102 protein-coding genes, 1 tRNA gene and 1 rRNA gene (1 of these 104 only partly in view) are annotated in these 114,243 nt (G+C 61.7%); 54 read left to right on the forward strand and 50 right to left on the reverse strand.

What is annotated here, in order from left to right:
* Positions 1 to 180: 180 nt before the first annotated feature.
* A 5S ribosomal RNA gene (gene rrf, locus ASF66_RS00005) occupies positions 181 to 296 on the forward strand.
* Between the two features lie 120 nt (positions 297 to 416).
* Here rrf and queD read toward each other — a convergent pair.
* Positions 417 to 773: a 6-carboxytetrahydropterin synthase QueD gene (gene queD / locus ASF66_RS00010; protein ID WP_049859835.1), complete on the reverse strand. Its 357-nt coding sequence runs from the start codon at positions 771 to 773 to the stop codon at positions 417 to 419.
* Positions 774 to 1,016: 243 nt separating this feature from the next.
* Between queD and ASF66_RS00015 the strand changes: the two genes are divergently transcribed.
* From ASF66_RS00015 to mrdA, 6 genes are all read left to right on the forward strand, one after another.
* The gene (locus tag ASF66_RS00015) at positions 1,017 to 1,325 is read left to right on the forward strand and encodes a PepSY domain-containing protein (protein ID WP_056842206.1); all 309 of its coding nucleotides are present in this window, start codon (positions 1,017 to 1,019) and stop codon (positions 1,323 to 1,325) included.
* A complete protein-coding gene (locus tag ASF66_RS00020; protein ID WP_049859837.1) occupies positions 1,325 to 1,636 on the forward strand; it encodes a PepSY domain-containing protein in 312 nt (103 codons plus the stop codon). The genes ASF66_RS00015 and ASF66_RS00020 overlap by 1 nt, the downstream gene beginning before the upstream one ends.
* Entirely contained in the window at positions 1,636 to 2,304 is a 669-nt protein-coding gene (locus ASF66_RS00025) for a response regulator transcription factor (RefSeq protein WP_056842207.1), read from the forward strand. Before ASF66_RS00020 ends, ASF66_RS00025 begins: the two co-directional genes overlap by 1 nt.
* The gene (locus tag ASF66_RS00030) at positions 2,301 to 3,617 is read left to right on the forward strand and encodes an ATP-binding protein (RefSeq protein WP_056842208.1); all 1,317 of its coding nucleotides are present in this window, start codon (positions 2,301 to 2,303) and stop codon (positions 3,615 to 3,617) included. The genes ASF66_RS00025 and ASF66_RS00030 overlap by 4 nt, the downstream gene beginning before the upstream one ends.
* A gap of 99 nt (positions 3,618 to 3,716) precedes the next feature.
* Positions 3,717 to 4,790 carry an AI-2E family transporter gene (locus ASF66_RS00035; protein ID WP_049859840.1) on the forward strand — a complete coding sequence of 358 codons (1,074 nt, stop codon included), beginning with the start codon at positions 3,717 to 3,719 and terminating at the stop codon, positions 4,788 to 4,790.
* Between the two features lie 99 nt (positions 4,791 to 4,889).
* Positions 4,890 to 6,782 (forward strand): penicillin-binding protein 2, encoded by a 1,893-nt coding sequence (gene mrdA / locus ASF66_RS00040; RefSeq protein WP_056842209.1) that lies wholly within the window; start codon positions 4,890 to 4,892, stop codon positions 6,780 to 6,782.
* A 4-nt stretch (positions 6,783 to 6,786) separates the two neighbouring features.
* Here mrdA and ASF66_RS00045 read toward each other — a convergent pair whose 3' ends face one another.
* Together ASF66_RS00045 and ASF66_RS00050 are read right to left on the reverse strand one after the other, a co-directional pair.
* Positions 6,787 to 7,554 carry an SDR family oxidoreductase gene (locus ASF66_RS00045; RefSeq protein WP_056842210.1) on the reverse strand — a complete coding sequence of 256 codons (768 nt, stop codon included), beginning with the start codon at positions 7,552 to 7,554 and terminating at the stop codon, positions 6,787 to 6,789.
* Positions 7,555 to 7,579: 25 nt separating this feature from the next.
* Positions 7,580 to 9,244, reverse strand: coding sequence for an electron transfer flavoprotein-ubiquinone oxidoreductase (locus tag ASF66_RS00050; RefSeq protein ID WP_049859843.1), 1,665 nt, complete (start codon positions 9,242 to 9,244; stop codon positions 7,580 to 7,582).
* Positions 9,245 to 9,808: 564 nt separating this feature from the next.
* Between ASF66_RS00050 and ASF66_RS00055 the strand changes: the two genes are divergently transcribed.
* From ASF66_RS00055 to ASF66_RS00095, 9 genes are all read left to right on the forward strand, one after another.
* Complete coding sequence (locus ASF66_RS00055) at positions 9,809 to 10,558, forward strand: electron transfer flavoprotein subunit beta/FixA family protein (RefSeq protein ID WP_056842211.1); 750 nt, start codon at positions 9,809 to 9,811, stop codon at positions 10,556 to 10,558.
* Positions 10,559 to 11,503: an electron transfer flavoprotein subunit alpha/FixB family protein gene (locus ASF66_RS00060; protein ID WP_049859845.1), complete on the forward strand. Its 945-nt coding sequence runs from the start codon at positions 10,559 to 10,561 to the stop codon at positions 11,501 to 11,503.
* 123 nt (positions 11,504 to 11,626) lie between these two features.
* Positions 11,627 to 12,454 (forward strand): substrate-binding periplasmic protein, encoded by an 828-nt coding sequence (locus ASF66_RS00065; protein ID WP_056842212.1) that lies wholly within the window; start codon positions 11,627 to 11,629, stop codon positions 12,452 to 12,454.
* A 24-nt stretch (positions 12,455 to 12,478) separates the two neighbouring features.
* Positions 12,479 to 12,817, forward strand: coding sequence for a DUF4398 domain-containing protein (locus tag ASF66_RS00070; protein WP_082484536.1), 339 nt, complete (start codon positions 12,479 to 12,481; stop codon positions 12,815 to 12,817).
* A 14-nt stretch (positions 12,818 to 12,831) separates the two neighbouring features.
* Positions 12,832 to 13,632 (forward strand): OmpA family protein, encoded by an 801-nt coding sequence (locus ASF66_RS00075; RefSeq protein ID WP_056842214.1) that lies wholly within the window; start codon positions 12,832 to 12,834, stop codon positions 13,630 to 13,632.
* Between the two features lie 111 nt (positions 13,633 to 13,743).
* Positions 13,744 to 15,183 carry an aminotransferase-like domain-containing protein gene (locus ASF66_RS00080; protein ID WP_056842215.1) on the forward strand — a complete coding sequence of 480 codons (1,440 nt, stop codon included), beginning with the start codon at positions 13,744 to 13,746 and terminating at the stop codon, positions 15,181 to 15,183.
* Positions 15,184 to 15,256: 73 nt separating this feature from the next.
* Positions 15,257 to 15,766 (forward strand): hypothetical protein, encoded by a 510-nt coding sequence (locus tag ASF66_RS00085; protein ID WP_056842216.1) that lies wholly within the window; start codon positions 15,257 to 15,259, stop codon positions 15,764 to 15,766.
* A gap of 130 nt (positions 15,767 to 15,896) precedes the next feature.
* Positions 15,897 to 16,148, forward strand: coding sequence for a YkgJ family cysteine cluster protein (locus ASF66_RS00090; RefSeq protein ID WP_049859850.1), 252 nt, complete (start codon positions 15,897 to 15,899; stop codon positions 16,146 to 16,148).
* 37 nt (positions 16,149 to 16,185) lie between these two features.
* A complete protein-coding gene (locus ASF66_RS00095) occupies positions 16,186 to 16,788 on the forward strand; it encodes an START domain-containing protein (RefSeq protein ID WP_049859851.1) in 603 nt (200 codons plus the stop codon).
* 48 nt (positions 16,789 to 16,836) lie between these two features.
* Here the strand turns inward: ASF66_RS00095 and gltA are convergent, their stop codons facing one another.
* The gene (gltA, locus tag ASF66_RS00100; protein WP_049859852.1) at positions 16,837 to 18,126 is read right to left on the reverse strand and encodes a citrate synthase; all 1,290 of its coding nucleotides are present in this window, start codon (positions 18,124 to 18,126) and stop codon (positions 16,837 to 16,839) included.
* A gap of 350 nt (positions 18,127 to 18,476) precedes the next feature.
* On the opposite strand from gltA, the gene sdhC reads away from it, so the two are divergent.
* The 11 genes from sdhC to brnQ all read left to right on the forward strand — a co-directional run bounded on the left by sdhC (position 18,477) and on the right by brnQ (position 33,589).
* A complete protein-coding gene (gene sdhC, locus ASF66_RS00105) occupies positions 18,477 to 18,863 on the forward strand; it encodes a succinate dehydrogenase, cytochrome b556 subunit (protein ID WP_177331276.1) in 387 nt (128 codons plus the stop codon).
* Positions 18,857 to 19,225: a succinate dehydrogenase, hydrophobic membrane anchor protein gene (sdhD, locus tag ASF66_RS00110; protein WP_049859853.1), complete on the forward strand. Its 369-nt coding sequence runs from the start codon at positions 18,857 to 18,859 to the stop codon at positions 19,223 to 19,225. Before sdhC ends, sdhD begins: the two co-directional genes overlap by 7 nt.
* A 3-nt stretch (positions 19,226 to 19,228) precedes the next feature.
* A complete protein-coding gene (sdhA, locus tag ASF66_RS00115) occupies positions 19,229 to 21,001 on the forward strand; it encodes a succinate dehydrogenase flavoprotein subunit (protein WP_056842218.1) in 1,773 nt (590 codons plus the stop codon).
* A gap of 11 nt (positions 21,002 to 21,012) precedes the next feature.
* Positions 21,013 to 21,717 (forward strand): succinate dehydrogenase iron-sulfur subunit, encoded by a 705-nt coding sequence (locus ASF66_RS00120; RefSeq protein WP_043193659.1) that lies wholly within the window; start codon positions 21,013 to 21,015, stop codon positions 21,715 to 21,717.
* Between the two features lie 246 nt (positions 21,718 to 21,963).
* Positions 21,964 to 24,795: a 2-oxoglutarate dehydrogenase E1 component gene (locus ASF66_RS00125; RefSeq protein WP_049859855.1), complete on the forward strand. Its 2,832-nt coding sequence runs from the start codon at positions 21,964 to 21,966 to the stop codon at positions 24,793 to 24,795.
* Positions 24,796 to 24,837: 42 nt separating this feature from the next.
* The gene (gene odhB, locus ASF66_RS00130; RefSeq protein WP_056842219.1) at positions 24,838 to 26,073 is read left to right on the forward strand and encodes a 2-oxoglutarate dehydrogenase complex dihydrolipoyllysine-residue succinyltransferase; all 1,236 of its coding nucleotides are present in this window, start codon (positions 24,838 to 24,840) and stop codon (positions 26,071 to 26,073) included.
* A gap of 100 nt (positions 26,074 to 26,173) precedes the next feature.
* Positions 26,174 to 27,607, forward strand: coding sequence for a dihydrolipoyl dehydrogenase (gene lpdA, locus ASF66_RS00135; protein ID WP_049859857.1), 1,434 nt, complete (start codon positions 26,174 to 26,176; stop codon positions 27,605 to 27,607).
* Between the two features lie 177 nt (positions 27,608 to 27,784).
* The gene (gene sucC / locus ASF66_RS00140) at positions 27,785 to 28,951 is read left to right on the forward strand and encodes an ADP-forming succinate--CoA ligase subunit beta (protein WP_049859858.1); all 1,167 of its coding nucleotides are present in this window, start codon (positions 27,785 to 27,787) and stop codon (positions 28,949 to 28,951) included.
* Positions 28,951 to 29,832, forward strand: a complete 882-nt coding sequence (gene sucD, locus ASF66_RS00145) for a succinate--CoA ligase subunit alpha (RefSeq protein ID WP_049859859.1) — start codon at positions 28,951 to 28,953, stop codon at positions 29,830 to 29,832. Before sucC ends, sucD begins: the two co-directional genes overlap by 1 nt.
* Before the next feature lie 518 nt (positions 29,833 to 30,350).
* A complete protein-coding gene (gene mqo / locus ASF66_RS00150) occupies positions 30,351 to 32,003 on the forward strand; it encodes a malate dehydrogenase (quinone) (RefSeq protein ID WP_049859860.1) in 1,653 nt (550 codons plus the stop codon).
* Between the two features lie 272 nt (positions 32,004 to 32,275).
* Positions 32,276 to 33,589 carry a branched-chain amino acid transport system II carrier protein gene (brnQ, locus tag ASF66_RS00155; protein WP_056842220.1) on the forward strand — a complete coding sequence of 438 codons (1,314 nt, stop codon included), beginning with the start codon at positions 32,276 to 32,278 and terminating at the stop codon, positions 33,587 to 33,589.
* A gap of 58 nt (positions 33,590 to 33,647) precedes the next feature.
* Here brnQ and ASF66_RS00160 read toward each other — a convergent pair whose 3' ends face one another.
* The 3 genes from ASF66_RS00160 to ASF66_RS00170 all read right to left on the reverse strand — a co-directional run bounded on the left by ASF66_RS00160 (position 33,648) and on the right by ASF66_RS00170 (position 34,781).
* Complete coding sequence (locus ASF66_RS00160; protein ID WP_043190613.1) at positions 33,648 to 33,974, reverse strand: Arc family DNA-binding protein; 327 nt, start codon at positions 33,972 to 33,974, stop codon at positions 33,648 to 33,650.
* 383 nt (positions 33,975 to 34,357) lie between these two features.
* A complete protein-coding gene (locus ASF66_RS23060; RefSeq protein WP_056842221.1) occupies positions 34,358 to 34,543 on the reverse strand; it encodes a PA3371 family protein in 186 nt (61 codons plus the stop codon).
* A 10-nt stretch (positions 34,544 to 34,553) separates the two neighbouring features.
* A complete protein-coding gene (locus ASF66_RS00170) occupies positions 34,554 to 34,781 on the reverse strand; it encodes a hypothetical protein (RefSeq protein ID WP_056842222.1) in 228 nt (75 codons plus the stop codon).
* 299 nt (positions 34,782 to 35,080) lie between these two features.
* Between ASF66_RS00170 and ASF66_RS00175 the strand changes: the two genes are divergently transcribed.
* A tRNA-Arg gene (locus ASF66_RS00175) sits at positions 35,081 to 35,157 on the forward strand.
* A 152-nt stretch (positions 35,158 to 35,309) separates the two neighbouring features.
* Here the strand turns inward: ASF66_RS00175 and dctA are convergent.
* The gene (gene dctA, locus ASF66_RS00180) at positions 35,310 to 36,617 is read right to left on the reverse strand and encodes a C4-dicarboxylate transporter DctA (protein WP_056842223.1); all 1,308 of its coding nucleotides are present in this window, start codon (positions 36,615 to 36,617) and stop codon (positions 35,310 to 35,312) included.
* Positions 36,618 to 36,719: 102 nt separating this feature from the next.
* The gene (locus ASF66_RS00185; RefSeq protein ID WP_056842224.1) at positions 36,720 to 37,889 is read right to left on the reverse strand and encodes a mandelate racemase/muconate lactonizing enzyme family protein; all 1,170 of its coding nucleotides are present in this window, start codon (positions 37,887 to 37,889) and stop codon (positions 36,720 to 36,722) included.
* 99 nt (positions 37,890 to 37,988) lie between these two features.
* On the opposite strand from ASF66_RS00185, the gene ASF66_RS00190 reads away from it, so the two are divergent.
* Positions 37,989 to 38,894, forward strand: a complete 906-nt coding sequence (locus ASF66_RS00190) for a LysR family transcriptional regulator (protein WP_056843384.1) — start codon at positions 37,989 to 37,991, stop codon at positions 38,892 to 38,894.
* On the opposite strand, the gene ASF66_RS00195 is transcribed toward ASF66_RS00190, so the two are convergent.
* On the reverse strand, positions 38,872 to 40,020 hold the full coding sequence (locus ASF66_RS00195; protein WP_082484322.1) for an MFS transporter: 1,149 nt from the start codon (positions 40,018 to 40,020) through the stop codon (positions 38,872 to 38,874). The two genes, ASF66_RS00190 and ASF66_RS00195, sit on opposite strands and share 23 nt — an antisense overlap.
* 227 nt (positions 40,021 to 40,247) lie before the next feature.
* Here ASF66_RS00195 and ASF66_RS00200 point away from each other — a divergent pair, with 227 nt between their 5' ends.
* The 4 genes from ASF66_RS00200 to ASF66_RS00215 all read left to right on the forward strand — a co-directional run bounded on the left by ASF66_RS00200 (position 40,248) and on the right by ASF66_RS00215 (position 45,363).
* Entirely contained in the window at positions 40,248 to 41,177 is a 930-nt protein-coding gene (locus tag ASF66_RS00200; RefSeq protein ID WP_056842226.1) for an AraC family transcriptional regulator, read from the forward strand.
* A gap of 387 nt (positions 41,178 to 41,564) precedes the next feature.
* A complete protein-coding gene (locus ASF66_RS00205; protein ID WP_236690495.1) occupies positions 41,565 to 42,140 on the forward strand; it encodes a (2Fe-2S)-binding protein in 576 nt (191 codons plus the stop codon).
* Positions 42,140 to 43,135, forward strand: a complete 996-nt coding sequence (locus tag ASF66_RS00210) for an FAD binding domain-containing protein (protein ID WP_056842227.1) — start codon at positions 42,140 to 42,142, stop codon at positions 43,133 to 43,135. The genes ASF66_RS00205 and ASF66_RS00210 overlap by 1 nt, the downstream gene beginning before the upstream one ends.
* Positions 43,132 to 45,363: a xanthine dehydrogenase family protein molybdopterin-binding subunit gene (locus ASF66_RS00215; protein ID WP_056842228.1), complete on the forward strand. Its 2,232-nt coding sequence runs from the start codon at positions 43,132 to 43,134 to the stop codon at positions 45,361 to 45,363. Before ASF66_RS00210 ends, ASF66_RS00215 begins: the two co-directional genes overlap by 4 nt.
* A 55-nt stretch (positions 45,364 to 45,418) precedes the next feature.
* Here the strand turns inward: ASF66_RS00215 and ASF66_RS00220 are convergent, their stop codons facing one another.
* Together ASF66_RS00220 and ASF66_RS00225 are read right to left on the reverse strand one after the other, a co-directional pair.
* Entirely contained in the window at positions 45,419 to 45,745 is a 327-nt protein-coding gene (locus ASF66_RS00220) for a hypothetical protein (protein WP_056842229.1), read from the reverse strand.
* Between the two features lie 187 nt (positions 45,746 to 45,932).
* Complete coding sequence (locus ASF66_RS00225; RefSeq protein WP_049859873.1) at positions 45,933 to 46,301, reverse strand: histone-like nucleoid-structuring protein, MvaT/MvaU family; 369 nt, start codon at positions 46,299 to 46,301, stop codon at positions 45,933 to 45,935.
* Between the two features lie 252 nt (positions 46,302 to 46,553).
* Here ASF66_RS00225 and ASF66_RS00230 point away from each other — a divergent pair, with 252 nt between their 5' ends.
* The 4 genes from ASF66_RS00230 to ASF66_RS00245 all read left to right on the forward strand — a co-directional run bounded on the left by ASF66_RS00230 (position 46,554) and on the right by ASF66_RS00245 (position 52,965).
* Complete coding sequence (locus ASF66_RS00230; RefSeq protein ID WP_056842230.1) at positions 46,554 to 46,964, forward strand: DUF3597 domain-containing protein; 411 nt, start codon at positions 46,554 to 46,556, stop codon at positions 46,962 to 46,964.
* Between the two features lie 233 nt (positions 46,965 to 47,197).
* Complete coding sequence (gene poxB, locus ASF66_RS00235) at positions 47,198 to 48,916, forward strand: ubiquinone-dependent pyruvate dehydrogenase (protein ID WP_056842231.1); 1,719 nt, start codon at positions 47,198 to 47,200, stop codon at positions 48,914 to 48,916.
* 169 nt (positions 48,917 to 49,085) lie between these two features.
* Complete coding sequence (hpxO, locus tag ASF66_RS00240) at positions 49,086 to 50,243, forward strand: FAD-dependent urate hydroxylase HpxO (RefSeq protein WP_056842232.1); 1,158 nt, start codon at positions 49,086 to 49,088, stop codon at positions 50,241 to 50,243.
* Positions 50,244 to 50,610: 367 nt separating this feature from the next.
* Entirely contained in the window at positions 50,611 to 52,965 is a 2,355-nt protein-coding gene (locus ASF66_RS00245) for a DUF4214 domain-containing protein (RefSeq protein WP_056842233.1), read from the forward strand.
* 35 nt (positions 52,966 to 53,000) lie between these two features.
* On the opposite strand, the gene ASF66_RS00250 is transcribed toward ASF66_RS00245, so the two are convergent.
* Positions 53,001 to 54,008, reverse strand: a complete 1,008-nt coding sequence (locus tag ASF66_RS00250; protein WP_162240062.1) for a sensor histidine kinase — start codon at positions 54,006 to 54,008, stop codon at positions 53,001 to 53,003.
* On the reverse strand, positions 54,001 to 54,441 hold the full coding sequence (locus tag ASF66_RS00255; protein ID WP_049859879.1) for a response regulator: 441 nt from the start codon (positions 54,439 to 54,441) through the stop codon (positions 54,001 to 54,003). Before ASF66_RS00255 ends, ASF66_RS00250 begins: the two co-directional genes overlap by 8 nt.
* Before the next feature lie 232 nt (positions 54,442 to 54,673).
* On the opposite strand from ASF66_RS00255, the gene glgX reads away from it, so the two are divergent.
* The 3 genes from glgX to aroD all read left to right on the forward strand — a co-directional run bounded on the left by glgX (position 54,674) and on the right by aroD (position 59,640).
* Positions 54,674 to 56,848, forward strand: coding sequence for a glycogen debranching protein GlgX (glgX, locus tag ASF66_RS00260; RefSeq protein WP_082484326.1), 2,175 nt, complete (start codon positions 54,674 to 54,676; stop codon positions 56,846 to 56,848).
* 262 nt (positions 56,849 to 57,110) lie between these two features.
* Complete coding sequence (locus tag ASF66_RS00265; protein ID WP_056842236.1) at positions 57,111 to 58,658, forward strand: GGDEF domain-containing protein; 1,548 nt, start codon at positions 57,111 to 57,113, stop codon at positions 58,656 to 58,658.
* A gap of 94 nt (positions 58,659 to 58,752) precedes the next feature.
* Complete coding sequence (aroD, locus tag ASF66_RS00270; protein WP_056842237.1) at positions 58,753 to 59,640, forward strand: type I 3-dehydroquinate dehydratase; 888 nt, start codon at positions 58,753 to 58,755, stop codon at positions 59,638 to 59,640.
* 50 nt (positions 59,641 to 59,690) lie between these two features.
* Here aroD and ASF66_RS23115 read toward each other — a convergent pair whose 3' ends face one another.
* From ASF66_RS23115 to ASF66_RS00295, 6 genes are all read right to left on the reverse strand, one after another.
* Positions 59,691 to 59,777, reverse strand: coding sequence for a hypothetical protein (locus ASF66_RS23115; RefSeq protein WP_442962755.1), 87 nt, complete (start codon positions 59,775 to 59,777; stop codon positions 59,691 to 59,693).
* A 111-nt stretch (positions 59,778 to 59,888) separates the two neighbouring features.
* On the reverse strand, positions 59,889 to 60,743 hold the full coding sequence (locus tag ASF66_RS00275) for a sugar phosphate isomerase/epimerase family protein (protein ID WP_056842238.1): 855 nt from the start codon (positions 60,741 to 60,743) through the stop codon (positions 59,889 to 59,891).
* An 89-nt stretch (positions 60,744 to 60,832) separates the two neighbouring features.
* Positions 60,833 to 62,059: a zinc-dependent alcohol dehydrogenase gene (locus ASF66_RS00280; RefSeq protein WP_056842239.1), complete on the reverse strand. Its 1,227-nt coding sequence runs from the start codon at positions 62,057 to 62,059 to the stop codon at positions 60,833 to 60,835.
* A 115-nt stretch (positions 62,060 to 62,174) separates the two neighbouring features.
* Positions 62,175 to 63,746: a sensor domain-containing diguanylate cyclase gene (locus ASF66_RS00285; RefSeq protein ID WP_056842240.1), complete on the reverse strand. Its 1,572-nt coding sequence runs from the start codon at positions 63,744 to 63,746 to the stop codon at positions 62,175 to 62,177.
* Between the two features lie 256 nt (positions 63,747 to 64,002).
* Complete coding sequence (locus ASF66_RS00290) at positions 64,003 to 64,269, reverse strand: DUF6555 family protein (RefSeq protein ID WP_049859886.1); 267 nt, start codon at positions 64,267 to 64,269, stop codon at positions 64,003 to 64,005.
* A 106-nt stretch (positions 64,270 to 64,375) separates the two neighbouring features.
* Entirely contained in the window at positions 64,376 to 64,636 is a 261-nt protein-coding gene (locus ASF66_RS00295) for a hypothetical protein (RefSeq protein WP_049859887.1), read from the reverse strand.
* A gap of 244 nt (positions 64,637 to 64,880) precedes the next feature.
* Here ASF66_RS00295 and ASF66_RS00300 point away from each other — a divergent pair, with 244 nt between their 5' ends.
* The 3 genes from ASF66_RS00300 to ASF66_RS21790 all read left to right on the forward strand — a co-directional run bounded on the left by ASF66_RS00300 (position 64,881) and on the right by ASF66_RS21790 (position 68,058).
* Positions 64,881 to 65,090, forward strand: a complete 210-nt coding sequence (locus ASF66_RS00300) for a hypothetical protein (protein WP_049859888.1) — start codon at positions 64,881 to 64,883, stop codon at positions 65,088 to 65,090.
* A 147-nt stretch (positions 65,091 to 65,237) separates the two neighbouring features.
* Entirely contained in the window at positions 65,238 to 67,433 is a 2,196-nt protein-coding gene (locus tag ASF66_RS00305) for a TonB-dependent receptor family protein (protein ID WP_082484332.1), read from the forward strand.
* A 55-nt stretch (positions 67,434 to 67,488) separates the two neighbouring features.
* On the forward strand, positions 67,489 to 68,058 hold the full coding sequence (locus ASF66_RS21790; protein WP_082223600.1) for a sterol desaturase family protein: 570 nt from the start codon (positions 67,489 to 67,491) through the stop codon (positions 68,056 to 68,058).
* Here ASF66_RS21790 and ASF66_RS00310 read toward each other — a convergent pair.
* From ASF66_RS00310 to fni, 5 genes are read right to left on the reverse strand one after another with little or no spacing between them, the layout of a single operon-like run.
* Positions 67,940 to 68,938 (reverse strand): phytoene/squalene synthase family protein, encoded by a 999-nt coding sequence (locus ASF66_RS00310; protein WP_056842241.1) that lies wholly within the window; start codon positions 68,936 to 68,938, stop codon positions 67,940 to 67,942. The two genes, ASF66_RS21790 and ASF66_RS00310, sit on opposite strands and share 119 nt — an antisense overlap.
* Positions 68,935 to 70,425, reverse strand: coding sequence for a phytoene desaturase (locus ASF66_RS00315; protein ID WP_056842242.1), 1,491 nt, complete (start codon positions 70,423 to 70,425; stop codon positions 68,935 to 68,937). Before ASF66_RS00315 ends, ASF66_RS00310 begins: the two co-directional genes overlap by 4 nt.
* Positions 70,412 to 71,587 (reverse strand): lycopene beta-cyclase CrtY, encoded by a 1,176-nt coding sequence (crtY, locus tag ASF66_RS00320; protein ID WP_056842243.1) that lies wholly within the window; start codon positions 71,585 to 71,587, stop codon positions 70,412 to 70,414. Before crtY ends, ASF66_RS00315 begins: the two co-directional genes overlap by 14 nt.
* Positions 71,584 to 72,858: a glycosyltransferase gene (locus tag ASF66_RS00325; RefSeq protein ID WP_056842244.1), complete on the reverse strand. Its 1,275-nt coding sequence runs from the start codon at positions 72,856 to 72,858 to the stop codon at positions 71,584 to 71,586. The genes crtY and ASF66_RS00325 overlap by 4 nt, the downstream gene beginning before the upstream one ends.
* On the reverse strand, positions 72,855 to 73,901 hold the full coding sequence (gene fni / locus ASF66_RS00330) for a type 2 isopentenyl-diphosphate Delta-isomerase (protein ID WP_056842245.1): 1,047 nt from the start codon (positions 73,899 to 73,901) through the stop codon (positions 72,855 to 72,857). The genes ASF66_RS00325 and fni overlap by 4 nt, the downstream gene beginning before the upstream one ends.
* Before the next feature lie 224 nt (positions 73,902 to 74,125).
* On the opposite strand from fni, the gene ASF66_RS00335 reads away from it, so the two are divergent.
* Positions 74,126 to 75,031 carry a polyprenyl synthetase family protein gene (locus tag ASF66_RS00335; RefSeq protein WP_049859894.1) on the forward strand — a complete coding sequence of 302 codons (906 nt, stop codon included), beginning with the start codon at positions 74,126 to 74,128 and terminating at the stop codon, positions 75,029 to 75,031.
* 87 nt (positions 75,032 to 75,118) lie between these two features.
* Here ASF66_RS00335 and ASF66_RS00340 read toward each other — a convergent pair whose 3' ends face one another.
* On the reverse strand, positions 75,119 to 75,397 hold the full coding sequence (locus tag ASF66_RS00340; RefSeq protein WP_049859895.1) for a hypothetical protein: 279 nt from the start codon (positions 75,395 to 75,397) through the stop codon (positions 75,119 to 75,121).
* 225 nt (positions 75,398 to 75,622) lie between these two features.
* Here ASF66_RS00340 and ASF66_RS00345 point away from each other — a divergent pair, with 225 nt between their 5' ends.
* Complete coding sequence (locus ASF66_RS00345) at positions 75,623 to 76,480, forward strand: SDR family oxidoreductase (RefSeq protein ID WP_056842246.1); 858 nt, start codon at positions 75,623 to 75,625, stop codon at positions 76,478 to 76,480.
* Positions 76,481 to 76,572: 92 nt separating this feature from the next.
* On the opposite strand, the gene ASF66_RS00350 is transcribed toward ASF66_RS00345, so the two are convergent.
* The 4 genes from ASF66_RS00350 to ASF66_RS00365 form a co-directional block, all read right to left on the reverse strand.
* Entirely contained in the window at positions 76,573 to 77,286 is a 714-nt protein-coding gene (locus ASF66_RS00350; RefSeq protein ID WP_056842247.1) for an ABC transporter ATP-binding protein, read from the reverse strand.
* The gene (locus ASF66_RS00355; protein ID WP_056842248.1) at positions 77,283 to 78,119 is read right to left on the reverse strand and encodes an ABC transporter permease; all 837 of its coding nucleotides are present in this window, start codon (positions 78,117 to 78,119) and stop codon (positions 77,283 to 77,285) included. The genes ASF66_RS00350 and ASF66_RS00355 overlap by 4 nt, the downstream gene beginning before the upstream one ends.
* A gap of 4 nt (positions 78,120 to 78,123) precedes the next feature.
* Positions 78,124 to 79,110 (reverse strand): aliphatic sulfonate ABC transporter substrate-binding protein, encoded by a 987-nt coding sequence (locus ASF66_RS00360; protein WP_056842249.1) that lies wholly within the window; start codon positions 79,108 to 79,110, stop codon positions 78,124 to 78,126.
* Between the two features lie 122 nt (positions 79,111 to 79,232).
* Entirely contained in the window at positions 79,233 to 80,528 is a 1,296-nt protein-coding gene (locus tag ASF66_RS00365) for an MFS transporter (protein WP_056842250.1), read from the reverse strand.
* 345 nt (positions 80,529 to 80,873) lie between these two features.
* Here ASF66_RS00365 and phnN point away from each other — a divergent pair, with 345 nt between their 5' ends.
* Together phnN and ASF66_RS00375 are read left to right on the forward strand one after the other, a co-directional pair.
* Positions 80,874 to 82,667 carry a phosphonate metabolism protein/1,5-bisphosphokinase (PRPP-forming) PhnN gene (gene phnN, locus ASF66_RS00370; protein WP_056842251.1) on the forward strand — a complete coding sequence of 598 codons (1,794 nt, stop codon included), beginning with the start codon at positions 80,874 to 80,876 and terminating at the stop codon, positions 82,665 to 82,667.
* 163 nt (positions 82,668 to 82,830) lie between these two features.
* The gene (locus tag ASF66_RS00375) at positions 82,831 to 83,247 is read left to right on the forward strand and encodes a response regulator (RefSeq protein WP_056842252.1); all 417 of its coding nucleotides are present in this window, start codon (positions 82,831 to 82,833) and stop codon (positions 83,245 to 83,247) included.
* Here the strand turns inward: ASF66_RS00375 and ASF66_RS00380 are convergent.
* From ASF66_RS00380 to ASF66_RS00395, 4 genes are read right to left on the reverse strand one after another with little or no spacing between them, the layout of a single operon-like run.
* A complete protein-coding gene (locus ASF66_RS00380; protein ID WP_056842253.1) occupies positions 83,240 to 83,842 on the reverse strand; it encodes a PqiC family protein in 603 nt (200 codons plus the stop codon). The two genes, ASF66_RS00375 and ASF66_RS00380, sit on opposite strands and share 8 nt — an antisense overlap.
* On the reverse strand, positions 83,839 to 85,521 hold the full coding sequence (locus ASF66_RS00385) for a PqiB family protein (RefSeq protein WP_056842254.1): 1,683 nt from the start codon (positions 85,519 to 85,521) through the stop codon (positions 83,839 to 83,841). Before ASF66_RS00385 ends, ASF66_RS00380 begins: the two co-directional genes overlap by 4 nt.
* Positions 85,514 to 86,128: a paraquat-inducible protein A gene (locus tag ASF66_RS00390; protein ID WP_056842255.1), complete on the reverse strand. Its 615-nt coding sequence runs from the start codon at positions 86,126 to 86,128 to the stop codon at positions 85,514 to 85,516. Before ASF66_RS00390 ends, ASF66_RS00385 begins: the two co-directional genes overlap by 8 nt.
* A complete protein-coding gene (locus ASF66_RS00395) occupies positions 86,125 to 86,736 on the reverse strand; it encodes a paraquat-inducible protein A (RefSeq protein WP_056842256.1) in 612 nt (203 codons plus the stop codon). The genes ASF66_RS00390 and ASF66_RS00395 overlap by 4 nt, the downstream gene beginning before the upstream one ends.
* 282 nt (positions 86,737 to 87,018) lie before the next feature.
* On the opposite strand from ASF66_RS00395, the gene ASF66_RS00400 reads away from it, so the two are divergent.
* A complete protein-coding gene (locus ASF66_RS00400; RefSeq protein WP_056842257.1) occupies positions 87,019 to 88,218 on the forward strand; it encodes an aminotransferase-like domain-containing protein in 1,200 nt (399 codons plus the stop codon).
* A gap of 127 nt (positions 88,219 to 88,345) precedes the next feature.
* On the opposite strand, the gene ASF66_RS00405 is transcribed toward ASF66_RS00400, so the two are convergent.
* The 5 genes from ASF66_RS00405 to puuE form a co-directional block, all read right to left on the reverse strand.
* Positions 88,346 to 89,134 (reverse strand): outer membrane protein OmpK, encoded by a 789-nt coding sequence (locus tag ASF66_RS00405; RefSeq protein ID WP_056842258.1) that lies wholly within the window; start codon positions 89,132 to 89,134, stop codon positions 88,346 to 88,348.
* Positions 89,135 to 89,488: 354 nt separating this feature from the next.
* Positions 89,489 to 89,992 carry an ureidoglycolate lyase gene (locus tag ASF66_RS00410; RefSeq protein ID WP_056842259.1) on the reverse strand — a complete coding sequence of 168 codons (504 nt, stop codon included), beginning with the start codon at positions 89,990 to 89,992 and terminating at the stop codon, positions 89,489 to 89,491.
* A gap of 24 nt (positions 89,993 to 90,016) precedes the next feature.
* Positions 90,017 to 91,012 carry an allantoicase gene (gene alc / locus ASF66_RS00415; protein WP_056842260.1) on the reverse strand — a complete coding sequence of 332 codons (996 nt, stop codon included), beginning with the start codon at positions 91,010 to 91,012 and terminating at the stop codon, positions 90,017 to 90,019.
* Positions 91,013 to 91,088: 76 nt separating this feature from the next.
* The gene (uraD, locus tag ASF66_RS00420; RefSeq protein ID WP_056842261.1) at positions 91,089 to 91,604 is read right to left on the reverse strand and encodes a 2-oxo-4-hydroxy-4-carboxy-5-ureidoimidazoline decarboxylase; all 516 of its coding nucleotides are present in this window, start codon (positions 91,602 to 91,604) and stop codon (positions 91,089 to 91,091) included.
* Positions 91,601 to 92,524: an allantoinase PuuE gene (gene puuE, locus ASF66_RS00425; protein ID WP_056842262.1), complete on the reverse strand. Its 924-nt coding sequence runs from the start codon at positions 92,522 to 92,524 to the stop codon at positions 91,601 to 91,603. The genes uraD and puuE overlap by 4 nt, the downstream gene beginning before the upstream one ends.
* 326 nt (positions 92,525 to 92,850) lie before the next feature.
* On the opposite strand from puuE, the gene uraH reads away from it, so the two are divergent.
* Positions 92,851 to 93,204, forward strand: a complete 354-nt coding sequence (uraH, locus tag ASF66_RS00430) for a hydroxyisourate hydrolase (protein ID WP_056842263.1) — start codon at positions 92,851 to 92,853, stop codon at positions 93,202 to 93,204.
* 5 nt (positions 93,205 to 93,209) lie between these two features.
* Here uraH and ligD read toward each other — a convergent pair whose 3' ends face one another.
* Positions 93,210 to 95,807 (reverse strand): DNA ligase D, encoded by a 2,598-nt coding sequence (gene ligD, locus ASF66_RS00435; protein ID WP_056842264.1) that lies wholly within the window; start codon positions 95,805 to 95,807, stop codon positions 93,210 to 93,212.
* Positions 95,808 to 95,840: 33 nt separating this feature from the next.
* Positions 95,841 to 97,988, reverse strand: a complete 2,148-nt coding sequence (egtB, locus tag ASF66_RS00440; RefSeq protein ID WP_056842265.1) for an ergothioneine biosynthesis protein EgtB — start codon at positions 97,986 to 97,988, stop codon at positions 95,841 to 95,843.
* A 486-nt stretch (positions 97,989 to 98,474) separates the two neighbouring features.
* Between egtB and ASF66_RS00445 the strand changes: the two genes are divergently transcribed.
* Positions 98,475 to 99,359: a LysR family transcriptional regulator gene (locus tag ASF66_RS00445; protein ID WP_056842266.1), complete on the forward strand. Its 885-nt coding sequence runs from the start codon at positions 98,475 to 98,477 to the stop codon at positions 99,357 to 99,359.
* 206 nt (positions 99,360 to 99,565) lie between these two features.
* Here ASF66_RS00445 and ASF66_RS00450 read toward each other — a convergent pair whose 3' ends face one another.
* The 4 genes from ASF66_RS00450 to mexE form a co-directional block, all read right to left on the reverse strand.
* A complete protein-coding gene (locus tag ASF66_RS00450) occupies positions 99,566 to 100,135 on the reverse strand; it encodes a GNAT family N-acetyltransferase (RefSeq protein ID WP_056842267.1) in 570 nt (189 codons plus the stop codon).
* 140 nt (positions 100,136 to 100,275) lie between these two features.
* Entirely contained in the window at positions 100,276 to 101,688 is a 1,413-nt protein-coding gene (locus tag ASF66_RS00455; protein WP_056842268.1) for an efflux transporter outer membrane subunit, read from the reverse strand.
* Positions 101,685 to 104,864 (reverse strand): efflux RND transporter permease subunit, encoded by a 3,180-nt coding sequence (locus tag ASF66_RS00460; protein ID WP_049859919.1) that lies wholly within the window; start codon positions 104,862 to 104,864, stop codon positions 101,685 to 101,687. The genes ASF66_RS00455 and ASF66_RS00460 overlap by 4 nt, the downstream gene beginning before the upstream one ends.
* A gap of 12 nt (positions 104,865 to 104,876) precedes the next feature.
* Positions 104,877 to 106,106: a multidrug efflux RND transporter periplasmic adaptor subunit MexE gene (gene mexE / locus ASF66_RS00465; RefSeq protein WP_056842269.1), complete on the reverse strand. Its 1,230-nt coding sequence runs from the start codon at positions 106,104 to 106,106 to the stop codon at positions 104,877 to 104,879.
* A 370-nt stretch (positions 106,107 to 106,476) separates the two neighbouring features.
* On the opposite strand from mexE, the gene ASF66_RS00470 reads away from it, so the two are divergent.
* On the forward strand, positions 106,477 to 108,033 hold the full coding sequence (locus ASF66_RS00470) for a TerC family protein (RefSeq protein WP_056842270.1): 1,557 nt from the start codon (positions 106,477 to 106,479) through the stop codon (positions 108,031 to 108,033).
* A gap of 7 nt (positions 108,034 to 108,040) precedes the next feature.
* On the opposite strand, the gene rarD is transcribed toward ASF66_RS00470, so the two are convergent.
* From rarD to ASF66_RS22705, 3 genes are all read right to left on the reverse strand, one after another.
* Entirely contained in the window at positions 108,041 to 108,925 is an 885-nt protein-coding gene (gene rarD / locus ASF66_RS00475) for an EamA family transporter RarD (protein ID WP_056842271.1), read from the reverse strand.
* A gap of 91 nt (positions 108,926 to 109,016) precedes the next feature.
* Complete coding sequence (locus ASF66_RS00480; RefSeq protein ID WP_056842272.1) at positions 109,017 to 110,552, reverse strand: EAL domain-containing protein; 1,536 nt, start codon at positions 110,550 to 110,552, stop codon at positions 109,017 to 109,019.
* A gap of 87 nt (positions 110,553 to 110,639) precedes the next feature.
* On the reverse strand, positions 110,640 to 110,792 hold the full coding sequence (locus ASF66_RS22705; protein WP_167375944.1) for a hypothetical protein: 153 nt from the start codon (positions 110,790 to 110,792) through the stop codon (positions 110,640 to 110,642).
* Positions 110,793 to 110,932: 140 nt separating this feature from the next.
* Between ASF66_RS22705 and xth the strand changes: the two genes are divergently transcribed.
* Complete coding sequence (xth, locus tag ASF66_RS00485; RefSeq protein WP_049859924.1) at positions 110,933 to 111,730, forward strand: exodeoxyribonuclease III; 798 nt, start codon at positions 110,933 to 110,935, stop codon at positions 111,728 to 111,730.
* 4 nt (positions 111,731 to 111,734) lie between these two features.
* Here the strand turns inward: xth and ASF66_RS00490 are convergent, their stop codons facing one another.
* Positions 111,735 to 112,832: a 3-deoxy-7-phosphoheptulonate synthase gene (locus tag ASF66_RS00490; protein ID WP_056842273.1), complete on the reverse strand. Its 1,098-nt coding sequence runs from the start codon at positions 112,830 to 112,832 to the stop codon at positions 111,735 to 111,737.
* Positions 112,833 to 113,386: 554 nt separating this feature from the next.
* On the opposite strand from ASF66_RS00490, the gene ASF66_RS00495 reads away from it, so the two are divergent.
* On the forward strand, positions 113,387 to 113,830 hold the full coding sequence (locus ASF66_RS00495) for a GNAT family N-acetyltransferase (RefSeq protein WP_049859926.1): 444 nt from the start codon (positions 113,387 to 113,389) through the stop codon (positions 113,828 to 113,830).
* 23 nt (positions 113,831 to 113,853) lie between these two features.
* On the opposite strand, the gene ASF66_RS00500 is transcribed toward ASF66_RS00495, so the two are convergent.
* Entirely contained in the window at positions 113,854 to 114,075 is a 222-nt protein-coding gene (locus ASF66_RS00500) for a DNA-binding protein (protein ID WP_056842274.1), read from the reverse strand.
* 81 nt (positions 114,076 to 114,156) lie between these two features.
* Between ASF66_RS00500 and ASF66_RS00505 the strand changes: the two genes are divergently transcribed.
* Positions 114,157 to 114,243, forward strand: partial view of a helix-turn-helix domain-containing protein gene (locus ASF66_RS00505; protein WP_056842275.1) — the 5' portion only. The gene runs 297 nt beyond the window's last position; 87 of the gene's 384 nt are visible here — the first part of the coding sequence; it begins with the start codon at positions 114,157 to 114,159; its stop codon lies off the right edge, out of view.

Genomic DNA, 114,243 nt, shown 5'->3' on the forward strand with positions numbered 1-114,243 from the left:
CCCATACTAATTGCCCGTGAGRCTTGACCATATAACACCCAAGCAATTTGCGTCGAATGACCAGATTGCGGTGACTGTGGAGATGACACGAACCGAAAGTTCGCAAGCAAAGCAACCCACAACTATCACATACCCGATTCGCTGGAGTGCCTCCCAAAGGGCATCCTGGCTACAGAATTTCTTGACGACCATAGAGCATTGGAACCACCTGATCCCATCCCGAACTCAGCAGTGAAACGATGCATCGCCGATGGTAGTGTGGGGTTTCCCCATGTGAGAGTAGGTCATCGTCAAGATTCAATTCCGAAACCCCTATCTGCGYRAGCAGGTAGGGGTTTTGTCTTTCTCGAAACAAAAAACACTGATCCGCACGCAAAAAAAACCACCCAGCAGGGTGGTTTTTCGTAGCATGCCGGTCAGTCGCCGGTGTACTCGCATCCGCTCGTGCAGGTCTCGTGGATACGAATCTTGGACAATTCGGGCAATAGCGGTTTGAGCTCATGCCAGATCCATTTGGCGAGGTTCTCGCTGGTGGGATTCTCCAGGCCGGGAAGATCATTCAGATAGTTGTGGTCGAGACGCTCGTAGAGCGGCTTGAATATCGCCTTGATTTCGGAAAAGTCTCGGATCCAGCCGGTATGGGGATCAACGTCGCCCTGCAGATAGATCGCGACCTTGAAGGAATGGCCATGCAAGCGACCGCATTTGTGTCCCTCGGGTACGTGAGGAAGCCGATGGGCAGACTCGAAAGTGAATTCCTTGAAAATTTCCACGTTTGTTCCAATTTGTAGGCAAGTCAGTGCTGCAGTTTATCAGGTGTCCAACCTGAACGGTAAGTGTGCATGGGGAGCGTGGTGGGATCGGTCCAGCCGGCTGACGCACGGTGGGGCAGAGCGTGCTGCAACACCGCGATCATTTGGAGGCTAGCGTTGTGCCATTAAGTTTGAGTTAAGTCGCCTTCGGTATTGTGTCTCTCGTACACCATACATACCTCACACATACACAAGGTGAACCGAATGAAAATGTTGACTGCTTTGCTTCTGGCTTCTTCCATGAGTTTCGTTGCCGTCAGTGCTCAGGCCAAAGATCTTGGCCCGGACGAAGCGCTTCGGTTGCGCGATGCTGGTACCATCCAGTCCTTCGAGAAGCTCAATGCTGCAGCATTGGCGAAACATCCAGGCGGCACTGTTCACGAGACCGAGCTGGAAGAGGAATACGGTAAATACATCTATCAAGTCGAACTGCGCGACAGCAAGGGCGTCGAGTGGGATGTAGAGCTCGATGCAACCACTGGTCAAGTGCTCAAAGATCATCAGGATACCTAATGAACATACCGCCAGCGGGTCGCGCACTGATGGTCGGGCTGCTGGCGTTCTGCTCGTTGGCAGTGGCTCGAGATCTAGATCAGGATGAGGCGCTGCGACTCAGACAGGAGGGTGTGATTCTGCCCCTCGAACAACTGCTAGGCCAGGCCATGGCGCGTTATCCCGGTGCTCGCCTGCTGGAGGCTGAACTCGAAGAAAAGCAGCAGAAGCTGGTCTATGAAGTCGAGCTGCTGACCACGGCAGGTGTCGTTCGCGAGATCAAATTGGATGCGGCTACAGGTGATTTGCTCAAAGACGAGGAAGATGACTGATGCGCTTGCTGTTGGTGGAAGACAACGTTCCTCTGGCCGATGAGCTGAGCGCCAGCCTCAGTCGCCAGGGGTACGCCGTGGATTGGCTGGCGGACGGTCGAGACGCGGTCTATCAGGGGCAGTCCGAACCTTATGATTTGATCATCCTCGATCTAGGATTGCCTGGCCTGCCTGGGCTGGAAGTGTTGGCTCAGTGGCGAGCGGCGAACCTTTCCACCCCGGTGCTCATTCTGACCGCGCGTGGCTCATGGGCCGAGCGTATCGAAGGTTTGAAAGCAGGCGCCGATGATTACCTGACCAAGCCGTTTCACCCTGAAGAACTTCAGTTGCGTGCCCAGGCGTTGGTGCGGCGGGCGCGAGGTCTGTCGAACATGCCGCGTCTGGAAGCGGCGGGTCTGCATCTGGACGAAGGTCGCCAATGCGTATTACAGGCCGGAGTCGATATACAGCTCACCGCTGCAGAGTTCCGGCTGCTGCGCTATTTCATGCTCCACCCCGACCAGATCCTTTCCAAGGGCCATTTGGCCGATCACCTGTATGACGGCGAGACCGAGCGCGATTCGAACGTGCTGGAAGTGCACGTCAATCACCTGCGGCGCAAGCTGGGTCGCAGTGTGATCGAAACGCGGCGAGGGCAGGGCTACCGTTTTGCCGGGGTCGTGCAGTGAGATCCATCCAGGCGCGATTGAGCGTCGGACTGATCAGCGTTCTGGTCGTGGTTGGCCTGGTGCTCGCGCAGTTGAGTTTGTGGCTGTTCGAAATGGGTCTGCAGCGCTACCTGGAAGCGGGGCTGCGCAACGAAAGTGAAAACCTTCTGGTGGCCATGCAGCGGGGGCCGCAGGGTTTGCAGCTGGATCAACATCGTATTTCTCCTGCCTACGAACGTCCGTTCTCCGGGCATTATTTCCGCATAGACTTTCCCGAGGGCCACTGGCGGTCCCGCTCGCTGTGGGATCTCGAGCTGCCGGTGCCCGAGCAATCGGGGTTGTATTCAGGTTTGAAGCTGGGTCCCGAAGGTCAACTGCTGCTGGTGTTGCGGGCCGATTACCGTCGGCTCGGCCAGCCACTGGCCATCATTGTGGCCCAAGACTACACACCCGTTCGCACAAGCTTTCAGCGGGTACGTCAGATTGGCCTGGGAATGGGCCTGGCCGCATTGATTGCGGTGCTCGTACTGCAGCGGATCACGGTCAAACGCTCGCTCAAGCCACTGGAACGCACCCGGGAACAGATTGCCCAGTTGCAGCTCGGGCAGCGGTCGCAACTGGACAGCGAAGTTCCGGCAGAGCTTGAGCCGCTAGTGGCGCAGATCAACCACCTCTTGCTGCACACCGAAGACAGTCTCAAGCGTTCGCGTAATGCCTTGGGCAATCTTGGGCACGCGCTGAAGACGCCCATGGCGGTGCTGTTGAGTCTGGCGAGCAGTGAGCGGCTGCGTGACCATCCCGAGGTTGGTCGGCTGTTGCGTGAGCAGTTGGAGCACATCCAATTGCGGCTGAGCCGTGAGCTCAATCGTGCGCGCTTGGCAGGCGATGCGTTGCCGGGTGTTCAGTTCGATTGCGCAGAAGAGATTCCGGGTCTGTTCGCGACTCTGGAGATGATTCACGGTGGGCATTTGAACCTGAGCTACGAGGTGGCAGCGGATGTGCGTCTACCATGGGATCGCGAGGACGTGCTGGAGCTGTTGGGCAACCTGCTCGACAACGCCTGTAAATGGGCGGACGCGCAAGTCTGCCTGAGCATTGTCGAGCATGTGCAGGGGTACAGTATCTGGGTGGACGACGACGGTCCGGGGATACCCGAGGACGCACGTCAGGCGGTGCTGGATCGCGGCTCTCGGTTGGATGAGCAGGTCGACGGGCATGGTCTGGGGCTGGGTATCGTTCGGGACATCGTGGAAAGCTGGTCGGCTCGTTTGCAGCTGTCGGAAAGTCCGCTGGGTGGGCTGCGCGTAGCGGTCGACCTGGATAAACGCGTTTAACGCGGATATATCTTGCCGATGACTAAACTCGCAGGCGGCTGGGAGGACTAACTCACAGGACCGAATGACGGTTCTGTAGCTTATCGACATGGATCGGACATGAACGAAACCAACCTGCAAAACAAAACCCTGTTGTTACTGTTGATCCTCGTCACCATCGCTTTCATCTGGATTCTTCTGCCTTATTACGGCGCGGTATTCTGGGCCGTGATCCTGGGTATCGTATTTGCGCCTTTGCAACGACTGGTGATGATGAAGTTGAACCGGCGTCGCAACATCAGTTCGCTGGTCACGCTGACCACGGCATTGCTGATCGCGATCCTGCCGGTGATCATCATCAGCGCGCTGTTGGTGCAAGAAGGTGCGGTGCTTTACAAGAATATCGAAAGTGGCCAACTGGACGTGGCGGGTTATATCGATCAGTTCAAGCAGCTGCTTCCGGCCTCCGGGCAACAGTTGCTCGATCGCATGGGCATGGGCGATCTCGAAGGCGTGCGTGACAAAGTTGCCAAGGGCGCCATGCAGGGCAGTCAATATTTCGCGACTCAGGCATTCAGCTTCGGCCAGGGCACGCTGGATTTCGTGATCAGCTTCGGCATCATGCTGTACTTGCTGTTCTTCTTCCTGCGTGATGGCCCTGAACTGTCGCGCAAGATCCGTACGGCCATTCCACTGGCCGAGCAACAGAAGCGCCGTCTGCAGTTGAAGTTCAACCGTGTGGTGCGTGCCACGGTGAAGGGCAACCTGCTGGTGGCCGTTACGCAAGGTGCCTTGGGTGGTGTGATCTTCTGGTTCCTCGATATTCCCAGCGCGTTGCTGTGGGCTGTACTCATGGCTTTCCTGTCGCTGTTGCCTGCCGTCGGGGCCGGGATCGTTTGGGCGCCGGTGGCGGCCTATTTCCTGTTGAGCGGTTATATCTGGCAGGGGGTGACGTTGACCTTGTTCGGTATTCTGGTGATCGGCATGGTCGACAACGTGTTGCGTCCGGTTCTGGTCGGCAAGGACACGAAGATGCCGGATTACCTGATCCTGGTGTCGACGCTGGGTGGCTTGGCGGTGTTTGGCCTGAATGGTTTCGTGATCGGCCCGTTGATCGCGGCGCTGTTCATGTCCAGCTGGGGTATTTTCGTCAGTACCAAGCGCCAGGTGCGTCTGCCTCAGGACCGTACCTGATACACGCCTTACCCGGCTCCCTTGGTCAGCCCGAGGGAGTTGGCGCTTGAGGGCAGGGGCCTGCTTGGTTACCATCGGCGCTTTTTCAGAGCGGTCCGCATGCCCCAGCCCATCCCTCTCAAAGATCATGGTAAGGAACAAGGCCTGGTCAACCGTCGGTTGATCGCCTGCGCGTTGCTGGTGCTGGCCTTGAGCATTGCTTTGATAGGGCGTCTGTACTTCCTGCAGGTCATCGAGTTCGCCTACAACTCCACGGTATCCGAAAACAACCGGGTGCACGTGCTGCCGATCCCGCCGGAGCGCGGGGTGATCTACGACCGCAATGGCGTGGTATTGGCCGATAACCGACCCAGTTTCAATCTGACCCTGACCCGCGAGCGCGCCGGCAATACCGCGCAGGTGCTGGACGAGGTTGTCAAGGTGCTGGAGCTGAGCGATGAAGCGCGCAAGCAGTTCGACAAGGACCTGAAGCGTGTACGCCATCCCTTTGAACCCGTTACCTTGATGTATGAACTGAACGAGAACCAGATCGCCAAGATCGCGGTGAATCAATTTCTGCTGCCGGGCATCGATGTGGAACCTCAGTTCGTACGTGAGTATCCGCGCAAGGAGCATTTCGCGCACTCGGTCGGCTACGTAGGGCGGATCAACGAGAAGGAATCCAAGACGCTCGATCAGACGCAATACCGCGGCACGCAGTCGGTGGGCAAGACCGGTGTCGAGCGCTTCTATGAAACGGAGCTGCATGGCCAGGTGGGCTATGAAGAGGTCGAGACCAATGCTCAGGGACGGGTCATGCGGGTGCTCAACCACCACGATCCGGTGCCGGGCAAGAACATCGTACTGAGCCTGGATGTGCACCTGCAGGAAGCCGCTGAGAAGGCGCTGGGCGATCGGCGTGGGGCGGTGGTGTGCATTGATCCGGAAACCGGTGACGTACTGGCCATGGTCAGCAAGCCCAGCTTCGATCCCAATCTTTTCGTCACCGGGATCAGCTTCAAGGAATACGCGGCGTTGCGCGATTCCATCGACCGGCCGCTGTTCAATCGCGTCCTGCGGGGCCTGTACGCACCTGGCTCGACGATCAAACCGGAAGTGGCGATTGCCGGCCTGGATACGGGTGCGGTCACGCCCCAGTCTCGGGTCTTCGACCCCGGTTACTATGAACTGCCCAACTACGACCACAAGTACCGCAACTGGAACCGCACGGGCGATGGCTGGGTGGACATGGACGCCGCCATCATGCGTTCCAACGACACCTATTTCTATGACCTGGCGCACAAGCTCGGTGTGGACCGCATGCACGATTACATGACGCGCTTCGGCCTGGGGCAGAAGGTGTCGCTGGACATGTTCGAGGAAGCGCCTGGCTTGATGCCGTCGCAGCAGTGGAAGCGCGCGACCCGACGTCAGGCGTGGTTCCCCGGTGAGACGCTGATCCTGGGTATTGGCCAGGGCTACATGCAGGTTACACCGTTGCAACTGGCCCAGGCCACCACGCTGATCGCCAGCAAGGGCGTGTGGCGTCGGCCGCATCTGGCGGAAACCGTAGGCGGGCTGGCGCCGGTGGACGACAACCCGATCCCCAATATCGTGCTGCGTGACAACCGCGAATGGGATCAGGTCAACCACGGCATGCAACTCGTCATGCACGATCCGCGCGGCATTGCGCGGCAGGCTGCCGCCGGTGCGCAGTATCGCATCGCCGGCAAGTCGGGTACGGCTCAGGTGGTCGCGATCAAGCAGGGTGAGCGCTACAACCGTCTCAAGACCCTGGAACGCAACCGTGACAACGCGCTGTTCGTAGGCTTTGCGCCGGCCGACCGGCCGAAGATCGTGGTGGCGGTGATGATCGAGAACGGCGAGGCGGGCGGGCGCGTCGCAGGTCCCGTGGTACGCGAGATCATGGATGCCTGGTTACTGGATGGCGAAGGTCACCTCAAGCCCAAGTACGCGGCGCCCGCAAAGGCGCCTGCGGATCCCAAGGTCTAAGTATTCAGCAGAGAAAGCCACCGTCTACGTTCAGGGCGGTTCCTGTGGTGTAGCTGGAAGCCGAGCTGGCGAGGTACAGCACCGCCCCGGCCATTTCTTCAGGCTGGGCCACACGCTTGAGCGGAATCTGCGCGAGCGCGGTCTTGAGGATCGCCTGGTTCTCGACCAGTGCGGAAGCGAAACGGGTGTCGGTCAGGCCCGGTAGCAACGCATTGCAGCGGATGTTGAAGCAGGCGCATTCCTTGGCGAACGCCTTGGTCATGTTGATCACCGCAGCCTTGGTCATGGAATAGACGCCTTGGAACACACCGGGTGACACGCCGTTGATCGACGCCACGTTGATGATGCTGCCACCACCGTGTTCGCGCATCAACTTGCCGGCTTCGACCGACATGAAGAAGTAACCGCGGACATTGACGTCCACGGTCTTCTGGAAAGCGCCCAGTTCGACATCCAGGACGCTGCCGAACTGGGGGTTGGTGGCGGCATTGTTGACCAAGATGTCCAGGCGACCGAAGGTTGCGCGGATGCGTGCGAACAAGTCCCGAATCTGCTCGGTTTCGCCAATGTGGCAGGCTATCGCGGTAGCCTGGTCGCCGCCAGCGTTGATGCTGTCGGCGACACGCTGGCAGCCGTCCAGCCTGCGACTGACGACGATCACATGTGCGCCCTGCTGGGCCAGCAATCGGGCAATGGACTCGCCGATCCCACGGCTGGCGCCGGAGACCAGCGCTATTCTGCCGTCGAGGTCGAACATCGTGGTCTTGGGCATATCCGCTCCTGCCGTGGGTGAGAAGTTACATGTTCGGGTAGGTCGGTCCACCCGAGCCTTCGGGTGCTACCCAGACGATGTTCTGCGAAGGATCCTTGATGTCGCACGTCTTGCAGTGCACGCAATTCTGCGCGTTGATCTGGAAGCGCTTGGCACCGTCTTCCTGGGTGACCACTTCATAGACACCGGCCGGGCAGTAGCGCTGAGCAGGCTCGTCGTACAGCGGCAGGTTCTTGCCGATGGGAATGCTCGGATCCTTGAGCTTGAGGTGGCACGGCTGCTCTTCTTCATGGTTGGTGCCTGAGATGAACACCGAACTGAGTTTGTCGAAGCTCAATTTGCCATCGGGCTTGGGGTAGTCGATGCGCTTGCTGTCCGCTGCCAGTTTCATGCAGGCGTAGTCAGGCTTGTTGTCGTGCAGGGTGAAGGGGATCTTGCCCTTGAACAGGTTCTGATCGACGAAGTTGAACGCGCCGCCGACGATGGCTCCCCACTTGTGGATGGCAGCCCCGAAATTGCGGCTGGCGAAGAGCTCTTCATACAGCCAGCTGGCCTTGAAGCCGGACACGTAGCCGTCGAGCACGTCTCCGCCTTCCGAGCCCTGGAACAGCGCGTCGGCCACCGCCTCGGCGGCGAGCATGCCGGACTTCATGGCGGTGTGGCTGCCCTTGATCTTGGAGAAGTTCATGGTGCCCAGGTCGCAGCCGATCAGCGCGCCGCCGGCGAAGACCATCTTGGGCAGCGAGTTGAAGCCACCCTTGCAGATGGCACGGGCGCCGTAGCTGACGCGCTTGCCGCCTTCCAGATACTGCTTGAGGACCGGATGGTGCTTGAGTCGCTGGAACTCGTCGAAAGGCGACAGGAATGGGTTGGCGTAGGACAGGTCGACGATGAGGCCGACCACCACCTGATTGTTTTCCAGGTGATAGAGGAACGAGCCGCCGGTGTTCTCGGTACCCATGACCTCCAGCGGCCAGCCGGCGGTGTGGACCACCAGCCCCGGCTGGTGCTTGGCAGGATCGATGTCCCAGATTTCTTTCAAGCCGATCCCGTAATGCTGTGCGTCGGCATCGCTGTCCAGTTTGAAGCGTTCGATCAGTTGCTTGCCGATGTGACCGCGGCAGCCTTCGGCGAACAGGGTGTATTTGCCGCGCAGTTCCATGCCCGGGGTATACAGCCCTTCTTTGGGCTTGCCCTCGCGATCAACACCCAGGTCGCCGGTGATGATGCCGCGCACGACGCCCGTTTCGTCGATCAGCGCTTCTTGTGCGGCAAATCCGGGATAGATCTCGACACCCAGGTTTTCAGCCTGCTGGGCGAGCCAGCGGCACAGATTGCCCAGGGAGATGATGTAGTTGCCTTCGTTGTGCATGGTCTTGGGCACGAAGGCGTCGGGGATCTTTGTGCCACTCTCGGCGTTCTTCAGGATGAAGATGTCGTCGCGGGTGACGGGCGTGTTCAGGGGCGCACCCAGGGCTTTCCAGTCCGGGAACAGCTCGGTGAGCGCCCGCGGTTCGAAGACGGCACCGGAAAGGATGTGAGCACCGACCTCGGAGCCTTTTTCAACCACGCAGACGCTGATTTCCTGTCCGGCGTCGGCGGCTTTCTGCTTCAGTCGGCATGCGGCGGACAGGCCTGCTGGGCCTGCGCCGACGACGACGACGTCGAATTCCATGTATTCGCGTTCCACGGGTTCTCTCCTACTCAGGGCTCATCAGGCCTTTCTAATGGGTGAAGCGTCCGGAACGGTCATCCGGGGTGTCGCGGTTGGGTGCTGCGTTCATCTGCTCGTGTAGTACCGTGTCTGGACGGCTACAGGCAAGGGGATGCGCGTGCTGCAGTATATCTACACCACTTGGCCGGTCCAATACAAACGTTTGTTTGAATCTGCTCCAGCCCAGTAAAATCAAGGTGGCCAGGGGGCGTGACCGGTGAGTTCCGCGTATTGACCGGTCAGGGCTCAGCGGTCAAGATACGGCCAGCTTCATGTTCGATGCAGCGCCTGCGTGCAATACAGGATGCCTCGAATCTCGACCCCGGCACGGGTCATTCATCCATGTCGAACGCCCATCGGGTCGAGTTTACACGTCATACTTGTTGAAGGCTGCCCCGTTTTGTTGGACAAGGTCTTGAAAAATCAGGTTTTTGCCAGCACTACGCAATGCTGCAAACGTTTCAATGGTGCCCTTGCGCCCACGTCATCGTCCGGTCTGCCTGGGCGACATTCTTTTCACCGGAGAGTAACGAGGAATCCATGAAGGTTCTTGTAGCTGTCAAACGAGTGGTCGACTACAACGTCAAGGTTCGCGTCAAGCCGGATAACTCCGGCGTTGATCTTGCCAACGTCAAGATGTCGATGAACCCGTTCTGCGAAATCGCTGTTGAAGAAGCCGTCCGCCTGAAAGAGAAAGGCATCGCCAGCGAAATCGTCGTGGTCACCATCGGCCCGGCCACGGCTCAGGAGCAACTGCGCACCGCGCTGGCCCTGGGCGCCGACCGTGCCATCCTGGTCGAGCATGCCGAGGAACTGAACGCACTGGCTGTGGCCAAGCTGCTCAAGGCGGTGGTCGACAAGGAGCAGCCGCAATTGGTGATCCTGGGCAAGCAGGCGATCGACAGCGACAACAACCAGACTGGCCAGATGCTGGCAGCGCTGAGCGGCTACGCCCAGGGCACTTTTGCGTCCAAGGTCGAAGTGGCGGGCGACAAGCTCAATGTCACCCGTGAAGTCGATGACGGTCTGCAGACAGTTGGCCTGACCCTGCCGGCCATCGTCACCACCGACCTGCGTCTGAACGAGCCGCGCTACGCTTCCCTGCCCAACATCATGAAGGCCAAGAAGAAGCCGCTCGAATCGTTCACGCCCGAGGCGCTCGGCGTGTCGTTGACCTCCACCAACAAGACCCTCAAGGTCGAGGCGCCAGCGACCCGCAGTGCCGGTGTCAAGGTCAAGTCGGTGGCCGAACTGGTCGAAAAACTGAAAAACGAAGCGAAGGTAATCTGAATGACTATCCTGGTTATCGCCGATTATGTAACCGAAGGTCAGGTGAACACTGGCGTTGCACCTTCGACCCTGAACACCGTGGCTGCCGCGCAGAAGATCGGCGGCGACATTCACGTGCTGGTCGCCGGCGTGCAGGTCGACAGCGTCGCGCAAGCCGCTGCGAAGATCGCGGGCGTGAGCAAGGTACTGGTGGCGGACAATGCCGCCTATGCGCACCAGTTGCCTGAAAACGTGGCGCCGCTGATCGTCGAGCTGGCCTCGGGTTACAGCCACGTGCTGTCCGCTGCGACCGCCAACGGCAAGAACATCCTGCCGCGCGTTGCCGCTGCGCTGGACGTCGACCAGATCTCCGAGATCATCTCGGTCGAGTCGCCGGACACCTTCAAGCGTCCGATCTACGCCGGCAACGCCATTGCCACTGTGCAATCGAGCGCCGCGATCAAGGTCATCACCGTGCGTGCCACCGGTTTCGACGCCGTGGCTGCCGAAGGCGGTTCAGCGACTGTCGAAGCGGTGGGCGCAGCTCACGATACCGGCAAATCGAGCTTCGTTGGCGAAGAGCTGGCCAAGTCCGATCGTCCCGAGCTGACCGCGGCGAAGATCGTCGTCTCCGGCGGCCGTGGCATGCAGAACGGCGACAACTTCAAGCACCTCTACACCCTGGCCGACAAGTTGGGTGCTGCCGTGGGTGCGTCGCGTGCAGCGGTGGACGCCGGCTTCGTGCCCAACGACATGCAGGTCGGCCAGACCGGCAAGATCGTTGCGCCGCAGTTGTATATCGCGGTAGGCATTTCCGGGGCCATCCAGCATCTGGCCGGCATGAAGGACTCCAAGGTGATCGTTGCGATCAACAAGGACGAAGAGGCGCCGATCTTCCAGGTGGCCGACTATGGCCTGGTCGCTGACTTGTTCGAAGCCGTTCCCGAACTGGAAAAACTGGTCTGATCCAGCGGTTCGCGCTGCGGTCGAGTCAAGCCTGGTCGCCATCCGTTACCCACAGGGCAGCGGGCGGGGACCGGGCTTTTTTGCATCTGAATTTGCGTGTGACATGGGCTGGAGAGGTTGAGCATGACCAGACAAGGCAGACTTCGCCGCGCGGGCTTTTGCATGGTCGCGGCGTTGCTACCGCTGGCAGCGCAGGGGGCGGGCAAGTGCGAGCGACTGGTTGCCAGTGGCAGCCCCGACGCGCCGCCCTATCTATGGCGGGATCCACAGGACCCGGAGCGCCTGATCGGCGTCAACGCCGAGCTGTTGCAGCAGGTGGCGACCCAGATCGGCGTAAAGGTCGACATTCTTTATGCCGGCAAGCGTTCACAGGCGCTGGAAGAGGTGCGCAGTGGGCGAATGGATTTGCTGGTGGATGCACCCCTGAACGTCAGCGAGCTTGAATCCCTGGATTATGTGCATCCTGCCTTGGTCCCGAACGATTACCTGGTGTGGACCCTGCGATCGACGCCGCTGATTTACCGCAGTCTTGCCGATCTTCACGGCCACGCCGGGGCGATCTCGGCCAAGGCGCGACCCACCCAGGCATTCGCCACACTGGCCGCCGAGCATCTGAAGCTGGTCAGTACTGATAATCTGATTCAAGCCTTCGACAAGCTGGTGCTTGGCCAGGTCGAATACGTGATCGCCGGACGCTATTCCGGTGCGGCCATGGCTCAGGCACAGGGCCTGGGCGATCGACTGCAAAGCAGTGAGCTGCCCGTCGACCGGCCGGGGTTGTACCTGGCGTTGTCTCACGACTCCGCGTGCAACGATCCCTGGCTGCGCGGACAGCTGGCGAAAAAAATGACAGAATTGACCGCTTCAGGCATACCTCCCGAGGTGTTTTCCCGCAATGTCGAGCGTTGGAAAGTCCAGCAATCGCTCAAGCCTGCAGCACTTCCACAGTAGGAATCTTTCGTGAACATTCAAACGATGACCGCAGGCGCGCTGCTTGCGCTGCTTGCCGGTTGCGCCAACGACCCGGCGCCTACGCAGCAATTGCGTCTGGCTGACCAGACCGTCGAGCAGGCCCGCGCCGTTGGCGCCACAGACGACAACGAGGCCATGAAGATGGCAGTCGACAAACTTGTCCAGGCGCGTGCGCAAATGGTCGATGAAAACTACAAGAGCGCCCGGCTCAACGCCGAACAGGCCGAGTTGGACGCACGTCTTGCGGAAGATCAATTGTTGACTGCCAAGGGGCAGGAGCAGATCAAGGTGCTGGAGGCTCGCATCCAGCGCCTGCGTAAACAATTGGGAGACATGCAGTGAAGCAGTTGACGGGAATGCGCGTGGGTCTGGTGCTGGCGGCCGGTTTGGTGACGGTAGGCTGTACCGGTCAGCGCGCCAATAGCGAGGCCGTCCAGCGTGCCGAGGTTGCCTTTCAGGCGGTTCGTGATGATTCCAACGTGCTGCGCAGCGCGCCCAAGGATGTCATCCGGGCTGGCGAATCGCTGGCCCGCGCCGAGCGGCTCGCCAGCTATTGGGGCACGGGCAGCGACGCTCAGCATTATGCCTACCTGAGCCAGCGCTACAGCGAGATCGCCCGGGAGCGCAGTCAGCAGATGCTCAATCAGCAGCGCCTGACCAAGCTGCAGATGGACCAGCAGCGCCTGCAACTGGCGTTGCGTGACTCCAAGCTGGAAAGCGTGCAGCAGCAGGGCAAGTGGTTGGAAGAGCAGATTCTGGCGTTGGCCAATGTCGAGACCGACCGCGGGCTGGTGATGACACTGGGTGACGTGCTGTTCGATACGGGGGAGGCGCAGCTCAAGCCACAGGCCAACCGTACGATCCTCAAGCTCGTGCAGTTCCTGCAACTCAATCCCAAGCGCGTGGTGCGTATCGAAGGCTACACCGATAACACTGGCGAAAAAGCCTTCAACCTGCAGCTGTCGACCGACCGAGCGCAGTCGGTAGCCGACACGCTGGTTGACTTGGGCATCGATGAGTCGCGTATTCAGGTGCAGGGTTATGGCGATGCCTATCCTGTGGATGCGAACGCTTCGGAGCGGGGCAGGGCGCAGAACCGTCGGGTCGAGATCGTCTTTTCCAACGCAAAAGGGGAAATGGCGTTGCCGCGCGGTTGATGGAGAGGTGAATCTGGACAGTGCAGTTGCAGGATCAGCTCTGCTATTCTGCCAGCTGTCCCCGTACAGTTTGCATCTGTAGGGGTCCAGTGGCACATCTGAGATCCCGCCATGACCAACCTCTTGCTCTACCAGCGTATTGCCCAACAGTTGGCTGATGACATCCGTCGAGGGGTCTATCAGCCAGGTGAGCGTGTGCCTTCGGTACGCAAGATGAGCGCGCAGCTCAATGTCAGCCACGCCACGGTGTTGCAGGCCTACGCCAACCTCGAGGACCAGGGGTTGATTCGCGCGCGGCCACAGTCTGGCTACTACGTGCACCAGACGCCCGCGCTGACGGCGCCGACGCCTGACATTGCGCGGGTGGAGCGGCCGGGGTTGGTCACACGCAGCAGCATCATCCAGCAAGTGCTGGATGAGTCCCGACGCGAGGGCGTGTTTCCGTTGGGCGCCGCGGTGCCCCACGTCGAGTTTCTGCCGGTACGGGCATTGCACCAGCAATTGGCCAAGGTCACCCGATTCCAGAGTCCACGTGCGTTCAGCTACATGTTCAGCCCAGGCTTCGAGCCGCTGCGCCGGCAGGTGGCGATCCGCATGCGCGATGCTGGCGTGGTGGTCGATCCTTCGGAGATCGTCATCACTCACGGTTGCGTCGACGCGTTGCAGATGAGCCTGCGCGTGCTCACCCGGCCTGGAGACCTGATTGCGGCCGAGTCGCCTACCTATTACGGTTTGCTGCAACTGGCGGACTTGCTCGGGCTCAAGGTGATCGAGATCCCCAGCGATCCGTCGACGGGTATCAGCCTGGAGGCGTTGCAGTTGGCCGCCAATCAGTGGTCGATCAAGGCGCTGGTGCTGACGCCGCGCTTGAGCAATCCATTGGGTGGGACCATGCCCGAGGAGCGCATGAAGCAGCTGTTGCGCCTGTCTTCGGACTTCGATATTCAGATCGTCGAGGACGATATCTATGGCGAATTGATGTTCGAGCAGGGCAAGAGCAAGGCGCTCAAGGCGTTCGATCGGCTGGGGCATGTCATCTACTGCTCGAGTTTCTCAAAGACGCTGTCGCCCGGTGTACGGATCGGTTGGATGATCGCCGGTAAATACCAGGCCGAGGTACAGCGCTTGCAGACGTTCAGCACCCATTCGGCCTGCAGCGTCACGCAAATGGGCGTGGCCAGCTATCTGGAGAACGGCGGCTACGACCGGCACCTGCGTTTCATTCGTCAGGAGTACCGCAAGAACCTCAGTGCCTTCCAGTTGGCCGTGCAGCAACACTTTCCCGAAGGCACGCAGATCACGCGGCCCACGGGTGGATTCATTCTATGGGTCAGTCTGCCGGGGCGGGTCAATACCCAGGAACTGCACGTTCGCGCGCTGGAGCAGGGGATCAGCATTGCCCCGGGGCTGATCTTCAGCAATACAGAGCAGTTCAACCACTGCGTTCGGCTCAATTGCGGCGTGCCATGGAATCGCGAGGCGGAGCGTGCCCTGGCGACGCTGGGTGTACTGGCACGTCAATTGTGTCAGGAGTCAGGAGTTTCCTATTGAAAGCGCTCAGGGGGCTTGTCAGCTCGACCGCGAACGCGGAGCATAGGGCTCTCATCGTTGTTGCCGTGCTCTTATGAACACCATGCGTCGTATTGCATTGCTGGTCTTCTGCTTGAATCTAAGCGTCTTCGCAGTGCCTTGCGTTCAGGCACAAACGTCGGAAAGTCCGTCTTCCGCAGCGCGCTCGGCGGAAACTGACAAGCCTGTCGTCAAAACTGACGCGCCGGCAAAGAAGGCCGTGGCAAAGAAACCGGCGGTTCGCAAGAAGGCGGCCAAAAGCCGTTCGCGTAAGGAGTCGGACGTCATCGCCACTCCTGTGCCTGAGGCCAAGCTGGATCTGAGCCTGCCCAAGGACATCGTCAAGGACCTCAAACCGCCGACTCAGCCTGTCAACGCTGCGGTCCAGCCGACTCCGCTTGCCGAGCGTGCGCCCAAGCCCATCCTGCCCGCTTTCTTCAGTGACAAGGGCAATGAGGATTTCCAGCTCAATGGTCGTCTGCTGAACAACGAAATGCAGCTGCAGCGGCGCGGCGACGGTCGTGAAGTCGAGGGTGCGGCGCTGGACTTCAATTTCAAGCAGTGATCAGTGCCCGTTGCGGTATCGGCCGTTACAGTTTGGCTGACTGAAATATCGATGCGGGCATTTTCAAACGCTCGTTTGGTCACTACCATGGGGGCTCTTCAATCCTTCGTGCCTGTGAGGTCATGACGTCATGAAATGCCGCGAAGGCTGTGGCGCCTGCTGTATCGCCCCTTCCATCAGTTCGCCTATTCCTGGCATGCCTTTAGGCAAGCCGGCAGGGCAGCGCTGCGTGCAGCTATCTCTGGACAACCTCTGTGCGCTGTTCGGTTTGCCCGAGCGGCCGGCAGTGTGCTCGGCGTTCAATGCCGATCCCGAGGTGTGCGGTGACAGCGATCAGGATGCCGTGCGCATTCTGGGTTGGTGGGAGCAGATGACCGCATAGGCAAGGGCTCCATTCTCGACAACAAGGAACAACAACAATGAGAGCGATGCATTCAATAGCGCTGGTAGCCCTGCTGGGCAGCGTCCACATGTCTGCCCAGGCGGAGCCGTGGGTGGTGGCCAAGGACGAGGAGGGGATCAAGGTCTCCTTGAGCGAGGTCGCAGGCTCCAAGTACAAGGCCTATCGTGGCGAAACCGTCATCAAGGCCAGCGTCGCGAAGCTGCGGGCGATGCAGGAAGACGTCGCCGGCGCGTGCACCTGGATTCACGAGTGCAAGACGCAAAAGCTGCTCAAGCATCAGGGCGATCAGACATGGACCTACACCCAGTTCAATACGCCGTGGCCGGTGACGCCGAGGGATTCAGTGTTGCACATCACCACGGTGGATGGCAGCGATGGCAGCGTTACCCGCAACCTGGCCGGGGCGGCAAACTATGTGCCGGAGGAGAAGGGCTTCGTGCGCGTGGCTCAGGTCGAAGGCTTCTGGAAGATGGTGCCTCAGGGTGCCAATCAGACCCAGGTGATCTACCAGGTGCACACCGAGCCTGGCGGCAGCGTGCCTTCCTGGCTTGCCAACAAGTTCGTCGTGGATGCGCCATTCAACACCCTCAAGGCGCTGCGTGCCAAGGCGGAACAATAGAAAAGCAAAAGGCCGCCCGAGGGCGGCCTTTCGTTGCAGCGCGAACGCTTAGGTGCGGTCGTCCAGCGCTGTGACGTCGCGGCTTTTCTCGCCGGTGTACAGCTGGCGTGGGCGGCCGATCTTGTACGGGCTCGAGAGCATTTCCTTCCAGTGGGAAATCCAGCCAACGGTGCGCGCCAGGGCGAATATCACCGTGAACATGCTGGTTGGAATGCCGATGGCCTTGAGGATGATGCCCGAATAGAAATCGACGTTCGGGTACAGCGAGCGCTCGATGAAGTACGGGTCGGTCAAGGCGATCTCTTCCAGGCGCATGGCCAGTTCGAGTTGCGGATCGTTCTTGATGCCCAGTTCCTTCAATACTTCGTCGCAGGTCTGCTTCATCACCGTGGCCCGTGGGTCGCGGTTCTTGTAGACGCGGTGGCCGAAGCCCATCAGTTTGAACGGGTCGTTCTTGTCCTTGGCCTTGGCAATGAAGGCGTCGATGTTGGAAACATCGCCGATTTCATCGAGCATGGTCAGCACGGCTTCGTTGGCACCGCCGTGGGCAGGGCCCCACAGCGCCGCGATGCCGGCAGCGATGCAGGCGAACGGGTTGGCGCCCGAAGAGCCTGCCAGGCGCACGGTAGAGGTGGACGCATTCTGCTCGTGGTCGGCGTGCAGGATGAAGATGCGATCCATTGCCTTGGCCAGCACCGGGCTGATCGGTTTGATCTCGCACGGCGTGTTGAACATCATGTGCAGGAAGTTTTCGGCATACGAAAGATCGTTGCGCGGGTACATCATGGGCTGGCCCATGGAGTACTTGTAGACCATGGCTGCCAGTGTCGGCATCTTGGCTACCAGGCGTACCGCCGAGATCTCGCGATGCTGAGGGTTATTGATGTCGAGCGAGTCATGATAGAACGCGGACAGTGCGCCGACCACTCCGCACATGATGGCCATGGGGTGGGCATCGCGGCGGAAGCCGTTGAAGAAGGTCTTCAACTGCTCGTGAACCATTGTGTGGTTCTTGATGTTGCCGACGAACTTGGCCTTCTGCTCGGCAGTCGGCAATTCGCCGTTGAGCAGCAGGTAGCAGGTTTCAAGGTAGTCGGATTGTTCGGCGAGTTGCTCGATCGGATAGCCGCGGTGCAGCAGGATTCCGGCATCGCCGTCGATGTAGGTGATCTTCGACTCGCACGAAGCGGTCGACATGAAGCCTGGGTCGAAAGTGAAGCGGCCCGTGGCAGTCAAACTCCTGACGTCGATTACATCGGGACCAACGGTGCCGGTTAAAATCGGCAGCTCGACGGGGGCTGCGCCCTCGATGATCAACTGCGCTTTTTTGTCAGCCATGTGGCCTCCTATTAATGCTTGAAATCATCAGACAGACCCCCCACGCAGGGCCCGCACCACTATAGTGAGATAAATTCGAATGTCAATTTGCTTAAAGTGAGGCCCCAGAGGGCTTCGAGCGTGCTTTTTTCGCGAAATTCCGACTCGTTCAAGCCTTTTGCCCCGCCTGCGCAATCCGCCGTCCGAGACCTGCGAGTGCGTTGTCATTAGTAGCCTAACTGTCTATACTCGGCAGCCGACCGCCGGGGGCTTTTCCGAGCCATTTCGACGGGGTCGTCACTCCCTGGGTGGTGAGTACCTGACCAGTACACTTCCCTACAACTTGCCCTGCTTGCTAGGGGCTCTTCAGTGTGAAAAAAGCCGTGAATAGCCAACGACCTGTAAACCTAGACCTAAGGACCATCAAACTCCCTGTCACTGCTTACACGTCCATTCTCCATCGTATATCCGGTGTCATCCTGTTCCTGGGCATCGCTCTCATGCTGTACGCATTGAGCAAATCCCTGGGCTCCGAGGAAGGCTTCGGCGAGGTGAAGGCGTATTTGACCAGCCCGCTGGCCAAGTTTGTGATCTGGGCCCTGCTGTCCGCCTTGCTGTATCACCTGGTGGCCGGTGTGCGCCACCTGATCATGGACATGGGCATCGGCGAGACGCTGGAAGGCGGCAAGCTGGGCTCCAAAATCGTTCTCATCATCTCGGTGGTGCTGATCGTTCTGGCAGGAGTTTGGGTATGGTAACCAACGTTACGAACCTTTCGCGTTCGGGCCTCTATGACTGGATGGCACAGCGCGTGTCTGCGGTCGTTCTCGCGGCTTATTTTCTGTTTCTGATCGGGTACATCATTGCCAATCCGGGCATGGAGTACACCCAATGGCACTCGCTGTTCAGCAGCAACTGGATGCGCATCTTCAGCCTCCTGGCCCTGGTCGCCCTGGGCGCCCACGCCTGGGTCGGCATGTGGACCATCGCCACCGACTACCTGACGCCGATGTCGTTCGGCAAGTCGGCCACGGCTATACGCTTCCTGTTCCAGGCGGTATGCGGCGTCGCGATGTTCGCGTACTTCGTCTGGGGTGTGCAGATTCTTTGGGGTATCTGATTCATGGCTAACATTAGTACGCTTTCCTTCGACGCCATCATCATTGGTGGTGGCGGTGCCGGTATGCGCGCAGCGCTGCAGCTGGCCCAGGGCGGTCACAAGACTGCCGTTGTCACCAAAGTCTTCCCGACTCGCTCGCACACCGTGTCGGCGCAGGGCGGCATCACGTGCGCCATCGCTTCGGCCGACCCGAACGATGACTGGCGCTGGCACATGTACGATACCGTCAAGGGTTCCGACTACATCGGTGACCAGGACGCTATCGAGTACATGTGTTCGGTAGGCCCGGAGGCCGTCTTCGAGCTCGAGCACATGGGGCTGCCGTTCTCGCGTACCGAGCAGGGCCGCATCTACCAGCGTCCGTTCGGTGGCCAGTCCAAGGACTTCGGCAAGGGCGGCCAGGCGGCACGTACCTGTGCTGCTGCCGACCGTACCGGTCACGCCTTGCTGCACACCCTCTATCAGGCGAACCTGAAGGCCGGCACTGTATTCCTGAACGAATACTATGCGGTGGATCTGGTGAAGAACCAGGACGGTGCGATCGTTGGCGTGATCGCCATCTGCATCGAAAACGGCGAAACCTCCTACATCCGTGCCAACGCCACCGTATTGGCAACTGGCGGGGCCGGGCGCATCTACTCGTCCACCACCAACGCCCTGATCAACACCGGTGACGGCGTCGGCATGGCCCTGCGTGCCGGTGTGCCGGTACAGGACATCGAGATGTGGCAGTTCCACCCGACCGGCATCGCTGGCGCAGGTGTACTGGTCACCGAAGGTTGCCGCGGTGAAGGCGGTTACCTGATCAACAAGCACGGCGAGCGTTTCATGGAACGCTACGCACCGAACGCCAAGGACCTTGCCGGTCGTGACGTGGTTGCGCGCTCCATGGTCAAGGAAATCATCGCCGGCAATGGCTGTGGTCCCGATGGCGATCACGTGATGCTCAAGCTCGATCACCTGGGCGAGGAAGTGCTGCACAGCCGCCTGCCGGGCATCATGGAGCTGTCCAAGACCTTTGCCCACGTCGATCCGGCCGCCGCGCCGATTCCTGTCGTGCCAACTTGTCATTACATGATGGGGGGTGTCGCTACCAACATCCACGGTCAGGCAATCACCCAGGATGCCAATGGCAACGACGCCATCATCCCTGGTCTGTTCGCCGTGGGCGAAGTGGCTTGCGTGTCGGTTCACGGTGCCAACCGCCTGGGTGGCAACTCGCTGCTCGACCTGGTGGTATTCGGCCGCGCCGCCGGCCTGCACCTGGAGCAGGCACTGAGCGAAGGCATCGACTACCGCCGTGCCAGCGACACCGATCTGGAAGTCGCCTTGGCGCGTCTGGACGGCCTCAATGCGCGGACTACCGGCGAAGACGTCGCCAGCCTGCGCAAGGAACTGCAGAGCTGCATGCAGAACTACTTCGGTGTGTTCCGTACCGGCGAGTACATGCAGAAAGGTATCGACCAGCTGGCCGGCCTGCGCGAGCGCATCGCCAACGTCAAGATCAACGACAAGAGCCAGGGCTTCAACACCGCCCGGATCGAAGCGCTGGAATTGCAGAACCTGCTGGAAGTGGCGGAAGCCACCGCGATCGCTGCAGAGCATCGCAAAGAGTCCCGCGGTGCTCACGCCCGTGAAGACTATGAAGATCGCGACGACGAAAACTGGCTGTGCCACACCCTGTACTTCCCGGGTGAAAAACGTGTTGCCAAGCGCGCCGTGAACTTCTCGCCGAAAACCGTTCCGACTTTCGAACCGAAAATCCGGACTTATTGAGGGTGGCCGTCATGTTGCAAGTCAGTGTTTATCGCTACAACCCGGATCAGGACGCAGCGCCGTCCATGCAGGAATTCCAGGTCGACACCGGTGGCAAGGATGTGATGGTGCTGGACGTGCTGGCCTTGATCAAGGAACAGGACGAAGGCTTTTCATATCGTCGCTCGTGCCGTGAAGGCGTGTGCGGTTCCGACGGCATGAACATCAACGGCAAGAACGGCCTGGCGTGCATCACACCGCTGTCCGCTGTCGTAAAAGGTAACAAGTTGATCGTGCGTCCGCTGCCAGGATTGCCCGTCATCCGTGACCTGGTCGTGGATATGAGCATCTTCTACAAGCAGTACGAGAAGGTGAAGCCGTTCCTGCAGAACGACACTCCGGCTCCGGCCATCGAGCGTCTGCAGACTCCGGAAGAGCGTGAAAAGCTTGACGGTCTGTACGAGTGCATCCTGTGTGCATGCTGCTCGACATCCTGCCCGTCGTTCTGGTGGAACCCCGACAAGTTCCTGGGCCCGGCAGCGTTGCTGCAGGCTTACCGTTTCCTGGCCGACAGCCGCGATACCCGGACCAGCGAGCGCCTCGCATCGATGGATGACCCGTTCAGCGTATTCCGCTGCCGCGGCATCATGAACTGCGTCAGCGTCTGCCCGAAAGGCTTGAACCCCACCAAGGCCATTGGCCATGTGCGGAACATGCTGTTGTCCAACGGCGTCTGATTCAACTGCTACACCGCAAGCCGTCACAGCGCAGGATCGATCCTGCGCTGTGACGAAAACCCGAGCGCGGCTGCGTATGGCTTCGCTTTTACTTTCGAAGAAACAAGACCAGCAGGGGCTCCGGGCTGGTACCCGGACTACCAGCGTACAACTCTGAGGTGGCTTGCACGGTCGCGCTACACGGACCGCGTCAATACGCCCAAGGTGTCAGCGCCGGTGGTGTCCCCTAACCGAGGGTGACCAAGCATGCAAGAAAGCGTGATGCAGCGCATGTGGAACAGCGCCCACCTATCCGGTGGTAACGCTGCCTATGTGGAAGAGCTCTATGAGCTTTACCTGCACGACCCTAACGCTGTGCCAGAGGAATGGCGCACCTACTTTCAGAAGTTGCCTGCCGAAGGCAGCACTGCCACCGACGTTGCACACTCCACCATTCGCGATCATTTCGTCCTGCTGGCCAAAAACCAGCGCCGTGCTCAACCGGTTTCCGCCGGGAGCGTGAGCAGCGAGCACGAAAAGAAGCAAGTGGAAGTGCTGCGACTGATTCAGGCCTACCGGATGCGCGGCCACCAGGCAGCCCAACTGGACCCGTTGGGGCTGTGGCAACGGCCTGCTCCGGCAGACCTGTCAATCAACCATTACGGCATGACCAATGCCGATCTGGATACGACCTTCCGTGCCGGCGACCTGTTCATCGGCAAGGAGGAGGCGAGCCTACGTGAAATTCTCGAGGCTTTGCAGCAGACATATTGCCGCACCATCGGCGCCGAGTTCACTCACATCACCGATTCCGAGCAGCGCAGCTGGTTCCAGCAGCGTCTGGAAAGCGTGCGCGGTCGTCCTTCGTTCTCGGCCGAGATCCGCAGCCACGTGCTGGAGCGCGTCACCGCTGCCGAAGGCCTTGAGAAGTATCTGGGCACCAAATACCCCGGCACCAAGCGTTTCGGTCTGGAAGGTGGCGAAGCCCTGATCCCGATGCTCGACGAGATGATTCAGCGCTCGGGCTCCTACGGCACCAAGGAAGTCGTGATCGGCATGGCCCACCGTGGCCGTCTCAACGTACTGGTCAACACCTTCGGCAAGAACCCTCGCGACCTGTTCGACGAGTTCGAAGGCAAGAAGAAGGTCGAGCTGGGCTCCGGTGACGTCAAGTACCACCAGGGCTTTTCGTCCAACGTGATGACCGCAGGTGGCGAAGTGCACCTGGCCATGGCGTTCAACCCGTCCCACCTGGAGATCGTTTCTCCGGTGGTCGAGGGTTCGGTACGTGCCCGCCAGGACCGTCGCAACGATGCGGTCGGCGACAAGGTGCTGCCGATCTCGCTGCACGGCGACGCTGCATTCGCCGGCCAGGGCGTGGTCATGGAAACCTTCCAGATGTCGCAGACCCGCGGTTTCAAGACCGGCGGTACCGTGCACATCGTGATCAACAACCAGGTTGGTTTCACCATCAGCAACCCGTACGACGCGCGCTCCACCGAGTACGCGACCGACGTGGCCAAGATGATCCAGGCGCCGATCCTGCACGTGAACGGCGATGATCCGGAAGCCGTGGTGTTCGTCACCCAGCTGGCCATCGACTACCGCATGCAGTTCAAGCGCGACGTGGTCATCGACCTGGTGTGCTACCGCCGTCGCGGCCACAACGAGGCCGACGAGCCAAGTGGCACCCAGCCGCTGATGTACCAGCAGATCGCCAAGCAGCGCACCACCCGCGAGCTGTATGCCGAAAGCCTGATCAAGGCCGGCGTGCTCGACGAAGGCAGCGTGCAGAGCCAGATCGACGAGTACCGCAATGCGCTGGACAACGGTCTGCACGTGGTCAAGAGCCTGGTCAAGGAACCAAACAAGGAATTGTTCGTCGACTGGCGTCCCTACTTGGGCCATGCCTGGACGGCGCGCCATGACACGCGCTTCGACCTCAAGACCCTGCAGGAACTGTCCGCCAAGCTGCTGGAGATTCCCGAAGGTTTCGTGGTGCAGCGTCAGGTGTCCAAGATCTACGAAGATCGCCAGAAGATGCAGGCCGGTGGCTTGCCGATCAACTGGGGCTATGCCGAGACCATGGCGTACGCCACCTTGGCCTTCGAAGGTCACCCGATCCGCATGACCGGCCAGGACATCGGCCGCGGCACCTTCTCGCACCGCCATGCGGTGTTGCACAACCAGAAGGATGCTGCGACCTACATTCCGCTGCAGAACCTGTACAACGGCCAGCCGCGCTTCGATCTGTACGATTCGTTCCTGTCCGAAGAGGCGGTTCTGGCGTTCGAATACGGCTACTCGACTACCTCGCCCAACGCGTTGGTGATCTGGGAAGCGCAGTTCGGTGACTTCGCCAACGGTGCACAGGTCGTGGTCGACCAGTTCATCACCAGCGGCGAGCACAAGTGGGGCCGTCTGTGCGGTCTGACCATGCTGCTGCCGCACGGCTACGAAGGGCAGGGCCCGGAGCACTCGTCGGCGCGTCTGGAGCGTTACCTGCAGCTGTGCGCCGAGCACAACATTCAGGTGTGCGTGCCCACCACGCCCGCGCAGATCTACCATCTGCTGCGTCGTCAGGTGATCCGTCCGCTGCGCAAGCCACTGATCGTGCTCACGCCCAAGTCGCTGCTGCGTCACAAGCTCGCGGTGTCGACCCTGGAAGACCTGGCTGAAGGTTCGTTCCAGACCGTCATCCCGGAGATCGATACCCTGGACGCCGCCAAGGTGACGCGTCTGGTGCTGTGCAGCGGCAAGGTCTACTACGACCTGCTGGAGAAGCGCCGCGCCGAAGGCCGCGAAGATGTCGCCATCGTGCGTATCGAGCAGCTGTATCCGTTCCCTGAAGACGACTTGATGGAAGCGATCGCTGCCTACACCAATCTGGAGCACGTGGTCTGGTGTCAGGAAGAGCCGATGAACCAGGGTGCCTGGTACAGCAGTCAGCATCACTTGCGCCGCAGCATGAGCAATCACAAGAAGACCCTGGTCCTCGAGTATGCCGGCCGTGACGCATCGGCTGCCCCGGCTTGTGGTTACGCTTCGATGCATGCCGAGCAGCAAGCCAAATTGCTGCAAGATGCCTTCACCGTTTAATGCCAACGCGCACCTGAAACCGAATTTAAGGAATTACTGATAATGGCTATCGAGATCAAAGCCCCTACCTTCCCGGAATCGGTCGCCGACGGCACCGTTGCGACCTGGCACAAGCAGCCGGGCGATGCGGTCAAGCGCGATGACCTGATCGTTGACATCGAGACCGACAAGGTCGTCCTGGAAGTACTGGCCACTGCCGACGGCGTCCTGGGCGCGATCGTCAAGAACGAAGGCGACACCGTTCTGTCGGACGAAGTCCTGGGCTCCATCGAGGAGGGCGGTGCTGCCGCCGCTGCACCTGCTGCTGCACCTCAGGCCGCTGCCGCGCCTCAAGCCGCCGCACCACAGGCCGCCTCGGCGCCTGCGGCCGGCGACGATGACGCCATCGGTGGTCCCGCTGCACGCAAGCTGGCCGAAGAAAACGGCATCAACCTGAACAGCGTCAAGGGCACCGGCAAAGACGGTCGCGTCACCAAGGAAGACCTGGTCGCCGCCATCGAAGCCAAGAAATCGGCACCGGTCGCCAAGCCTGCCATGCCTGCCGCTGCAGCCGCCGTGGTCCAGACCACCGGCGACCGCACCGAGAAGCGCGTGCCGATGACCCGTCTGCGCGCCAAGGTCGCTGAACGTCTGGTCGAAGCCCAGTCGAACATGGCCATGCTGACCACCTTCAACGAAGTCGACATGACCGAAGTCATGGCCTTGCGCTCCAAGTACAAGGACCTGTTCGAGAAGTCGCACAACGGCGTGCGCCTGGGCTTCATGTCGTTCTTCGTCAAGGCAGCCACCGAGGCGCTCAAGCGCTTCCCGGCTGTCAACGCCTCGATCGACGGCTCCGACATCGTCTACCACGGCTACGCCGACGTCGGTGTCGCGGTGTCCAGCGACCGTGGCCTGGTGGTTCCCGTCCTGCGCAATGCCGAGGCCATGAGCCTGGCCGAGATCGAAGGCGGCATCGCCACCTTCGGCAAGAAAGCGCGCGACGGCAAGCTGTCGATGGACGAAATGACCGGGGGTACCTTTACCATCACCAACGGTGGTACCTTCGGTTCGATGATGTCGACCCCGATCGTCAACCCGCCGCAGGCGGCCATCCTGGGCATGCACAACATTCTGCAGCGTCCCATGGCGATCAACGGCCAAGTGGTCATCCGCCCGATGATGTACCTGGCGCTGTCCTATGACCACCGCCTGATCGATGGTAAGGAAGCCGTGACGTTCCTGGTGACCATCAAGAACCTGCTGGAAGATCCAGCTCGTCTGTTGCTGGATATCTGACAAGGCAGCCACAGGTAGCGGGATCCGCCATCGAGCCCACGCAGCTTGATCCGGGTCCCGTTGGCTGGGCTTCAAGCATGCCGCTAATAGGAATTGTTTTATGACTCAGAAATTCGACGTGGTAGTGATTGGCGCAGGCCCTGGTGGCTACGTCGCTGCCATCAAGGCCGCACAACTGGGCCTCAAGACTGCCTGTATCGAGAAGTATCAAGACGGCGAGGGCAAGCTGGCCCTCGGCGGTACCTGCCTGAACGTGGGTTGCATTCCGTCCAAGGCACTGCTGGACAGCTCGTGGAAATTCCACGAAGCCCAGGACGGCTTTGCCATCCACGGTATCAACCATGCCGGCGTGACCATGGACGTCCCGGCGATGATTGGTCGCAAGTCCAACATCGTCAAGAACCTGACTGGCGGCGTTGCCGGCCTGTTCAAGTCCAACGGTGTGACCGTCCTGCAAGGCCACGGCAAACTGCTGGCTGGCAAGAAAGTCGAAGTGACCGGCCCCAACGGCGTTGAAGTCGTCGAAGCCGACAACGTCATTCTGGCTTCCGGCTCGCGTCCGATCGACATTCCACCGGCGCCGGTCGACCAGAAGATCATCGTCGACTCCACCGGTGCGCTGGAATTCCAGCAGGTGCCCAAGCGTCTCGGCGTTATCGGTGCCGGCGTGATCGGTCTGGAACTGGGTTCGGTATGGTCGCGCCTTGGCGCCCAGGTCACCGTGCTCGAAGCGCTGGACACGTTCCTCATGGCTGCCGACACCGCGGTGTCCAAGGAAGCCCTGAAGACCATGACCAAGCAAGGCCTGGACATCAAGCTCGGCGCTCGCGTGACCGGCTCCGAGGTTCAGGGCGAAGAAGTCGTGGTCAAGTACACCGATGCCAATGGCGAGCAGTCGATCACTTTCGACAAGCTGATCGTCGCCGTGGGCCGTCGTCCGGTGACCACCGACCTGCTGGCTTCGGACAGCGGCGTTGACATCGACGAGCGCGGCTTCATCTATGTCGATGACTACTGCGCGACCAGCGTCCCTGGCGTCTATGCCATTGGTGACGTGGTCCGTGGTCTGATGCTGGCGCACAAGGCGTCAGAGGAAGGCATTATGGTCGTCGAGCGCATCAAGGGCCACAAGGCCGTGATGAACTACGATCTGATTCCATCGGTCATCTACACCCACCCGGAAATCGCATGGGTCGGCAAGACCGAGCAGGCGCTCAAGGCCGAAGGCGTTGAAGTCAACGTCGGCAGCTTCCCGTTCGCGGCCAGCGGTCGTGCAATGGCAGCCAACGACACCGGCGGTTTCGTCAAGGTCATCGCCGATGCCAAGACCGACCGCGTACTGGGTGTCCACGTGATCGGCCCAAGCGCCGCAGAACTGGTTCAGCAGGGCGCCATCGCCATGGAATTCGGCACCAGTGCCGAAGACCTGGGCATGATGGTCTTCTCGCATCCGACCCTGTCGGAAGCCCTGCACGAAGCGGCCCTGGCCGTGAATGGCGGCGCCATCCACATCGCCAACCGCAAGAAGCGTTAAACAATAAGAAACCACGGTGGATTGCCCGTCGCATGCCCTGTCCGCAGGGGTGCCGCGGAACGTCCGCCGGACTCGCCTCGTCGGTCAACCGGCGAGTAGCAGTCACAGGTGGCGCGGCACTTCAATCACGAAGCGCAGCGCCGAAAAGCGCAGTATCTAACGAAGACGGTAATAAGCATGAATCTTCACGAGTATCAGGGTAAGCAGCTGTTCGCTGAATACGGCCTGCCAGTATCCAAGGGTTACGCGGTAGACACCCCCGAAGAAGCCGCAGAAGCCTGCGACAAGATCGGCGGCAGCGAGTGGGTCGTCAAGGCCCAGGTCCACGCCGGTGGCCGTGGTAAAGCTGGTGGTGTAAAGCTGGTTCGCAGCAAGGAAGACGCCAAGGCTTTCGCTCAGCAGTGGCTGGGCAAGCGTCTGGTGACTTACCAGACTGATGCCAACGGTCAGCCTGTCACCAAGATCCTGGTCGAGTCCTGCACCGATATCGCCAAAGAGCTGTATCTGGGCGCCGTAGTGGACCGCTCCAGCCGTCGCATCGTGTTCATGGCTTCCACCGAAGGTGGCGTGGACATCGAGAAGATCGCTCACGACACCCCCGAGAAGATCCTCAAGTCCACCATCGATCCGTTGGTCGGCGCTCAGCCGTTCCAGGGCCGCGAGCTGGCATTCCAGCTGGGTCTGGAAGGCAAGCAGGTTGCCCAGTTCGCCAAGATCTTCGTTGGCCTGGCCAAGCTGTTCCAGGACCACGACCTGGCCCTGCTGGAAGTCAACCCGTTGGTCATCAAGGCGGACGGCGATCTGCATTGCCTCGATGCCAAGATCAACATCGACGCCAATGCCATGTACCGTCAGCCCAAGCTGAAGGGTTTCCACGATCCTTCGCAGGACGACCCGCGTGAAGCGCACGCTGCCAAGTTCGAACTGAACTACGTGGCGCTGGAAGGCAACATCGGTTGCATGGTCAACGGTGCCGGCCTGGCCATGGGTACCATGGACATCGTCAACCTGCACGGCGGCAAGCCAGCCAACTTCCTCGACGTTGGCGGCGGTGCTACCAAGGAACGCGTGACCGAAGCGTTCAAGATCATTCTGTCCGACACCAATGTCGCGGCCGTACTGGTCAACATCTTCGGCGGCATCGTTCGTTGCGACATGATTGCCGAAGGCATCATCGGCGCGGTGAAGGAAGTCGGCGTGAAAATCCCGGTGGTTGTGCGCCTTGAAGGCAACAACGCTGAACTGGGCGCTAAAGTACTGGCGGAAAGCGGTCTGAACATCATCGCAGCCACCAGCCTGACCGACGCTGCTCAACAAGTTGTCAAAGCTGCGGAGGGCAAGTAATGAGCGTCCTGATCAATAAAGACACCAAGGTCATCTGCCAGGGCTTCACCGGCTCGCAGGGTACTTTCCACTCCGAACAGGCCATCGCCTACGGCACCAAGATGGTTGGCGGCGTGACTCCGGGAAAGGGTGGTACCACCCACCTGAACCTGCCTGTGTTCAACACCGTGAAAGAAGCCGTGGAAACCACAGGCGCTACCGCCTCGGTCATCTACGTACCGGCTCCTTTCTGCAAGGATTCCATCCTTGAAGCGGCGTTCGGCGGCATCAAGCTGATCGTCTGCATCACCGAAGGCATTCCGACCATCGATATGCTGGAAGCCAAGGTCAAGTGCGACGAGCTGGGTGTCATCCTGATCGGCCCCAACTGCCCAGGCGTGATCACTCCGGGCGAGTGCAAGATCGGCATCATGCCAGGCCACATCCACTTGCCAGGCAAGGTCGGTATCGTGTCGCGTTCCGGCACCCTGACCTATGAAGCCGTCAAGCAGACCACCGACGCCGGTTTCGGCCAGTCGACCTGCGTCGGTATCGGCGGTGACCCGATCCCGGGCTCGAACTTCATCGACATCCTGAAGCTGTTCCAGGAAGACCCACAGACCGAAGCGATCGTCATGATCGGCGAGATCGGTGGTTCGGCCGAAGAAGAAGCCGCTGCCTACATCAAGGCACACGTGACCAAGCCGGTCGTTTCCTACATCGCTGGTGTGACTGCCCCTCCAGGCAAGCGCATGGGCCATGCCGGTGCAATCATCTCGGGCGGCAAGGGCACTGCAGACGAGAAGTTTGCTGCCCTGCAGGACGCTGGTGTGAAAACCGTGCGTTCGCTGGCTGATATCGGCAAGGCCTTGGCCGAGCTGACTGGCTGGGCGGTCAAGTAAACTTCGCTTACCTGCACGTGTAGTCGCAAAAGCCACCTTCGGGTGGCTTTTGTGTTTCTGGAAGATAAGCTCACGGTGACAACGAATCGAGACGATTGTTGCAGGGGCAGTACAAGCTTTCTGCGACTTTGGGATGGTTGCGTTAGCGAGCCTCATGTACTATGTCGACCCGCCAGATTGTCGCAGCTCGCTGAAACGTTAAATCGTCTCTTCCGGGCGTGGTTGACGTCTGTGTCAGTGGGTCGAATCAAGCGGTTCAAATCAAGTTGGTGGAATTCTGTACGGCCCTGCTTCGGCAGCCGCAGGATTCAGCGTCGCTCAAGTAGCTGAAGACAATATTCAACAAGAAGAAGTCAGCGCAGGAGAGACATGAAAGTGAGACCGAGCACTGTCGTACGGTCTTGTATGTCTGCCCGTCAGTCCCTCTGAATGCCCGTGTGCGCTGGATTTGCCAATGAATGCTGGCTGTTCCGGGTCGCGACGACGGATGGATGACGTTCTATCCTAGGAATTTCTGAATGTTGAAGAAAGCGAACACAGCGCTGCTGGGTCTGGCTCTGTCCATCGGGATGGTGTCGGCACAAGCGGCCGAAGCGAAGAAAGTCGACGTCCTGCTGATCGGCGGCGGTGTCATGAGCGCCACGCTGGGCGTGCTGCTCAACGAGCTCGAGCCGAGCTGGTCGATGGAAATGGTCGAGCGCCTGGACGCTGTCGCCGAAGAAAGCTCCAATGGATGGAACAACGCGGGTACCGGCCACTCGGCCCTGGCCGAGCTGAACTACACCCCGGAAGACAAGGACGGCAAGGTCCAGATCGCCAAGGCGATCGAGATCAACGAAGCCTTCCAGATTTCCCGTCAGTTCTGGGCTCACCAGGTGACGGTGGGGGTGTTGAAGAACCCACGCACGTTCATCAACTCCACTCCGCACATGAGCTTCGTCTGGGGCGACAACAACATTGAGTTCCTCAAGAAGCGCTATGAAGCGCTGAAGGCGAGCCCGCTGTTCGCCGGCATGCAGTTCTCCCAGGATCACGAGCAGATCAAGAAGTGGGTGCCGTTGATGATGGAGGGTCGTGACCCTAATCAGAAACTGGCCGTCACCTGGAGCCCGCTGGGTACCGACATGAACTTCGGCGAGATTACTCGTCAGTACGTCGGTCACCTGAAGGACCAGAAAGGCTTCGACCTGAAGCTTTCCAGCGAAGTTGAAGACATCAAGCGCAATGACGATGGTTCGTGGCGCGTGACCTACAAGAACCTGAAAGACGGCACCAAGACCGAGACCGACGCCAAGTTCGTGTTCATCGGTGCCGGTGGCGCTGCCCTGCATCTGCTGCAGGATTCGGGTATTCCAGAAGCCAAGGAATACGGTGGCTTCCCAGTGGGCGGCTCGTTCCTGGTGACCGAGAACCCAAGTGTGGCCATGCAGCATATGGCCAAGGCCTACGGCATCGCATCGACCGGTGCACCGCCCATGTCCGTTCCGCACCTGGACACCCGTGTCCTGGACGGCAAGCGCGTAGTCCTGTTTGGCCCATTCGCCACCTTCTCGACCAAGTTCCTGAAGAACGGTTCGTACCTGGATCTGCTGACCAGCACCAACCTGCACAACGTATGGCCCATGACCAAGGTCGGCATCGAGCAATACCCGCTGATCGAATACCTGGCCGGTCAGGTCATGCTGTCGGACGACGATCGCTTCGAAGCCTTGAAGCAGTACTTCCCGCACGCCAAGAAAGAAGACTGGCGCCTGTGGCAGGCTGGCCAGCGCGTGCAGATCATCAAGCGTGACGCAGACAAGGGCGGCGTGCTGAAACTGGGTACTGAAATCGTCGTCTCCAAGGACAGCAGCATTGCTGGTTTGCTGGGTGCATCGCCTGGCGCATCGACGGCTGCACCGATCATGATCAACGTGCTGGAAAAGGCGTTCAAGGACAAGGTCGCGACGCCCGAGTGGCAAGCCAAGCTGCGCCAGATCGTGCCTAGCTACGGTACTGCGCTGAACAACTCCCCGGAAGCTGTGCAGAAAGAGTGGAACTACACCGCGAAGATTCTGCAGTTGGCCGTTGCTCCTCCTGTGATCGACCAGGCCGCTGCCGCTGCCAACCCGATCGAAGGCCAGACGGCACCGAAAGCTGAAAGCAACCCAGCGGCCGACATGGCGCTGTAAGTCCGGGCCTCACGCCTGAGGCTTCTGGAACAAGCTGTATCGTTTCCGCTGAGTCTTGCACCGATGCGACACTCAGGTGCACTCAGCGGACACTTCGCACTGCAACAGTGCGAGGGGCGTCGAATTTCGCTACTCTACGCGCCATTTTGCCGGGCCCGCCCACAAGGCAGCCGCCTGCGCATTCAGTCTGGCCTCATCCGGTCGACCGTGTTTCCCTCAATCCATGGGGAAAACCTCTCTCAATTCCAATCTATTGACGTGGTTTCCTTCCAATGAAAGTGCTTAAAGGCCAGGATATTCTGGCGCTTGGTTTCATGACGTTCGCCTTGTTCGTAGGCGCGGGCAATATCATCTTTCCACCCTTCGTCGGCCTGCAGGCTGGGCCGAACGTCTGGATGGCGGCATTGGGCTTCCTGGTGACGGCGGTAGGTCTGCCGGTGATCACCGTGGTGGCGCTGGCCAGGGTCGGCGGTTCGATGGATGCGCTTAGCAGCCCGATCGGCAAGCTGGCGGGTGGTCTGTTGGCCGCCGTGTGCTATCTGGCGGTGGGCCCGTTGTTCGCAACGCCGCGCACCGCCACCGTGTCGTTTGCCGTAGGCCTGGCGCCCTTGACCGGTGAAACGCCGCTGGCGCTGTTTCTCTACAGCGCGGTGTACTTCCTGCTGGTATACATCGTTTCACTCTACCCCGGGCGCCTGCTCGATACCGTAGGACGGTTTCTGGCTCCGCTGAAAATCATCGCTCTGGCCGTATTGGGTATCGCTGCGTTTGCCTTGCCGGTAGGTCCCAGCGGTGATGCAGTACCCGAGTATGTCGCTGCGCCATTTTCACTCGGCTTCATCAATGGTTACCTGACCATGGATACGTTGGGTGCGCTGGTGTTCGGCATCGTCATCGTCAACGCCATTCGCTCCAGAGGGGTCGAGTCGCCCAAGCTGATCACGCGCTACGCGATCATCGCCGGGCTGATTGCCGGAGTAGGGCTGGCCCTGGTGTACATCAGTCTGTTCCGTCTTGGGTCGGGCAGCCACGCCGTTGCGGCCGGTGCTACCAACGGCGCTGCGGTTCTGCATGCCTATGTGCAGCACACCTTCGGTGGGCTGGGCAGTGGTTTCCTGGCCGTGCTGATCTCGCTGGCATGCCTGGTGACTGCTGTTGGCCTGACCTGCGCCTGCGCCGAGTATTTCAGCCGAGTCCTGCCACTGTCCTACAAGACGCTGGTGCTCTTGCTGGCGCTGTTCTCGCTGCTGGTATCCAACCTGGGCTTGACCAAGCTGATCGCGTTTTCCATCCCCGTGCTGACCGCCATCTACCCGCCCTGCATCGTGCTGGTGGCGCTGAGTTTCTGCGCCGGGTTGTGGTATTCACAATCGCGCATTCTTGGTCCGGTGATGCTCGTCTCGTTGCTGTTCGGCCTCATTGATGCGATCAAGGGGGCGGGTCTTTCGCAGTGGTTGCCAGCATCCTTGCTCGACCTTCCGCTGAGTGAACAAGGTCTGGCCTGGCTGGTGCCGTCGGTTGCTGTGCTGCTCGTGGCGGTGGTAATCGATCGTGTGCTGGGCGCGCGCGTTCACGCTGCGGCCTGAGCCTTTCGTCACCCACAAAAAAGCCAGCTCTAGAGCTGGCTTTTTTTTGCGGCGGTGTTCATGACGCTTCGGCTGCGGCCTCGACGTCATGGGCGATCAAGGACACCAGTGCATTTTGCTGTCGGTGCGACAGCTGACGGAAACGCTGCAGGAGCTCACGCTCATGCAGGGACAATTCCGGGCTGTCCATCTTCATGCTCAACTCTTCACCCAAGGCACCTTCCTGGATCAGGCTCTGTTCCAGGCGTGCGATGATCTCCGAGTTCATGCTGCGGTGATGGTTACGAGCCACCTCAGCAATCTGCTCACGCATCCCGTCAGGAAGACGTACTACGAATTTGTCAGCCGTGCGGCTGGAGTAAACAGCCTGTTTGAGTGGGCGCATAGTGATGACCGATAAGTTCAGGGGGAGCGGTTCTTGAAGTAGGCCGCAGGATGTCGGTTAGGACACGCCGATCGGCAAATTGTTCCAGCCTGCCGATGCGGCGCTATGATGCACTAATGCGACATAGCTTTGACGCCAATTCTGTGACAAATAATGATCCGAATCGTGGCATTTCGCCAGCCCCTCCTGCACTGTATTTTGCGCAGGCTGGCCGCATCTGTCAGGACACGTTCACATACAGAGTGGAGATCTCTTCAAGAGGTGCTCTGACCCGCTTTGTGCATACTGCGCACACCACGCGCGAGCTACCTTGGGGGGTAGCATAGTGACATCTGGGCCATTTGCTAGCATTGATTGTCGAGAGGTGTCGATCTTGTAGGCGATTAGCGTAACAGGGGATCGAATTTGATCCTGCGACCTTTGATCAGGGCCAGCAATAACGCAAGACTTGCGATACCGCCCATGGCTTGCAACGCGATCCCCAAGGCAGACGTGTGTTGTCCGAACGCGAATGCGCTGGTCCAACAGGCTATGGCAATCAACATGAATGCCAAGGCATATCTCGACATCTGCAACTCCTTAAAAGGTATAGCGTTCAGTGCGCTGGGTCGTGGCGGGCTCGCTGACCCCCTTGGCGGCCGTGAGCGGCGCCTCGGTACTGGAAGACGCAACGCGAGCGACGGGGGCGGGGATAAAGCGAGCGGCATCGACATGGACCAGTGCAGGATCAGTGGTCTGGCTGTGGAACTGAAAGCCAATGAGGATGACCAATGTCATAGCGTTGACCATCAAGAGTACGCTGTTCATTGAAATTCTCCGCAGCCTGAATGTCGAAGCGTGGTTCAGCATCGAATATAGCAGGCGGCGTGCCAACTTCAGAGATTGGGAAAAACTCAGTGATTTCAGCGGTATGCACAGTGCTCAGGGCAATTTGATATTGCATCCTGCACTGCCGAGTGCTGTTGAGTATTGCAAAATGCATGAACGCCGAAGCTGGGTTTTCGAACGACTCAACAAGGCAAAATCCTTTCCATGCTGCATGACAAACCGGGCCTGGCTGGGTAACATGCATGCCGTTCGTCGTGCCGCCCGGTACGCCGCTGTGTGTCTCAGTAGCTCAATTGGATAGAGCATCCCCCTCCTAAGGGGAAGGTTGCAGGTTCGAACCCCGCCTGGGACACCATTTTTACGTGCGATTATTTATCTGTCGTCAGCCTTTAAGGGCATCCAAAAACCAGACCGTCATGGCCTAGTGAGTTGTAACAACGTTTAATCGGTGTACTCAACGGTCCTGCGCCATGAGTCGTGATGCCCAGACGTGGCGAGCACGGCCTCTCACTTTTGCGCCAGCAGCGCTTTTTTCGCGGCCTTTTCGTCTTTCATGGCTGCCAGTTCACGCTGGCAGGTTTCGACGTCGAACGAGTTGTCCCACTTTGCAATCGCGATGGTGCCGATGCCGTTTCCGATCAGGTTGGTCACCGCGCGGGCTTCGTTGAGGAACCGGTCGATACCCAGCAGCAGCACCAGACCGACCAGAGGGATGGAGTGAATGGTGGTCAGCGTAGCCGCCAGCGTGACGAACCCGGCACCTGCCACGCCCGCCGAGCCTTTGGATGTCAGCAGGAACACGGCCAGCAGAATCATCTGGTCGGCGAACGTCAGGGGGGTATTGGTCGCCTGGGCGATGAAGATCGCTGCCATGGTCAGGTAGATGCAAGTGCCGTCGGCGTTGAACGTGTACCCGGTAGGCAGGACCATGCCCACGACCGATTTCCTGCAACCCAGCTTCTCCAGCTTGACCATCATGCGCGGCAATACCGCTTCGGTGGAGCAGGTGCCCAGCGTGATGAGTATTTCGTCCTTGAAGTAGCGCAGAAACTGCATCAACGGCATCCCCGACCAGCGGGCTACCGCGCCCAGCACGACCACGATGAATATCAGCGTCGTAATATAGAGCGCGACCAGCAACTGGCCGAGGGACAGCAAGGTGCCGATGCCGTATTTGCCGATGGTGAACGCCATGCCGGCGCCTGCGCCGAGCGGCGCCAGGCGCATGACCATGGCGACGATCTTGAACAGCCCTTGCAGGAAGAGATCGATGGTATTGATCAGCGGCTTGCTGACTTCGCCCAATTGAACCAGCGCGATGCCCATCAGTACCGACAGCAGTATGACCTGCAGCATCACGCCGTTGGAAAACGCACCGACGAAGGTGTGCGGGATGATGTTGAGGAAGAATTCGACCGTACCGCCTTGTTCGCTGGCCGCCTGGCTGTATTTGTTGATGGCACTGGCGTCGAGTGCATTGACGTTGATGTTCATGCCGACGCCGGGCTTGACGATATTGACCACGATCAAGCCTACGACCAACGCAATGGTCGAGAGGATCTCGAAGTAGATCAGGGCTTTGACGCCGATGCGGCCAACCTCCTTGATGCTACCCATTTTTGCGATGCCGACGACGACGGTACCGAAAATGATGGGTGCCAGAAGCATTTTGATCAGCTTGATGAAACCATCGGCAAAGGGTTGAAGCTTGGCGCCGATGTTGGGGGCGAAATAGCCGATGGCGGCACCGATGACGATGCCGATCAACACTTGGACATACAGCTGGCCGTACCAGCGAGATCTGGAGACTTCCACGAGAGCACCTCATTTTATTGTTGTGATGGGCGTGTGGCGTGGCGTCGGTGTCCGACGCCGGCGTCTGCGGCCTGTTCTGGGCAGGCCGCAGAAGGGCGGCGGTCAGCCTTCGCCCAGTTCGCGCATGACGGCGTACAGGGCCGACTTGGCTTCGAAGCCGACGCCCGGAATGTCCGGTAGGCCGACATAACCGTTTTCGACCTGGATGCCGTCGGCGAAGCCGCCAAATGGCTGGAACACATCCGGGTAGGATTCGTTGCCGCCCAGGTGCAGGCCGGCGGCGATGTTCAGCGACATCTGGTGGCCACCGTGCGGCACCACCCGACGCGAAGACCAGCCCAGCTCTTCCATCACCTTCAGGGTGCGCATGTATTCCACGAGCCCGTAGGACAGCGCGCAGTCGAACTGCAGGTAGTCGCGATCAGGGCGCATGCCACCGTGACGCAGCAGGTTGCGGGCGTCCTGATGGGAAAACAGGTTCTCGCCGGTGGCCATTGGCAGTTCGTAATGATTGGCCAGTTCGGCCTGGAGGGCGTAGTCCAGCGGATCACCGACTTCCTCATACCAGAACAGGTTGTACTGCTTGATCGCTTCGGCATAGGCGATGCCGGTCTGCAAATCGAAGCGGCCGTTGGCATCCACGGCCAGTCGACGGCCATCGCCTACCACCTCGAGAACGGCTTCGATACGGCGGATGTCTTCATCCAGCGGTACGGCACCGATCTTCATCTTGACGACGTCGTAGCCGCGGTCCAGATAGCTTTGCATCTCGGCCTTGAGCTTGGTCTGGTCCTTGCCGGGATAGTAATAACCACCCGCCGCGTAGACCCAGACCTTGTCGTCCGCGACGCCATTGCGGTAGCGGTCCGCCAGCAGGCGATACAGCGGCTTGCCTTCGATCTTGGCGACCGCATCCCACACCGCCATGTCCAGAGTGCCGACGGCGACCGAGCGCTCGCCATGACCGCCCGGCTTTTCGTTGGTCATCAGGGTTTTCCAGATGGCGAACGGATCGAGGTTGTCGTTTGCCGAATCGGTCAGGGTGTCGGGATCGGCTTCGGCGATGCGTGCCAGGAAGCGGTCACGCATCAGCGCGCCCTGACCGTAACGACCATTGGAGTTGAAGCCATAGCCGATCACCGGCTTGCCATCGCGAATCACGTCCGTGATCACGGCCACCACCGAGCAGGTCATCTTGGAGAAGTCGATGTAGGCGTTGGCAATGGGGGAGGCAATGGAGACGGTCTTTTCACGAATGTCCACGATGCGCATGGAGGGTTCCTCTTGTTGGTTGTGGCCTCACGTTATGCTTTGCGCAGTCACCCGCCCAATGCTATTAATGCCGAACCCTATGCACAGAAGGCATGGCCTGTGGAACTCGTCTGGCTTGAAGATCTTTCGGCGCTTGCCGAATACGGCAGCTTCGTGCGCGCCGCCGAAGCACGTCACATCACCCAGCCGGCTTTCAGCCGCAGGGTCCGTTCGCTGGAAAACTGGATGGGTGTGGAATTGCTCGTGCGCACGCCCCATGGCGCGACGTTGACGGAGGCAGGGCGCAAGATTCTACCCGGCGCCCAGGAGGCGGCCCGGCACCTTTACCGGCTGCGCAACGAGGCTCAGGAAGTGGCGGGCGTGTCGGCCCGGTCACTCAAGTTCGCTGCGACCCATTCGCTGTCGTTCACGTTTTTCCCCAAGTGGCTGCGCAGTTCCGAAACCGGTGCGCCGATCGAAGCGGTGCAGCTTCATTCCGACAGCATGGCCGTCTGCGAGCAGATGCTGATACACGGCCAGGTTCAGTTTCTGCTCTGCCATCGTCACCCCGACGTCCCACCGCTGCTGGCTCCCGACCAGTTCGTCAGCAAGAAGGTGGGTGAGGATGTTCTGGTACCGCTCGCCAGTGCCGGCGTTCATGTCGGTACGTCGCCGGCGGCACTTCCTTACCTGGCCTATACCCATCAATCAGGTCTGGGGCGGATCGTTGCTCACCGCCTTCGGGGCAAGGAGGACTACCTTCATCTGCAGCCTCTGTTCAGCAGTCATCTCGCGGCCGTGCTGATGTCGATGGCGCTGGAAAGCAAAGGCGTCGCCTGGCTACCCAAGAGCCTGACGGAGCAGGAAGTTCAGGAAGGCCGGCTGGTCAGGGCGCTCGACGAAGACTGGGACATACCGCTGGAGATTCATTTGACTCGGCCAAAAGGCCATCTGGGCCAGTCGGCCGAAGCGTTCTGGGCTAGGGCGGGCAGTGATCTGGCGCTTAGTCCGTTGCCGCGCGGCTGAAAGCCGATGCACGGGATGTGGCGCGTCCTGCAATTGCCGCCAGAATCGCGGCCATTGCCAGCAACGCTGCGCTGGACTCGAAGGTTGCACGGTAGCCGCTTGCGTCGAAGATCAGCCCGCCGAAGATGGCGCCAGAGGCGATGGCCAACTGGATGATCGCCACCATCAGGCCGCCGCCGGCATCGGCGTCGTCCGGCAGTGTCTTCGCGAGCCAGGTCCACCAGCCCACCGGTGCGGCCGTCGCCACCAGCCCCCAAAAACCGAGCAGTACAGCGGTCACCGTTGGTGAACTGCCGAAGGCAACCAGCGCCAAGGCCACCGCTGACATCAGCAGGGGAATGACGATCAGCGTGCGGTGCAGCCCATGCTTCAGGAAGGCCTCGATCAGGAACGTTCCGGCCAGCCCGGCCACCCCCAGTCCCAGAAGCATCAATGAGAGAGTGGAAACGCTGACGTGCGTGACCGTTTCCAGAAACGGGCGCAGGTAGGTGAACAGCATGAACTGGCCCATGAAAAACACGCTGATCGCGAGCATACCCAAGGCGACGGGTGCAGTTTTCAGCAAGGGGAACACATTGCTGCCGCTCGATCCGCCTTGCGGTTTCATGGAAGGAAGGCTTGCCAGCAGCCATGCACAGGCCACGACGGCGATGGGGAGCAGCGACAGGAACGCGCCGCGCCAGCCGATCAGGGCGCCGAGAAAGCTGCCCAGAGGGGCCGCGACTACAGTCGCCAGTGCGTTGCCACCGTTGACGACGGCCATGGCCCGAGTGATCTGCTCTTGCGGCACCAAGCGCATGGCGGTGGCTGCCGACAAGGACCAGAATCCGCCAATCGCGATGCCGATCACGGCCCGGCCGATCATGAATACCCAATAGTTGGGGGCGAACGCCACCACTGCGCCGGAGACGATCATCAGCACGGTGAGGGCAACCAGCAGTGGTCTGCGGTCCACCCGTGCGGCGACCGATGCGATCAAGAGGCTGGTGAACAGGGCAAACAGGCCCGATACGGAAATGCCCTGACCCGCCTGGCCCTCGGTGATGTGCAGATCCGAGGCGATGGGGGTGAGCAGGCTGACGGGCATGAATTCCGAGGCCACCAGTACGAAGGCAGCCAGTGACATGGCGAATACGGCACCCCAGGATTGGGGGGACTGAATAACAGGTTTCGGAGACCTTTCCATCCGATGTTGCCTATCCAATGAGTGTTCGGATGTGCATTCTCCTGCGCTCATGAGACGGTCTGTAGCGCATTTCACTGGATTACTTGCCTGATTCGATGAGTGTTCAGGGCGAGGCAGGACGAACAGTCAAGCGCGGGTTAAAGTCACTGCAGGAGCCCGAGGTGCATATGACCCACACAGTCGACACAGTTTTCCAGCCGGTATCGGCGCCAGAAAGGCTGGCCCGCATGATCGGTTCGCGCATCGCCAGCCCAGGTGATTACCCCACGGACATTCCCGGCCTCGGGCTTTTCAGACGTGATCATCCCGCACCGCCGGTGACCTGCATGGTGGAGCCGAGCATCATCCTGGTGGCGCAGGGCGAGAAGCGTCTGTGGGTGGGCGGAGAGGGCTACGAATACAGCACGTCGAGGTTCTTGATCACGTCTCTGGATCTGCCGGCCAACTCCGAAGTGCTCGTCGCAAGTCCCGACAAGCCCTGCCTGGGGCTGGCGTTGAGGCTCGATGTGCGCATGCTCGCCGAGCTGATCGCGTTGAGCGATCTGCCCGCGGCCCGCGATCGGAACCGGGTCAGGGGCAGGGTCAGGGGCGTGGGTATCGGGTCGGTGACTGTGCAGATGCTCAGTTCGCTGGAGCGTTTGCTGGCGTTGCTCGATGAGCCGGAATCCATTGCGGTCATGGCGCCGTTGATACAGCGTGAAATTCACTACCGCCTGCTGCAGAGTGATCAGACCGGAAGGCTCAGGCAGATCACTGCGGTGGATGGGCAGGGGTATCGAATCGGCAGGGCCATCGATTGGTTGAAGCTCAACTATACGTCGCCGCTGCGTGTCGACGAGTTGGCGGCAAAGGTCCAGATGAGCACTCCGACCTTTCATCACCACTTCCGGCAGCTCACCTTGATGAGTCCGTTGCAGTATCAAAAATGGCTTCGGCTCAACGAAGCCAAGCGTTTGATGCTCAATGAACATCAGGACGTATCCAGCGCGGCGTTCAAGGTCGGCTATGAGAGTCCATCACAGTTCAGTCGTGAATACCGTCGTCTGTTCGGCGCGCCGCCCAAGCGTGACATCGCTGTCCTGCGTGGCGAGGGCTAGGCCGGCTTTCTTTCATTGGATTCTTTCATTGGAATAGGCAAGAACGCGCTTCGATTGGGCAAGGGCCGTGTTGTGGCCGAATGCATACTGAAAGTCTTTGTGCTGATTGCGTTCGCAGGACTGTGACGGGCGCGGTCTCCTCGGCGGCGCGTGACGTGCGACACGCTTTGAAACCAAACCGCGAACCGACCTGACGTACGACATCAACCAATGGTGCCCTCCAGATGTCTGCACTAGGCACAGCAAGACCGTGATTCGTGACATAAAAAAATAGATGAGGACCGCTACATGACCGATCCGACCGAAAAAACTTCCTCAGATCCCGAAGGCTCCGGCGAGCTGTTCAAGGAACTGACCACGCCGTCGCGCCGCAACTTTCTGCGGACCATGGGCATATCGGGTATGGCGGCTGCGACTGCGCCGGTCTGGGCCCAGGCCGCGCAGCTGGCGCCCATCGATGACAGCGAAAAGCCGCTGGCCAAGGGCGAGCAGCGGATCACGCTCAAGGTCAACGGCCAGCCGCACACCCTCAATGTGCCTGGCAATGCCGTGCTGCTGGACGTGCTGCGCGATCGCCTGCAGCTGACCGGCACCAAGAAGGGCTGTGACCATGGCCAGTGCGGCGCCTGCACCTTGCACATCAATGGCCAGCCGGTGAACAGCTGCCTGTCTCTGGCGGCCATGCATCAGGGTGACGAAATCACCACCATCGAGGGGCTGGAGCGCAATGGTCAGTTGCATCCCATTCAGGAAGCCTTCTGGGCCCACGACGCGTTTCAGTGCGGTTACTGCACCTCGGGCCAGATGATGACGGCCGCGGCGATCATCAAGGACCCGAACATCGGTGCCGATGACGCCAGCGTGCGCGAAGCCATGAGCGGCAACATCTGCCGGTGTGGCGCGTACAAGAACATCCTCGCCGCCGTGCAGGATGCCCGTGGCAAAGTACAGGGAGCCAGCTGATGAGAGCCTTGGAATACACCCGCGCAACCAGCCCCGAACAGGCCGTTGCCACCCATGCCCGCAATGAAGCCACGGCGTTTCTGGCCGGCGGTACGACGCTGCTGGATTTGGTCAAGATCGACATCATGCAGCCCGATCGAGTGATCGATGTGCATGCCCTGGCGCTGGATCAGGTCGAGACCTTGAGTGACGGTCGCACCCGCATTGGGGCCATGGTCACCAATACCGGGTTGGCCAATCATCCGCGCATCAAGAGCGACTACGCGGTGTTGTCCCAGGCGCTGCTGTCGGGAGCCACCACGCAACTGCGCAACAAGGCCACCACGGCCGGCAATGTCATGCAACGAGTACGCTGCAACTACTTCCGCGACGGCGTTTCTGCCTGCAACAAACGTACACCCGGATCCGGCTGCGCTGCCATCGGCGGGCACAACCGCAGCGTGCACGCCGTACTGGGCACCAGCGATCAGTGCATTGCCACCCACCCTTCGGACATGTGCGTGGCCATGGCGGCGATCGGGGCCACCGTTCAGGTGCAGGGTCCCAACGGCAAACGGGAAATCGACTTCCAGGACTTCCATCTGCTACCGGGTGCAACGCCCTGGAAAGAACACGCCCTGCAGCCTGACGAGTTGATCACGCATGTCACGTTGAACGCGCCTTTGGCGGGCGGCAAATCCGCCTACCTGAAGCTGCGTGATCGGGCTTCCTACCAGTTCGCCCTGGCCTCCAGCGCGGTGATCCTGGTGATGGACGGTCAGGTCATCCGTGAGGCGCGCATTGCCTTGGGCGGCGTCGGCACCAAGCCGTGGCGTGCGCTCGAAGCCGAGCGTGCGCTGCGTGGCGCGGCGGCGACCCCGGAGAATTTTGCCAAGGCCGCAGCCATTGCCCTGCAAGGCGCCAAGCCGTATGCCCACAATGCCTACAAGATCCCGCTGGGGCAGCAGGCCATCGTGCGCAACCTCACCACACTGGGCACAGGAGCCATCGCATGAGCGAGTCAATCATGGGGGCATCCCCACGCCGCGTCGACGGTCGCCTGAAGGTCACCGGTGCCGCGCACTATGCAGCCGACCATCAGCCCAAGGGCATGGTTTTCGCCTACGGTGTCTACAGCACCGTAGCCAGTGGCTCGATCAAGTCCCTGGACATCGATGCTGCACGGCGCTCGCCCGGCGTGCTGGAAATTCTGCACCACGGCAATTTTCCCCAAGCGTTCCATACCTCGCCCGTGCCGTTTTCCCTGGCCGGCGTGCTGTCGGGCTCACGTACCGATGAAAAACGGCTGCCTTTCGAAGACAACGTGGTGCGCTATGCCGGTCAGTTCGTGGCGCTGGTGGTGGCCGACACGTTCGAGCACGCCCGTGAGGCGGCCTACAAGGTCAAGGTCAGCTACAGCGAAAGTGCCGCCGCAGCCAATCTGGAGCAGGGTCTGAAGCGCAAGGCGGCTGCCGATGGTGGGCAGGGTCACAAGCGCGGCGATCCGGCCGATGCGTTCGACGGTGGTGCACAGACGGTCGATGCCACCTACACGACGCCGGTGGAAACCCACAACCCGATGGAGATGCACGCCACCGTGGCCATGTGGGACAACGGCAAGTTGGTGGTGTACGAATCGACCCAGTCGGTAGTAGTCCATCGCAACACACTGGCGCAGATTTTCGGCCTGCCGACCGAACGCGTCGAAGTTCGCGCGCCGTTCATTGGTTCGGGGTTCGGCGGCAAGCTGTGGATCTGGCCACACTCGGTCGCGGCCTGCGCCGCTGCCAAGGTGGTCGGTCGCCCCGTGCAGCTGGTGATTCCACGGGCGCAGATGTTCACCACCGTGGGCCATCGTCCGGAAACCCGGCAGCGCATGCGCCTGGCCGCCGATGGCAAGGGCAAGCTGGTATCCCTGCGGCATGAATCGCTCAACACCACTGGCATTGGTGACCAGTACGTCGAGAACTGCGGGGGCATGAGTGCCAGCCTGTATTCGTGTGCCAATGTCGAGGTCACCCACGGCACGGTCCAGGTCAACCGTGGGGCACCGACCTCGATGCGTGCGCCGGGTGCGGCACCCGGTCTGTTCGCGCTGGAGTCGGCCATCGACGAGCTGGCCGAGCGCTGCAAGATGGACCCGCTGGCGTTCCGTCAGTTGAACTGGGCCGAGCAGAACGAGCAGGAAAACCTGCCTTGGTCGGGCAACCATTTGCGCGAAGCCTTGGCTCAAGGTGCGGAACGTTTTGGCTGGGCCAATCGCAAGCCCGGTATCGGCAGCATGCGCGATGGCCATGAAATCGTTGGCTACGGCATGGCACAGTGCAACTGGGATGCCTTCCGCACGCCCTGCGAAGCGCGGGTTTCGCTGACTGCCGACGGCCGTGCCGTGGTGTATTGCGGTGGCCAGGATATCGGCACTGGTACCTATACGGTGCTTGCCCAGTGCGTCAGCGACATCACCGGTCTGCCTTTGGAGAGGATCACGGTGGAGCTGGGTAATTCGTCCTATCCACCCGCGCCGGTTTCCGGCGGCTCCTGGATGACGGCCAGCGCACTGCCCGCTGTGGCCGAGGCCACCCGTGCAGCGCTTACCCAACTCAAGAGCTTTGCCGCTTCCGAGGAGGGCGGGTTGCCCAATGCCAAGGCGGAAGCGATCACGGTGAGCAACGGTCGTCTGCAGGACGGCTCGACCAGCCTGGAATTCGCTGAAGTGCTGAAGAAGCTCAAGATCGCCAGTGCCGAGGGTGAGGCCCATACCGGAATGGCCGACACCAAGAAGCACGCCTTCAGTTCGTTCGGCGCGCATTTCGTCGAGGTTCGCTGGGATCCGGGCATCTCGCGCTTGCGGGTATCTCGTGTGGTCAGCGCCATCGACGTCGGCAAGGTCATCAACGGCAAGACCGCGCGTAATCAGGTCGAAGGCGCGATCGTCATGGCCATCGGCATGGCGTTGTTCGAGTCCACCGACTACGACGAGCGCAATGGCATGCCGGTGAACAACAACTATGCCGAATATGTAGTGCCGGTGCATGCCGACCAGCCGGAGATCGATGTGATTCTGCTCGATTACCCGGACTACAACCTCAACGAGTACGGTGCGCGTGGGGTCGGTGAGATTGGTGTGACCGGGCTGGCGGCTGCGGTGGCCAACGCGGTTTACCATGCCACTGGCAAGCGGGTGCGCAACTTGCCGATCACCCTGGAAAAGCTGATGGATGGCGTACCAACCGTCAGCACCTGATCGCTGTGTGCCGCGCCGGGGTACTCTCGGCGCGGTCCAGCCTTGCCGTGGCGCGCTACTTCAGCGATGCTTCATCCAGCCCCGCGTACCAATCTGCATAAACGGTATTGCGCGCCATGCGTCGATTCATGTCGGCGCTGCCGTCGGTCCACCACACTTCGCCCCGTTCGCCCAAGGCCTGCTTGGCAGCATCGACCTGCGCACGCGCCTGTTTCAGCGCCTGGGGATCTTCGGCGTGTTTGGCAGCCTTGACGGCTCGCCGGGCATCCATCAGCGCTTTGACCCAATGCTGGCGCACGTTTTCGGGAAGGGCAGGATTGCTGCAGCGCCAAAGCCGACCGCGTACTACGAAATAGCGTCCATCGGGCGTGGTGGGATACATCGGCAATCTTCGGAAGGGAGGGTATCGGAAGGGAAGGGGCAGTCCGGCAAGCGGGCCGCGTGGTCCCGCTTGCCGGTGGGTGTGACTTAGGCTCTGTGTGAAAAGCCTTGATACTCGGTGATGCTGCGTTGAAAACAGCCTCGGAATGCTCATTTACAACCCGTAAACTCCGCTTCCTCGGCTGACCCTAGCTCAACCAGCTTTCGACGGTGTCGGAACCGTATTCGGCTTTCCATTCTTTCAGCGTCTTGTGATTGCCGCCCTTGGTTTCGACGACTTCACCCGAATGCGGGTTTTTGTAGGTCTTCAAGGAGCGCGGCTTGCGGGTTGCCTTCTCGGGTGCGGCAGGGGCCTTGGTCGATTTGCCGCCATGCTGCGGATCGAGAATGGAAACGATGTCCTTGAGGCTTTTATTGTATTCGCCCAACAACGCACGCAACTTGGTTTCGAACTCGATTTCCTGTTCCAGACCCTTGTCGCCTTTCATGGCTTCGAGTGCGGCAAGTTGTTCGGCCAGATGACGTTCGAGTTGACGGTATTCAGCAAGTTTGGACATTGGTATCCCCAGGCATGGATCGTGGTATGGATCGTGGATAAGAACGGTAAAGGTATCGAGGAAGGATTCTGGCGCAGTACGCGCATTCACGCCACATCTAAATAACGTGTTTTAACACTTTAATTCACCTCTCCAGGAGGGTGGGTGTGGGGAATGTCGCCGATTCGATAAAACTTTTCGGCAACCCGGGGGGTCAGGTCTTAAGTAGGCTGTCGAATCCACGGCAGCAGCCAAGAAATCTGGAGATACGAAATGAGCTTTTTTAGCAGCATCCTCGAGAAACTGGGTATCGGCAAGCACGCGGTTCCGGACGCAGACGCTTCTACGCAAACCCCTGCCGCCCCGGCGCCAGGTGCCTCGCCAACCACCACCGTGACCAACCAGCCTTCGGCTGCGCCGATTACCCAGGTGGATGTGGCTCAAAAACTAGAAGCGCTGGCCGCCAATCACGGCGAGACGCTGAACTGGCGCACTTCGATCGTCGATTTGCTGAAACTGCTGGGTCTGGACAGCAGTCTGACCGCTCGCAAGGAACTTGCCGAAGAATTGCACTACACCGGTTCGACCGATGACTCCGCGGCCATGAACACCTGGTTGCATTCGGCTGTGATGAAAAAGCTCGCCGAAAACGGCGGCACCGTGCCAGCGGAATTGCTGAACTGATAGTTCGTTCAAGCTTTCGCTAACGCTTATTAAGAAGGCCCGGCATCCGTCGGGCCTTCTTGCATTTGAACACCTCTCTCGCTCAGCGCGGCTGCCCTTTAGAAGCCGAGCTTAAAGGTCTGCGCTTAGACATCAGCGAACCCCCAACCTATCTTTTTGTTAATAAATCGGTTGGAACACCGTCGGCAGCCCGGCACTCAGATCCTTGAACTTATATTTCGAAGGAGCGCCGAATGCCTACCGCAGCCGATTTCATGGTCAATACTCTCAAGCAAGCCGGCGTCAAGCGCGTCTATGGCGTCGTCGGCGATTCATTGAATGGTTTTACCGATTCGATGCGTCGGCTGGGCGGTTTGGACTGGATACACATGCGCAATGAAGAAGCCGGTGCGTTCGCTGCCGGTGGCGAAGCCCACCTTACCGGTGAACTGGCGGTGTGTGCCGGCAGCTGTGGCCCGGGCAACCTGCACTTGATCAATGGCCTGTTCGATTGCCACCGCAGCGGTGTGCCGGTGCTGGCCATCGCGGCGCACATCCCCAGCAGTGAAATCGGTATCGACTACTTTCAGGCGACCCACCCGGAATCACTGTTCAAGGACTGCAGCCACTATGTCGAGCTGGTGTCGCGTGCCGAGCAATTGCCGCAGATTCTCGAGCGCGCCATGCGCGTGGCGATCAGTCGCTGCGGTGTGGCGGTGGTGGTGATTCCGGGTGACGTGGCATTGAGCCCACTTGAAGCTACGGTGAGCCAGTGGATCGCACCACCGAAGCCGGTCGTGGTGCCCGAGCCCGCACAAATCGACGAACTTGCCCAGTTTCTCAACGGCGGCAAGCGCGTGACGCTGCTGTGCGGTGCTGGCTGCGCAGGCGCCCACAGCGAAGTCGTCGCCCTGGCCAAGCAACTCAAGGCGCCGATCGTGCATGCGCTGCGTGGCAAGGAACATCTGGAGTACGACAACCCCTACGATGTGGGCATGACTGGTTTGATCGGCTTCGCCTCCGGCTTCAATGCCATGAAAGAGTGCGACACCCTGTTGATGCTGGGTACCAACTTCCCTTATCGGCAGTTCTTTCCCGAACATTCGCGCATCGCTCAGATCGACCTGCAGCCTGAAGCCTTGGGCAACCGTTGCCCGCTGGCCATCGGCTTGATCGGTGATATCAAGCACACCGTGCAGCAACTGTTGCCACGGCTGGAGGAGCGCACGGACACCATGCACTTGAACAAGGCGCTGGCGGACTACGACAGCGCGCGCAAGGGCCTCGACGACCTCGCCGAGAGCGGTCCGAACAGCACCATCATCCATCCGCAATACGTCAGCCGACTGGTCAGTGAGCTGGCAGCCGAGGACGCTGTGTTCACCTGCGACGTGGGCACGCCCACGGCCTGGGCCGCGCGCTACCTGAAGATGAACGGCAAGCGCCGTCTGATCGGCTCGTTCAACCACGGTTCGATGGCCAATGCCATGTTGCAGGCCATCGGTGCGCAGGCGGCTTACCCGCAGCGTCAGGTGGTGTCGATGTCCGGGGATGGCGGCTTCAGCATGATGATGGGGGACTTCCTGACCCTGAGCCAGGCCAACCTGCCGGTGAAGGTGATCGTGCTCAACAATGGCACCTTGGGCTTCGTTGAGATGGAAATGAAGGCCAGTGGTCTGGTGGACGTCGGCTGCGAGCTGAAGAACCCCAACTTCGCCACGTTCGCCCAAGGCATGGGCATCAAGGGTATTCGCGTGGAGAAGCCGCAGGATCTGCGCGCGGCCCTGGTCGAAGCGTTCGAGCACGATGGACCGGTGCTGGTGGACGTGGTCAGCGAACGTCAGGAGCTGATCATGCCGCCGGAAATCACCGCGGCCAACGTCAAGGGCTTTGGCTTGTTCATGATGCGCGCGGTGCTTGACGGGCGCGCCAAGGAGCTGGTGAACCTGGCAAAGAACAACCTTTTGCGTTGAGTCTCGATGCTACAAACCGGTGCGCATTCAACATTGCCGCACTGGTTTGACGCCGATCATGGGCCGCCTTCGCTGCACCGGCAGGCGTGATTTACGCTATTGACGGTTCCTGATCACTTGGTCAGCTTTTTGCACGGTGATTGGCAAACCCGATATCAGCGGAGAGACCATGGAATCCTTGAACATCGTCATTGCCGGCGCCGGCATGGGCGGCTTGACCGCAGCTGCAGCCTTGCAGCAGGCCGGCCATCAGGTGCACCTCTATGAGCGTGCGGCAGAACTCGCCCCCGTCGGCGCAGCGATTTCCATCTGGCCCAACGGTGTCCGCGTGCTGGATGCGCTGGGTCTGGGCGACTCCATCGAGCAGGCTGGCGGGCACATGCAGAGCATGAGCTACAGCGATCATCAGGACCACTTGCTCACGCGGTTCGACCTGCAGCCCTTGTACACGTACGCTCGACGCCGGGCGTTTCCCATCGCCAGGGCGCGTTTGCAAAACATTTTGCTGGAAGCGGTCGGGATGCAGAACGTGACGCTAGGCGTGGCGTGCGTGGACTATGAGGAAAACGAGACGGACGTGCAGGTGAGGTTGTCGACGGGTGAAACGGTAACGGCCGATCTGTTGATCGCTGCCAACGGTACCCATTCGTTGCTGCGCGATACCATTGCCGGGGAGCCGGTTCCCCGACGCTATTGTGGCTACGTCAACTGGAACGGCCGGATCAAGGCGGCGCCGGACCTGGCGCCTGCCGATGAATGGGTTCAGTACGTGGGTGAGCACAAGCGGGTGTCATTGATGCCCATGGGCAACGACGAACTGTATTTCTTCTTCGACGTGCCGTTGCCAGCCGGCACACCGAACGTTCGCGAGCACTATCGTGCGGAACTGGAGCAGCATTTCGCGCATTGGCCCGAGCCGGTTCAGCGTCTTTTGCAGCGCCTGGACCCCGCAGCCGTGGCCCGTGTGGAAATCCACGACACCGCGCGGGTACCCCATCTGGTCAGTACACGGGTCGCCCTGCTGGGCGATGCGGCCCATGCCATGACGCCGAACATAGGGCAGGGCGGTTGCCAGGCCATGGAGGATGCCTGGGTGCTCGCCCGCTGCATCGAACGCGAACGCACGCCGGCGGCTGCGCTGGCAGCCTATGAGTCGGAGCGAACCGATCGGGTGGCGAGCCTGGTGACCAAGGCGCGCAAACGGGCGGCGATCATCCACGGCGAAATGCCTGAAGAAACGCAGCAATGGTATGCAGAGCTTGCAGAGAGCGATGGCAGCGACATTCTGGCCGGGCTGATCAAGACCGACGAAGGCAGCCCGTTGTAGGGCCGCAGCACCAACAGAAAAGGGGGCGTGACAGCTCCCAATGCAACCTGCTGACAGCGTCTGACCCGCCAGAGCGCTTTCCCAAGCTTCTTCCAGGTGTATTTGGTCGACTCCTGGAAAAAACGCTTCAGTCGCCGGACAACATGCCGATAACGTCGTCAGGAATGGGCGTTGAAGGTCTTCGACCGCGCCCTGGCGTACCTTCACGAAGAGCAGCACCCTCGTCAAGACCAAGGCGGGTCGGACGCGCGTGAAGGTCATGACGCCTGCTTTCAAAGCGTGCTCTGCGGCTTGAACTCATCACCCATTCATACCTGATTCTTGTGTCATTGACTTGGCAAGGTCTGCCTCGCCCTGGAGTTTCTACATGTGTTCGATGTGCGATTCACTCACCCAACTCTGGGCCCAAGGAGTGATCGGCCAAGAGGTGAGTAAACACACAGCCATCAGCCAGGCTAAACTTGAGCACCTGACGCTGGACCAGCAGGCCAACTACCTGACCGATGGCTTTTGGCGCGACGCTTACGGCGGCTCCCAGCATCATTTCAATGTCCACGCTGGTGACTCGCTCACCGTCAACCTGACCCGTTTGAGCGCAAACGCTCAGGCTGTTGCCAAATATGCGCTGCAGACTTGGACCAACGTCAGTGGCCTCAAGTTTGTGGAAACCACCGCTGCTGGTGCGATCAATTTCAGCGAAAACAAAAGCGGCGCGTACGCCAATTCCAATTATGCAGGGAGCATCATCTCGGACAGCAGCGTCAACATCGATTCCGATTGGGTGAATTACGGTTGGTATTATGTGCAAACCTACATTCATGAAATCGGTCACGCGCTGGGGTTGGGCCATGCGGGCAACTACAACGGCAGCGCGTCCTTTCCCAACAATGCCTTCTATCAAGAGGACAGCTGGAAATACTCGGTGATGTCCTATTTCAGTCAGGACGAGAATACCTATTCCAATGCCTCTTTCGGCTATGTCGTCACGCCGATGCTGGCGGATATCGTCGCCATCCAGTCGCTGTACGGCACCGCCGCTACCCGCACGGGTGACGATACCTACCGCTTGAACAACGCTGACATCAAGGCCGGAACCGTCTTCGTGCCTGGCCTGGTGGGCACGATCTACGATTCAGGCGGCAACGACAGAATCGATGTCAGCGCCTATGGCGGGGCTCAGACGGTCGATTTGAGAAGTGAAGCGTTTTCCAGCGTATACGGCGGTTTATCGAATGTTGCCATCGCGCGCGGTACGGTGATCGAGAGCTCCATCACCGGTGCAGGCGCGGATACGCTGATCGGCAATGCCCGTGACAACGTTCTCGATGGGGGCGCAGGCAACGACCAGTTGCAGGGCGGCGATGGCGACGATCGGCTGGTGGGTGGGTCGGGCTCGGACATCCTCAACGGCGGCAACGGCATCGACACCGCTGTGTATGGCCAAACGGGCGCGCGCTACTTCGCAACCTACGATGCCGCGCTCGTGAGTAATGGCACCCTCAGCGTTCACGATGCGCAAACGCTCGATGTGGACACACTTTCAAGCGTCGAAAAGCTGGCTTTCAGCGACCGCACTGCCAATCTTGACGAGCTGCTCATGGCTTTTCGCAGCCGGTATGGCGCCTTCAACACCGAGAGTGACGCCACTGTTTCGTTGAGTTTCGGGATGGATACACATCACATCGCGCTCACCGAGGATCAGGCTGACGTTGCCAGGCTCTACTCACTGTTCGGCCGGACGCCCGATTATCAGGGTTTGAATCACTGGCTGACACAGCAGGCGATGGGCACTTCGGATGCAGAGATTCGCGATGCCTTTCTGAATTCCACCGAAGCGATGCAGCGCTACAGCTTGCTGGGTGATAAGGATTTCGTCCTTGATCTCTATCAGACTGTATTGCATCGCACAGGCGAAGCATCAGGTGTGTCGTCCTGGAACGCTTTGCTGCAGGCGGGTGTGAGTCGAGCAACGGTCGCTGATGGCTTCCTGAATTCGCGCGAGAGCCATGACCTCTCCGAAGGCGAGACGGGGTTCATCAGGATCGTGGCTCATAACGCCTGGAACACTCTGGATATGGCAGTGGGTAAGGGGGTTGCCACTGGCACGGCGGGTGATGATCAGATCAGTGAGCAGGAAGTCATCCTTGACAGCAATGCGGTTTCGCACCTGGCCGGCAAGGCCGGTATCGACACCTTTATTTTCAACGACGCGGCATCGGCCTACACGATCAGCGCCCTCGACAACGACACCCTATCGGTCAGTCGTGCGACGGGAGCTGCTGCGCACTTCGACCTGAATGGCTTCAATGTGCTCGATTTCACAGATCGCGAACTGTTCGTTCTCGACGCGGCGCAGGCAAGCATTGGTCGTCTGTATACCATTCTGGGTCGTGCCCCCGATATCGAAGGCCTGAAGTCCTGGCTTTCCCAGAGCGCCGCAGGCGGAGCCGGTGCCCAGGTTGCGGATGGTTTTGTGCAATCTGGCGAATTTTCCCAAAGCCTGCCCAATGCCAGCAATGCAGCCTTTGTCGAAAAGCTGTATCACAATGTTCTGGACAGAGGTAGCGACGCTGAAGGCCTTGCCCATTGGGTCCAGTTGCTGGACGCAGGTACGAGCCGTGGACAGGTCGCATTCACTATCGCCAACTCCGAGGAATCTGCTGGACTGACACAAGGCGATGCCGGATTCATTCACCTGGTTGGTCATGCTGATTGGGTTTAAAGCCCCAAACACCATGACGAGGTCAACGGCGCAGGCTAGGGATGCGGCAAGGTCAACGTCACCACGGCGCCGCCCGCATTGCTGCGGTGAAGGACTGCGCCGCAGCGTTTGGCCAGTGCGCCGATCAGGCCTTGGCCACTGAGCTTGGGCGCGGCGGCGCCAGCATCGCTGAGCTGGGTTGCGGTAAAGCCCTGGCCACGGTCGCGTACCTTGAGTTGCAGCTCGCCGCTGGGCAGGCGCTTGAGTGAAAACTGGATCTGAGTGGTGGGCTGGCTGCCGTGGCGGATGGCATTGGCGACCAGCTCATTGACGATCAGGCCCAGGTCCGATGCCAGTTTGAAAGGCGCATAGGCGCTGTCGGCGTCGACACTGAAATGGATGCGGTCATTGCCTTCGGCTTCGATCGACGCCCTGATCAAGTGCGGCAGGTAATGGGCCAGGTCTACGGTGCCCGAAGCGCTGCGATACAGTTCGGCCTGCACCGTACCAACGCCCTGAATGCGCGCAATGGCCGATTCGAGCAGTTGCCGCGCTTCGTCGCCCTGGGCGCGTAGCTTGGACATCTGCAAGAAGGCGATGATCAGTTGCAGGTTGTTCTTGACGCGGTGATTGAGCTCGGAGACCAGCACGTCCTGATGGGCCTCGAGTTCTTTCTGTGCAGTGATGTCGGTGCAGCTGCCGAAGTAACCGGCGAATTCGCCCTGGCGGTAGAACGGTGCGCCGTGGTCGAGGAACCAGCGGTAGCAGCCGTCGTGTCGGCGTAGGCGGTAAGGCGTGCTGAAGGACACTCGGGCATCGAACGCCTCTTCATAATTGCGGGTGCAAAGATCCAGATCGTCGGGATGCACGTCGTCGCTCCAGCCGTATCCGCAGAGCTGCTTCTGCGTCTTGCCGGTGAAGTCGAGCCAGGGTTTGTTGAACCAGTCGCACTGCTTGTCGACACCGGCACGCCAGATCAGTACCGGCGCGTTGTCGGCCAACTCGCGGAACTCGGTTTCACCCAATCCTGTTCCAGGGCGCAAGACATCCGTGGGTTCACTCATGTTTCTTTCCATATAGGCCGCGCGATTCGGTAAAGAGCTTCAAAGGCACTGGCAGCGGTCGGTTCAAGGGCAGTTCACCTTGAACCAGCGCATGCACGATGTGGGCGCTGCGTGACAGGTCATTGGGGCTGTAGGGCTTGGACAACAGCCCGAGCGCGTAGCCGCTGTTGGCCTTGGCCACGTCGATCTGGCCACTGACGAACAGCGAATGGATATTGAACTGTTCGTAGAGCGTCTGCGCCAAGCCTACGCCCTCGTCATGACCGTCCAGGTTGATGTCGACGAATGCAATGTCGATGCCATGGGTCTGCGCCAGCAACAGCGCTCCGGCCACGTCATACGCGGGGCCGATGATCTCGTGGCCATCTTCCTCCAGCGCTATCTCGGCCAACAGCGCCAAAATTGGATCGTCTTCTATCAACAGGATACGCATGGGGTCAACTCATTGTCTTCAAGGGCGCTTGCGCTCTTCCTTCTTGCAAAGCTTGTTCTAAGAGCACTATGGCATCCGTGCGTTCAATCGCAGATCGTGGCATGCAGCCAAAGGCACCACGCAAGGCTGAAAAAATATCCTGAACTGTTGCGCGGCGCGCGCTTCTATCAATAGACCGTTTTGGTCGTCTACCCAAGAGCTCAGGCTCAACCTATTTCCGGAGTGTTTGATCATGTCTGATCAATCAATGAATGACAGTGCGTCGAGCCAGGAACGTCCCGCCAGCCGTGTGAGCGAGGGCTTGCCGTACCCATTGGGCGCGACCTGGGATGGGTCGGGCGTCAACTTTGCAATTTTTTCGGCCAACGCTACCAAAGTCGAGCTGTGCCTGTTCGACGCCGATGGCGTGGAAGAGATCGAACGCATCGCGTTGCCTGAATTCACCAACGAGATCTGGCACGGCTATCTGCCCGATGCGCGCCCGGGCACTCTGTATGGCTACCGTGTGCACGGTCCGTATGACCCTGCAAACGGCCACCGTTTCAATGCCAACAAGCTGCTGATCGACCCCTATGCCAAGCAGATTTCCGGCGAGCTGAAGTGGGACGATGCACTGTTCGGCTATATCGTCGGCCACGAAGACGGCGATCTTTCGTTCGACGAGCGCGATAGCGCGCCGTTCATGCCACGCTGCCGAGTGATCGACCCGGCCTTCACCTGGGGCAGTACGGCCAAGCCGAACGTGCCGTGGGAAAAGACCATTTTCTACGAAACCCATGTACGCGGCTTCACCATGCGTCATCCTTCGGTGCGTGAAACCGAGCGCGGCACCTTCGCTGCCTTCCACGAAAACGATGTGGTGGAATACATCCGTTCCCTGGGTGTGACGTCGGTGGAGCTGATGCCAGTGCATTATTTCCTGGATGACAATCATCTGCTGGAAAAGGGCCTGCACAACTTCTGGGGCTATAACACCCTGGGCTTCTTCGCGCCCCATGCGCGCTACATGGCGGGTTCGTCGATCGGCGAGTTCAAGGTCATGGTCTCGCGCTTCCACAAGGCCGGCCTGGAAGTGATTCTCGACGTGGTCTACAACCACACGGCCGAAGGCAACGAGATGGGCCCGACCCTGTCGCTCAAGGGTATCGACAACGCCAACTACTACCGCCTGATGCCAGACGATGCGCGTTACTACATCAACGACACCGGCACCGGCAACACCCTGAACATGAGCCACCCCTGCGTTCTGCAGATGGTCACCGACTCCCTGCGCTACTGGAGCTCGGAAATGGGCGTGGACGGTTTCCGTTTCGACCTGGCGACCATTCTGGGCCGCGAAGCTCATGGCTTCAGCGAAGGCGGCGGCTTCCTCGACGCCTGCCGTCAGGATCCGGTGCTGGCCAAGGTCAAGCTGGTCGCCGAGCCTTGGGACTGCGGTCCGGGCGGCTATCAGGTGGGCAACTTCCCGCCGGGCTGGATGGAATGGAACGACAAGTTCCGCGACATCTCCCGCGCGTTCTGGAAGGGCGACGACGAGATGCTCGGCGATTTCGCGAAAATCTTCCTGGGCTCGGGCGACCAGTTCAACCGTCGCGGCCGCAAGCCGGCGTCGTCGGTCAACTTCATCACCGCTCACGATGGTTTCACCTTGAACGACCTGGTATCGTACAACGAGAAGCACAACGAAGCCAACGGTGAAGATAACCGCGACGGTCACTCCGACAACCGCTCGTGGAACTGCGGTGTCGAAGGCCCGACGGACGATCCGGAAATCGTCGCTCTGCGCTACCGCCAGATGCGTAACCTGCTGGCGACGCTGTTCCTCGCCCAAGGCACCCCGATGCTGCTGGCCGGCGACGAGTTCGCGCGTACCCAGGGTGGCAGCAACAACGCCTATTGCCAGGACAGCGAGATCGGCTGGGTGGACTGGAACATCAGCGAGCAGAGCACCGAGCTGCAGGACTTCGTCAAGTACCTGATCGAGCTGCGCAACCGCTACCCGCTGCTGCGCCGCAATCGCTTCTTCACGGGTGCCTACGACGAAAGCCTGGGTATCAAGGACGTCAGCTGGATCCAGCCCAACGGCAGCGAAATGGGTGTCGAGCAGTGGCAAGACGGCAGCAACCGCTGCATGGGTATCCTGCTCGACGGTCGCACTCAGGCCAGTGGTATCCGCCGCGCCGGGGTCGACCATTCGCTGTTGATCGTGGTCAACGCGCACCATGACGTGGTCGGCTTCACCCTGCCGGAAGTACCGGAAGGCAAGCGTTGGATTCTGCAACTGGATACCAACCAGACTGACTTCGAGGCAGGCGAGTCGTTTGATTTCGGTACCGAGTACGCCGTCACCGGGCGTTCGGTGCTGATGTTCGAACTGGCCAAGCCGTCGGCCAAGAAGCGTCGTTAACAAGGTAATATCCAAACGCCCCGATGCGGTCATCGACTGACTGCATCGGGGCGTTTGTCGTTGTGCCTTTCTGATTGCAAAAGGGTGACAACCCGCTGTAGACGCTAAGATGGCAATTTGCTAGCTTTCGAGGCAAGGGCGATTGCTCATGCAATCCGCCGCCATGCCTATCGTGGAACGAGCCTGTCGTGCGCCAGCATGATCCTTTCGACGATTCTCACCCTCACTGTCTGTGCACGCCTGTGCGGTGGATATTGCCACGATGTTGATCAGACGCCGCCCATCGCTCGCAGGTTTTATCGGCCTGGCGCTCGGCTTGATCGCATTCTCGGCGTTTTCTCTGTTGCGCTCGGAAATTCAGCGGCAGGAAACCCGTTTCTCCGAGTACGTACAAAGCATCGCGAGCAGCGTACGCAACCAGCTCGACACCAACGATGCGGTGCTGGCCGGGTTTGCCGCGTTCCTGCAGGCGGTCAAGCAGAGCGATACCGATGCGGCCGCTCGCTATGGCGCCGCCGTGCTGGCGGCCTATCCGCACATCTACATGCTGGAAGTGGCGCGCAGTGTGCCTCAGGACGAGCAGTGCAATTTCGCGGCCCTGCTGCGGCGCACCTGGTTGCCGGATTTTCAGTTGAAGGATTTCACACCGCCTGCGCCTGTGGTCGATTCCCGCAGTGGCATGAACACGACATGGCCGATCCTCTTCATGTCGCCGCAGTTGCCGGAGACCAACGTGATCTACGGGGTGAGGCTTGAGACCGTACCCTATCTGAGCAATGCCCTGGTGCGTATCCACCAGAGTTCCGTGCCGGTGGCGACGCCCGTTTTCGCGTTGTATGAAGGGGGCGATGCCTACATTCTGATGAAATCGGTGTTGCGCCCCGATGAGGACGCTCAGAACACGCTGCCCAACTTCTTCGGCAGCACGATGGTCGCCATGCTGGTGATCAAGACCGACGCGCTGCTGGGGGCGATCGTGCGCCACAACAACGATCCGCGAGTGGCTGTCAGCGCACGGTTGCGCAGCGATGATCACAACACCCAGGTCGTGGCCATGGAGGCAGCGCAGAGCCGTTGGTGGGACGAACTGGTCTTGCCGCGGCTGACCGATGACGTATTCGTCGACAGCCCGACGCAACCGCTGTCCTTGACCTTCCAGCGCCAGCTGAGCCTGGCGGATGTGCTGGGGCCCGAAGTGCTGCTGATCCTCAGCGTGCTGCTGGCGAGTCTGGTATTGGTGCCGCTGGTGCTGGTCAGGCACTTTTCGGCTATCGAGGCGGCCGCACTCGAACACGAGCGTTCGGCGTTCCTGGCCACCCATGACGTATTGACGCAGTTGCCCAACCGCTACCTGCTGGCGGATCGCTTCGCCCAGGCGCTGAGCCAGTGGACGGAGCAGGGCATTCCCTTTGCGGTCATGTTGATCGACCTCGATCACTTCAAGCAGATCAACGATGAACGAGGACATGCGGTGGGTGACCAGGTCTTGCAGACGTTGGCCAAGCGCATGCGCGAGGCGATTCGCGACTATGACACGGTAGCGCGCTACGGCGGCGACGAGTTCGTGGCCTTGGTCTCGGACTTGGCCAACCCGGATAGCGTGATCCTCAAGGCGCAACAGCTGCTGCACGCAATCGAGCAGCCAATCGCCACCTGCGTAGGCCAGTTGTCGCTGTCGGGCAGCATCGGGATTTCCCTGTGCCCTGTGCACGGGGAAGACCTCGATACGTTGCTCAAGGCGGCGGACAAGGCCATGTACCATGTCAAGCTTGAGGGTCGGCAGGGCGTGGCCATGGCGGGTGCGGCCTGAGGGGCAGTCTTCTTGAACCACCACGCGGCGAGCCCCTCGAATGCTCTATTGCGCGCCTTCCAGCCTGGAAGGCCGGTGTTCTGGAGGACGTGCCGTGCAACGTCGTCGTTTTCTCGTGGGCAGCGCCGTCGCCGCTGCCAGCATGCCCTTGTCATCAGTCGCTTTCGCCGCCCAGCCCGCGACCTTGCAGGTCCCCTCGGCGGCACCGGGAAGCGCTGTGCTGACCGTTGGATCATTGCGGATCGGCGAAGGCGCACCCAAGATCATCGCGTCCATCACCGCCTCAACCGACCGTGAAGCGCTTGATCAGGCTCGTGACATCGGCGCTGCGTCACAGGTGGACATGGCTGAGCTGCGTTTGGATCATCATCCACAGGGCCACCTGGGCGAACGGATGAAGCCGTTGCTGGCTCGTCTGGTGGGTGTACTGGACGGCAAGCCTCTACTCGTCACTTGGCGCAGCAAGGAGGAGGGGGGTGAGCGTGAGCTGGCCGATGCCACGTATTTCAACCTGTACGCCGAGCTGCTGCAAACCGGTCATGTCGATCTGTTGGACGTGGAAATGATGAAGCCACAGGCGGCCGTCGAGAACATCGTCACGCTGGCCCATGAACGGGGTGTGGCGGTGGTGCTGTCCAACCATGATTTCAACGCGACGCCCGGCCACGATGTCATCGTCGAGCGTTTGCGTCTGCAGCAGGCGTTGGGCGCCGACATTCTCAAGATCGCCGTGATGCCCAACAGCAAGGCGGACGTATTGACGTTGATGGCGGCCAGTCAGCACATGCAGGCTCACTATGCCAAGCGTCCATTGCTGACCATGTCGATGGGGCCGTTAGGCGTGTTGTCGCGGTTGGCGGGGCAGTTGAGCGGATCAGCCCTGACCTACGCAAGCCTGGGCCAGGCATCGGCGCCGGGACAGCTGGAGGCTGCTACGGTACAGAACGTATTGGACGTGGCGGAGCAGGGTTCACAGAGCTGAAAGAAGCAGCTGGGGCGGACAGGGGCGCTCGATGAGCGCCCCGGCAGGAATCAGAAGACCAGCTTGAACAGGCCGATGACCACGACCAGGCCGATCAGGAAGATGATGCCGACGGTGCTGCCAAGAAACTTCAACATAGGGATGACTCACGGTAATGGGTTGTTACTGCTCTAGACAGCGGCTCGCAGTGCTCGTTTCATTTCATGTGACGCCAGTATCTTGTGCGTCGTTCTGTGCCTGCCAAGCGTCTAGGCATGTGGTCCGAGAATCCCTTGGCGAATGTCGTCGAACGCCACGACGCTGCGCTCCACGGCCTGGATCACAGTGGGCGCGTCCTTCCAGAGCGAATCGCTGACGGACTCGGAAAAGATCTCGAGCACGTACTCGCCTGCGTAGCCCACATCGACCAGTCGTCGCAGAAGCGCTTGCAGGGGGATAGCGCCGTCGCCCACGGCACGTCGGTCGTGCAGCGATTGCGGACGACGCCAGTCGGCCAGTTGCACGATGAACAGCTTGTCGGCATCGAGGGTGTCGAGCAGGCTGGGGTCCTGCCAGCTGTTGTACAGGTCCAGGCACAGGCCGAAGGCGGGCCGTGCGACGGCGTCGGCCATTTCACGGGCCTGACCGAAGGCGAACAGAATGGAATTCTGGTTCATCAATGAAGGCGCCAGCGCTTCGAGTGCGATGAGCATCCCTTTCTCACTCGCGTGCTCGGCCAGTGTCCGGTAGTGCTCGACGCACTGTGTCCAGACCAATGCTTCATTGCCCTGCGCGTCGGCGCCGGTGTTGGTGACCAGTGCCAGGCCGGGAAAGAATTCGCTGAACAGATCGACCGAGTTCATCAGTTGCGCCAGACGCACGTCTGGGGCTTGCGGCTCGGGCGCCGAAGCTGAAGGGAAAATGGTCAGGGTGCGGGGCTGGATCGAGGTCACTCGAACGCCGCTGGCGCGCACTTGAGCCAATTGCTCCCGTGCGCATGCGGGGTCTTCGGAGAGCTTCTTTTCCGCCAGTTCCAGGCCGCAGCCCAGACGCTGGCACAGTTGCAGGTCTTGTTCGAGGGTGAGGGGTTGGGTGGTGATCTGACTCAGTGCCAAGCGTTGCATGGTGACCTCTGTGCTGCTGCATGAAAGCCCAATCGCCGTGGGCCGGACAAAGCAAGGCCGAGCAGAGCTCGGCCTCGTGGTGCGGTGCTTCAGAGCGCGGGTACGACACCGGCGACAGGTTCTACAATGGGCGCTTCAATGGTCGGCGAGCCGGGTGTGAGAATGACCTTGCGGCAATCCTCTTCCTTCTTGTCGAAGATCTTGTAGCCTTCGACCGCCTGTTCCAGGGACATGCGGTGGGTGATGATCGTCTCGGGCGTCAAGCGGCCCGCTTCGATGTGCTCGAGCAGCTCGGGCAGGTAGCGCTGAACGTGAGTCTGGCCCATGCGGAAGGTCAAGCCCTTGTCGAACGCATCGCCGAACAGGAAGCCGTGGATGAAGCCGGCGTACACGCCCGGCACGCTGACCACGCCGCCACGGCGCACGGCCGCGATGCACTGGCGCAACGCCTTGCCGCTGCTGCCTTCAAGCTTGAGGGCGGCGAGCACGGTTTCGGTGGTGCTGCCCTTGGCTTCGAAGCCCACGGCATCCACGACGCCATCCACGCCGCGCGAGCCTGGCGTCTGACGGATGATGGTATCGGCTGGATCGTCGTCTTCATCGAAGTTGATCGGGATCACTCCATAGGCCTGTTGCGCATAGGCCAGGCGGTAGGGGTGATGGTCGACCATGAAGATGCGCTCGGCGCCCAGCATCCGCGCGACGGCAGCGCACAGCAGGCCAACCGGGCCAGCGCCGTAGATGGCGATGCTCGAACCCTTGCCGATCTCGGTGTTTTTCACCGCCTGGAACGCGGTGGGCAGAATGTCCGACAGGAACAGCACCTTCTCGTCCGACAGGGTGCCAGGCACCTTGAACGGGCCGGTATTGGCCTTGGGGACACGCACGTATTCGGCCTGGCCGCCGGGCACGCCGCCGTACAGGTGACTAAAGCCAAACAGCGCTGCGCCCGATGGAATCGACTTCTTGTTCAGGATCGCGCCACGGCCGGTGTTGGTGGTTTCGCAGGCGGCGAAAAGATCGATGTTGCAGAAAAAGCAGCTGCCGCAGGCAATGACGAAAGGAATGACCACACGATCGCCTGGGCTGACGGCCGTGACGGCGCTGCCGACTTCCTCGACCACCCCCATGAACTCGTGACCGAAGATATCGCCATGTTCGACCGTGGGAATCTTGCCTCGGTACAGGTGCAGGTCCGAGCCGCAGATGGCGGTGGCCGTGACACGCAGGATGATGTCGTCGGCATCCTGAAGCTCTGGATCGGGAACCGTGTCGACTTTGACGTCGTGAGCGCCGTGGTAGGTGAGTGCTCTCATTGTTCGCGTAGCCTCTTGATCGGAATCGGGGGGTGTAAGTAGCAGAGGTATACGAAACACGGGAAGTTCAAGCCGATGTGTCCAATGGGCTCGCCGGATCGGGTCGACACACTGGTCACGTTCCGCTCTGAGTGGCGCAGGCGTGCCAGCGATTGCGGCCTTTGTGTTTGGCGGTGTACAGGCAGGCATCGGCGGTTATCAGCATTTGCGCGGCCGTGACCCATTCCACTGCCGGCTGGGCGGCGGTGATGCCGGCGCTGACCGTGACGTGCCCCGCAGGATGATCCAGGTGTTCGACGCCCAAGTCGCGAATGGCCTGCAGGATCGCCTCGGCAACCACGCCTGCGCCTTCCAGATCGGTACCGGGGAGCAGCACGGTGAACTCTTCGCCACCATAGCGCACGGCCAGGTCGGTAGGGCGCTTGAGCACCTTCACGATGGCGTCGGCCACCTGGCGCAGGCAGCGGTCGCCGGCTGCATGGCCATAGCGATCGTTGTAGCGTTTGAAGTAGTCGACATCGAGCATGATCAGCGCCAGCCAGCCGCGCTGTCGCCGAGCGCGGCCGATTTCGGCACCCAGGGCCATGTCCAGCCGCCGCCGATTGCCCAGGCCGCTGAGGCTGTCGGTCAGCGCCATGTCACGCATGATCTGATGGGCCTGGCGAAGTTCTTCCTCGATGGCGATGCGTTCGCGCAGCTGCTTGAGCACGATCATGCCGAAGCCACTCAAGCCTGCGATCAGCACCAGCAGCACCAGGCCGGTCTTGAGCAGGTCGCGCCGCCAGGGGCCGATGTAGGACTCGCGCGACAGCCCGGCTTCCACCACCAGCGGATAGCTGCTCAATGCGCGGTAGGCGTACAGGCGGTAGGTGTTGTCGACCACTGCCTTGACCTCGACTACGCCTTCGTCGGCCACTGGCAGGTAGCGTTTGAAGATCTCGCTGTCTTCCAGGGTCTTGCCCAGCACCGGCGCAAGGAACGGACGCCGCACCAGGATTCGGCCGTTGCGCAGCGCCAGGACCAGCGCGCCGCGATCGTCGATCTTGAAGTCGCCGTAATAGTCGACGAAATAGCTGACCCGAATCGTTCCCAGCAGCACCCCGGCGAAGCTGCCATCAGGGTTATTGAGTCGGCGCGAGATCGGCAGGATGTATTCGTCCGTGGAACGGCTGCGCACCACGTCGCTGATGCGCACGTTCGGATCGGTGTGGGTGCGATGGTAGTTGAAGTAGTCGCGGTCGGCGTTGTTGGCCGCCTCCGGTGTACCGGTCTTGTCGGTCACCACCCATTGGCCGCTGGCGTCGTAGATGAACAGCCCATGCAACTGCGGCATGATCCGCGCCTGTTGCTGCATCAGCGCATGAATGCGCGGCACGTCCATGTTCTGCAGGCCGTCACCTTGCACGCGCTCGCCCAGGGCGTCGGTCAGTACGTCGACCTGGCGAATCGCATCTTCGGCATGCTGGGCCGTGGCGCGGGCCAGGTTGGTGACCGAATCGCGTGCGGTGGCGAACGCCTGCTGGTAGTCGCGCCAGGCGCGCCAGCCTTCGACGCCCACGAAGGTGAAGATGACCAGCACGATGAACGTTACGGTGAGACGAAACAGAGCCGAATTGCGCCCCGCGTGCCGAGATAATGGCTCGGCGCTTTCGTCGCTCGTGGCATGTAGCGGATTGCGTCCTGGCATGAAAGGCCTCATGGCTGCGCTCTGTCGCGGCGCGAGGTGTCCTGTGCTGCATTTTCGACAATGCGGTAAATGAGCGTGTCAGTGGCAGACTAGCTCAGCGGTATCGAGGTCGGAAGGTTGGGAGGGTTCAATGGTGCAAACAGTGGACGAGTGAGACTCCTCCGGGAGACTGAGGGGGCTGCGTGGGCAACCCCCTACAGGGTCATGCAGATGCGGCTGACACGGCAGGCGCGCGGCGAAGCGGAGATCGTGCGACTCAATGCGCTGCTTCGGTCCCTGCTTCTTCGCGCGCCTGTTGGCCGGACGGCCTCCAGCGCACATCGGTAATCCCATACTGCTCGGCTTTAGGCTTGCTGACCTTCTGCACCCGTTCGCGGCCGAACTTGGGGATGACACCGACCCCTGCGTCACAGCTCGCCCAATGCCAGGCATCGGCATTGTTCAGTGTGGGTAGACGAATGATGAACGATTTTTCCGCTCCATGGAGCCTGTAGTCAATGATGAACAGCGTTGGGTTCGGCATGGTGATCTCCTGCGTTGACTCATCATTGAGTTGTGACACGCAGGAAAGATTCAGAAAATGTGCAGGACGGCGACGAGTTGCCGCATACCTGGCAAGCCCTCTGCAATCAGGTGCGGGCGGCCCATTCGATATCGGGCATCACTTCCAGCGGCGCATGGGAACCCTTGCCGCGAATTTCATTGACCGCATGCAGCACCAGCAGCCGAAACAGAATGATGTCTTCGTATTCACGCGGCGAAAGACTGCGCTCTACATGGGCTGGAACATTGGGGTCGGTCAGCGTCAGTTTCAGCAGGCCATCGTGGAGTTCGGTTTCGTGTTTCAGGGGCGGGTCGAGCCCGGCGAGTACCGTTTCGATGGAAGCCATGGAATCACCCTTGACGGACGGTGTTGAGGAGGCAGTGAGGAAACGGGCAAAACGCCCGGGGCTGTAAGAGCTATAGCTGATAGTGGCTGAAAGCGCCTGTTCAATGCCATCAGTTTTTCAACTTCCCTTTACGCATTTTCATCGCTACACCGTTGGACATCCAAAAGTGTTTTTCGATACCTTGGCCGATGCTTTTGAGTAAGCTGGCCGCACTTGCAATGGACGCAATGGAGGCTGGGCACTGATGACCGAAGACCAGGCCAACTACAAGCGGTTGCTGACGCTGATAGAGGGCGCCCAATGGCAAGCCTTCACCAGTGAGGACGGCTTTGCTCTGCGCGCCTTGCTGCTGGTCGGCTATATCGTGACCACGGTGACCGGGGACGGTCGCACGCGCCTGGCTCTCACCGTCAAGGGCACGCATTATCTTAATGCGCTGCGCAGCGAGCCGTGATCGACGCAGACCTCCTTTTCACCCCCCGATGTGCTTAAAGCGCTCGCGCGAACGTCAATCCTCCCCAATGGCCACCCCAGGTGGGGCCTCGTTATCTGCCAGTCCGGGAGTGCCGCCCGGGCGTACCGCTTTTCAAGGATGTGTTTCATGCCGCAACCGTCTGCGTCCCGTCTTCGCGTCCGGGACCGTCTGCATTGCCTTTCCACCTGTACCACGCCTCGCGCGCCGGCATGGCCAGTGCTGGGCCTGGCCGCCTTGTTTGGCGCCCCCAGCGCCGCCCTGGCGGCGCAGGTGATGGAGTTGCAGGCTGTGGAAGTCAGCGAGGCACGCCTGAGCGAGATCGACGAAGCCGACCTGGCACTGCGTTCGGTGCCAGGCGCCAGCAACCTGATCGACACTTCCGCCGTCGGGCGCGGCAGGCTCTCGGGCAACGAGGATCTGTTCAGCAACCAGGCAGGTATCTACGCCCGCGCCGCCAACAACGAGGGCGCGAAGATCTCCATTCGCGGTTCGGGTATCAACCGTGGGCCGGGGGCGCATTCGTCGGGGCTGTACCAGATGTTCGATGGCCTGCCGCTGACCGGTCCGGGCGGCACGCCTTACGAATTGCTGGAGCCCTTGTGGCTGAGCCGGGTGGAGGTTCTGCGCGGGGCCAATGGTTTCGATCGCGGCGCGCTGGCCTTGGGCGGTGCCATCAACTATGTGACGCACACCGGATACGATGCTCCCAAGTTGCAGCTGCGCTACGAGGTCGGCAGTCATGGCTACAGCAAGCGTCAGATCAGTTCTGGCCAGGTGCTGGGTGATGCCGATTACTATTTCAGCGTGACCGATTCCAGCTACGACGGCTTCCAGGATCAAAGCGCAGGTGGCAGCCGTGGTGCGGCAGGCAACTTCGGCTACCGTTTCAGTCCGCAGTTGGAAACGCGCTTCTTCTTCCGCTATCGCGAGACCGACAACGACACCCCGGGCAAGCTGACGCGGGCGCAGATCGCCCATGATCCCCGCGCGGCCAACGCCTTGAACCTGGCACGCGATTCCAAGCGCATTCAACCGGGCAGTACCTGGCTGGCCAACAAGACCACCTGGCACCTGGACGACGATGCCCGCCTGGAAGCCTGTCTGGTCTATCACGACTATCCGATGGACCTGCGCGAAGGCACCAACCGCATGAAGGTGGCCTACACCGATGTCAGCGGCACCTTGAACTATGTGCGTCAGGACGTGCTGCTCGGCCATGCCAGCAAAACTACCGTGGGGTGGCGCAGCACCAAGGCATTGCCCAATTCCGGCGTGTCGGAATTCGTCCGGGTACCGGTCGGCAACACGGCCGGGTATGCGCCCGGCACCCGCACCCGGGACTACAGCTATCAAGGCTCCGATCATACGGTGTATATCAGCAACGAGCTGGAACTGGTGCCCGATCTCTGGCTCACCACGGGGCTAGCCGCGCTGTACACCCGTCGCGAGACGGAGGTCAGCTACCCGGTGACCCATGACCGGGTCAGCCAGCACGCCTGGGACTACGCGCCGCGCCTGGGTTTGCGCTACGACTACAGCCCGAAGGTGCAGGTGTTCGGCAACCTCAGCCGTTCGGTGGAACCGCCACACCCCTGGTCGATGATCTGGGGCTCCAACCGCTACTTCGCGCCGGGCAGCGGCGCGGCGACGGGTTTGCAGAGCAATGGCGTGGAGCTCGACAACCAGAGCGCGACCACTCTGGAGCTGGGTGGGCGTGGCGATGCCTGGTTCGGCCGCTGGGATCTGGCCTGGTATTACTCGCAGGTCCGCCATGAGCTGCTCAGTGTCGAAACCCAGGCCGCCACGGCCACCACCTCGCAGGTGATCGGCGAGGCGAATGCCAGCCCGACGGTCCATCAGGGCGTCGAGATGGCCCTGGACAGCCCATTATGGGAGGGGCAGCAGGCCGGACGTCTGGGTTTGCGCCAGACCTACACCTACAGCGATTTCCACTACCGTGACGACGCGCGTTTCGGCAATAACCGGCTGCCTGGCCTGCCTCGACATTACTATCAAGCCGAATTGCGCTACGACCACCCCAGCGGCGTCTACACCGGTTTCAACGTGCAGCACGCCTCGCGCATGGCCGTGGACTACGCCAACTCCTACCATGCGGCGGCCTACACACTGTTCGGCGCCAGTCTGGGCTACTCGGCGCCGGATGAAAGCTGGCAGACCTGGGTGGACCTGCGCAACCTGACCAACAAGCGTTACGCCAGCACGGTCACCCCCGGCTACGACGACCAGGGCCGCGATGTTGCACGTTCCACGCCGGGCGATGGCCGGGGTGTCTACGCCGGCGTCTCGTGGAGCCTGCGCTGAGCAGCCGATGAGCAGCCGGCCGGCGTGACGCCACGGGTGGGCCGGTTGCGTTAAGATGGCGGTCTATCCGTCTTGGCAGAGCGCAGCAGTGATTCTCAACAGCCTGGTTTTCTTCATCACTCTGGCGGCCATGGAAGGCGTTGCCTACCTGGCCCACAAGTACCTCATGCATGGCTGGGGCTGGGGCTGGCACCGCTCCCACCACGAGCCGCGCACCGGCTGGTTCGAGAAGAACGACCTGTATGCGGTGGTGTTCGCGGGGCTGGCGATCGTGCTGATTGCCCTGGGGACCCAGGGTCTGCATCCGCTGGAATGGATCGGCGCTGGCATGACCGCCTACGGCGCGTTGTACTTCGTCGTCCATGACGGTCTGGTGCATCGGCGCTGGCCATTCCATCTGGTGCCGCGCCGCGGTTACCTCAAGCGCCTGTACCAGGCGCACCTGATGCACCACGCGGTCGAGGGCAAGGACCGCTGCGTGTCCTTCGGTTTTCTGTTCGCGCCGTCTACGACGCGTTTGCGCGCTCAGTTGCGGGCGTTGCACCAAGGGCCTCTGCGCAAGGCGGACGAGGCCGGTTCCACAGCTGAGTCGAACGCTTCGGCCACTGCCGCCAGCGAGCGCTGACCGCACGCCACCATCCCTGGCTGACCGCTGCCAGCTTTTCGGCCTTGGAGGTCGAGACACGGGTATCCCAGGCATGACTGCCTGCCGCAACCACCTTGACCCCGATCTGCCGGTACACGGCCGCCGCAGTCGCCACGGCCCAGGCCGAACGCCAGGGCAGGGCGGCCAGGCCCGCCTGGGCGCTGGCGTAGTAGGGCTCGGCCAGGTCGACCAGACGCCGTGCCAACACCACCACCGCTGGCCGATGCTCGGGCGCCGCCAGGTCCTGCAGCGGAATGTTCAGTTCTTCCAGCCACTGCGCCGGTAGATAGCAGCGACCGATGCGCGCATCCTCGACGATATCGCGGGCGATGTTGGTCAACTGAAACGCCAGCCCCAGATCGCAGGCGCGATCCAGGGTGCGCGGGTCATGGGTGCCCATGACCCGCGCCATCATCAGACCGACGACGCCTGCGACGTGGTAGCAATACTGCAGCGTGTCGTCCTGAGTGTGATAACGGCGGTCCAGCACGTCCATTTCGAAGCCGGCCAGATGCTCCAGGGCATTGTGCTCGGGAATGTCGTGCTCGCGCACCACTTCGGCGAACGCGGCAAAGGCCGGCTCGCTCGCGGGCACGCCTGCATAGACCGCATGGGTCTGGGCCTGCAGCAGCGCCAGGCGGCGCTGTGCCTCCTGCGGGGTGATCGACACGGCGTCGTGACCGGCCTGCTGGCCATCGATCACATCGTCGCAGTGGCGGCACCAGGCGTACAGCATCACCGCGCTGCGCCGGGTGCGTTCGTCGAACAGCTTGGCGGCTGCGGCGAAGCTTTTCGAGCCTACCGCGATGCTCTGTTCGGCATGCTCGCGCAGCGCCGGATCCGGCGCCGAGGTGCTCATGGATGCAGGTCCGCGATCATCAGCCCAGCGGTCGCCTTGGCCGAACCGATCACGCCCGGTACGCCGGCGCCGGGGTGGGTGCCGGCGCCGACCAGGTAGACGTTGTTCAACTGCGCGTCGCGGTTGTGCGGGCGGAACCAGGCGCTCTGCTGCAGCACCGGCTCCAGGGAAAACGCCGAGCCCAGGTGCGCGTTGAGTTCGGTCTGGAAATCATCCGGAGTGAAGATACGGCAGGTCACCAGGTCTTCGCGCAGGCCAGGAATGTAGTGCTCTTCCAGGTATTCGAAAATGCGGTCGCGATACAGCGGACCCTGCACTGACCAGTCGATGGCGGCGTTGCCCAGGTGCGGTACCGGCGACAACACGTAGTGGCTGGAACAGCCCGGCGGCGCCAGGCTGGGATCCGTCACACAGGGCGCGTGCAGGTACAGCGAGAAGTCCGAGGCCAGTTCGGCGCCGTTGAAGATTTCGTGGATCAGCGCCTGATAGCGCGCACCGAAGCACACCGTGTGGTGCTGCAACTGCGGCTGCGGGCGTTTGAGGCCGAAATGGATGACGAACAGCGAGTTGCTGAACCGCTTGCCCTTGAGGCGCTTGCCCTCGCGTTTACCGCGAGGGTGTTTGCCCAGCAGGTCGGCGTAGGTGTGCACCACGTCGGCGTTGGACGCCAGACAGTCGGCGCGCCAGCTTCGACCATCGCGGGCATGCACCGCCGTGGCGCGATCGTTCTCGACGTCGATGCCGGCCACTTCCGCGTTCAACTCCAGGGTGCCGCCCAGGTCCTGGAACAGCTTGACCATGCCTTGCACCAGCGCCCCCGTCCCGCCCTTGGGAAACCACACACCCCATTCGCGCTCCAGCGCATGGATCAAGGTGTAGATCGACGAGGTGGCAAACGGGTTGCCGCCCACCAGCAAGGAGTGAAACGAGAACGCCTGGCGCAACTGGTCGTGTTCGATGAAGCTCGACACCATCGAATACACGCTGCGCCAGGCCTGCAGGCGTGCCAGTTGCGGCCCGGCCTGGAGCATGTCGCGAAAGGACAGGAACGGCACCGCGCCCAGCTTGAGGTAGCCTTCCTTGAACACGGCCTGGGAGTAGGCCAGGAAGCGCTGGTAGCCGGCCACGTCCGGTGGGTTCAGGGCATGGATCTGGCGGTCCAGTTCGGCCTGATCGTTGGCATAGTCGAACTTCGTGCCGTCTTCCCAGCACAGGCGGTAGAACGGCTTGACCGGGAGCAGGTCGACGTAGTCGGCCATGCGCTTGCCACTGAGGGTGAACAGCTCTTCGATGGCCGTGGGGTCGGTGATCACCGTCGGGCCGGCGTCGAAGGTGAAGCCCTGGTCGCGATAGACATAGGCTCGGCCACCGGGCTGATCGCGTTTCTCCAGCAGGGTGGTGTGGATGCCCGCGGCCTGCAGGCGGATCGCCAGGGCCAGGCCGCCGAAGCCTGCGCCGATGACGATGGCGGTTTTAGCTGGATTCATGTGGGTTCTCGAACTGCCGGGGAGAAGATCTGAGGGCGGCGCGCACGGCCTCGTCGACGGGCACGGGCGGCTTGCCGACGAGAATGCGGGCGCGGTCACGCCAGTGGTTTTGGCCTGCGTAGAAACGGCTGATCAACGCGGGCGACAAACGATAGAAACGCTGCATGACCCGCCAGCGGTCCTGGGGCCTTCCGGCGAGGAACAACATGCGGTTGAGCAGGCGGTAGAAACCTTGGTTGCTCCATTGCTCGCGGGCTTGGTCGCGGATGCCCGTGAACAGGCGATCGGCGTCCATGACCGGCTGTTGCGCCAGCCATTGGGCCAGGCGCACCGCGTGAGGCAGCGAATAGCCGGTGGTGCAGTGAAACAGGCCGGCGCGCAGGCCGGACAGCGGCTGGCCAGACGCTTGCTGCCAGAACGCCTCGAAGTCGCCGGCCAGGGTAATCGGCAGCACGCCCTGTTCTTCGCGCAGGCACTCTGCGACCGTCCAGCCTTGCCAGCGCACGTACTCGCCGATGTGCTCGCGCAACTGCTCGGTGCTCAGGGTGTGGCGATCCACATAATGAGTGTCTTCCACCAGCACGGTATCGGCCGAAAAGGGCAGCACATAGACGAAGCGGTAGCCATCACCCTGATCCACCCGGGCGTCCATGATGATCGGCCCGAGCAACCTGTGCGGCTGCTCCAGTCGCAGCAATTGGCCGACGAACGCCTGCTGGCCGAGCACGAGGTGTGGGCTGGGCCGTACCCCGCGACCGTCGATGACCGCGCCGGCCTCCAGCATCTCGCCACTGGCCAGGCGCACGTGGCGCGGACCCAGTTCGGTGATGGTTTCACCTAGGCGCAGTCGGTCGCCCAACGCCTGGGTGATGACCTCGGCGAAGCGCTCGCTGGTGATGCTGGCGTAGCCACTGTCGAGCACCCGAGAAACCTGGGGGAAATGCACCTGGTAGCTGGGCCAGCGCTTGACCACCAGCGGCTCGATCCAGTGATGCTGCTCGGCGGTGAGGTCGCCGTCGTGAAAGGACCAGGTATGGTTGCCCCCCAGACTCTGTTGCGCATCGATGCACAGGATGTTCAGCTCCGGACGCGCCTGGCGCAGGCGCCAGGCGATCAGGCCATTGGCCAGGCCGGCACCGGCCAGGATCAGGTCGTACGTCATGCCAAGGCTCCGGCAACTACGGGCTGTCGTGTGTTTATTGCGGTTTCGATGATGTCGGCTGACTTCAGCGTGCCGCCTGCGCTGGCCAGTTCCGCGCTCAAGCAAGCAAAGGGCTGGGTCGACAGGGCCAGGACCTCACCCAGCGTCTGGGCGATGCGCGGCGAGCGGGCGCGGCGATGCAATTGCAGGCCCAGGCCATGATGGCGGACCCGCGCGGCCACGCCGGGCTGGTCGAAAGCGATGGGCATCACCAGCATTGGGGTGGCACTGGCGATGGCATCCATCACGGTGTTCAGTCCGCCGTGGGTGACCACTGCATCGGCCTGTTCCAGCGCCCACTGTTGCGGGGCGAAATCGGTGACCCAGGTGGCGCCGAGCACAGCCAGGCGTGTTTCGGCCGCTGTATCGAGCAAGCCGCAGTGGGCGATCAGCAGTTGGGCGTCGAGTTGCCGGCAGGCCTTGGCGATCTGCTCGAACATGCCCAAACGCTGGCCCTGCAGGGTGCCCAGGCTGGCGAAGACGAACGGGCGCCCTGGGTTGATCGACCAACTCCCTCTGGTGGCCGCAGTGGCGGTGCGCAGCGGACCGACCGCGTGCAGATGCGGCGGCGCAGCCTGGCGAGGGAAGTCGAAGCCCGCCAGCGTCTGGCTGATCTGCGCCAACGGCGAAAGGCACTCGTGCAGAGCGCTGCGCGGCGCCAGTCCGAGGGCTTTCGAGGCGTCCTGGATGGCGCGGGCATGGGGCTTCATCAGCCAGTCGTAGACCTGCGTACTGCCGCGGTACATGTGCAGGCTGCGCTCGTCGGTGCCGTAGGCGAACGGCATCACTGGCAGCGGCAGGCCCGGCTCGCGGTTGACCGGCAGGGCGCAGGCGATCGAGACGAAGGGCAGCCCCAGGCTTTCCGCGACTAGGCCACCGCCCGCTTCCATTTGATCGCACAGCAGCGCGTCGACACCGTGTTGCTCCAAGGCGGCCGGCAGTTCGTCGCAGAACATGCGTGTAGTGGCGGCCAACTGCTCGATGATCTGCCGCAGGCCCCAGGGTGTGCCGGGGCTGGCCGCCAAGCGCAGACTGCGTTGCAGGCTGCCGGGCGGGTGGCTGGCGGCGCCCAGCACGCAATAGCCGATGCCGGGGGCCGTGACCCAACGCGCCGCGTCGGCCTGGTGAAAGAAGGTGACTCGATGACCGCGCTGCATCAGCTCCTGGGCCAGCGCCTGCAACGCGTGGAAATGACTGTAATAGGCGGGCGCGACAACGCCGAAATGACTCATCGAGGCAGAGCCTGTGAATCGAGCAGACGGGCATGGCGCAGCCCTGCCAGATTGGCCGAACCGGTGCAGAAACAGGCCACGCGAAGCTGGCGGATGACCACTTCGAAGTGTTCGATCACAGCTTCCGTGGACAGCGTAGCGCCCGGCAACACACTGGCGGCCTGACCGACGAGGTCGGCGCCCAGGCGGATGGCCTTGGCCGCATCGACGCCATCGCGCACGCCGCCCGAAGCGATCAAGCGTACGTTGGGCAGCGCCTGACGGACCGTCTGCACGCAGGTGGCGGTGGGAATGCCCCAGCCGGCGAAGGCCATGGCCACCGCGCGGTCCGCTGCCCGGGTTGCGCGTTCGCCTTCGACCGCAGCCCAACTGGTCCCGCCCGCACCGGCCACATCGATGACCTGCACACCGGCCTCGACCAGGGTCTGCGCCACGCTGGCGGAGAGCCCGGCACCGACTTCCTTGATCACTACCGGCACTTTGAGCACCGTCACCGCCCGGGCGATCTGCGCGAGTACGCCGCGCCAGTGACGGTCACCTTCGGGCTGAACGGCCTCCTGCAGCGGGTTGAGATGGATGATCAAACCGCTGGCTTCCAAGGTGTCGACCGCGCGCTGGGCCAGGTCCATGCCACCGTTCTCGAGCAACTGCGCTGCGCCGATATTGGCCAGCAGCGGGATGTCCGGGGCGATGCGCCGCAGCTCGCGGGTGAGCCCCTGGTCGTTGCCGGTCTGCAAACTTACACGTTGCGAACCCACGCCCATGGCAATGCCCAACGCCTGCGCCGCTTCGGCCAGGTGCCGATTGATCGCAACGGCACGAAAGGCGCCGCCGGTCATGGAACTGATCAGCAACGGCGCCTGCAGGTCGATGCCCAGCAGGGAACTGCGCAGGTCGATGTCCGCCAGATCCAGCTCGGGCAAGGCACAGTGCTCGAACTGAATAGTGTCCCAGCCCGCGCCCATGCGCGTGGTCGCCCTGAGCGGATCCAGGACGATGTCCAGATGGTCATCCTTGCGTCGACTCAACTCGTCGGGCTTCATGTCAGCTCCATTGCTCAGGATCATTTACGGCTGCCTGCGGTCTGTCCATGGTAGAGAGTTGTACGGCACGCTCATATTCGCATAACGTATGTCCATCTTCACAGGCTCAGGCACCGGCGGTGAGCAGTCGTTCCTTGTTTGCGAACGTTTCCGCCCGGGCCGAACCCTGCAGAAATCTCGTCCCCGGCTGCCCCGCAGGACTCGAAACAAGAATAGAGGGAACGATGACAGCTGATACGCCCGCGACCAGCGATACTGGTTTTACCGAGCACATGGCCTTGCTGCGCTGCACCATCGAAGCGCGGCTGGACGCCTTGCTGCCCGTGGCGAGCAACGAGCGCGATCTGGTGGCCACGGCGATGCGCGACGGTGCCCTGGCGCCGGGCAAGCGGATGCGTCCGATCCTGTTGATCCTGGCTTCGAACGGGCTGGGCGCCAGCGACCAGGCGGCGCTGGACCTGGGCTGCGCCGTGGAGATGGTGCACGCCGCGTCCCTGGTGCTCGACGACATGCCTTGCATGGATGACGCGAAGCTGCGACGCGGTCGCGTCACCACGCACCTGGCCTTTGGGGAAGACGTTGCCATTCTGGCCGCCGTGGCCCTGTTGTCACGGGCCTTTGCGGTGGTGGCGGGGATCGAAGGGCTGAAGCCGTTGATTCGCACGCAACTGGTGGAGATCCTGGCCAACGCCATCGGTGCCCATGGCCTAGCCCGTGGTCAGTTGCAGGATCTGCGTGACGGACTGCATCCGCGAACCGCCGAAGAGATCGCCGCCACCAACAATCTGAAAACGGGCGTGCTGTTCAGCGCGATCATGGACATGGCCTATCTGATCAGCGATGCGCCACCGCCCACGCGCGCCGTGCTGCAGTGTTTCGCCCTGGAGCTGGGGCAGGCGTTCCAGCTCTACGACGACCTGCATGATCGCAGCCCGGACATGGCGAAAGACCTGGGAAAGGACGACGGCAAGTCGACCTTCATGGCCCTGTGCGGGGAAGATGAAGTGAAGCGGCGTCTGCAGGATCATCTGGACAAGGCCCGCGCCTGCCTGGCCGATGCCTACACCCAGGATCATCACATCAGCCGTTTTCTGCAGTTGATTTTCGTCAAGGCCGCGACCTGCGCCTGAGCGTTCGCCTTTCGGCAGCGTCGCGTTTCCACATGACATATGAAAAGGGCATCAAGCTGACTTGATGCCCTTCGCAACGACGCGTTCTTACGAGGCGGCGTGCGGATTGCTGCCTTTCTCGGCATCATGTTTCTTCGCAGCTTCAACACCCGAGCTGCTGAGCTTGATCGGGTATTCCAGCGCCGGTTCATGGTCCTCGACCGTTACCGGCTTGCCTTGGATCAGACCTCGTTCCTGCAGCGTCTTGATCATCCCCGCGACGGCCTTTTCACCGCGATAGTTGTCGAGGATTTCCTTGCCCAGGCCATGGGGATGCGCGTGCAGCAAACGGGTGAGTACTTCGTGCTCGAGTTCGACGTTGCTCATGAATGCCTCTCTGGCTGCTGAATGAAAATGCATCGCTTACAGGGTTGTGACTCGACCAAGCGCGAGAGATTCCTTGCGTCTGTACGGGGCACGGTGAATCGGTTGGGCGAAAAATCAAACTTTTGCACCGGCAGGGAAGTCGACTTTGCACACTGTGTCGTTTCGGCAACGAGGTACAGCCTCTGTCGAATCGGCCAAGGTTTTCCGTCAACTTTCGAGGTACACATGGCCAACTATCCAACTCCGCCGTTCGAGCCGCAGCAGCAATCGGTGCCGGGCACGCAGTCGAAGATGAATCCGCTGCCCGATTGTGGCGAAACCAGTTACAAGGGTTCGGGCCGCATGGCCAACAAGGTCGCTCTGATCACTGGCGGTGACAGCGGTATCGGTCGCGCCGTGGCCATTGCCTACGCCCGTGAAGGCGCCGACGTGGTGATCTCCTACCTCGACGAGCACGAGGACGCCAAGGACACGGCACGCTACGTCGAGGAAGCCGGACGCCAGTGCCTGCTGTTGCCGGGCGATCTGGCCGAACGTGAGCAGTGTCTGGCGATCGTCGAGAGGACGGTCGAGCGTTTCGGTCGCATCGACGTGCTGGTCAACAATGCCGCGTTCCAGATGAGCCACGAATCCCTGGACGAAATTCCGGACGAGGAGTGGGTGCGCACCTTCGATATCAACATCACGGCGATGTTCCGCATCTGCAAGGCCGCTGTGCCGCACATGCCGTCAGGCGGTTCGATCATCAACACCAGCTCGGTCAACTCGGACATGCCCAAGCCGACCTTGCTGCCCTATGCGACCACCAAGGGCGCGATTGCCAACTTCACCGCCGGGCTGGCGCAGTTGCTGGGCAAGAAGAACATTCGTGTGAACAGCGTGGCACCGGGTCCGATCTGGACACCGCTGATCCCGGCGACCATGCCGCCGGAAGCGGTGAAGACCTTTGGCGAGGAGACACCGCTGGGTCGTCCGGGCCAGCCGGTCGAGGTGTCGCCGATCTATGTGCTGCTGGGGTCGGATGAGAGCAGCTACATCTCCGGGTCGCGCTATGCGGTGACTGGGGGCAAGCCTATTCTGTAAGGCTGCGCTCGGGTGGCGGGCTTTGTTTTGTCTGCTCGGGCCTCTTTGCGAGCCCTCTGCCCGCGAAGAGGCCCTCAAGCCATACACAAAGATCAAACCACATGCGCTGACTTCAGCTGAGTCAGGGCCTGTATTCTCAGCTCGGCCAACACCGGATTCCGCCGATCCCTCGGCTGCACCAGATCCACATCGATCCCACCGCTGATCCCACTGGCCCGATGCCCCATCACCAACACCCGGTCACTCAGGTACAGCGCCTCGTCCACATCATGGGTCACCAACAGCAGCGCAATGTCATGCCGCCGTGCCAGATCCAGCAACAGATCCTGCAGCTTCATTCGGGTAAACGCATCCACTGCACTGAACGGCTCGTCCAGCAGCAGCACCTTTGGCCTGGAATAAAGGCCTCGCGCAATCGCCACACGCTGCGCCATGCCGCCGGACAATGCCTTGGGCAGCGCCTCGGCAAATCCGCTCAGGCCCACTTCCTCGATCAGCTGCCGTACCCAGGCCTGGTCATAGTGCCCGTCATCGTGAAAGCCGATGTTGCGCGCAACGCTCAGCCAAGGCATCAGCCGCGGCTCCTGAAAAACGAATGCCACCGACTCGCCTGCGCTGCTCAGCTCGCCGCTGTAGTCCCGATCCAGGCCCGCGGCGATGCGCAGCAAAGTGCTTTTGCCGCAACCGCTTGGACCCAGCAGGCTGACGACCTCGCCGGGTTGCAACTGCAACTCTACGTCCTTGAGCACCACGGTTTCGCCAAACGTCTTGCGCCGGACGTGAATGCTCAGCAAGGCATCGCTCATGATCGGTTCCCCGTGGCTTCGCCGGTGAAGGTGTCGCGCCAACTGACGCAACGCCGCTCGATGGCCGCGAGCACGCCGTCGCTGAGCTTGCCCAGCACCGCCAGGGCCAGGATCGCCGCCAGCACGATGTCGGGCCGCGAGGTTTCGCGGCCGTCGCTGAGCAGGTAACCCAGGCCTTTAGTGGCAGCAATCAGTTCGGCGGCAACCAGAAACATCCAGGCCATGCTCAGGCCGCTGCGCAAGCCGGTGAACAAGCCCGGCATGGCGGCCGGCAGCAGAATACGCAGGGTCAGCCGGCGGGCGCTGAAGCCATACATCTGCCCGACCTCCACCAGCTTGCGGTCAATGTTGCGAATCGCCGCCACGCCGTTGACGTACACCGGAAAGAACGCACCGATGGCGATCAACACGACCTTGGACGTCTCGTCGATGCCCAGCCACAGCAGCAGCAACGGCACCCAGGCCAGGCTGGGTATGGCGCGCAGGCCGGCGAAGGTGGGTTCCAGGTAGGCCTCGGCTTCCCGGCTCAGGCCGACCCAGGCGGCAAATACCAGGGCCAGGGATGCACCGATGACGAAGCCGGCCAGCACGCGACCGACGCTGGCCAGCACGTGCTTGCCGAGCGCGCCTTGCGCCAGCTCGACCAGCGTCAGCGCGACATCGCTGGGCGCGGGCATCTGGTAGGCCGGGATCCAGCCGACCCGCACCACGATCTCCAGCACGATCACGATCAGACACGGCAGCAACCAGCCCTTGGCCCCGCGGCGCCAGGCGGGTGAAGCGCGCCGTGGGGCCGGCGCTGCCTTGGGTAGGGTGTTTTCAGACGCGCTCATGAAGTCACTGCTTCCCGATGACTTGGGCGCCGAAGCGTGGCTCGATCAACTGATCGACCACATCGTTGACGTCCACGCCTTTGCGCACCAGGCCTTCGGCGGTGAGGATCGGCGCAGCGGCCTTGAGCGCCTGAATCTGCTTGGCGCCAGGCTGCGAATCGCTGAAGTCGGTCCGCGAGAGCTGCAGCTTGGCCACATCCAGGGGCAGCCCCGATTCCTTGGCCAACAGCGCCGCCAGATCGTCCGGGTGTTCCCGCGCCCAGCTACGGGCCTGCTCGTAGGCCTTGATGACCTGCTCGACGGTGTCGGCATGTTCAGCTGCGAATTTTTCCATGACGCTGATCACCCCATAGCTGTTGAACTCGATGTTGCGGTACAGCAACTTCGAGCCGGCTTGCAGCTGACTGGCTGCCAGCAGCGGATCGAGGCCGGCCCAGGCGTCCACATCGCCTCTTTCCAACGCGGTGCGACCGTCGGCGTGCTGCAGGTGAACCAGCTCCACATCATCCTTGCTCAGCCCAGCCTGTTGCAGGCTGCGCAGGGTGAACAGGAAAGGGTCAGTGCCTTTGGTGGCGGCGATCTTCTTGCCTTTGAGGTCGGCAACGGTCTGGATCGGCGAATCCTTGCGCACCGCCAGGGCGGTCCATTCCGGGCGGCTGGCGATGTACACGGTCTTGATCGGGCTGCCATTGGCGCGGCTCAGCACCGCTGCAAGGCCAGCCGTAGAGGCGAAGTCGATGCTGCCGCCGTTGAGGTATTCCAGCGAGCGGTTGCTGCCCTGGCTGAGCACCCAGTCGATCTTGGTGCCGGGCAGGGCTTTTTCCAGCCAGCCGAAATGGCGCAGGACCAGACTGGTGGGCGAGTAGTAGGCATAGTCCAGGCGAACCTCGGCAGGGGTGGCGGCCTGGGCGACGCTGGCGAAGCTGGCAAGCAGCACGGTGGCGGCCAGCAGCGGTGTGGACAGGCGGGAAAACAGGGTCATGAAGATCATTCCTCGGCAAGGGAGAGCCGGCTGGCACGCCGGATCCCAATGCTAAATGATCTAAAAAACCAACTATAAATACCTTTTGGATCTGAGCTTAGATTGCCAGTACACGCCACGACCCAAGCCGTTCACCGATTGACCGTCCTGGCCGGCAACGCCAGTACCAGCAGGCAACTGAGCAGCAGGCAGGCGGCAAAAATCCACAGGGCGATCTGCGGGCTGTGGAAGCGGTCCATGACCACGCCCATCAGGGAATTGCTGACCAGCCCGGCGATGTTGGCCAGCGAACAGGCCAGGGCAAAACCGGTGGCCGCCGCAGTCCCTTTGAGAAAGGTCGCCGGAAGACTGAAGAACACCGGCACCGCACCGATGATAGCCAACGAAGCCACCGAGAACAGCAACACGGTGACCGCCACGTTCTGGGTGAAGAAGGTGCTGAGAAACATGGCCGCCGCGCCGACGATGAACGGCACGATGATGTGCCAGCGCCGCTCGCGGTGCTTGTCGGAACTGGCGCCGATGGCCAGCATGCCGATCAGTCCGGCCAGGCTGGGTATGGCCACCAGCAGGCCGATGTCGCCGGGGTTGCCGACCCCAGCGTTGCGGATGAAGGTGGGCAGCCAGAACCCCATGGCATAGGCAGTCAACAGAATCGAGAAATCGATGCCGCCCAGCATCCATACCTTGATGTCGAAAAAGCCGGCACGAAACGAGTGGCCACCTCGGTTCTCGCTCTCGTCCTGAGCCAGCACGGTTTGCAGTTCGGTTTTCTCGCGCTCGGTGAGCCAGCTGGCATCGGCAATGCCATTGGGCAAAATGGCCAGACACAACGCGCCCAGCACCACCGTCGGTATGGCTTCGAGGAGGAACAGCCACTGCCAGTTGTGCAGGCCGCTGACACCGTCGAAATTGCCCATGATCCAGCCCGACAGCGGCCCGCCGATCAGGCTCGACAGCGGCAGGCCGATCATGAACAGGGCAATGATGCGGCTGCGTCGGTACGACGGAAACCACTGGCTCAGGTAGAACAGCACCCCTGGCAGAAACCCGGCCTCGGCTGCGCCGAGCAAGAAGCGCAGCAGGTAGAAGTGCCACTCGGTGGTGACGAACATGGTCAATCCGGAGAGCACCCCCCAGCTGATCATGATGCGAGCGATCCACAGGCGTGCACCGACCTTCTGCAACACCAGGTTGCTGGGTACCTCGAACAGGATGTAACCGACGAAGAACAACCCGGCGCCCAGACCGTAGGCGGTTTCACTCATGTGCAGGGTGTCGAGCATCTGCAGTTTGGCGAAGCCGACGTTGATGCGATCCAGGTAAGACGCCAGGTAGCAGAAGCACAGAAACGGAATCAACCGCCAGACGATCTTGCGATACGTGCCAGCGCTGGCGTGCTCGGTCAGGCCGGAAGTGGGCGACATGCATGAACTCCTGGAGCGTTGAAGACAAGGTGATAATCCGCCACGAACCCCGTAGGAGCGGTCCGTGGCCGCGAAAGCTGCACTGCGGTTTGCCTGAAGCACTGCGGCGCCGGCTTCTCGGCCGATGACCGCTTCTACGTAGATGAACGCGTCCCATGTGATGCAGGCGCGGGGATGATAATCGCTGCGCTCGATCCATGCAGCATGGGTGCCAGCACTGGCGTGCGAATAATGGCGTAGACTGCCGGCTTCGGTGTGCGGGGGGCGCACCGTGTCGCGTTCATTCACACGCTCGATCCGGCCAGACGCCGGTCGGCATCGGCCCGGGCAAGGCGGAGCATATTCATGGCGCAGGGTATTTTCTTCTTCGTGGTCGGGCCGAGCGGGGCGGGCAAGGACTCGCTCATCGAAGGCGCGCGCGCCCACCTGGGCACTTCCGGCCGCTACCTGTTTGCCCGTCGCACCATCACCCGCCCCAGCGGCGCTCCAGGAGAAGACCACGCGGGCGTGACCCCCGAACAGTTTCAAGCCAGCGTCGCGGCAGGGGCGTTCCTGCTCAGCTGGCATGCTCACGGCTTGAGTTATGGCTTGTCCGCCGAACTGTTGCAGGTGCTGGAGGAGGGCCGGCACGTCATCGCCAACGGCTCGCGGAAGATGATCCGGGAGGCGGCCACCCGTGTGCCGCATCTGGTGGTGATTGAAATCACCGCTTCGCCAGAGGTCCTGGCTGCACGCATTTTGGGGCGCGGTCGGGAGACCGCCGAGCAGGCCAGTGCCCGCGTGCTACGTCAGGTCGACGCGCTGCCTGCCGACATCGAAACCCTGCGCGTCGACAATGATGGCACCCTGGCCGAGGGCATCGGTCGCTTCGTCGATGCGGTTGAAACCGTTGCCCAGCGCCACGCGCCGCTGCCGAGCAGTCATCCGCTGCTGCTGCGCAAACTGCAGGGGCATGAACTGGACGAGGCGCAGTACGAGCAGGTGCTACGCGACATCATTGCCGGCGAGTATGTCGACAGCGAGATCCGCGCGTTTCTGGTGAGTGCCAGCCAGCATTTGTCGGATGCCGAGGTGGTAGCGCTGGCACGCGTGCGGACGCGGTTTTCCCCGATCATGCGCTGGGATCGACCGATTGTGGTCGACAAGCATTCGATGGGGGGCGTGCCTGGCAGCCGGATCACCTTGATCGTGGTGCCGATCGTCGCAGCGCAAGGTCTGCTCATGCCCAAGACCTCGTCGCGGGCAATCACCTCCGCAGCCGGTACCGCAGATGCCATGGAGGTGCTGGCCGAGGTGGAACTAGCGCCTGAAGAGGTGCAACACTGCATTGCCCAGACGGGCGCCTGCATCGCCTGGAATGGCCGCCTCAACCACTCCCATCTGGATGAAGTGATGAACGCCATCACCCGACCGCTCGGTATCGACTCCACGCGCTGGGCAGTGGCGTCCATCCTCTCGAAGAAGCTCACCGCCGGCTCGACCCACGTCATCGTCGATCTGCCATTCGGGCCGCGGACCAAATTGGCGACCGCAGAGCAGGCGCACACGCTGGGCAAATTGTTCGAAGAAGTTGGCGCGCTGTTAGGCCTTACCGTCGCGGCCGTTGCCACCGACGGCTCGCGACCAGTCGGGCGCGGCATCGGCCCGGCCCTGGAAGTGCGCGACGTACGCTGGGTGCTCGAAGGCTCCGCGGAAGCGCCTGCCGACCTGCGCGAGAAGGCGCTGTCGTTTGCCGCACGCATCCTGGCCTGGGACCCACGCATCGGCAGCGTCGAAGCCGGGCGCGAACGTGCCGAGTACCTGCTGGACGGTGGCCAGGCCCTGGCGGCTTTTGAACGCATCATTGAGGTTCAGGGACGCAGGGTGCCAGTCATGCCCAGTCCGTCGACCTGGGCCCTGTGCGCCCCCTGCGCGGGTCGGGTGGCACGGCTCGATGGCTGGCGACTGGCGGAACTTGCTCGCTACGCAGGGGCACCTGGTGACAAGGCTGCAGGTATGGATCTGAAGGTCAATCTGGGCACCCAGGTGGCGCAGGGCGACGTACTTTACCTCCTCCATGCATCAAGCGCAGAAGGCCTGGAACGCGCTGCTGAGCAAGCCCGGATCGAGAGCGGTATCGTTCTCGATGAGCAGGCCTGATCAACGCTGACTCGGCACCGCCACCTCGGCTGATTACCGTTCGTCGGCGCAAACTCGACAAATGGAATTCACAAGCTTTTCCGCTCTCCTAACCTGAGTGTGGGAGTCGCCATCGCGGCGGTAACTTTCCTCAATCAATTCAAGTACACAGAAGGATTTGGCAATGACTGATTCGCCGCGCATCGACAGTGCTTCCAAGGGAGCGAACCTGGTTCTGGTGGTCGAAGACGAAGCGCTGATTCGCGAGTTCGTCTGCGAACTGCTGGGCGAGGAAGGTTGGAAGACCGAGGGTGTCGAATCTGCGGACCACGCGCTCGAGTTTCTGAGCAAGCGTTCCAACGAAGTCGGTCTGTTGCTGACGGATATCCTGATGCCCGGCAGCATGAACGGCGCAGGGCTGGCGAACTACTCGGCGCAAACCTGGCCGGAAATTCCGATCATGATCATGTCGGGCCATGAAACGCCCGAAAGCTCCGGCGTCACCATCCCGGTGAGCTTCGTGCGCAAGCCATGGACGCTCGGTCAGTTGCTCGACGGTGTCGAGAAAGCCCTCGGCACCGTGCCGCGCGCCGTCAGCTAGGACAGGCGCCGTTGCCTTGAGCCCATTGGCGGGCGGTCGTTGCAATCTGCTTCGCCAATTGATCGATGATACGCTGATGTGCCACCACCAAGCTGCTTAGTTCAACTCCCGCCGTTTCACGGATCTGGCTCGCACAGGTCAATGTACGGCGCGGCTGCGCACCCCCGCGCATACCCAGACTCCACACCACATCGACCAGCGCATACTGACCCGGTAGCGAATCGAAACGTCGCACGTCGGTTTGTACGGACAGCACGGGCTTTTGCGCATCCTTGGGCAACCCAGCCAGATCACGCGTCCCCAACTGGCGTTCCAGGCGATCGGTCAGGGCGTCGTGAAACTCATCGGCCAGCGGCGCGCTCCAACGGTCGTTTTCCAGAATCGCCAGATTGCCTCGATCCTGACGTACCACCAGCTGCGGCTGGTCGACCTGGACAGGCATGCGCACCGCGAGCATTTCGAACTGGAACGACGGCGCAGCCAAGCGCGAGGGCGCGCTCGGCGCAGTGTCCTGCAGCGTGTAATAGTGGGTCACCGGCGAGCTGCAGGCACCCAGGCCTACGCTCGCGGCCAGCATCAGGCTGCGTTTGATCATGGTTGAACTTCCGGTTGGATTTCACGTGAGGTATTGCCTGGGCTGCGGTAGGCGTCCGGCTCACCCTGTTTGGTACGGCCGCGAATCAGCGCTTCGGGGTTGCGGCTGAGGAAATCGGTCAGCACCCGCACCGAGCGGGCAGTGCGCTGGACTTCGTCCATGGCCTGGCTCAGTTGCTGACGCTCCGGCGAGTCGTCGGCGAAGGTGGAGTTAGCCGCGGCCAAGGTCTTCTGGGTCTGCTGCAAGGTGCCACGCATCTGCGGCAGGACTTCGGCGTTGACCTGACGCAAGGTCTTCTGCATTTCGCTCAGGCTGCCGTTGAGGTTGTTGGCGATTTCATCCAACGGCAACTTGCTGATCTTGTCGACCACGCCTTGCAGCTGCTCCTGCACCTTGTCCAGGCTGCCGGGTACCGTAGGAATACGCAGCGGGCGGGCGGCGATATCGAACGCCACGGGCGCTGCGTTGGGGACGAAGCTCAGGGAGATGTACAACTGCCCGGTGATCAGGTTGGCACTGCGCGCCTGGGCACGCAGGCCCTGCTTGACGAACGCCGACATCAATTGCGCCGAGCGCGCATCGTCTTCGGTGCCCATCTGTTTGAGCAGTTTTTCGTGGGCCTTGCCCAGGCGATCCGGGTAGATCACCGCGCCGACGACACTGGGAAAGCTCTTGGTCTTGGCGTCATAGTCCAGGTTGACCGACACCACACGGCCGATGTTCACGCCCAGGAATTCTACCGGGGCGTTGACCGCCAGGCCGCGCAGCGACTGGTTGAAGCTCATGCTGATGTAGCGCGGTTCGCCATCGGGCGGCGCCAGGGCGGTTTCCTGATCGGCGAACAGGTCGAAGCGCGAGCGCTCGGTGGCCGGAGTCGCGTTGGGGCTGTACTTGGGTTCGACGAAGGCGACGCCACCGGCGAGGATGGTCGAAAGTGACTCGGTGTTGACCTTCAGTCCACTGGCGCCCACGGTCAGATCGATGCCGCTGGCGTTCCAGAAGCGCGTATCGGTGGTCACGTACTTGTCGTTGGGGGCATGGACGAAGATCTCCACGTCGACACCCTTGCCGTCTTCGGCCAATTGGTACGACACCACTTGGCCGACTTCGATGCGGCGATAGTAGACCGGCGAGCCGATGTCGAGCGAACCCAGGTCCTCGGTGTGCAGGGTGAAACGTTTGCCCTGTTCGCCGTAGGTGATCGCCGGCGGCGTTTCCTTGCCGACGAATTGCCGCTTGCGCTCTTCGGAACTGCCGGCATCGGCGCCGATGAAGGCGCCGGAGAGCAGCGTATCCACGCCGGAAATGCCGTTGGCGCCGATGCGTGGGCGCACCACCCAGAACACCGAGTCTTCGGCGGTGAAGCCTTCGGCGGACTTGTTCAGGTCGACCTTCGCGACCACGTGGCTGCGGTCGTCGCTGAGGGCTATGGCGGTCACCTGCCCGATGACCACGTTCTTGTATTTGACCTGGGTCTTGTTGGCTTCCAGGCCCATGGCGGTCTCGAAGCTGATTTCGATCTGCGGCCCGGCATTGAGGCCATTGCTGATCAGCATCGAAGCGCCTACCAACGCCGCGATGATCGGCACGATCCACACCAGCGAGACATTCAAACGACGCGTCTTGACCGCCGGCGCAGCGGCAGGGGACGCGGGAGTGGAACCTGGACGATCAGACATCTTCAACCTCTACATCCCAGATGAGCCGGGGATCGAAACTCATGGCGGCAAGCATGGTGAGTACCACCACCAGACCGAAAAACACGATACCCAGCAGCGGGTCAATGGAACTCAGCGAACGAAACTGCACCAGCGCGGCGACCAGCGCCACCACCAGCACGTCGAGCATCGACCAGTAGCCGATCAGCTCGATGAAGCGATACAGGCGGGCCCGCTCGCGCATGGCCCAGTGGCTCTTGCGCTGACAGGTTACCAGCAGCATGCCCAGGATCAGGAACTTCATGCAGGGCACAACCACGCTGGCGAAGAAGATCAGCACGGCGATGTCCCAGGAGCCGCCATGCCAGAACTCGATGACGCCACTCATGATGGTGTTTTCGCTGGCGTTGCCGAACATGTTGGTGCGCATCACCGGCAGCAGGTTGGCCGGGATGTAGAAGATCAATGCCGCGATCAGCAGCGCCCAGGTCCGCGCGATGCTGTCGGGTTTGCGCGCATGGACGGTGGAGTGACAGCGCGGGCAATGGTGCTCGCCTGCCTGGCAGACATGCCCGCAGGTGTGGCACAGCACCAGGCCCAGTTGCCGCGCGTAGGCCGGTTCGCTCATCGCAGCTGGCCTTCCAGGTCGTCCCAGAGTCGGCGGATGCCCTTGCCGGAAATCAGGATCAACAGCACCGTGACCATACCCAGTGCCCACAGGCCGAAGCCGGGGTGTACGTCGAGCATGCCCGCCAGTTTGATGATGGCGACCAGAATGCCCAGTAGGCAGACTTCCAGCATGCTCCAGGGGCGCAGGTGCTCCAGCGCGCGCATGCAGGTGCGAAAGCCGGGCGCAGCGCGTCCGGCGGTGGCGAAGCCGAGCAGCCAGCACAGCAGGCAGATCTGCAAGAGGGGGGCGAGAATGATGGTCAACCCGGTCACCGCGGCCATCGGCGTGATGCGGCCCTGCGCCAGGGCTTCCACCGAGGCGAGCAGGGTGGCCTGGTTGCTCAGCCCTTCCATGCTGATGCTGATCACCGGAAAAGCGTTGGCCAGAATGAACAGCATGGCTGCGGTCAGCGCCAGGGCGAACAGCGCCTGGATGCTCAGGCGCTGGCCACGTTCGAGCACCGCGCCACAGCGCGTGCATTCGGCTTTCTGACCATGCGTCAGGGCCACCGATTCGAACAGCGAATCGCAGTGTTCACAGATGATCGAGCGGGAAGAGGTGTTCATTCGGCAATGGACATACATGAAAGCCTGAGGTCAGGGGCGCGCATTTCCCCAGATTAGACACGACCTGTCTAGTCCAGTGGCGCGGTGCCATGAGTATCTGAGTCATGATAAAGCCGAGCGTTCCGTCTGGCGATAGCTGTGAAAGCCAGGCTACTCGCGGCCTTTGGTTTGCGGGCGTGGACCCTGTCAGCACCCAATGGCATGACATCTGGAAATAATCTCGCTTGTGAGCGGCGTTCGCCAGCCTCGATACTTTCGGCACATTCGCCGTCGAGCACCGTCATGGCCCTGGATTACCGATTCACGCCTGCCTTCGAAAACCCCACCGGTTCGGCCATACGCGAGCTGTTCAAGTACCTGTCGGTGCCGGGCATGATTTCCTTTGCCGGTGGCTATCCGGCGTCGGCGTTTTTCGACGAGTCCGGCCTGCGCGAAGCCGCGGAGCAGGCCATGCGCGAAGCCCCCCTGGACTGTTTGCAATACGCCGCCACCGAAGGCTTGCCGGCGCTGCTCGAACAGTTGGTAAGTCTGATGACGCGGCGTGGCGTGGCCGTTGGGGCGGATGAGTTGATAGTGACAACTGGTTCGCAACAAGGCTTCGACCTGTTGCTCAAGGTGTTACTGGCCCCTGGCGCTACCGTACTGGTCGAGTGCCCGACGTATCCGGCAGCGTTGCAGGCGTTGCGCCTGGCCGGGGCGCAGGTGCTCAGCGTGGCGACCGATGCCGACGGCCTGGACACCGATGCCTTGGCGCAGCAGCTGGCACGGCGTGCGCGTGGCGATGTCGCGATGCTCTATTGTGTGCCGACTTTTGCCAACCCCACCGGCGCCTGCCTGCCCCTGGCGCGGCGTCTGGCACTTTTGCGGCTGGCAGTCGCACACGATTTTCTGGTGGTCGAAGACGATCCTTACGGTGCGCTGCGCTTTGCCGGCGAGGAAGTGCCTTCGCTGTTGGCGCTGAGTCGGCAGGTGGAGGGCGCCGAGGGGCGGGTGATCCATCTGTCCAGCCTGTCCAAGGTGCTCGCGCCAGGGCTGCGCGTGGGCTGGATGGTAGCGCCTGCAGCGGTCCGGCAGCGTTGCCTGGTGGCCAAGCAGACCGTGGACCTGTGCACCTCGCCCTGGGCGCAGCGCATCGCCGCCAATTACCTCGCGGCAGGGGCGCTGGAACGGGCGCTGCCGGGTCTGGCGCAGGGGTATCGGGAGAAGTGCGAGCGCATGCTGGCGGGGTTGCAGCCGTTGGCGGAGTATCTGCAGGTGAGTGCACCGGCAGGCGGCATGTTCGTCTGGGGCCGTTGCCTGCATGGCCTCGACGCCAAGGCATTGCTGCCGCGGGCGATCGAGCAGAAGGTGCTCTTCGTGCCCGGCAGCGCCTTCTACGGCCAAGACCCGGACCCCAGCAGCATCCGCCTGTCGTTCGCCGCCCCCGGGTTGGCTGACATCGACGAAGGCCTGCACCGACTGCGCCGAGCGTTCGAGCAGTAGAATTCGCGGCGAGGCCGGACGCGGCTCGCGCCGCTGCTACAGGGGTACTGCACGCCGCGTCGGCGGTGTGCCTGGATGAAGGTGCACGCGGTCTCGACCCATCACTGGCCCTGCTTCCAATGCCCGATCAGAAGAACACTTTCACCAACAAACTCGCCGTATTCTGATGGGTATCGAAATAACGACTGTCCTTGATCCCATACTTGTTGTCCCAATAATCGTATTCAAAACCCACATACACTTGCTGCGCGCCTTGACCCAAGGCTTTGCCCAAGTCGTATTTGACCTGCGGGTTGAAATGCAGATTGGCGTGGTACTCGCCATGCTTGTTCGAATCGTTGCCCACCACCCAGTCGGCGAAGCCGTCGATGAGAATGTCCGAACGACCGACCGGCAGGGTATAGGACCACACCGGTGTGATCTGCCAGACATTATCCCCGGCGCGGCTGCCTTCGGTTTGACGGTTATAGAAATTCAACTGGAAATAGTCGAACCCCGGCAGATCAAGGTCGACGGCTGGACCGATCAGATATGACTCGTTATCCCCTTCGCCAAACTCGTAGGTCATGGCCAACAGCACATCCTTGATCGGACCGAAGCGGAACGTGCGATCGAAGATCTTGTTCATCGACAGGCGCGGGCTGAACTCACCGTAATAGGTGTTGTTGCCGTTGGTACCATCGGCTTCGCCATTGTAGAAAATCTTGTCGACGAACAGAAAGTTGTCGCCGTACTTCCAGGCATCGGCATGTTCGTAGGTCACGGTCTGCTGGTGGCTGGGGTTGACGGTGTAGTCCTTGCCCACCAGGTAGGTCAGGCTGTTGCTCTGCCACTGCAGCCAGTCGCCAGCGGCCATCGCGGTGCCGGCATGGGCCAGGCCTGCAGCCAGAAACAGGCTCGGTAGTGTGGTTTTCATTCAATCGCTCTCAGGTCAAATAAGTGTGGTAGTTGTGTGGGCACTCTAGTGGCGCCTCTTTTGTTGTCCCGAAGGTCAACTTGTAGTTGCCGTCGAACGCGCGCAACGCGTCCGCGGACCGGTCATCCGAGTTAGCCAGTTTTCGTCCGGGCGGATAGATTCGTCAGTGTTCAGTGATGCAGCAACTAACGCGGTTCAGCCACCTCGCACGCCGCGCCTTCCAGCGGCGGCGCAGGGTAGGGGTTTGCGCTGCCACTGGCAAGCTACGTCGGTTTTACAGTTTCCAGTGTTGATCGGAGCAACTAAGCCAGTCGTCCTTATATTAGCCAGGCGCCCGATGCCCCGCCCCGGAAGTTACAACGACGGGTCGAGCGACAATAAGTCGCACGCCTCGAAGAAGAACTCGTCGCAATTGTTGCCCGGGCCTTTGCGATCCACGATGAGAAAGTCATCCTGATCGTGCAGCGCCAACACCGGATGATGCCAGACACCCTTGTGGTAATTGATGCCCTGACGACCATCGCTGATGAACGCGCGCACGTCTTCGCTGCGCGGGACGGCGCCGGCCGGTGCGACCACGATCAGAAAGGCGTTGCCCAACAACGGAATGAACGCCTGACTACCCAGTGGATGACGTTCGAGCATGCGTACGGTGAGCGGCATCGGCAAGGTGCGGGCGCGGAAGATGCTGATCACGGCCTGATCCTGCTCGGTGCCCAGCTGCACGTCCGCCAGGCGATCGAAGCGTTGGGTCGAACCGTTGTTGATCAGGAAGTGTGCGCTGCCCTCGGTTTCGATCACGTCGCCAAACGGGGCAAACGAGGCCTTGGTCAAGGGTTCGATCGATAATGTACGCATACTGGGTCCTATTATGAAGTGATGCTATCGGGCCAGAGTGCCCAGCACTCGCAGTCGGCTCACACCGCCGTCGGGGAAGACGTTGAGCCGGATGTGCGTGATCGGCCCCAGTTCCTTGATCTGCTCCGCGAAGCTGTGCTCCTGGTGCATCTGCAGCTTCTGGCTGGGCAGCAGTTCACGCCAGAACAGGCTTTGGGTCTCGATCTGGCTGTCGGTCCCGCCCTTGACGAACGCACCCTGGATCGAACAGCTGTCCGGGTAGTTACCCTTGAAGTGCAGGGTGTCGACGATCACCTGCTGCACCACCCCAGGATGCCCCAGGGCCACGATGACCCAGTCGTTGCCAGGCGTGCGTCGCCGAGCGGTTTCCCAGCCGTCGCCCATATTGATGCCACGGCCGGGGTTGAGCAGGTTGCTCATGCTGCCGTAGTGTTCGTCCGAGCAGGCCAGTGCGCGTCCGCCGTTGAGGGCGCTGGCGAGGTCGATCTGCTCCTCGTCGCTGGTGCTCGACCAGCTGCGGAACGGCACGCCATACACGCGCAGGCGGGCCACACCGCCGTCCGGGTAGATATTGAAGCGCAGATGGCTGAACGCGCTGTCGTTGTCGATGCTGTGGTAGTGATGGCTATTGCCCTGCAGCTCGACCGCACTGAGGATTTCGACCCACGGAGTCTGATCGTCGGGTTCGCCTTCGCTGATGAAGCAGGCTTCCAGTGACGCCGAAGGAGGGAAGTTGCCGGTGAAGAACGAGGTGTCGATGTCCACGCCCTTGATCGAGCCTGGCGCGCCAAGGCGGATCATTGCGCTGTCATAGCCTTCGAAGCGCTTGCGCCGCGATTCCCAGCCGTCCATCCACTTGCCGTTGTCGTCGAAGACGCCTTCCTTCCACACCGCCGGGGTGGGCTGGAACAGCCGGTTGACGTCGGCGAACCAATCGTCGGTCACTGAAATGGCCCGGGTACCGAGGCGGGCATCGGCCAGGTTGACGTACTTCTGGAACGGTGCGGCGTAGGCTTTCATGAATACGGATCTGCCTTGAACGAGGGTTGATGAACAGTCGGTCCGTCACCGCGGGTGCGGCGGCGGGGCTATTGGGTTACAGGGCTTGCAGGCGAAACAGGGCAATCTTGTCGATCTCGCGCAGGGCGCAGGCGAATTCGTCTTCGGGGGAATGACCGATCCGCGTTTCGAACGCCGCCAGGATCTGCCGTCGATCGCTGCCCTTGACCGCCATGATGAAAGGGAAACCAAAGCGGGCCCGATACGCATCGTTGAGCCGGGTAAAGCGCTGGAACTCGTCGGGCGTGCACTGACTGATGCCGGCGCCGGCCTGCTCCTGAGTACTCGCTGCGGTGAGCTCACCCTGCACTGCGGCCTTGCCGGCCAGGTCGGGGTGGGCATTGATCAATGCCAGCAGGGTGGCGCGGTCGGCGTCGGCTACCACTTGGCTCATGCAGGCATGCACCGCCTCGATCTCGTCGCGCCGGTCCGGCGACAGTCGCTCGAATGCCTGTTCGGCCACCCACGGCGAGTGCTCGTAGATGTCGCCCAGCGCTGCGACGAACTCGGCGCGGTTGAGTTGTGAAGGCTGCAGGGTACGAAAGTGGCTCATGGGCGCGGGCTGCCTGGGAAAGGATGAACCTGCTGCCAGTGCCTGGCGATATCGACCCGGCGCGCGAACCAGACCTGCTGGTGGCTTTGGACGTAGTCGATGAAACGCTTGAGCGACGCCAGACGTCCGGGTCGGCCGATGAGTCGGCAATGCAGGCCGATGGAAAGCATCTTGGGCGCCTCCGAGCCTTCGGCGTACAGCACGTCGAACGCGTCCTTGAGGTAGTCGAAGAAATCGTCGCCCTTGTTGAAGCCCTGCACCTGGGTGAAGCGCATGTCGTTGGTGTCCAGGGTGTAGGGAATCACCAAGTGGGGGCGATCCGCGCCGGGTTGCCAGTAGGGCAGGTCATCGTCGTAGGCGTCGCTGTCGTAGAGGAAACCGCCTTCCTCCATCACCAGGCGACGGGTGTTGGGCCCGGTGCGTCCGGTGTACCAGCCCAGCGGCCGCTGGCCGGTGATGTCGGTGAGGATGCGGATGGCGTCGAGCAGGTGCTCGCGTTCCACCGCTTCATCGACGTTCTGATAGTCGATCCAGCGGTAGCCATGGCTGCAGATTTCATGGCCGTCGGCGACCATGGCGCGCATCGCCTCGGGGTGTCGCTGCGCGGCCATGGCCACCGCGAAGACCGTCAAGGGGATCCCGGCTTGGCGAAACAGTTTGAGAACGCGCCACACACCGGCACGGCTGCCGTACTCGTACAGCGATTCCATGCTCATGTTGCGCTGGCCTTGCAACGGCTGCGCCGCAACCATCTCCGACAGGAACGCCTCGGACTCGCTGTCGCCGTGCAGCACGTTGCGCTCGCCGCCTTCTTCATAGTTGAGGACGAACGACACGGCGATACGGGCATCGCCCGGCCAGTGCGGATGGGGCGGTTGGTCACCGTAGCCGATCAGGTCGCGGGGGTAGTCGAGGCTCACCGAAGATTTCCTTTTATACGTGGCAGAACGCGCTCGAAAAGGCGCAATGGAAGGGCGTTTTCGGGCTTGAATCGATTGTATACAACGGCATGGACAATTTGTAAGCTCGGGTCTCGGTCCTTTGGATGGCCGTATCCTTGCAAACGCGATGATGCAGGCTCTTGCAAAGAACCTGCCCAATCGGTCAGCAATCTGCATCGACGCGTGTTTTGCGGCTTTTGTTTTTGCAAGGTGTCAGGTGCCACGCCCCATTGCGGCGCGTACCGCACGCTTGCGCTCCACCACGGTGCGCCGTTGGCGTGCCCCCTGAACAGGTGAAATCAACCATGGGACGCTTGACCACACACGTTTTGGACGCCGCACATGGGTGTCCCGGTAACGGCATTCGAGTGCGTCTGTACCGCGTCGACGGCGAACAGCTGGAACTGCTGGTAACGGCCGTGACCAATTCCGACGGGCGTTGCGATGTGCCGCTGCTGGAGGGTGAGCACTACCGTTCGGGTGTGTATCAGCTGCACTTCGGTGCAGGTGACTACTATCGCAGCCGCGGTACCGTCACCACGGCGCCGGCGTTTCTCGACGAAATCGTCCTGCGGTTCGGCATCGATGCAACTCAGGAGCACTACCATGTGCCCCTGTTGCTGTCACCGTACAGCTACTCCACCTACCGCGGCAGTTGATGGGTTCATTTGAGCCCGAGTTTCTTGCGCATTGCGACGGTGATGCTTTGGCGGGTGCTGAAGAAATCTGCCCAGGGATCGTCTTCAAGCTCGGCAAGGCGTTCGAGTACGCTGTCGATGTCCCACTGGTCGCCGCCCTTGATCTGCGCCACTTCCTCCCGGGTGACCGGCACCGAGACCGGCAAGCCATCCCGCGCTCGCGCCGCATAGGCGCAGGCCGTGGTTGCGCCCAGTCCGTTGCGCAGGTAGTCGATGAAGATCCGACCGACCCGGTTTTTCGGGCCGGAGACGGCCGTGAAGCGTTCCGGCATCAGTTTGGCCATGTGTTCCACCACGGCGCGGCTGAATGCCTTGACCTCATCCCAGCCCAGCTTGCGCGTGATCGGTACCACCACGTGCATGCCCTTGCCACCACTGGTCTTGAGGAACGATGCAAGGCCCAGTTCGTCGAGCAGGGTCTGAGTCAGTTGAGTGGCTTCGGCCATGCTTTTCCAAGGCAAAGCAGGGTCCGGGTCCAGGTCGAGTACGAAGCGGTCGGGATGTTCGAAATCCTTCGCGGTCGCGTTCCAGGTGTGCAGTTCCACGGTGCCCATCTGCACCGCGCCCAGCAGTGCCTGACCATCGTTGATGACCATCGCGGCCTGACCCGCCTCGTCCTTGTCGAAGGTGAGAATGTGCGGGATCGCCAGGTGGCCGGCGTGCTTCTGGAAGAACAGCTCGCCACCGACGCCGTCGGGCGCCCGCACCAACGCCACAGGGCGTTGCTTGAGGTGCGGCAGTAACCAGGGGGCGATGCGCCCGTAGTATTCGGCCAGCTGCATCTTGGTGGTGCCGCTGGTGGCATCGATGACCCGCTCGGGGTGCGTGATGCGCACCTGTCCGACCAGGTCGGCGTCATCGGCCTTGGTGGCTGCCTTGCGCGGCGTCTTTGCCGACTTGCTTGCGGATTTGGCGGATTTGGCGGACGTGGCGGATTTGGCCGTTGGCATTTCGGGCATGATCTCCGTGGCGGGCTTGTCGGTGCGCAAGCCATGGAAAACGGCGTGGCGGACGGCGCCGTCGCGGGTCATTTCGGCATAGGCCACTTCCGCCAACAGCGTGGGCTTGAGCCAATGCACGCCACGGGCCTGAGCACCCGAGGGAGGATTGGCGAGCGCCGGGCGGGCGGCCTCCAACGCCTGCAGCTGCGCGAGCAGGGTGCGCAAGGTGGTTTCGCTGAAGCCGGTGCCGACCTTGCCGGCGAATCGCAACTCGCCGCTGTCGGCATCGTGCAAGCCCAGCAACAGGGCGCCGAACGCGCTGCGGCTGCCCTTGGGCTCGGTGTAGCCGACGATGACGAACTCCTGGCGGCGCTTGCATTTGAGCTTGATCCAGTCGCTGCTGCGCCGCGACACATAAGGGCTGCCGACACGCTTGCCGATCAGGCCTTCCATATCCATCTGGCAAGCGCTTTCGAGCAACGAGTCAGCTGATCCGGCAAGGTCGTCGGAGCACTTCAGCGCGTCATCCGTGTTGGTTTCCAGCACCCTGGCCAAGGCACTGCGACGCTGCTCCAAAGGCACGGCGCGCAGGTCCATACCGTTGAGGTAGGGCAGGTCGAACAGGTAGAAAACGATGTCGCCGCTGCGCTCGTTCTCGAATGCGTTCTGCAAAGCCTGGAAGTCCGGCACTCCGTGCTCGTTGGCGACCACCACTTCGCCATCCAGCCACGCCGACTGCAAGCCCAGGGCAGCGAGCGCTTCGGCCTGGCGCGGCATTTTCCCTGTCCAGTCGTGGCCGTTGCGGGTGAAGAGGTTGACCTGATTCCCGTCGATGCGAGCGACGATGCGGTAGCCGTCGAACTTGATCTCGTAGCACCAGTCGCCTTCGGGTGCAGCGTCCACCAGGGTGGCCAATTCGGGCTTGAGGCTAGCGGGCAAGGCGGCTGCCTTGGCGCCTTCCAGCTGGATGGCTTTGCTTTTGGAGCTTTTGGACGTGGCTTTGGCCGCAGATTGAGTCGCCGGTTTCGCGGCTGCTTTGGTGGTGCGCTTGCGCGGCACCAGGGTGCGTTCGCTGATGACGCTGTCGGGTTCGGCGACGAGCACGTCGTACTCGGCCAACGGGCGTGCAGCAGCGTCCTTGGATTTGATCAGAAACCACTGCTCGCGTTTGCCGGGCATGTGGGTCTTGACCAGGTTCCAGGTGCCGCCCAGCTTCTCGCCCTGCAGGACGAACTTGAGCTTGCCGTTCTCATAGGCCTGGCGGGGATCGCCTTCGGGAATCCAGGTCCCGCGGTCCCAGACGATCACGTCACCGGCGCCGTAGTGCCCGTCGGGAATGTTGCCCTCGAAGCTGGCATAGTCCAGCGGATGGTCTTCGACATGCACCGCCAGGCGCCGAGCCTTGGGGTCCAGTGACGGTCCCTTGGGCACTGCCCAGCTCTTGAGAGTGCCGTCCAGTTCCAGGCGGAAGTCGTAGTGCAGGTGGCTGGCATCGTGTTTCTGAATGCAGAACTGCAATGCCCGCGCCGCCTTGCCGCGTTTGCCATTGCGCCCGGCGCCGGATGGCTCCGGGGTGGCGTCGAAGTCACGCTTGCGGTTGTACTCCTCCAGAGCCTTGGTCATGGTGTTCCTCACTCATGATGCGCTGCCGATGTGTCAGCGCAGGCAGAACAGCGCCACCTGTGGGGCTTCGCCTATCCATTGATGGCTGACGTCCCAACCGGCCGCAGCCGCCAGTTCGGTGAAGGACTGCACGGTGAACTTGTGCGAGTTCTCGGTGTGCAGCCGTTCCCCGGGTTTGAACGCGAAGGTGCGACCGGCCACCCGGACCTGTTGGGCTTTCTGGCTGACCAGGTGCATTTCGATCCGCTCGTACTCGGGGTTCCACAGCGCCAGGTGGTCGAATGCCGCCTCGTCGAAATCGCCGTCGAGTTCGCGGTTCATGCGCGTCAGCAGGTTCTTGTTGAAGCGTGCGGTAACTCCGGCCGCGTCGTCATAGGCGGCTTCCAGAGTGGCTGCATCCTTGACCATGTCCACGCCGATGATGAAGCACGCATCGGGCCCCAGCAGCTCGCGCGCCGAACGCAGGAAGCGTACGGCCTGCGGACGGGTGAAATTGCCCAGCGTCGAGCCTGGAAAGAAGCCCACGCGCGGATGACCCTGGGTCTCGGCCGGCAGGTGCAGGGCACGGGTAAAATCGTCCACCAGCGGCGCAATGCGCAGGGCAGGGTAGCGTTGGCGCAACCGGGCGCTCGCGCTTTCCAGCGCATTGCTGCAGATGTCGATGGGCACGTACAGCGCAATCTGCGGCACCGCATCCAGCAACAGACGCACCTTGTCGCAGGCGCCGGCGCCGAACTCCACCAGCGCCGCATCGTCGGCGACCCACTCGGCCAACTGCGGCGCGATCTCGGTCAGCAGCGCCGTTTCGGCGCGGGTCGGGTAGTACTCGGGCAGGGTGCAGATGGCTTCGAACAGCTGCGAGCCCTCGGCATCGTAGAAGTACTTCGGCGAGATGGATTTCTGCGCTGCCGACAGTCCGGTGATCACATCGCGGGCGAACTCATCGCTGCCGTCGTTGCGGGTGCTGTAGGGCGACACGTCGCGCGCCAGACGCACGCCGGAAAACATCCAGCGGCAGCCGGGGCCGAAGAAGTTGCGGTAGGTGGGGCGGGTGTGTCCGACCGGGGTGATACTGGCGCCGCCACGCAACACCATCTGGTTGATCATGAACTTGCCGTTGTATTCACCGACCGCGCTGACCGCAGGCTGAAAGCCGGGGTAGGCACTGTAGGCGCTCTGCGTCCACTGCCAGGCCACATCGTCGAGTTGCTGCAGTTGTCCGCTGCCAGCGGCGATTTCCCATTCCGCTTCGGTGGGCAGGCGTGCGCCGGCCCATTGGGCGAACGCAGCCGCTTCGTAGTAGCTGATGTGCACCACGGGTGCGTCGAGTTGCAGCGGTTGCAGCCCGCGCAGGCTCATCTCGTGCCAGGCACCGGCGCGGTCCTGCTGCCAGTAGAACGGGGCATACCAGCCTTCGGCCTGAACCGTGGCCCAACCGTCGGCCAGCCACAGGCCGGCCTGGTTGTAGCCGCCGGCTTCGATGAATTCCAGCCATTCACCGTTGGTGACCAGACGGTCGGCGATTTCGAAGGCTTGGGCGAACACTGTGTGTCGCGGGCCTTCGTTGTCGAAGGCGAAGCCGTGACCGTCGTGGCCGATCTCGACCAGACCGCCGGCCTGGCCAATGAAGCGGCCCCGACGACCGGCCATGTCGGCTGGCCATGCCGGGTCGTACGCCGGCTTGAGCGCCGAGACGCTGAACAGGTGCAGGATGTCCATCAGCAACAGCTCCTGATGCTGTTGCTCGTGGGACAGTCCCAATTCGATGAGCGATTGGGCTTCAGTGTCCAGATCGCCGCTGAGCAGGGCTTCCATGTGCTGATCGACATGCGCGCGATAGGCCAGTACGCGGTCCAGTCCTGGACGCGTCATCAAACCGCGCTGAGGACGCGGCTGGCGCGGGCCGACCGCTTCGTAATAGGAATTGAAGAGGTAGCAGAAATCCGGGTCGAACGGCGTGTAGTGCGGCGCTTGCTCAGCGAGCAGGAAGGTTTCGAAGAACCAACTGGTGTGAGCCAGGTGCCATTTGGCCGGGCTCGCGTCGGGCATCGACTGCGCGCCCATGTCTTCGGCGCTGAGCGGGCTGGCTAGGTGTTCGCTGTGGCGGCGTACCTGTTGGAAGCGCTGCAGCAGGTCGTGCGTGGGGGTAACAGGCACGGCCTGCCGGGAAAGACTGTTCATCAAGAGGCTGCTCCGACGGCTCCGTCGAGGGTGACGGTGGGAAACGGGGGCAGAAGCGCTTTTCTATCGCTTTCCGCACGACCGACGGTGGGCTTCAGCGCCGGACTAAAGGGTGTGACTGTGCAACCGGGAGCAGGTTCGCCCGCTGATCGAAATCCTTGCGCCTGATGCGCTGTATCACCCTTTCTCTTGCTCGTTTTTCCAGGCCCACCGCGGTGCCCGCTGACGCGGCTCGCGCCGCTGCTACAGGGTTTCTTGCAGTGTTCCGGGGCCACGGAGTGCAGGAGTGCCAATGGACTGTGCACGGACGCGGATTGCAACGGTGCCAATGCGGTGTGCCCGGACGCGGATTGCTATGGTGCCACTGCGATGTTCCCACAGGCGCAATGCGGTCCCTGTAGCAGCGGCGCGAGCCGCGTCCGGGAGCACAGCAGTTGTATGGGCACAGCGCCTGACCCACAATGCATTGTCAACCGAGGAGTGACGATGAACGCGTTCGAAGACATGCGGCTTTTCGTTCAGGTGCTGGACTCGCGCAGCTTCACGGCTGCCGCCGAGCAATTGGGGGTTTCCAAGCAATACATCAGTCGCCGGTTGATGCAGTTGGAAAACCGTCTGGGCGCACGCCTGCTCAATCGTTCCACGCGCCGCCTGGACGTCACGGCCCTGGGCCAGAGCTATTACGACTCTGCCGTGCGTCTGCTGGCTGAAGTGGAACAGGTCGAACAGGGCATTGCTGGCCAGGCCGCCGAACCCCGCGGCACGTTGCGGGTGAGTGCGCCGCTGTCCTTCGCCATGGCGCAATTGAGCGCGCTCATGCCTCGATTCCTGCAACGCTACCCTCAGGTCCAAGTCGAAATCGACCTCAGCGATCGCCCCGTTGACCTGCTCGGCGAAGGCTACGATCTGGTCCTGCGCATTGGCACGCTGGAAGACTCGTCGCTGATCGCCCGCCGAATCGCTTCCATCGCCCGCGTGTACTGCGCAAGCCCGGACTATCTGGCTACGCGTGGCCGACCCACCACGCCCCAGGAACTGACCACCCACGACTGTCTGCCCTACGGCCACGCGCGCCAGGTGCAATGGCGCTTCGAAATGGGGGGCAAGCCATTGGTAATCGGTGTGAGCGGGCGCATGCGCGCCAATAACGGCGAATTACTGTGCGAGGCAGCGGTGGCCGGCATGGGAATCGCTTACCTGCCCCGATTCATCGTTCAACACGCACTGGCATCGGGGCAACTGCAAACCGTACTGGATGAGTTCGTCACCGAGCCTTTGGCGCTCTCGGCCGTGTATCCGCAGCATCGGCAAACGTCACGACCGGTGCAGGTCCTGGTCGACTTCCTGCGCGAGCATTTGAGCAATCTGTGAGCATGGCCCGCCGAATGCGAGCAGCACTCAAACGTGGCTCAGCGCAATTCCGAACGAAACGACGATCATGCAGCACAGGGTCAGGTTGATATTCATCGGTACAAATCCTAGGGGAAATAATGGGACCTATAGTGCTGATCCCGCCCCCTCAGGAAAAATTCCGTTTTTCGATAGCGATCATCGACTTCCGTGATGCAAGTAACGATTCAGCCTCTGCGCCGCGGACGGGACACCACCGACTCGATGTTCTTGCGCCCGATCAATCGAGTCGGTGCTGCGGGCTCTTCGGCCAGCCACTTGTACATCACCAGGCAATCGACCAGCCCGAGATGAGCATGCCGATAGGCGCGCGGCAGGCGCCCCACGGTGTCGAACCCCAGCTTGTGCCACAAGGCCACCGCCACTTCGTTACTGGCCACCACCGAATTGAACTGCATGGCCAGAAAACCGCTGTCGCGCGCCACCTGCTGCGAGTGCTCGCACATCAGCCGCGCCACGCCTCGACCGCGCGCCGCTTCGCTGACCATGTAGCCGCAGTTGCAGACGTGGTTGCCGGGACCCGCCGCGTTGGCCTTGAGGTAGTAACTGCCGAGCAACTGACCCTGTTCATCTTCGGCAACGAAAGTGTGCAGGGGCACCGTCAACCAGGTGTGTTCGGCAGCTTCGCGGTCCATGGCCGGATCGTAGGCGTACGTCTGCTGGCCCTGAACCACCGCGTCGAAGGTGGGCCAGAAACGGTCGAAATCGGAAGAGGTCATGGGGCGAATGGTGATCATGGGGCGCTCGCTGCGGATCGGGATCGGCTGCCGAAGACGGTCGCCTGGCACGCACGCCCGGCAACCGCCCCGAGTGACCGGGACGGCGCCTATCCTACCATCCGCCGCAGGCTTTGCAGCCGCAGCACTGGCGCCGATGGCTATCGCTGTGCCAGCGTATCGGGCTGCCAGCCACCGCCCAGTGCTTTGTAGATCGCAACGATGCCGCGATACAACTCGGTTTCACCCTGGGCCTGGGCGTCTTCGGCGCTCAAGCGTTCGCGCTCGGCGTCGAGCAGCACCAGGTAATCCGCCGTGCCCTCGCGGTACTGGATCGAGGCCAGCGCTGCCGCCGCGCGACTCGACTCGCTCTGGCGCATCAAGGCCTGCACGCGCTGCTGGCGTTTGCCGTAGTCACTGAAGGCATTTTCCGACTCTTCCAGCGCCAGCAACACATCCTGTTCATAGCTGGCCAGCGCGCCTTCGGCATCGGCGTTGGCTGCACGGATCTGCGCGCGCACGCTGCCCAAGTCGAACGCGGCCCAAGTGATGCTTGGCCCCAGTCCCCAGGCATTGGCGGCGGACGAGCCGATCTGCGAACCGCGGGCCGCCGTGAAGCCCAGGAAACCGCTGAGGCTGACCCGTGGAAACAGATCGGCCGTGGCCACGCCGATCTGCGCGGTGGAGGCGGCCAGTCGCCGTTCGGCACTGCGGATGTCCGGTCGGCGCCGCAGCAATTGGGTCGGATCGCCGATCGGCAAGGCCTTGGCAATGGCCGGCAACTGCGCCGGGCTCAGGTCCACACTCAATTGGTCCGGCCGCTGGCCGAGCAGGGTAGCGATGCGGTTGCGCGCACGCACCTGTTCGGCTTGCAACTGCGGCACGGTCGCCTCGACTGCCGCGAGCCGCGCGTCGGCCCGCACCACGTCCAGTTGATTACCCACACCGGCTTCCTGCAGGCTGCGGGTGATACCCCGCGAATCCTGCTGGTTCTTCAGGTTGGCCAGGGCGATCTTCTCGCGCAGTTGCGCGCCCCGCAGTTGCCCGTAGGCATCCACCAGGTCGGCGATCAGGGTGACCTGCAACTGCTGCAGGTCGGCCGCCGCTTCGCCTTGCTGCGCGTCACTGACCTCCAACTGACGCTGGATGCGCCCGAACAGGTCGATTTCCCAGGCCATGTCCAGGCCCAGGTCGTAGCGCTCGGTATTGACCCGGTCGCTGGTCTGGCCGGGAATCTGGCTCTTGCCGATCTCGCTGCTGGCGCGGCTGGTCACCACCGGGAAGCGATCGTTGGCCACATCGTCGCGGATGGCCCGAGCCGCCTTGAGGCGGGCGAAGGCCACCCGCAGCTCGCGGTTGCCCTGCAGCGATTCGTTGACCAGGCGGTTGAGGGTCGGGTCGTCGAACTGCTGCCACCACACCGCATCGAACGGGTCGGCGCGGTAGTAGCGAGTGTCCTGGGCCGCCGCCACGCTCGCCTGCAGATCCTGCGGCGCGCGATAGTCCGGACCCACCGCGCAAGCGGCCAGGGCCAGCACCAGCAAGCTGGGCAGTAGGGGTTTCAAATGACTCATGGTTGTACCTCAAGCGTGAGCGCACGATCCGCCTTGCGGGCCTCGCGACGCTCGACATGGCGACGGATCAGCACGAAGAACACCGGTGTCAGCAGCAAGCCGAAGAAGGTCACCCCCAACATGCCGGAGAACACCGCCACGCCCATGGCATGACGCATCTCGGCGCCGGCGCCGGACGACAGCACCAGAGGCACCACGCCCATGATGAAGGCGAACGAAGTCATCAGGATCGGCCGCAGCCGCAAGCGGCATGCTTCCAATACGGCGGCCAGCGGATCCAGGCCTTCCTCCTGTTTGTCCTTGGCGAACTCGACGATCAGAATGGCGTTCTTGCACGCCAGCCCGACCAGCACGATCAAGCCGATCTGGGTGAAGATGTTGTTGTCGCTGCCCGCGATCATCACCCCGGCAATCGCCGAGAGCAGGGTCATGGGCACGATCAGGATCACCGCCAGCGGCAGGCTCCAGCTTTCGTACTGTGCGGCCAGCACCAGGAAGGCCAGCAGCACGCACAGCGGAAACACGAACAGCGCGGTGTTGCCCGCCAGAATCTGCTGGTAGGTCAGCTCGGTCCATTCATAGGCCATGCCGTTGGGCAACTCTTCCTTGAGCAGCTTCTCCACCGCCGCCTGGGCCTGGCCCGAGCTGTAGCCCGGCGCTGCGGCACCGTTGATCTCGGCCGTGACGAAACCGTTGTAATGCATCACCCGGTCCGGGCCGGCGGTGTCGCTGACCTTGATGAAGGTCGCCAGCGGGATCATCTCGCCCCGATCGTTGCGCACCTTGAGCTGGCCGATCTGCTCGGCTTCCAGGCGGAACTGCTGCTCGGCCTGGACGTTGACCTGATAGGTGCGCCCGAAGCGGTTGAAGTCGTTGGCATACAGCGAGCCCAGGTACACCTGCAGGGTGTCGAAGATATCGCTGATGGCCACGCCGTGCGTCTTGGCTTTTTCCCGGTCGATCGCTGCATCCACCTGAGGCACGTTCACCGTGTAGCTGGTGAACAGCCCGGCCAGCTCCGGCACGCTGCGACTCTTGGCGATGATGTTCTGGGTCTGCTTGTACAACTCGTCATAGCCCAGGTTGCCGCGGTCTTCGATCTGCAGGCGGAAGCCGCCGATGGTGCCCAGGCCCATCACCGGTGGCGGTGGGAAGATCGCCATGTAGGCGTCCTGGATACCGGCGAACTTGCCGTTGAGCTCGGCGGCGATGGCGTTGGCCGACAGGCTGGCGTCCTTGCGCTGATCGAAGTCCTTGAGCGCCACGAAGACGATGCCGTTATTGGGGCTGTTGGTGAAGCCGTTGATCGACAGCCCCGGGAAGGCGATGGCGTTCTCAACGCCGGGCTGCTTCAAGGCGATGTCCGACATGCGCTTGATCACATCTTCGGTGCGGTCCAGGCTGGCGGCGTCCGGCAACTGGGCGAAGGCGACCAGGTACTGCTTGTCCTGCGAAGGCACGAAGCCGGTCGGCGTGTTGGCGAAACCGAACCAGGTCAGCACCATGAAGCCTGCGTACAGCAGCATGGCGATACCGCTGCTGCGGATCACCCGCGCGACGGTGCCGACATAGCCATGGCTGGCCTTTTCGAAGAAGCGGTTGAAGGGCCGGAACAGCCAGCCACCCAGCAGCTTGTCGAGGAACCGGGAGAAACGGTCCTTGGGCGCGTCGTGCCCCTTTAGCAGCACCGCCGCCAGTGCCGGCGACAAGGTCAGCGAGTTGAACGCCGAAATGACCGTGGATATGGCGATGGTCAGGGCGAACTGCTTGTAGAACTGCCCGGTGAGGCCGGAAATGAACGCTGCCGGCACGAAGACCGCGCACAGCACCAGGGCCGTGGCGATGATCGGCCCGGTGACCTCGCGCATGGCCCGCTCGGTGGCGGCCACCGGCTCCAGTCCCAGCTCGATGTTTCGCTCGACGTTCTCCACCACCACGATGGCGTCGTCCACCACGATGCCGATGGCCAGCACCAGACCGAACAGCGACAGCGCGTTGAGCGAGAAGCCGAACATGTGCATCACCGCGAAGGTGCCGATCAGCGACACCGGTACCGCCACCAGCGGAATGATCGACGCCCGCCAGGTCTGCAGGAACAGGATCACCACCAGCACGACCAGGATCAGCGCTTCGAACAGGGTATGCACCACCGCTTCGATCGAACCGCGCACGAAAATGGTCGGGTCGTAGACGATGCTGTAGTCCATGCCTTCAGGGAACGACTGTTTCAGTTCGGCCATCTTGGCCCGAACCTGATTGGACACGTCGATGGCATTGGAGCCGGGCCGCTGGAAGATCGGCAGGGCCACTGCCGGCTGGTTGTTGAGCAGCGAGCGCAGCGCGTACTGGCTGGAGCCCAGCTCCACCCGGGCGATGTCCTTGAGGCGGGTGATTTCACCGTCGTCGGCGGCGCGCACGACGATGTTCTCGAACTCTTCCTCGGTGACCAGGCGGCCCTGGGTGTTGACCGACAGCTGGAAACTGCTGGCATTGGGCGCAGGCGGGGCGCCCAGTTGGCCGGCAGCGACCTGGCGGTTCTGTTCGCGAATGGCGGTGACCACGTCGGTGGCCGTCAGGTTGCGCGACGCGGTCTTGTTAGGGTCCAGCCAGACACGCAGCGAATAGTCGCCCATGCCGAACAGCTGCACGTCGCCGATGCCGTTGAGCCTGGCCAGTTCGTCCTTGATGTTCAAGGTGGCGTAGTTAGACAGGTAGAGCATGTCGTAGCGCTGGTCCGGGGAGGTCAGGTGGACCACCATGGTCAGGTCCGGCGAGGCCTTGTCCACGGTGATGCCGATCCGGGTCACCTCTTCAGGCAACTTGGGCTGGGTCCGCGTCACACGGTTCTGCACTTGCACCTGGGCGTTGTCCAGGTCGGTGCCCAGAGCGAAGGTCAGGGTCAGGGTCAGCTTGCCGTCTGCGGTGGACTGCGAGGACATGTACAGCATGTTCTCTACACCGGTGATGGCCTGCTCCAGAGGCGCGGCCACCGTTTCACCGATGACCTTGGGGTTGGCACCGGGGAAACTGGCACGCACCACCACGGTCGGTGGCACCACTTCGGGGTACTCGCTGATCGGCAGCTGGAACAGCGAGATGGCGCCGGCGATCAAGATGATCAGCGACAGCACGGCGGCGAAGATCGGCCGCTTGATGAAGAATTGAGAGAAGTTCATCGCAGTGATCTCTTAACCGCGTGGAGTCGAAACGCTGGCAACCTTGACCGGCGTTGCGGGCGTGTTGCTGGCTTCCAGGGCCTGGCGCTGTTCGGCCAGGGCGGCGAGGGTAGCGGGGCTGGCCATCTGGGCAACCTCGGGATCGACCTGGGCACCGGGCCGGACGCGCTGCAGGCCATTGATGACGATGCGGTCACCCTTGTTCAGGCCGCTGCGCACGATGCGCAGGCCTTCCAATTTGGGCCCCAGCTCGATGCTGCGGTAGGCGGCCTTGTTGTCCGGGTCCATCACCAGCACGAATTTCTTGCCCAGGTCGGTGCCTACCGCTTCGTCCTTGATCAGCACGGCTGAGTAGGTGGCGCTGCCCACCAGCTTCAGCCGGGCGTACAAACCAGGGGTGAAACTGCCGTCCTTGTTGTCGAACACCGCGCGACCGCGGATGGTGCCGGTCTTGGGGTTGACCTGGTTGTCGACGAAATTCATGTGCCCCAGGTGCGGGTTGCCGGGCTCGTTGGAGAGGCCCAGGTAGACCGGGGTGGTCTGGCCACGCTGGCCTTGCCGGGCCAGTTGGGTGTACTTGAGGTACACGCGCTCGTCGGCGTCGAAGTAGGCGTACACCTTGTCGGTGGAAACCACACTGGTCAGCGGCGTCACATCGGCGGTGACGATATTGCCGGCGGTGATCTCGGCGCGGCTGACGCGGCCGCTGATCGGCGCTGTCACGCGGGTGAAGCTCAGGTTCAGGCGGGCCAGGTCCAGCTGCGCCTGGATACCGGCCAGCGCGGCGCGCGATTCCTGCGCGGCGCTGCTGCGGGTTTCGGCCAGCTCGGCGGAGATGGCGTTGCTCGCCTGCAGGCGCTGACCGCGCTGGGCTTCGTTGTCGCTGCGCACGGAGTTGGCGCGGGCCTGTTGCAATTGTGCTTCCAGGCGCCGCACTTCGGCCTGAAACGGCCGCGGATCGATCTGGAACAGCAGGTCGCCCTTGTTCACCAGGGCGCCCTCGGTGAAGGCTACCTGGTCAATCTGGCCCGACACGCGTGGACGGATCTCGACGGTTTCCGGCGCTTCCAGGCGTCCGGTGAACTCGTCCCATTCATTGACCGGCTGTTCCAGCACCTGAGCCACGGTGACCTTGGGAGCAGGCGGGGCCTGGGCAACGTTCGGCGTTTTGCCGCAGGCGCTGATCACCATCAGCGCAAGGGCCGCCAAAGGGAAACGCAACGGAGTGAGTGACTGGTGCATGTGCAGATCCGCCAAGTGAGTTAAGGGAGCATTAACGATGGGGCGGATGATGCGGCGCGGGCGCGACCATCGACGAATCGAATGGTTCGAAGGTAACTATCAGCGTGAATGATGAACACCGCACCAAGTGCTTGATTTTCAGGTAGATACTAAGCTTGCTATCGATCTCATCGATAGAAGCGCGACGGCGGCTTCGGCGGTGACGGCACAGGTATACAATCTTTGAAATACTTTCCCACTGTAGGAATTTGTTCTGGCAGCGGTAGGATCAGATTCCGAAACTACTCAAGACCTCTATGAACCCCCTCCCGGAACCTTGCAGTCCCGCGCTTCCCGCAACATCCTTCCCCTGCCTGACGAGTAACCTTCCATGGAATGGCTAGCCGACCCCACGGCCTGGCTCGGCCTGGCGACCCTGATCGTCCTGGAACTGGTTCTGGGCATCGACAACCTGGTGTTCATCGCGATTCTCGCCGACAAGCTGCCGCCCCATCAGCGCGATCGCGCGCGGGTGATCGGCCTGTCCCTGGCGTTGATCATGCGTCTGGGCCTGCTGGCCAGTATTTCCTGGATGGTGACCCTGACCGAGCCCTTGTTCGAAGTGTTCGGCAAGACGTTCTCCGGGCGTGACCTGATCATGCTGTTCGGCGGTGTCTTCCTGCTGTTCAAGGCCACCATGGAGTTGCACGAACGGCTCGAAGGGCATGTCGCTCAGCGCGCTGGGGTCAAGACCTACGCGCTGTTCTGGCCGATCGTTGCGCAGATCGTCGTGCTCGATGCGGTGTTCTCCCTGGATGCGGTCATCACCGCCGTGGGCATGGTGGATGAACTGTCGATCATGATGATCGCGGTGATCTTCTCCATCGGCCTGATGATCGTCGCCAGCAAGCCGTTGACCCGTTTCGTCAACAGCCACCCGACGGTGATCATGCTGTGCCTGGGCTTCCTGATGATGATCGGCTTCGCGCTGACCGCCGAAGGCCTGGGCTTCCACATTCCCAAGGGCTACCTGTACGCCGCGATCGGTTTCTCGATCCTGATCGAGGTGTTCAACCAGATCGCGCGGGCACGGCGCAAACACAAGCACCAGGACCGACCGATGCGCGAGCGCACCGCCCACGCCGTGTTGCGCCTGCTCGGCGGTCGCCGTCCGGCCAGCGAAGCCATGGATGAGGAAATCGAAGACCTGGTAGGGGAGGAGCCGAGCGAAGCGCTGTTCGACAGACGTGAGCGGGTGATGATCAGCGGGGTACTGAACCTGGCCGAAAAGCCGATCCGCAGCATCATGACCGTGCGTGCCCAGGTCGACTGTCTGGATTTGGACGCGTCGCGGGAAGTCACCGAGCAGACCCTGATGCAGTCGTCCTACTCACGCCTGCCATTGATCGCTCAGGGTCAGGTCGACGAGCCGCTGGGTTTCGTCCACAAGAAAGAGCTGCTCAAGCAACTGCTGGCCGGTGAGGCACCGGACCTGGCCAGCCTGGCGCGCCAGCCGATCAACCTGCTCGAAAGCTTCAGCATTCTCAATGCTTTGGAGCAGATGCGCGCGCAGTCCACGCACATCGCCTTCGTGGTCAACGAGTTCGGCGGGTTCATCGGTATCCTGACCATGACCGACATTCTCGAATCGATCGCAGGCGAGCTGCCCGACGCCAGCGAAGTGCAGGCGCCGGACATCGTCGAGCAGGATGATGGCTATCGCGTCAGCGCGGCGCTGGACCTCAGGCAGATCCAGACGCGCATCGGTTTCGATGCGCCGCCGACCAACGACTACCAGACCCTGGCGGGCATGGTCATGAGCCTGCTCGACCGTTTGCCCAAACAAGGCGACACCTTGCAATGGGAGCAATGGACCCTGACCGTGCTGGCCGTCGAGGAGCGTAGGGTCAAGCAGGTGCTCCTGCGCAAGCAGACAGTAGACGTCTAGCGCGGTATCACACCGCGCGACGCGAGCGGGCCAGATGCTTGGCCCCCTCGAACATCAACACCAGCACCGCCAGCCAGATCGGCAAGTAGGTCAGCCACTGGTCTGGCGCGATGCTCTCGCCCAGCAACAGCGCCACACCCACCAACAACACCGGCTCCACATAACTGAGCAGCCCGAACAGGCTGAACGGCAGCAAGCGGCTGGCCATCACGTAACAGATCAATGCCGAGGCGCTGATCACCCCCAGAATCGGGATCAGCACGTACAGCAGCGGCCGTGCGTCCATATCCGCCGATGACAGATGCCCTTGCACGATGAACAACAGCGCCGCCGGCAGCATCAGGCACATGTCCGTCCACAACCCGCCCAGGTGATCGTTGAGGCACGCGCGGCGCAGCACGAAATAAACCGGGTAGCCGGCCGCCACCAGCAGTGTTTCCCAGGCGAAGCGGCCATGCTGGAACAATTCGTGGCCTACACCACAGGCGGCGCAGAGCACCGCCAGTTTCTGCAGATGCGAAAGCTGTTCGCCATACACCAGACGGCCGGTCAGTACCATGGTCAGCGGCAGCAGGAAATACCCCAACGACACTTCCAGGCTACGCCCGTGCAGTGGTGCCCACAGAAACAGCCACAACTGCACACCCATCAACGCCGAAGTCCCGATTGAACCGAGCAACAGTACCGGGCGCTGGGCAATGCGACGCCAGACCTTGCCGATCAGCGGCAGATCGCCGCTGAGCCACATGAACAGGGTCACGCAGGGCAGGGTCAGCAGCATGCGCCAGCCGAACATCTCTTCGCCGCTCAGGGGCGCCAGCAACGAGGTATAGAAATACATCACGGCGAACAAGGTCGACGCCGTGACGGATGTGATGATGCCTTTGGACAAGGGGAGCCTCGAAACGCAAAAACCTGACTGAGCCGACAATGATCTCAGGCAGCCGAGCAGGGTACAACCTGTGCGTTCAGAGGCCGTGCTTTCAACCCTGCCGCAGCGCTCGCTCGAAATCCGTCGGCGGCATGGGTCGGGCGAACAGATACCCTTGCAGGTACTTCACATCGCGTGCCGCCAGATAGGCGCGTTGCTCCTCGGTTTCCACGCCTTCGGCCACCACTTGCAGGCCGAGCTTGGCCGACAGCTCGATGATGCTGTCCAGCACATGCCGCGAAAGGGTGTTGACGCCGATCATGGCCACGAAGCTCTGGTCGATCTTGAGGAGGTCGACCTTGAATTGCTGCAGATAGCTCAGGCTCGACTGACCGGTACCGAAATCGTCGATCGCAATGCTCACGCCCAGTCCACGCAGACGGTCGAACAGCCCGTGGATCTCGGCGCAGGGCTGGATCAGCTCACGTTCGGTCAGCTCCAGGGTCAAGGCGATCCGGCCTTGCGGAAAAGCATCGAGGAATGCCTTGCAGTCGTCGAACAACGCCGGGTCCTGGCAATGCCGCGCGGTGACATTGATGCCGACGTGGAAACCCTCCGGCAGGTGATCCAGGCAGGCCGCCAGTTGGTGCGCCGTGCGCTTCATCAGCAGACGGGTCATGGGCACGATCAATCCACAGTCTTCGGCATAGGGGATGAACAAATCCGGACGGACCAGGCCTTCACGCGGATGCTGCCAGCGCATCAACACCTCCACACCGGCCCAGGTGCCACCCTGGCTGAGCACGATGGGCTGGAAGAAGGGCACGAACTCCCCTGCATCCAGGGCGCGTTGCAGTTCCTGGTAGCGCGAGGGGGAGCGGCTCATGGCCCACCGGCAGAGCCCACCGGCAACCGCCGCGATCAGCAGCAGCAGGGCGAACATCCCGATGTACTGTTCACGAATCATGGTCCAGCGGGCCCCGGCCGGGAAGCCACTGACGACGCTGAACGGATAACGCGCAGACTTAAGCTGCGTGTGGGCCACCGCCGACACGGGTGCAGTGCCTTGATGAACCTTGCCATTGGCCTCGATCCAGTTCGGACCCACCTGCAGGGTGATCGCGTTGGCCGAGCCCATCATTCGCAAGGCGTTGGACAAGTGATAGCCGTCGACGGTGCTCAATACGCTGGCGTGGCCACGGGTGGCACGGTAGATCAACAAGCCGCGGTCAGGTGTCACCGGATTGCCCGCCAGCAGCCACAACTGTCCATCGACGTAGTCGAGCGGGTCCACTGCTTCGCTGACGTCGCCGGACAGCGAGCTGCAATACAGTGTGCCGGCGTCGATCAGGTTCACCGAGCGCACGAAGGGCCGCCGGGTGACCTGATCGAGCAGGGCCGGTTGCACTTGAGCGCACGGTTGGCCGGACAGCGGCAGGACTGCATCGGCGGCTGCCGCAACGTTGTCGAGGATAAGTTCGAATTGCTCGATCGCCAGTTGACTGGTGCGCACAGCCGCCGAGTTCAGCGAACGGTCGGCTTCCCAGCTCAAAATGAGCGCGCCGCAGACCAATGGCACCGCTGCCGCTACCCAGGGCAGCAGCAGACGCGAATATCGGCGTTTGGAAGCGGCGAGTTGCAACGGCATGAAGGCGACAATCCTTGTGCGCGGAGACAGCGGACGGGGAAGTCGCCATCATTTCATGAAAGCGCCTGCAGGGGCAGGCGCGGGTACTTATTTATCCTTGGATTGATCCGGCTTCTGCATCTGCACCGAGGACGGCGTACCGTCGTTGTTGCCTTTGGTGGTGCTCTTGTCAGCGCTGTCGAAACAGCCTTGCAGCAGCGCCAGGCTAAGCACCAGCCCAGCGAATGGAAGCATTTTCATGGTGATCTCCGGTGTTCAAGGCGTACTGGTTTGACTCGGTCGTATCCATTTGGTTGCCTGCCAGGCGCTGTCCTCCCACGACCTATTGCGACTGCGCAAGGTCACATGCAAGGCCAGTCAGCCAAGGGAGCCCGGCACGGATGAAAAAACTCAAGATCGCCACCTTCAACGTCAACGGCATCCGTGCGCATCAGGCCAACCTGATCGCCTGGCTGGAACGCGATCAGCCGGACATCGTGTGTTTGCAGGAGCTCAAGGCAGCCGACAAGGACTTCCCCGCCAGCGCGTTGGAAGCCGTAGGGTACGGTGCCCTCTGGCATGGGCAGTCGTCATGGAATGGCGTTGCTATCCTGGCGCGGGATGCGCAACCCCTGGAGAGTCGTCGCGGCCTGCCCGGCGATCCGGACGAGCAGCAGAGCCGCTACCTGGAGGCGGCCGTGCACGGCGTACTGGTCGGCTGCCTGTACCTGCCCAACGGCAACCCTCAGCCAGGCCCCAAGTTCGACTACAAACTGGCCTGGTTCGAACGCCTGATCGAGCACGCCAGTACGCTGCAATCCAGTGATCATCCTGTCGTACTGGCGGGTGACTACAATGTAGTGCCCACCGACCAGGACATCTACAGCCCCAAGTCCTGGCTCAAGGACGCCTTGCTGCAACCCGAAAGTCGGGAAGCCTATGCGCGGCTGCTCGAGCAAGGCTGGACCGACGCGCTACGCGCGCTGTACCCGGAAGAGCGCATCTACACCTTCTGGGACTACTTCCGACAGCACTGGCAGAAGAATTCCGGGTTGCGCATCGATCACCTGCTGCTCAACCCGGCACTGGCGCCGTACCTGACGGACGCCGGCGTGGATGCCTGGGTGCGCAACGAGGCACACGCCAGCGACCATGCGCCGACCTGGATCCAGATCGGCACACGCAAGCGCAAGCGCTGATGCTTCAGGCGTCGGCAACCCCGCGCAGGCGCTGGGCGCCCTGACGCAGCAGTTGCTCGGTGGCCGCCCAGCCCAGGCAGCCATCGGTGACCGACACGCCATAGCGCATGTGCCCACTGATGGGCTGATTGCCTTCCTGCAAGTGGCTTTCCAGCATGACCGCCACCAACGAACGATCGCCGTCCAGGCGCTGCTGCAGCACATCGTCGAACACCGCTGGCTGACGCAGAGGGTCCTTGCCACTGTTGGCATGGCTGCAGTCGACCATGATCCGCGCTTTCACGCCTGCCTTGGCCAGGTCGTGATGGACTTGAGCGACACTCTGCCGGTCGTAGTTCGGGCCTCGGTGGCCGCCACGCAACACCAGGTGGGTGTCGGGGTTGCCGGTGGTGTCGATCATCGCCGGGTGCCCTTGCGGATCGATACCGAAGTGGCGATGAGCGTGTGCCGCACTGCGCATGGCATCGCAGGCCACGCCTACACTGCCGTCGGTGCCGTTCTTGAAGCCCACCGGGATGCCCAGGCCGCTGGCCAGTTCGCGATGGATCTGCGATTCGGTGGTGCGCGCGCCGATTGCGACCCAGCTCAACAGGTCATCGAAGTAGCCCGCTGCCATTGGCTGCAGCACTTCGCTGGCCAGCGGCAGGCCCAAGGTCAGCATTTCGCGCATCAGGTCGCGGCACAGGGTCAGGCCGCCCGCCATGTCGTCGGTGCCGTCCAGGTAAGGATCGTACGCCAGGCCTTTCCAGCCCACCGTGGTGCGTGGCTTTTCCACGTAGGCACGCATCACCAGAAGCATCTCGCCGTTGAGCTCGTGGGCCAGCTGGCTCAGGTTGCGGGCGTACTCGAGTGCGGACTTTGGATCGTGCAAGGAACAGGGGCCGACCACCACCAGCAGGCGTGGGTCACGGCCTTCGAGAATGGCGCGGATGGCAAGACGGTGATTTTGTACCTGGGCCGCGAGTGGGTCCGGTACGGGCAGCTGTTGCTTGAGCGCGAAATGGCTGGGCAGGCGATGGGTCGCCGATGTATTGGCGGCGTCCTTCACAGCGTGGGGCTGGACGAGGGTGGTGCGAGGCAGAGCGGTCAGGCTGTTGTTCATGATCAAGTTCCTGGACAGCGGCGGGGTGGTTGCCCGCTTGCGCTGTCCTGTCAAGGTGTTCGACAAAGTGCCGGGGAATCTGGACTGAGGGTCATGCCACCCATGAACGACCGGTCGGAGGCGGCAGGCTGGCCCGAACGGAGGTTGCTAAATCGCCAGAAGTCGCAAGTGTCGAAGCGGTAATAAGTGAAGTAGGTCATGAAGCGTTCCTCGATTCGTGGCGAAAGTGCCGGTAGAAAGATGATGTGCTGTAAAGCGTGAAACCCTGAAAAGCAAAAACCCCCGGTCGGGGAGCCGACCGGGGGTTGAGAATTCTCTGTCAGGCGACCCCTACGAAATGGGCGCCGAGATGGGTATCAGGCGCGCCAGTGGCTAAACCAATACCCAAAATAAAAGCTTACCGGTGCACGCACAGCCGTCATTGCTGCGCAAGTCGCAGGCAAGGATGCAGGGCTAAGGGTGTTGTGCGACATTGAGCGTCTCCGATAGATGGCTGGAGCTTACTTCAGCCGTGGCGAGGGATACAAGCCCATTCTTGCAGTGGAGACGATTCGATGACTCTGTACCTACGGCCTGCAGCCAATGCCGATCTGCGGTTCGCTCGGGACCTCACTCGGCAGGCCATGCTGCCTTACTACGCTCGGCACGACCTGCTCTGGCTGGACGCCGGCTTCGACCAGGCCTGGCACTGGCGCGATAACCGGGTGATCTGCCGCGAGACGGTATCACTGGGCTACATCAGCCTTTCCAGAGATACCCAGGCCCTGTTCATTCGCGAGTTGCATCTGCTTCCGGCGCATCGTGGGCAAGGCGTGGGTCAATGGGTGCTCGAACAGGTCGCGCTGCTGGCGCGCAGTGAGCGCTTGCCGCGAATACGATTGATGGTGTTCAAGGTCAATCCCGCGCAGCGACTCTACAGCCGCAACGGTTTCGAAGTGGTGGGCGAGCAGGACAGCTTTCTGCGCATGGAGCTTGTCCTGCCCAGACGCGGCCACTGACGGCGTCTCCGGCGTGGCCCCTGTCAGCGCTGGCCAGGCTCCAGCGCGACGGTGATGGTGCCCAGCTTCATGCCCAGTAGCACGGCGACCTTGTGCGCCTCGCCACGCCGTCCTTTCTTGCGTCCGGCCAGCACCTGATAGGTGGTGGCTGGGTCCACGCCATGCTCGCGCGCAAACTCTTGTACCGATTTCCCTTGCTGATCGAGCCAGGCCCTGGCTTGTGCGGCAGTCCGTATACCATGCATAGTTCAAGTCCGTTTTAGATGGTTCAAAGTAGTATTTTTCAGCACTGTTTCGGGTGTTTCGATAAAGGATTATACATTCAAATGACTGGAATCGGTCCCCGACTAAGGGAAGAGCGCGAGCGTCTGGAGCTCACGCAACGAGAGTTTGGCCAAGTGGGCGGAGTGGAA

The sequence above is a fragment of the Pseudomonas sp. Leaf129 genome, from assembly GCF_001423465.1.
Lineage (GTDB): Bacteria > Pseudomonadota > Gammaproteobacteria > Pseudomonadales > Pseudomonadaceae > Aquipseudomonas > Aquipseudomonas coleopterorum.

Bases quoted from the DNA above. Each gene is read 5' to 3' on its own strand.
- ASF66_RS00015 (WP_056842206.1), top strand. From the start codon at position 1,017: ATGAAAATGTTGACTGCTTTGCTTCTGGCTTCTTCCATGAGTTTCGTT.
- ASF66_RS00020 (WP_049859837.1), top strand. From the start codon at position 1,325: ATGAACATACCGCCAGCGGGTCGCGCACTGATGGTCGGGCTGCTGGCG.
- ASF66_RS00025 (WP_056842207.1), top strand. From the start codon at position 1,636: ATGCGCTTGCTGTTGGTGGAAGACAACGTTCCTCTGGCCGATGAGCTG.
- ASF66_RS00035 (WP_049859840.1), top strand. From the start codon at position 3,717: ATGAACGAAACCAACCTGCAAAACAAAACCCTGTTGTTACTGTTGATC.
- mrdA (WP_056842209.1), top strand. From the start codon at position 4,890: ATGCCCCAGCCCATCCCTCTCAAAGATCATGGTAAGGAACAAGGCCTG.
- ASF66_RS00045 (WP_056842210.1), bottom strand. From the start codon at position 7,554: ATGCCCAAGACCACGATGTTCGACCTCGACGGCAGAATAGCGCTGGTC.
- ASF66_RS00055 (WP_056842211.1), top strand. From the start codon at position 9,809: ATGAAGGTTCTTGTAGCTGTCAAACGAGTGGTCGACTACAACGTCAAG.
- ASF66_RS00060 (WP_049859845.1), top strand. From the start codon at position 10,559: ATGACTATCCTGGTTATCGCCGATTATGTAACCGAAGGTCAGGTGAAC.
- ASF66_RS00065 (WP_056842212.1), top strand. From the start codon at position 11,627: ATGACCAGACAAGGCAGACTTCGCCGCGCGGGCTTTTGCATGGTCGCG.
- ASF66_RS00070 (WP_082484536.1), top strand. From the start codon at position 12,479: ATGACCGCAGGCGCGCTGCTTGCGCTGCTTGCCGGTTGCGCCAACGAC.
- ASF66_RS00075 (WP_056842214.1), top strand. From the start codon at position 12,832: ATGCGCGTGGGTCTGGTGCTGGCGGCCGGTTTGGTGACGGTAGGCTGT.
- ASF66_RS00080 (WP_056842215.1), top strand. From the start codon at position 13,744: ATGACCAACCTCTTGCTCTACCAGCGTATTGCCCAACAGTTGGCTGAT.
- ASF66_RS00085 (WP_056842216.1), top strand. From the start codon at position 15,257: ATGAACACCATGCGTCGTATTGCATTGCTGGTCTTCTGCTTGAATCTA.
- ASF66_RS00090 (WP_049859850.1), top strand. From the start codon at position 15,897: ATGAAATGCCGCGAAGGCTGTGGCGCCTGCTGTATCGCCCCTTCCATC.
- ASF66_RS00095 (WP_049859851.1), top strand. From the start codon at position 16,186: ATGAGAGCGATGCATTCAATAGCGCTGGTAGCCCTGCTGGGCAGCGTC.
- gltA (WP_049859852.1), bottom strand. From the start codon at position 18,126: ATGGCTGACAAAAAAGCGCAGTTGATCATCGAGGGCGCAGCCCCCGTC.
- sdhD (WP_049859853.1), top strand. From the start codon at position 18,857: ATGGTAACCAACGTTACGAACCTTTCGCGTTCGGGCCTCTATGACTGG.
- sdhA (WP_056842218.1), top strand. From the start codon at position 19,229: ATGGCTAACATTAGTACGCTTTCCTTCGACGCCATCATCATTGGTGGT.
- ASF66_RS00120 (WP_043193659.1), top strand. From the start codon at position 21,013: ATGTTGCAAGTCAGTGTTTATCGCTACAACCCGGATCAGGACGCAGCG.
- ASF66_RS00125 (WP_049859855.1), top strand. From the start codon at position 21,964: ATGCAAGAAAGCGTGATGCAGCGCATGTGGAACAGCGCCCACCTATCC.
- odhB (WP_056842219.1), top strand. From the start codon at position 24,838: ATGGCTATCGAGATCAAAGCCCCTACCTTCCCGGAATCGGTCGCCGAC.
- lpdA (WP_049859857.1), top strand. From the start codon at position 26,174: ATGACTCAGAAATTCGACGTGGTAGTGATTGGCGCAGGCCCTGGTGGC.
- sucC (WP_049859858.1), top strand. From the start codon at position 27,785: ATGAATCTTCACGAGTATCAGGGTAAGCAGCTGTTCGCTGAATACGGC.
- sucD (WP_049859859.1), top strand. From the start codon at position 28,951: ATGAGCGTCCTGATCAATAAAGACACCAAGGTCATCTGCCAGGGCTTC.
- mqo (WP_049859860.1), top strand. From the start codon at position 30,351: ATGTTGAAGAAAGCGAACACAGCGCTGCTGGGTCTGGCTCTGTCCATC.
- brnQ (WP_056842220.1), top strand. From the start codon at position 32,276: ATGAAAGTGCTTAAAGGCCAGGATATTCTGGCGCTTGGTTTCATGACG.
- ASF66_RS00160 (WP_043190613.1), bottom strand. From the start codon at position 33,974: ATGCGCCCACTCAAACAGGCTGTTTACTCCAGCCGCACGGCTGACAAA.
- ASF66_RS23060 (WP_056842221.1), bottom strand. From the start codon at position 34,543: ATGTCGAGATATGCCTTGGCATTCATGTTGATTGCCATAGCCTGTTGG.
- ASF66_RS00170 (WP_056842222.1), bottom strand. From the start codon at position 34,781: ATGAACAGCGTACTCTTGATGGTCAACGCTATGACATTGGTCATCCTC.
- ASF66_RS00185 (WP_056842224.1), bottom strand. From the start codon at position 37,889: ATGCGCATCGTGGACATTCGTGAAAAGACCGTCTCCATTGCCTCCCCC.
- ASF66_RS00195 (WP_082484322.1), bottom strand. From the start codon at position 40,020: ATGTCACTGGCTGCCTTCGTACTGGTGGCCTCGGAATTCATGCCCGTC.
- ASF66_RS00200 (WP_056842226.1), top strand. From the start codon at position 40,248: ATGACCCACACAGTCGACACAGTTTTCCAGCCGGTATCGGCGCCAGAA.
- ASF66_RS00205 (WP_236690495.1), top strand. From the start codon at position 41,565: ATGGGCATATCGGGTATGGCGGCTGCGACTGCGCCGGTCTGGGCCCAG.
- ASF66_RS00210 (WP_056842227.1), top strand. From the start codon at position 42,140: ATGAGAGCCTTGGAATACACCCGCGCAACCAGCCCCGAACAGGCCGTT.
- ASF66_RS00215 (WP_056842228.1), top strand. From the start codon at position 43,132: ATGAGCGAGTCAATCATGGGGGCATCCCCACGCCGCGTCGACGGTCGC.
- ASF66_RS00220 (WP_056842229.1), bottom strand. From the start codon at position 45,745: ATGTATCCCACCACGCCCGATGGACGCTATTTCGTAGTACGCGGTCGG.
- ASF66_RS00225 (WP_049859873.1), bottom strand. From the start codon at position 46,301: ATGTCCAAACTTGCTGAATACCGTCAACTCGAACGTCATCTGGCCGAA.
- ASF66_RS00230 (WP_056842230.1), top strand. From the start codon at position 46,554: ATGAGCTTTTTTAGCAGCATCCTCGAGAAACTGGGTATCGGCAAGCAC.
- poxB (WP_056842231.1), top strand. From the start codon at position 47,198: ATGCCTACCGCAGCCGATTTCATGGTCAATACTCTCAAGCAAGCCGGC.
- hpxO (WP_056842232.1), top strand. From the start codon at position 49,086: ATGGAATCCTTGAACATCGTCATTGCCGGCGCCGGCATGGGCGGCTTG.
- ASF66_RS00245 (WP_056842233.1), top strand. From the start codon at position 50,611: ATGTGTTCGATGTGCGATTCACTCACCCAACTCTGGGCCCAAGGAGTG.
- ASF66_RS00250 (WP_162240062.1), bottom strand. From the start codon at position 54,008: ATGAGTGAACCCACGGATGTCTTGCGCCCTGGAACAGGATTGGGTGAA.
- ASF66_RS00255 (WP_049859879.1), bottom strand. From the start codon at position 54,441: ATGCGTATCCTGTTGATAGAAGACGATCCAATTTTGGCGCTGTTGGCC.
- glgX (WP_082484326.1), top strand. From the start codon at position 54,674: ATGTCTGATCAATCAATGAATGACAGTGCGTCGAGCCAGGAACGTCCC.
- ASF66_RS00265 (WP_056842236.1), top strand. From the start codon at position 57,111: ATGTTGATCAGACGCCGCCCATCGCTCGCAGGTTTTATCGGCCTGGCG.
- ASF66_RS23115 (WP_442962755.1), bottom strand. From the start codon at position 59,777: ATGTTGAAGTTTCTTGGCAGCACCGTCGGCATCATCTTCCTGATCGGC.
- ASF66_RS00275 (WP_056842238.1), bottom strand. From the start codon at position 60,743: ATGCAACGCTTGGCACTGAGTCAGATCACCACCCAACCCCTCACCCTC.
- ASF66_RS00280 (WP_056842239.1), bottom strand. From the start codon at position 62,059: ATGAGAGCACTCACCTACCACGGCGCTCACGACGTCAAAGTCGACACG.
- ASF66_RS00285 (WP_056842240.1), bottom strand. From the start codon at position 63,746: ATGCCAGGACGCAATCCGCTACATGCCACGAGCGACGAAAGCGCCGAG.
- ASF66_RS00290 (WP_049859886.1), bottom strand. From the start codon at position 64,269: ATGCCGAACCCAACGCTGTTCATCATTGACTACAGGCTCCATGGAGCG.
- ASF66_RS00295 (WP_049859887.1), bottom strand. From the start codon at position 64,636: ATGGCTTCCATCGAAACGGTACTCGCCGGGCTCGACCCGCCCCTGAAA.
- ASF66_RS00300 (WP_049859888.1), top strand. From the start codon at position 64,881: ATGACCGAAGACCAGGCCAACTACAAGCGGTTGCTGACGCTGATAGAG.
- ASF66_RS00305 (WP_082484332.1), top strand. From the start codon at position 65,238: ATGCCGCAACCGTCTGCGTCCCGTCTTCGCGTCCGGGACCGTCTGCAT.
- ASF66_RS21790 (WP_082223600.1), top strand. From the start codon at position 67,489: ATGGCGGTCTATCCGTCTTGGCAGAGCGCAGCAGTGATTCTCAACAGC.
- ASF66_RS00310 (WP_056842241.1), bottom strand. From the start codon at position 68,938: ATGAGCACCTCGGCGCCGGATCCGGCGCTGCGCGAGCATGCCGAACAG.
- ASF66_RS00315 (WP_056842242.1), bottom strand. From the start codon at position 70,425: ATGAATCCAGCTAAAACCGCCATCGTCATCGGCGCAGGCTTCGGCGGC.
- crtY (WP_056842243.1), bottom strand. From the start codon at position 71,587: ATGACGTACGACCTGATCCTGGCCGGTGCCGGCCTGGCCAATGGCCTG.
- ASF66_RS00325 (WP_056842244.1), bottom strand. From the start codon at position 72,858: ATGAGTCATTTCGGCGTTGTCGCGCCCGCCTATTACAGTCATTTCCAC.
- fni (WP_056842245.1), bottom strand. From the start codon at position 73,901: ATGAAGCCCGACGAGTTGAGTCGACGCAAGGATGACCATCTGGACATC.
- ASF66_RS00335 (WP_049859894.1), top strand. From the start codon at position 74,126: ATGACAGCTGATACGCCCGCGACCAGCGATACTGGTTTTACCGAGCAC.
- ASF66_RS00340 (WP_049859895.1), bottom strand. From the start codon at position 75,397: ATGAGCAACGTCGAACTCGAGCACGAAGTACTCACCCGTTTGCTGCAC.
- ASF66_RS00345 (WP_056842246.1), top strand. From the start codon at position 75,623: ATGGCCAACTATCCAACTCCGCCGTTCGAGCCGCAGCAGCAATCGGTG.
- ASF66_RS00350 (WP_056842247.1), bottom strand. From the start codon at position 77,286: ATGAGCGATGCCTTGCTGAGCATTCACGTCCGGCGCAAGACGTTTGGC.
- ASF66_RS00355 (WP_056842248.1), bottom strand. From the start codon at position 78,119: ATGAGCGCGTCTGAAAACACCCTACCCAAGGCAGCGCCGGCCCCACGG.
- ASF66_RS00360 (WP_056842249.1), bottom strand. From the start codon at position 79,110: ATGATCTTCATGACCCTGTTTTCCCGCCTGTCCACACCGCTGCTGGCC.
- ASF66_RS00365 (WP_056842250.1), bottom strand. From the start codon at position 80,528: ATGTCGCCCACTTCCGGCCTGACCGAGCACGCCAGCGCTGGCACGTAT.
- phnN (WP_056842251.1), top strand. From the start codon at position 80,874: ATGGCGCAGGGTATTTTCTTCTTCGTGGTCGGGCCGAGCGGGGCGGGC.
- ASF66_RS00375 (WP_056842252.1), top strand. From the start codon at position 82,831: ATGACTGATTCGCCGCGCATCGACAGTGCTTCCAAGGGAGCGAACCTG.
- ASF66_RS00380 (WP_056842253.1), bottom strand. From the start codon at position 83,842: ATGATCAAACGCAGCCTGATGCTGGCCGCGAGCGTAGGCCTGGGTGCC.
- ASF66_RS00385 (WP_056842254.1), bottom strand. From the start codon at position 85,521: ATGTCTGATCGTCCAGGTTCCACTCCCGCGTCCCCTGCCGCTGCGCCG.
- ASF66_RS00390 (WP_056842255.1), bottom strand. From the start codon at position 86,128: ATGAGCGAACCGGCCTACGCGCGGCAACTGGGCCTGGTGCTGTGCCAC.
- ASF66_RS00395 (WP_056842256.1), bottom strand. From the start codon at position 86,736: ATGAACACCTCTTCCCGCTCGATCATCTGTGAACACTGCGATTCGCTG.
- ASF66_RS00400 (WP_056842257.1), top strand. From the start codon at position 87,019: ATGGCCCTGGATTACCGATTCACGCCTGCCTTCGAAAACCCCACCGGT.
- ASF66_RS00405 (WP_056842258.1), bottom strand. From the start codon at position 89,134: ATGAAAACCACACTACCGAGCCTGTTTCTGGCTGCAGGCCTGGCCCAT.
- ASF66_RS00410 (WP_056842259.1), bottom strand. From the start codon at position 89,992: ATGCGTACATTATCGATCGAACCCTTGACCAAGGCCTCGTTTGCCCCG.
- alc (WP_056842260.1), bottom strand. From the start codon at position 91,012: ATGAAAGCCTACGCCGCACCGTTCCAGAAGTACGTCAACCTGGCCGAT.
- uraD (WP_056842261.1), bottom strand. From the start codon at position 91,604: ATGAGCCACTTTCGTACCCTGCAGCCTTCACAACTCAACCGCGCCGAG.
- uraH (WP_056842263.1), top strand. From the start codon at position 92,851: ATGGGACGCTTGACCACACACGTTTTGGACGCCGCACATGGGTGTCCC.
- ligD (WP_056842264.1), bottom strand. From the start codon at position 95,807: ATGACCAAGGCTCTGGAGGAGTACAACCGCAAGCGTGACTTCGACGCC.
- egtB (WP_056842265.1), bottom strand. From the start codon at position 97,988: ATGAACAGTCTTTCCCGGCAGGCCGTGCCTGTTACCCCCACGCACGAC.
- ASF66_RS00445 (WP_056842266.1), top strand. From the start codon at position 98,475: ATGAACGCGTTCGAAGACATGCGGCTTTTCGTTCAGGTGCTGGACTCG.
- ASF66_RS00450 (WP_056842267.1), bottom strand. From the start codon at position 100,135: ATGATCACCATTCGCCCCATGACCTCTTCCGATTTCGACCGTTTCTGG.
- ASF66_RS00455 (WP_056842268.1), bottom strand. From the start codon at position 101,688: ATGAGTCATTTGAAACCCCTACTGCCCAGCTTGCTGGTGCTGGCCCTG.
- ASF66_RS00460 (WP_049859919.1), bottom strand. From the start codon at position 104,864: ATGAACTTCTCTCAATTCTTCATCAAGCGGCCGATCTTCGCCGCCGTG.
- mexE (WP_056842269.1), bottom strand. From the start codon at position 106,106: ATGCACCAGTCACTCACTCCGTTGCGTTTCCCTTTGGCGGCCCTTGCG.
- ASF66_RS00470 (WP_056842270.1), top strand. From the start codon at position 106,477: ATGGAATGGCTAGCCGACCCCACGGCCTGGCTCGGCCTGGCGACCCTG.
- ASF66_RS00480 (WP_056842272.1), bottom strand. From the start codon at position 110,552: ATGCCGTTGCAACTCGCCGCTTCCAAACGCCGATATTCGCGTCTGCTG.
- ASF66_RS22705 (WP_167375944.1), bottom strand. From the start codon at position 110,792: ATGAAAATGCTTCCATTCGCTGGGCTGGTGCTTAGCCTGGCGCTGCTG.
- xth (WP_049859924.1), top strand. From the start codon at position 110,933: ATGAAAAAACTCAAGATCGCCACCTTCAACGTCAACGGCATCCGTGCG.
- ASF66_RS00490 (WP_056842273.1), bottom strand. From the start codon at position 112,832: ATGAACAACAGCCTGACCGCTCTGCCTCGCACCACCCTCGTCCAGCCC.
- ASF66_RS00495 (WP_049859926.1), top strand. From the start codon at position 113,387: ATGACTCTGTACCTACGGCCTGCAGCCAATGCCGATCTGCGGTTCGCT.
- ASF66_RS00500 (WP_056842274.1), bottom strand. From the start codon at position 114,075: ATGCATGGTATACGGACTGCCGCACAAGCCAGGGCCTGGCTCGATCAG.